Source organism: Burkholderia sp. GbtcB21 (assembly GCF_019091065.1).
Taxonomy (GTDB): Bacteria; Pseudomonadota; Gammaproteobacteria; order Burkholderiales; family Burkholderiaceae; genus Burkholderia; species Burkholderia pyrrocinia_C.
In genome coordinates, this window is sequence record NZ_JAGXKA010000001.1 from 799294 (window position 1) to 911796 (window position 112503).

Here is a 112503-nt window from a genome sequence, read left to right on the forward strand (position 1 = left end):
TGCGATGCATGCAAATGCCGAATTGGAAGCAGCAAACAATATACCAAGTATAAATTTATGCATTATAAATTACGTATCCTGCAATACTGTCAGCGTTATTGATGGCTTGATCCGGATTCTCCGATCCGAAGGTCAGGCATTCCGCGATAAAGTAGCGATGATCCTTGGTAGCCATCGTGTCATCAAAATGACTGACCTCATGAATCAGTGTAGAAACCACGGAATCCTTATCCCACGAAAAATGACGCATAGAGCAAAAATCAGGGTGTATGGCGATTGTATGCGTTGCCGTGTCCGGTGCGCAAACAGATGCAGCGACGCCAGATTCATTTGGATTCGGAACGCATCCGATGTACCTGAATCGGTCGCTGTCCCATCGGGTAAAATTGAATGCCGAAAGCTCCTTTAATACCCGTGCGATTGCCGTCAGACCTGCAAGTAACGTTACGCAGGTCGCTTCGTCCGCCTTGCCGAACCACTGTAGCACACGCACCTTGTCAGCGTTAGACCAACGCTGCAATTCCGCGATTCGCTGCTCGATCAGAGAAACGGCACGATCGCGCTGACGTAAAATCATTCCCCGAAATTCACTGTTCGTCATGTTTTGACAAATCCTCTCGGTATTGATCTTTACTTCAACCATCGATCCAGGGTTGGTATTGGTAACTGCGCCTGAATGTACAAGGAACCACTCCCCACCATCATTCACATCAAAATCGTTCATTGCCTCAAAACCCCTTCATATAGATTTTCAAGGACGCTGCTGTGTCAGTGGCGAAGCGGCGCGTTCGTCCAGAACCGTCGGTGGTGCCGGAAAGAATCTGTCCCGCGTCGGTAACGACTCGGTAGTGGATATTTGCGAGTGGGCGGCCGGAGTCATCGGCCAAGACGAATTGCTCGTCATAGATGCCCGGCGCGGGCGCGTGTCTCGCGGGAGCAAACTCAGAACTGGCTGCGAAAGGATTTGCCACATTGCGGCCGCCCTCGCCCTCATAAAAAATCGTGCTGTCGCTGCCCGCGATTAGCTGGTTTTTCCCGCATGGACAAAGTACCGCGTCGCCCTCCAAAGCAATGCATCGTCCGTGACAGATCATGCGTACCGCGCTGCCAGCTATCGGAAACACCCCATCGCAATTTCCGCACGTCGCCTTGTCACCGTCTAAGGCAACGTGTTTGTTGTTGCTGAACATGTTTGACGTACCAGCGATGACGATACCGCCTGTCGTCGTCGGGTCGCCGTTCCTGACTGCTCGTCGGCTCACTGCCATGTCCTCAATCGAAATTTGCGAAGACCCAACCGGTCGACTCAGGGTCATAGATCGCATATTGGTCGATAACTGCGACGGTCAGCGGCTTGCCCGCCAATGCTTCGGCCTCTGCATCGGCTATCTGCTCGACTGCCCACGTATTCATCATGTACGGTCGCCGACAAGAATTGCATTGTCTATAGGACGAGTATTATTTTGCTTCGGATTCCAACTTAAATTGAGATGCTATTACTCCCAGCAAAATTGGGTGAAGGATGGGCGATCAATCGAGTGTCGACGTTTACGAACTACGTGCGAAGGTGCGCCGCAATCTCGGCACTGACCACGCGTTGTCATCGGTGCCCGTCCGCAAATGCATCCACCTCGATCCAATTCGGTGAACTTCGACGAGCTATCTCGTGTTGAGATTCACGGGTCAACGTGCGCTCGTCATGGACGCGGCCGAAAACCGCCTCCACGGCATCGAGCTATATGTGATCTACGCGCGCGCTTCACTCAGACCGAATGGCCTGACCGGCGCGGCGTGCCAGGCACACCCGCACGCACACACCCGTGCTCACGCCGCGTCGCCGGCCCGCGGCACCGCCGCACCGATGCCGAGCCCCAGCCCCGCCGCCCGCTGGATCAGCTCGACGTCGTTGTTCGCGCCGAGCTTCTTCATCGCGCTGATCTTCTGCGCGCTGACCGTCTGCTTGCCCTTGCTCAGGCGCTGCGCGATCGTCTTGATCGACACGCCCGACAGATACAGGCGAATCACCTCGATCTCACGCGCCGACAGCTTCACTGGCGCCTCGCCGCGCTCGCCGATCGCATCGACCGCGCGCCTGACGCACGGCGACAGGTAGCGCCCGCCGCTGTAGCTCGAATGGATCGCCGTGACGATATGGCCGATTTCGTCGAACTTGCTGACGATGCTCACGCCGCCGATCGCGAGGATCGACCGGAAAATCAGCGGGTTCTCGTTGCCGACCAGCGCGACGATCCCGGCGTTCGGGCGCGTGCGCCGCAGCCAGTCGAACAGCGCGAGGCCGTCCATCTGCTCGTCGCCGCGGATCGAATAATCGACCAGCACGAGGTCGCAGTCGACGCCGCCGAGAGACGCGACCAGCTCGGCCGCACTCCGGTAGACCGCGACGAGCTCGATGGCGCAGGCGCTGCCGGCGATCTGCTCGATGCCGGCCAGCGTCAACGGCCAGTCGTACGCGAAAACGATGCGAACATTGAATTTCCTCATGCGCAGTTCCAGGTGGTTCACCGGCCGCGCGGCGCGGAACGCGCGCGGCCGGTTTGGCGTTGAAAGGATGTCCGGGATATTTTTATCCCGAAGATCGATTCTATGAAGCTGCGCGCGGGCGGGATATCGGACGGCATCGGGATTGGCCGCCGGAGACGTAATACGAGTTTGATATTTGCGTCGATTCAGGCGCCCGGCATCGGCCGGACGGCCGGCATTGAGCCCTTGCGGCCGGCCAGCAGGTAAAATTGCGGCGTTTGCATGCCACTCCGGGCACCCGGCGGCGAGCGACGCGCCGATGACGGCCGCGCGCCACGGCCCTTTTGCCCGCTGCCCGTACTCCGGCTGCCCGTACTCCCAGCTTTCCCCATGACCGAATCCGACCTGCAATCCGACGACACCTCCATCCACGAAGACGGCCTCTGGCGCGACAACGGCTGGACCGCCCGCATCATCAAGAACGAAGACGACGACGGCTGGGCCGTCGAAATGATCAAGGACGGCGAGTCCGAACCCGCGCTCGTCGGGCCGTGGACCATGGGCCGCGACAAGAAGAATCCGAAGCCGATGGACGCGAACGCGTTCCGCACGCTCGTGAAGACCGCGACCGAGGTGCTGATGCGGCACGAGCAGCAACGGCGCGCGATGCTGCACAAGGAAGTGTCGGTCCAGGACGAAGCCGGGCAGGATGTATCGGTGACGCTCGACATCGTGCCGGACGAGTTCGAGCCGTACGCGCAACTCAAGGCGTTCGATCCGTACGGCGAGCTGCTGGCCGACGCGAAGGTATCGGCCGGGTTCAAGCTCAGCAAGGCCAGCGCCGAGCGCTGGGTCGCGTCGGGCTTCGAACGGCCGGCCTGACCGGGCGGCGGCGCGCGGTCAGGCGCCGGCGCCCTGCCGCGCGCGCTGCAGCCGGCGCTCCGCCAGCTTGCGCCGCACGAGCTGCTCGAACTGCTGCGTCGCGACCTCCGGATCGCGCGCGGCCAGCCCGAGCGCGTTGCGCGCGAGCTGGATCGGCGTCAGCACGATGCCCCACGGCAGCCCCCACCAGCCGAGCGTGGCCGAGGCAAGCAGCGCGACCGCCTGCTTCTTGCGGCCGCAGCGGCGGCAGCATACGTGGCGCCGCGTCGCCCAGCGCGTGACGAACACCAGCGATACGACGCGATGCGACGCGTGGACGTCGACCGGATGCCCTTCGCGCAGGCAAATCGGGCACGGCCCATACCGCCAGTCGTCGACGTACTGCCGGACCTTCGCGTCGGGCACCCGCTCGGCCTCGACGACGATCGGATGCGCGTGCGCGCACGCCGGACTGCAATAGCGGCGGCCGTCGATCGACTGCCCGCCGACCAGGAACGTCCTGCCGCAGTGACTGCACTCTGCCACGATAACCCCGGATAAGCGTGATACGCCGCGTGCCGGCCGCGCGCGCATCGATGCGCCGGCGGTCCGGACGGGCCATTTCATGCTTTAACGGCCGCCGCCGCACGGTCTTGAGCTCACGCACGCCACCGCGCGTCAGCCGTGCAGCCCGTGCGCGGTCATCAGTCGGTACAGCGTCGCGCGCGAAATGCCCAGTTCCGCCGCGACGTCCGCATGCTGGTGGCGGTGGCGCAGCAGCGTTTCCTCGATCGCGCGCCGCTCGGCCTGCCGGCGCACTTCGGCGAGCGTCGGCAGCTGCCGCGACGTGTACTGGTGCAGTTCGAGATCGGCGGCCGAGATCATCGGGCCGTTCGTCATCACGACCGCGAACCGGATCCGGTTGATCAGCTCGCGCACGTTGCCGGGCCACGAATAGTTGTGGATCGCCTCGACCGCGCACGGCATGAAGCCGCGAATCCGGTACGCACTGTCGCCGCGATAGCGTCGCAGCATGTCATCGGCGAGCAGCATGATGTCGCGGCCGCGCACGCGCAGCGGCGGCTCGTCGATGCGCAGCACGCACAAACGGTAGTACAGGTCGGCGCGGAACCGCCCCGCCTGCATCGCGGCCTCGAGATCGACGTGGGTCGCCGACACGATCCGCACGTCCACCGGGATCGACGCGTGGCCGCCGAGCCGCTCGATCCTGCCTTCCTGCAGAAACCGCAGCAGGCTCGCCTGGCTCTCGAACGGCATGTCGCCGATTTCGTCGAGAAACAGCGTGCCGCCATGCGCGGCCTCGATGCGGCCGACCTTGCGCTGGTGTGCACCCGTGAACGCGCCGCGCTCGTGACCGAACAGTTCGGCCTGCAGCAGCGTCGACGGAATGGCCGCGCAGTTCACGGCGACGAACGGCGCCGCGGCGCGCGCCGACTGCCGGTGGATCGCCGCCGCCGTCAGTTCCTTGCCGGTGCCCGATTCACCGGCGATGAACACGGTGGTATCCGTGTTCGCGACCTTGCGGATCGTCGCGAACAGCCGGCGCATCGCATCGCACGAACCGATCATCGTGCCGTCGGGCGGCGGCGCCTCCGCGGCCGGGTCGCCGTCCGCAAGCTTCAGCATCCCGTATGCATGGCCGGCGAGATAGCCGATCGTCGTATAGGCCGTCGTGTTGCGCACGTAGTCGAAACAGCAATGGCGGATCAGGCGTGCGATGGAAATGTCGCGCAGCCGCTCGCTGTCGGCGAGCGCAACCCAGCCGACGCGCGGGTCGCGCAGCAGCGCCTCGAACGACGCGACGTCGGGCGACGCGAAGCTGGCGAAATCGACGATGCCCGCGTGCGGGCGGTTCGCCTTGACGAGATTCAGTGCGTCCGCAACGGTTTTCGCGCACCACACGTCCCAGCCGCGCAACGCGAGACAGTCGGCGAGCGCTGCATCGTGCCGCTGCGACAGGTAGACGAGCGGCCGCGACGGCACGACATGGTTGCACCGGATCGCGAGGAACGGCATCGTGCCGGCCTCGCGTTCGACATCCTGCGGGCCTGACACCCTGATCTGGCAGCTATGGTTCACGATGGCCTCGCCGCTTTGGGTTGTATGTCGGGACGGCCGTTGCCGGTTCGCGTGTGACGGGGTCTCGTAGTCCCGCGGCGCGGCGCCGGCCTGTCCTCGGATTGATGTTTCGTTACCGGCAGAAAACGACACGCTGCATGTAGATCTGCGGCTCGACGACCGGCTTCGCCGCCCGGTTCAGATCGTCGCGATAGGCGCGGTAGGTCTTGCCGTTTACCGTCACGTCCGTCGCGCGGGCCGTCTCGATCCTGTCGAGCCCGTTGCGCTGCCACTCGCTCACCCTGCCAGCCGCCGACATGCTCGACTCGCCGGCGATCTTCTGCGTGATCGCGCTGCCGTCGCTCCACGGCTGCGTCTGCATGTCCTCGGCGTGCTGCATCGCGCCGACCGTCTTGCCCGTCGGCGTCGGCCCGTTTTGCGCTTCGAACGGCGCGCCGCGGCCGTACACCGGCGATCGCCACGACGGCGCGTGACCTTCCTCGGGCATCATGTAAATCATCTGCGGGTCGCCGACCATCATCATCGGCACGCATGCCGTGTTGTCGGGTCGGCCGAGCGTCGTCAGCGCCTGCTGGACGCTCGCGGCGTTCGCAAGGGTCTGCTCGCTCAGGATGACGAAGACCGCCGGATTCTGGAAAACCGACTGCGCAGCGGCTTGCACGCTGACCAGCAGCAAAGCGACCAAAAAGATCCTCATGATTGAGGCCTCCTTGCATCCTCGTCACGCAAAAAGAGGTGTTGACCTCGGGGATCGGACCAACACCCGTCAAACCGGGAACGACCGTCGCGCATCGGGTCCGAACGGCAGCCGTGCGTCCGGCGTTCCGGTCGCACGGCTGCCCGACCCGCGTACTCACGACGACGTGCTCGTCGAGATGACCGCCGGCGCCGGCGCGGCCGGTGCAGCCGGTGCGGCCCGCTGGTCGACCGTGGCCGGCGGCAACGCCTTCGCCGGATCGGTCAACGCCGACATGTCGGCAGGCTGCGCCGGTGCGGCCGCGGATTCGACCGCGTCCGGCACCTTCGCGTCGGCGGCCGGCATGTCGGCTGCCGGTGCGGCCATCGCAGCATCCGCCGCCTGCGGCGCGGCTTCGGCCGCGGCCGGTGCGGCTTGCGCGCTGTCCGCCACCTTCGCATCGACTGCGGGCGCCGCGACGACGGCAGCAGCCGGCGCGGCAGCGGCTTGCGCTGCGTTGTCGGTCGCGACCGGCATCGGCTCCGGCGCCTTGTCGGCGACGGCCGGTACAGGCTCGGGGGCCTTGTCAGCGACGGCCGGCGCGAGCTCGGGAGCTTTGTCAGCGACAGCCGGCGCGGGCTCGGGGGCTTTGTCGGCGATAGCCGGCGCAGGCTCGGGAGCCTTGTCTGCGACAGCCGGCGCAGGCTCGGGAGCCTTGTCGGCGACGGCCCGTGCAGGCTCGGGAGCCTTGTCTGCGACAGCCGGCGCAGGCTCGGCGACCTTGTCGGCGACAGCCGGCACAGCGACGATGGCCGCGGCGGGCACCGCACTCATCGCGGCCGGCGCAGCAGCGGCCGGTGCGACAGCTGCAGCGACAGCCGGCGCGGCGGCAACCGCCGGTACTGCCGCGGCAACCGGTGCGACAGCAGCGGGCACGACGGCCGCCGCTTGCGACGCCTTCGCGGCAGCCGCCTGCGCGGCATCCGGCACCTTGCTGGCGACGGTCGGCGCGGCGATCGCCGGCACGGGCACCGGGACCGGAATCGGCGCCGCCTGCACCGCGGTCGTCGCCACCGGGCGCGCCTGCGCCGGCGCAGGCGCGGCAGCGTCGAGCGGCGGCAGGCCCATGCGGTTGCGCACGATCGGATCGTGATACTTCACGTCGTCGGCGACGGTCGCTTCGACGCTGGGCGCGACATTCGAACGTGCGAGCGGCGCGGTCGTGCCCGGGCACAGGTGCCCGGTCGCTTCCACCGCGCGCCGGTTCGCGTCGCTCTGGCAGAGCAGCGCGAGCGCCACGTCGGTCAGGCCCATCGCGCGGAATTCGCGCGCATCGAGACGACGGACGCAGGCCTGGTCGACCAGCGTCGTGCCGCCCGTCGCACCGAACCCCGGGAACGACACGCCGACGCTCACCGACCCCATGCAGGTGTCGGACAACGTGGTCGTGAGGCCGGGCGCCTGGATGGACGGGTTCGTCTTGATCGTCTGCGTACCCGAGTAGTTGACGTTTTCCGATATCTGGGTGTTGTACGGGTTGGTGCCGGGCGAGCCGGGCGCCTGGAGCGAGCTCACGCTCTGCGGCGTCACGTTCGAGCCGCCGCTCGTGCTGGACGGCATCGTCACGTTCACATTCACGCTCGAATTGCCGCTGCCGCGAACCCCGCTGCTGCTGGCGGCATTGCCGCCGCGCGAGCTCGTGGTGTTGGTGTTCATGCTCGAGCCGCCGCCCTGGCTGATCGCCGTCGACGACGTCGAGGACTGCGCGCTCGAAGTCGAATCCGCGGTTTGTGCCTGGGCACCGATCGTGGTCATCGCGAACATCGCCGCACATGCCACCTTGATCCTGTTGCTGTTCATTTCACTCTCCGGACGAGGTTTTGACCTCCCACCCAGGCAACCGTACTAATTCCCCTGAATGACTTCAGTCTTTGCTGCTTCCCCGAACTGCTTCCAGCCACTGCCCAGCTGGGACCACGAGCCGGCCGACATGCCCTGCCACTGCTGGGCGCCCGGTCCGCCGATGGCACTGCCCGACGAAAGCGTTTGTCGTTCTGACGGTTTGATTGTCTGGTCAGGGTTGTTTGACGTCTGCATATTCGATTGCACACCATCGGCAGCACGGTCAGCGCCATACGCCGTCAGAGACGCGAGCATCAGAGCGGCGGCAATCAGTTTCTGCTTCATGCCAACTCCTTACGTGACAACAATGCGGGAAAAGAGACCAGCGTCGCTGGGAAACTGGTCCCCCCCACACCTGACTAATGACTGCTTCCGGTCGCGCTCGAACTGCCCTGGCTTCCGCCCGATGCGGACGGCGAGCCGGCCGGACCGGTACTCCATACGGTCGACGAGTTGTAGTGATTCGAACCCGCGATCGCGCCTGACCCGCCACTGCCCGTCAGCCCGGCAGCACCCGCGTTGGCAATGCCCTGGTCGTTCGCACCCGTAGCCGTGTAGTGGTTCGCGCCGAGTACGATCGTGGCGGTCACCCCTCCCGACAGCGCATTCGCGTTCTCGTTCGTGCTGCCGTTTCCACCGAACGAGCCTGCGGCACCGATACCGCCGCCTGCCGCGAACGCGCCCCCGTTCGTGCCCGAACCGCTGGCCGTCGAGGTCGAGTTGTGGAAGGCGGATGCCGTGCCGGCGGAACCGGCGGGTGTCACGGTACTTCCTGCATTCGCGCCCGCCGTCGAAGTCGAATTGCTGGTATAGCTGCCGGACCCGACCAGCACCGAACCGGAAACACCCGCTGCAACGGATTGCGTCTGGTTGGTGGTGAACGAACCGGCGGCCAATGCAGCCGACGAGATGACGGTGAGCGCTGTCGCTAATATGACGTTGGCTTTCATAGCAATCCCTTGCTGTGAGGAAGTTCGGCGGTGGCGGAGCCGGGCCTGCCCGCATACAGCGAAACCCGGCATCCGTACCGCCAGCCAATGACGAACGCTACGCGCCGCGGCTTAGTGGTGAATCGTCCAGCCGATCGAACCGGCATTCGCGCCGCTCGTGCCACCAGCCTGTGCGCCGCCGAAGCCGAAGCCGCTGACCGACGACGATTGCGTGTGGTTGGTGTACGAGATCGAACCGCTGCCCGGGCCGCCGGCAACCGCAGCGGCTGCGCCGAGTGCCGCGCCGGAATCGGTCGCGGTGAAATGACCGAACCCGGCAACACCGGCCATCGTCGAACCGCCGCTCGTCGAGTTGCTGCTCGACACCGTGCCGCTGGCTGCGAACGCTGCACCCGAAACGGCCAGAACTGCTGCTGCAATGAGAAGCTTCTTCATGGTCGACTCCATAACGGCGTGGACGAAATGAGCCGGGAAGATTGCACGCCATCAATCTTCCTGACTTGAGCAATCCTAAAAAATAAGGATCACTATCAAATTACGAGATTCCTGTTTTCTTTGAAATCCAGGTCTTTTGGATTTTTTGTCCAGGTTAAGTTTAGTTTTGTGTTTTTTAAGTTGTCCAAAACTTATGATCGCGTGCTTTCCATTATTTTTACGAATATTGAATATTTCACGAAAACACGCCAATTCGATTAACCGGAATGACGAACACACATTGCCGGCCCGCGATTTTCGACACCCCGTCGGAAACAAATGCCGGCACCGGCACCCGTTTCCGGAATCGAAAATGCGCGAATACATTTACCACCGCAAAATGCAGCGCCGCTCAAAATGCGCTCTTTAGCCGAGCGAAAAATGGCCTGCATTGCAGCCAGACGGCATGTCTGCTCCCTGAGGGAGCGACGAAAGGCTTCCGGATAATCCGGCCGACAGGCGTTCGATCTATTCCGGCCGGCACCGGTATTGACCCGGCGCGATCGAAACTGCCTTGCACGGTTGAAGACGAATCGGCGTCACGCTGTCCGGCACGAACAGGCTGACCCATCCGGGTGAACTGAATGATGGCGAGCACCGCTGTCGCCTGGTTGCCGCACGGAGCGACAACCGCTCCAGCACGCGGAGCGTGCGGAGGGCGGGAAATCGGCAAGGCGCTACCCGCGACGCTGGCACTGCGTCGCAAGCGATACCCCGAACTTTCCGACTACCCCTTTGGTGCGCAAAGAACGCGCCGATCAAGCCACTGCTTATAGTCTTCATCGCCGTTTCCCCGACTGGCTTATTGACGAGTTGGCCGCTCCCACATCGTTGTTGCATCGTGTCGACCGCTCGCCGGTGCGTGTAGTAGCGCAAGCAGCGTGCCACACGTTATTCCACCGCTCATTGCGCGCGCCGAACGGCCGCCGCGCCGGCTCGAATCGCCGGGAACGTAACTTTTTGTTTCAGGAATGTATCGCGACAACGGTCGGGCACACGCGCCGATCGTTGCGCATCGCGAAGCAATGCCACGATTTGACGGACGAATCCGGCGCGCCGGCCCTCGCCGGACGGCCAGGAGAACGAGTGTTTCAAACTTGAGAAGCGCGCTGTCACGCATCGCCCGCTGCATCCGTTTTTTTCGCTTGCGAACCGTGCGTCGCGACACGTTCGACCGGCCTCCAATGCCCGGACGAACGGGAATCGAAGCGTGCGGAGCCCCGTTCTGCAAGCCCGCGCGGCCGCCTCCGATGTGCCTGCGACACGCATTCGTCTCGACCGGCGAAATGATTTTGATTCAACTTTGAAAATGCCGACGCGATCACGTGACATGATTTTGTCATCCAGACCATTCCCGGCGTAATAAATAAAACAAATGAAAACGCGCAATCCAGCCGAGGCCGGCGCAACAGTTTTTCATTTTCATTCGTGCCCCTTCACACCTTGAACCACCCGACGGGCAATACGTCGAAGAAACATTTTTAAAGCAGCCATCCCCGCTTTTCTCATCGTTGAAACACACCGATTCAACGCGCGATTTCGCGTCAAAAAATCCCACAAACGCCTGATTTACCGAAATTTTATTCGTATCGAACCACACCGATCCGGCCATCGCCCGAGGTATTTTCCTGTCCCCATCATTCACTCGTGAAACAAAAGCTCGCATATCGCGCGGCAATTTCACGCCCTCGCCCGCGCACCGCGGGTTTGCGTCGTTTACGGCGTGCCGATTGCCTGATTTCCGGCTCTCACCGAGCGGCACGCCACGGCACACGGATTGCGGATGGCGGCCGCTCGTCTAACGACGTGTCGGGGGAAAAGGCGATGAAGATCACCACCGATCGAGCGGCGCTCGCGTCACGCGCAACGTCGAACGCGGCACGCTGCGCTTCGGCAGCGACGTCCTGCAGGCGACGGTCGTCGCGAAATAGCCGATGGCCGCCGAGCGACGACCGGCGCCACGGCCCGGCGACGCACCGGCCGCGCGTTCGGGCCGGCCGCCGCCGCGTCAGCCGAGCAGTTCCTTCTTCCGCAGGTGCACGACGTCGCGCATCGGCGGCGCGCCGAACAGCCGGCTGTATTCGCGGCTGAACTGCGACGCGCTCTCGTAGCCGACCACGGCAGCCACCGACCCGACGTCGCCGCCCTGCCGCAGCAACAGCCGCCGCGCCTCGTGCAGCCGCAACTGCTTCTGGTACTGCAGCGGGCTCAGCGTCGTCACGTGCTTGAAATGGTGGTGCAGCGACGACACGCTCATGTTGACCGCCTGCGCGAGCGTCTCGACGCGCATCGGCTCCGCGTAGTGATCGCGGATCCATTCGATCGCGCGCGCGATCCGGTGCGTCTGGCTGCCCGCGATCGCCATATGCCGCAGTCGCGTGCCCTGCCCGCTCGTCATCAGCCGGTACAGCAGTTCCTTTTCGATCAGCGGCGCGACGACCGGAATGTCGGCCGGCGTATCGAGCAATCGCAACAGCCGCAGCGCGGCGTCGAGCAGCGGCGGCGTCAGCTCGGCGAGTGCGATGCCTTCGCCTTCGGGGCCCGCGTCGGGCTCGGGCAGCCGCATCTCGGCCGCGAGCTCGACGATGCGCTGCGGATCGAGCGTCAGCGACAGGCACAGGTACGGCGCATCCGGCGACGCGCGCGTCACGCGCGACAGGATCGGCAAGTCGATCGACGTGATCAGGCAATTCTGCGTGTCGTATTCGTAGGCCTGGCCGGCCACGATCACGCGCTTCGCGCCCTGCGCGGCGATCACGAGCGCGGCACGCGACACGCCGCAGCCGAGATCGACCGGACGCGTGTGCCGATGCAGCATCAGGCCCGGCACAGCGGTCGAATGCGAGCCGTCCGCCGGCGCGAAGCGGCCGATCAGCGACGCCAGCTCGCGCCGCCCGGATTCGCGCGACGCCGCGATATCGGTCATGTCCATGACGAATCCTCGATTGATTTCCCCATGTCGCGGGAGCATAGCGAAACGGCCCACGGCGTGCCCGGGATTTGCAGGATTGTTCAATAAATTTGCAGGATTGGGTAGACGCAAAAACCGGCTGCTCGCGCACACTGCCCGCTAACCGGGCGCATGCCGGGTTTTCCCCACGGAGACAACCAAAATGCCTACCTCGTTTGTCCTCAACGGCAAGAACGTTACGCTCGACGCCGATCCGTCGATGCCCGTCCTCTGGGCGATTCGCGAACACGCGGGACTGACCGGCACGAAGTTCGGCTGCGGCATGGCGCAGTGCGGCGCGTGCACGGTGCATCTCGAAGGCCAGGCCGTCCGCTCGTGCGTGCTGCCGCTCGCCGGTATCGCCGGCAAGCACGTCACGACGATCGAGGGCCTGCAGAGCAAGCCCGCGCAGGCCGTGCAGGCCGCGTGGGTCAAGCAGCAGGTTCCGCAATGCGGCTATTGCCAGTCCGGCCAGATCATGTCGGCCACCGCACTGCTCGAACAGAACCCGAAACCGACCGACGCGGACATCGACGCCGCGATGAACGGCAACCTGTGCCGCTGTGCGACCTACGCCCGCATCCGGGCCGCGATCCACGACGCGGCCGCGACGCTGGGAGCCTGACCATGACGATCGAACTCGACAACCGCGATTCGGTGCGTCCGTCGCGCCGCACGTTCCTGAAGGCCGCGGGCGCCGCAGCCGCGGTCAGCCTGACCATCGGCTTCGAATGGGCCGGCCTCGGCCGCCGCGCGCTCGCCGCGACCGCACCGGCCGCCGATTTCGCGCCGAACGCGTTCCTGCGCATCACGCCCGACGGCACCGTCACGGTCATCGCGAAGCACGTCGAAATGGGCCAGGGCGCGTATACGGGCATCGCGACGATCGTCGCCGAGGAACTCGACGCCGACTGGTCGAGCGTGCGCGTCGAAAGCGCACCGGCCGATGCGAAGCGCTATGCGAACCTCGCGTTCGGCACGATGCAGGGCACGGGCGGCAGTTCGGCGATGGCGAACTCGTGGCAGCAGCTGCGCGAAGCGGGCGGCAAGGCCCGCGCGATGCTCGTGTCGGCCGCCGCGGCCCGCTGGAAGGTGCCGGCCGGCGAGCTGACGACGGCCAATGGCGTCGTCACGCATGCGAAGAGCGGCAAGACGGCCGCCTACGGCACGCTCGTCGCCGACGCATCGAAGCTGCCCGTGCCGGACAAGGTCGTGCTGAAGCAGCCGGCCGATTTCAAGCTGATCGGCCAGCGGATTCCGCGCGTCGATGCATCGGCGAAATCGAACGGCACCGCGCATTTCACGCTCGACACGACCTTCCCCGGCATGCGCGTCGCGCTGCTGCAGCGCCCGCCGCGCTTCGGCGCGACGGTCAAGTCGTTCGACGCGACGGCCGCGAAGGCGGTGCCGGGTGTCGTGTCGGTCGTGCAGGTGCCGCGCGGCGTCGCGGTCGTCGCGACGGGCTTCTGGGCCGCGAAGCAGGGCCGCGACGCGCTGAAGGTCGAATGGGACGAAAGCAACGCCGAAAAGCGCGGCTCGGCCGAGATCATGCGCGAATACCGGCAGCTCGCGGAGAAGCCGGGCACGTCGGCGCGCAAGGACGGCGACGCCGACGCGGCGATCGCCGGCGCCGCGCGCAAGCTCAGCGCGACATACGAATTCCCGTATCTCGCGCACGCGCCGATGGAGCCGCTCGACGCGGTCGTCAAGCTGACGCGCAACGGCTGCGAAATTTGGGCCGGCGACCAGTTCCAGACGATCGACCAGGCGAACGCCGCCAAGGTCGCGGGCCTGAAGCCCGAGCAGGTGAAGATCCACACGCTGTACGCGGGCGGCAGCTTCGGCCGGCGCGCGAACGCGTGGTCGGACTATGTGGTCGAGGCCGTGTCGATCGCGAAGGCGCTCGGCGCGGACGGCAAGCCCGTCAAGCTGCAGTGGACGCGCGAGGACGACATCCAGGGCGGCCTCTATCGGCCGATGTACTTCCACAAGCTCGACGCGGGCCTGACCGCGGACGGCAAGCTGGTCGGCTGGCGCCACCGGATCGTCGGCCAGTCGATCCTCGCCGGCACGCCGTTCGAGGCGTTCATGGTCAAGAACGGCATCGACGCGACGTCGGTCGAGGGCGCGGCGAACCTGCCGTACGCAGTGCCGAACGTGTCGGTCGAGCTCACCACCGCGAAGACGGGCGTGCCCGTGCTGTGGTGGCGCGTGGTCGGCAGCTCGCACACGGCCTACGCGGTCGAGGCGTTCATCGACGAAGCCGCGCACACGGCCGGCAAGGATCCGTACGCGTTCCGCCGCGACCTGCTCGCGAAGGAGCCGCGCATGCGCGCGGTGCTGGAGCTGGCCGCGCAGAAGGCCGGCTGGGATCCGGCCAAGCCGCTGCCGAAAGGCCGCGGGCGCGGGATCGCGGTCGCCGAGGCGTTCAAGAGCTATGTCGCGCAGGTGGCCGAGGTGTCGGTCGACGCGGACGGCAAGGTGAAGGTCGAGCGCGTGGTGTGCGCGGTGGATTGCGGGATCGCGATCAATCCCGACATCGTCGCCGCGCAGATGGAAGGCGGCATCGGCTTCGGGCTCGGTGCGGCGCTGCACAGCGCGATCACGCTGAAGGACGGCCAGGTCGAACAGCGCAACTTCGACGGCTACAACGTGCTGCGGATGGCCGAGATGCCGAAGGTCGAGGTGTATATCGTGCCGTCGGCCGAAGCGCCGACCGGGGTCGGCGAGCCGGGCGTCGCGCCGATCGGGCCGGCGGTCGCGAACGCGATCTTCGCGGCGACGGGCAAGCGGCATTACGTGCTGCCGTTCGATTCGGCGGATAGCGCGAAGGCTTGATGGGGGGGAACGCCGGCTGGGGGATGGAAACGTCTGTCGGCCGGCGTCTTGTGTCGAAGTGTGGCCGATGTAGGGTTCGATGTCGGCAAAAAACACTCGCAACCAATTGATTTAAATAGCCTATTCATCAAACCAGGTAGGGTTCGATGTAGGGTTCGCTGTCCGGCAAAAACCATGTGTTGCCCGCCACGATTACCGCCTCCCCCACACGTTACGTCAGACGTAACGCCCGTAACGTCGCCCCTCGATGCTACGTAACAATTCTTCAAAATTGCTCCGCCCCCTTCCGCACCCGCCCCGCGCGCCGCGTTAAAAATTCTTTTGAATTCAAGGCTCCACGCCGCCTGCCCCCGGCGTGCTCCGCCGTCGACACCTGACCGTCCATCCCCTGGCCCGGAAGTTGCAGTACATGACCCGCAAACACTCCTTTATGGACATGCGAGGGCCACCATGGATTGCAAATACCTGTACATCGACAACATAAAAATCAACTTCGTGCGCCGCACGATCGAAATCGACAACAAGGTCGTTGACGTTACGCCGCGCGAATTCGACGTCGTCGAATTCCTGCTCGACAACATGAACAAGGTCGTGCCGCGGCAGGCAATCCAGGAAGCCGTATGGGGCCGGGAACTCGCCGTGTCGTCGCGCACGCTCGATACCCATATCTCGCGGATCCGCTCGAAACTGCAGCTCGAGCACGACAAGAACCTGCGAATCATCCCGATCTATGCGGTCGGCTATCGCCTCGTGCTGTTCGGTGCGGCCATGACGCACGTCGAGCGCCACGAAGCGGCGCCGATCCTGCGTGCCGCGCCGCCGGCCGTGATGGCCGCCGACTACGCCTGACGATTCACCCGCGCGCCGCCCGCCCGCGGCGCGCCAGCAGCACTCCCCCCCACCGCGCTGTGCAGGTTCGCAGCGCTTCGCGTCCCGCCAGCCGGTCGCGACCCGACCGCCGCCTCCGGGCGGCGGTTGCTTTTGGCCGCCCGCCGCCGCGCATCGCGCTGCGCGGCATTCCATCACGCGGCGTCACGCTTCGTAGCGCCCCGCTCTCCCCGTCGCCGCGCAATGCACGCGACTACGGATTCCGGCGCGGCACGCGGCCATGGCCGTCCCTACAATCGACGCAGCAGCCGCGTGCCCGTCCGCGCCACCGGCCCCATAACAACCCGTCGAACCGACGCCGAATCCGCCCCGATCCCGCCGTGCCTGCGCAGTTCCTGACGAATGCCGACGCCGGCGACGCCGCGAACCGGGCCATGCCCGCCGCTTCCGTGCCGCCCGCCGCTGCTCCGGCCGCGGTCGCGCTCGACGCGTCGCCCTACCTGCCGCGCCTGTCCGCCGCCGCCGCGCGCGGGCTGTCGCACGCGTACTGCGCGACCGGCGCCGTTCCGGTCACGCTCGGCGAGCATGCGTACGAGCTGCGCTGGCGCATCGAGGCCGAGCCGGCCGCCGATGCGCACGCATATCGCTTCGTCGTCGGCCCGGCCACCGGCACGCTATGGATCGATCCGGTCGCGGAAACGGAATGGCTCGGCGATGCGGCCGACCCGGCCGTGCCGGCCGTGATCCGCGCGGCACTGCTCGCCGACCTGTGCGCGCCGCTCACGGCCGTGCTGCAGGCCGCGACGCGGCAGCGCGTGGAACTGCTGCCGCCGCCCGCGAGCGCGCCCGCGTGGCGCGCATCGCCGGCCGCGCTGCGCTTCGAACTGCGGCGCGCCGACGGCGCATGGCGCTGCCACGGCGCACTGCTGTTCGACGCGCCCGATGCGCTGGCCGTGTTCTTCGCGGCCGCGCCGGCCGCGCTCGCCGACACGCGCGCGGCCTACGCGAACCTGCCCGTGCCGCTCGTGTTCGAGATCGGCCGCACCGAGCTGACGATGGCCGAACTGGCCGACGTCGTCGGCGGCGACATCATCGCGATCGAGCGCTGGCAGGCGCACGAGCAGAACCTGCTGTGCGTCGCGCGGCTGCCTGCCGCGCCGGCGTGGGAGATCACCGGACGGCCGTCGGGCAACCGGCTGACCGTCGAACGAATCAGGGAGATGCCTTTGGAACCGACCCGCACCGACACCGCGCCCGCGACGGCGCACGACGCGCCGCCCGCCGATGCGCCGCGCACGCTCGACGGCCTCGCGGTCGACCTGCGCTTCGAGCTGCCGCCCACGTCGATGCCGCTCGGCGAGTTGAGCGCGCTGCAGCCGGGCGCCGTGATCGAACTGCAGCAAGGCATCAACCAGAGCGTGATCCATCTGGTCGCGAACGGGATGCTGATCGGCACCGGCCATCTGATTGCAGTCGGCCAGAAACTCGGCGTGCGGGTCGTCACGCTGACGCAACCCGCGCCGCGCGAGCGCTGAGCGATGGGCAACCTGCCGAATCCGGTCGCGCTGATCGCGGTAATCGCCGCGCTCGGCATCGCGCCGTTCGCCGCGCTGATGGTGACGAGCTACACGAAGCTCGTGGTCGTGCTCGGCCTCCTGCGCTCCGCGCTCGGGATCCAGCAGGTGCCGCCGAACCTCGTGCTGAACGGCATCGCGCTGATCCTGTCGCTGTTCATCATGGCGCCCGTCGGGATGTCGATCCGCGACGCGCTGCAGGCGCGCCACTTCGACGCATCGGGGCAGCTGTCGACCGCCGACGTCGGCGCGCTCGCCGATGCCGCGCTGCCGCCGATCAAGGATTTCCTCGTGTCGCATACGCGGCAGCGCGACCGCGAATTCTTCGTGCGCACCGCGACGTCGGTCTGGCCGAAGAACCGCGCGGACGGCATCAAGGACGACGACCTGCTCGTGCTGGTGCCGAGCTTCACGCTCGCCGAGCTGACGAAGGCGTTCCAGATCGGTTTCGTGATCTATATCGTGTTCATCGTCGTCGACCTGCTGGTCGCGAACATCCTGCTCGCGCTCGGGATGCAGATGATCTCGCCGACGACGATCTCGGTGCCGTTCAAGCTGCTGCTGTTCGTCGCGCTCGACGGCTGGTCGCTGCTCGTGCACGGGCTCGTGCTGTCGTACCGCGTCGCGGGCGCGGGATGAATGCGCGCGGCCTGCGAACCGCCGCCGTGCACCTGTGCGCGCTGGTCGGGCTGCTCGCGCTCGCATTCGCCGGCATGCAGCCGCGCATCGCGCATGCGGCCAGCGGCGCGGGCTTCGCGCAACTCGCTCGCGCGTGTGCGCCGAACGTCGATCCCGACACGCTCGCCGCGCTCGTGCGCACCGAATCGGGCTTCAATCCGTACGCGATCGGCGTGGTCGGCGGCCACCTGGCGCGCCAGCCCGCGTCGCTCGACGAGGCACGCGCGACCGCGCGCGAGCTTGCGTCGCGCGGCTTCAGCTACAGCGTCGGCCTCGCGCAGGTGAACGAACGAAATTTCTCGAAATACGGGCTCGACGAAGCGACGATGTTCGAGCCGTGCCGCAACCTGCGGGCCGGCGGCGCGATCCTGACCGAATGCTTCGCGCGCTCGTCGGGCACCGGCCGCGCCGCGCAGGCCGCGTTGCGCGCGGCGCTGTCGTGCTACTACAGCGGCAACTTCACGACCGGCTTCTCGAGCGGCTACGTGAGCCGCGTCGTCGCGAGCGCGCAACGCAACGCGCGCGAAGGCGGCGTCGAACCGATTCCGGTCGTAAGCGACGCGCCGCCGCCCGAGCGCCGCCGGCGCACGGAAGCCGCCGCCGTCACGCCGCCCGAACATGCGCGCCGGCTGGCGTCGCCCGCCGCGTCCGCCGATGCGCCTTCGTGTCACGCGCGCCCGGTGGTGATGATGTGCCGCGGGCTGCCGGCGAACCAGGCGAAGCGGCTGTGCGTGCGGTGTCTCGATCAGTGACCGGGTGCGGCGCGGGCGTGTGCGCGGGCCGTCGTCAGCAAGTCGAACGCCGCGTCACCCCGCCCGCTGCGCCTCCAGCCACGCCTGGAACATCAGCACCGTCCACAACTGATGCTGCCAGTTCATCCGCCCCGTCTGGTGCTGCCGCCACAGACGCTCGACCGCGGCCGCATCGAAGAAACCCTCTTCGCGCAACCGCGACGGCCGCAGCAGCGCCTCGGCCCAGTCGCGCAGCGAGCCGCGCAGCCAGTGATCGACGGGCGCGCAGAAGCCCTGCTTCGGCCGGTCGATCAGCGCCGACGGCACGTACTGGTCGAGCAGCCGGCGCAGCAGCGCCTTCGACTGCCCTTCCGGCAAGCGCACCGACGCCGGCACGCGCCACGCGAATTCGACGACGTGATGATCGAGAAACGGCATGCGCGTCTCGAGGCTCACGGCCATCGCCGCGCGGTCGACCTTCGCGAGAATGTCGGTCGGCAAATACGTGAGCGTGTCGATCGCCATCGCCTGCTCGGCGAAGCTCAGGTGCGCGGGCCACGCGGACACCGTGTCGAGCGGCGTCGGCGGCTCCTGTCCCGACAGCGCGATGCGCTCGGGATGATGCACCGACGACATCAGCAGCCGGTACAGGCCGATGCGGCTCTCGGCCGTCATCACATGGCCGAGCTTGTGCAGGCGGTCGCCGATGCGCGACGCCGATTCGCGCGCCTCCACGCCGCCCCATGCACCCTGTGCGACGGCCGCGAGCTGGTCCGCGTGATCGGGCCGCAGCGCATGCAGCGCGGCGGCGATCCGCGCGCGCACGGCGGCCGGCACGCGATGCAGCTTGCGCCACAGGCGCGGCGTCAGGAAGTAGCGCGTATATCCGCCGAACAGCTCGTCGCCGCCGTCGCCGGACAGGCTCACCTTCACATGCCGGCGCGTCAGCTCCGACACGAGAAAGGTCGGGATCTGCGAGGCATCGGCGAACGGCTCGTCGTAGATCGACGGCAGCTTCGGCACGACGCCGAGCGCATGGTCGGCGGTTACGTAAAGTTCGGTATGCCGCGTGCCGAGATGGCGCGCAACGGCCTTCGCGTAACCGGCTTCGTCGTAGCCGGCTTCATGGAAGCCGATCGTAAACGTGTCGACCGGCGTCGCCGATTGCGCCTGCATCAGCGCGACGATCGCCGACGAATCGACGCCGCCCGACAGGAACGCGCCGAGCGGCACGTCGGCTTCCATCTGCCGCGCGACGGCCTGGCGCAGGATCGCGTCGAGCTGGCCGACGGCCTCGTCGGCACTGCCCTCGAACGGCTGCTCGCGGCCGTTCTCGATCGCCTGTTCGAGCGTCCAGTACGCGCGCACGCGCGGCGTGTCGCGCGCATGCTCGAACTGGATGTACGTGCCGGGCGGCAGCTTGCGGATGCCGCGATAGATCGTGTACGGCGCGGGCACGCTCGACTGGCGCAGATACAGGCACAGCGCATCGCGGTCGACCGTGCCGTCGAAGCCCGGATAGCCGCGCAGCGCCTTCAGCTCCGACGCGAACACGAGCGCGTCGCCGATCCGGCCGTAGTAGAGCGGCTTCTCGCCGATCCGGTCGCGCGCGAGCGTCAGCACCCGCGACTCGCGATTCCACAGCGCGAACGCGAACATGCCGGTCGCGCGCCGCAGCGTCGCCTCGACGCCCCACGCGACGATCGCCGCGATCAGCACCTCGCTGTCGGAGTGGCCGCGCCACGCCGGTGCGCGACCCGCGCGCTCGAGCTCGGCACGCAGTTCGCGATGGTTGTAGATTTCGCCGTTGAAGACCATGACGTAGCGGCCGCACGCGGATGCCATCGGCTGTCGGCCATGCACCGACAGGTCGACGATCGCAAGCCGCCGGTGGCCGAGGGCGATGCCGGCTTCCGGATCGACCCAGATGCCCTGCCCGTCCGGCCCGCGATGCGCGAGGCTCGCCGTCATTCGCGCGAGCGTGCCGCGCGCTGTCTCCTCATCGCAGGCGACGCTATTCAGAAAGCCGTCGATTCCGCACATTTGATTTGTCTGCCCCTGTTGACCTGTTCCGTCACGCATGGCGCAACCTCGCGGCCCGCCGTCAGGCGTAACGGTCGAGCCATATTACGAAGAAATAATTCAGCAATAATTCACCGGTGAATTCCGGCGACGACCGGAAAAAAATGACGTCAAGCGCCGCGCGCGCATGACCGCGCAAAGGGCCATATTGAATTGGAACGGATGGCCGTGCAGGCCCTCTGTCCTGAATAAAGGGGACGGCATGAGGATATGCCCGCCGCGGTGTGCGTCAGACAGCGCCGGTCGCCCATTTCAGCAACTGCGCGACCTCGCGGAAATGCTGCTGCTGGATCGTGCCGTTCTCGGGTGTCGTCTCGTACAGCGCCTGCGCGAGCCCGACGTTCGCAAGCGTCGGGCGCAGCGCGTCGCGCGCGAGCCGCACGATCCGCTCGGCCGCCTCGCCTTCGCCGCGCGCGAGCACCCACGGCAGCGTGCCGATCCCGCCGTAATAGAGCGCGACCGCGACGCGCGGAGAATAGACGACCACCGACGCGAAACCGATCCGGTCCGGCAGCGACGCGAACTGCGCTTCGCGCGCGAGCTGCCGGCGCTTCGCCTCGATGTGCGGGTCGCCCTCGTCCTCCTTGTGCTCGCGTCGCACTTCGTCGATCGACATCTTCATCTTCTGGTTGAACTCGTGACGCTGATGCACGATGTCGATCAGCGCCATCACGATGTAGATCAGCGCGGCCCAGCCGAACAGCAGCATCAGCAGCTTCACGATCAGCGCGAGGATCGAGATCGGCCGCGTGAAACCCGACTGCACCGACGGGTCGAGCGACTCGACGATCAGCCAGCCGAGCGTCGCGGCGAGCAGCACCGTCTTCAGCAGCATCTTCGCGAGATTGACGAGGTTGCGCATCGACCACAGGTTCTTCAGCCCCGCGGCCGGATTAAGGCGCGACAGTTGCGGCATGAGGCGGCTCCACGCCATCACGCCGCCGACCTGCACGAAGCCCGCGAGCAGGCCGGCCAGCAGCCCGGCCGCGACGATCTGCGCGGACAGCGTCGCCCAGTCGCGCGCGGCGCCGTCGATCAGCACCGCGATCCGTGCGGACGGGTCGGCCGCGCCGATCGCGTCGAACACGAGCCGGAACAGCGACTGCAGCCGCGCGAACAGCGCGCCGATTCCGACCGCGAGCGCGACGCATACGCCGACGAAGAACGCCGACGAAATCGTTTCCGCGCTCTTCGGCACGTCGCCTTTCTCGCGCGCCTCGCGCAGGCGCTTCGCGGTCGGCTTCTGGTCCTTTTCGGCCATGTCGGCTCCGTCGCGCGCTCAGGCGCCGCCGTGCGCGGCGAACAGCGCGCGCAGCAGCGCCATCAGCCCGCTGTCGGGGCTCAGCAGCGAATGCAGCGCCGCGTACACCACCGGCAGGAACAGCACCATCATCAGCAGCGCGAGCGCGCTCTTCAGCGGCTGCGAGAACACGAAGATGTTGAGCTGCGGCACCGCGCGCCCGACGAGGCCGATGCCGAGCTCGACGAGCACCAGCACGATCGTCACCGGCGCGGCGAGCTTCACCATCCATTCGAAGATCGTATCGGTCTGCCGCACGATGAAGGTCTGCAGCATCGACGAGAAATCGGGGCCGAGCGAGCCGATCGGCCACCACGCATACGACTGCGCGAACAGTTGCACGAGCACCTGCAGGCCGCCGGCCGTGACGAACAGCGCGATCGCGACGAAATTGAGGAAGCCCGAGGTCGGTCCGCCCTCGTGGCCGCCCATCGGATCGAAGAACGCGGCGCTGCCGCTGCCGGTCTGGAAGTCGATCAGGTAGCCGACGCCCTGGATCGCGAACAGCACCGCGCTGAACGCGCCCGCGAGCAGCATGCCGACCACCGCCTCCTTCGCGACGAGCAGGCACCACATCAGGAACGGCAGCGCAGCCACCTGCGCGGAGTCGATCGCCGGCGCGACGAACGCGGCGATCACGACGGCGATCCCGTTGCGCACGAGCCCCGTGATGATCTGCTCGTTGAACACCGGCACGACGAACATGATCGGCAACAGGCGCGGCATCACGTAGAGCAGCGGCCGCAGCGTACCCGCGACGTCGTTGAAACCCGCGGCCTGGTCTAGCATCGGCGCTCCGCGGCGGCGGGCGGCTCGGGGTCGTCGGCCGGGGCGGTTGAGGCGGTTGAAGCGGCTGTGTCGCCCATGTCGGTCACGTCGACCGAGCCGGCTTCCGCATCGGCCGGCCGGGCGGCCATCTCCGCGTCGAACGCGGCGGCCGCTTCCGGCTGCGCGGCCGCGTGGCCGGCCACGTCGCCCGCCGCGCCTGACCATACCCCGGCCGTCGCGAAGCGCCGCACCGCGTATCCGTCCGCAACTTCGTCGGCATCGCGCTCGACCCGCGCGGCACGCGCGTGCAGCGCCTTCTCGCCGGCCTTGTCGAGCTTGTCCTCGGCGGCCTTCGCCTTGCGCGCGGCGCGCTGCAGGTCGGCCAGCGTCGCCTCGTGGCCGCGATGCACGTGCGCGGCCTCGCTCACCGACGCGTTCGCGGTGCCGATGTGCCGGTCGAACGTGCGCGTATCGGCCGCCGCGTTCTGCAGCACGCGCGCCTCGCGCACGTCGTCGGCAAGACGCGTCTGGATCGCGGCCTTCGCGGCCACCTGCTGCGCGAGCTGCGCGTGCGCGGCGTCGAGCGCGCGGCGGCTCTGCGCGGCGATGCCCTGCTGGCGCGCGGCCGCGACGCGCGCGATCTGGCTGCGCATCTCGCGCACGCGCTTCAGGCGCGCAAGCGTGGCAAGTACGAGGCGGTCGTCGGCTTCAGACATGATCGTTCGCCAGCTTCGTCAGCTTCGCGAGCAGCGCGTCGAAGCGCACGTCCTCGTGCGACGCCTGCGCGCAGAACGCGCCGATCGCGTCGCGCGCGCGCAGCGCGAGATCGCCGAGCCGGTCGCTGCCTTCGCGATACTCGCCGATCTGCACCAGCAGTTCGATCTCCTGGTACTTCGCGATCAGCTCGCGCACGCGCGCGGCCGCCTGCTGGTGCGCGCGGCTCGCGACGAGCGGCATCACGCGCGACAGGCTCGCGAGCACGTCGATCGCCGGATAGCGGTTCGCAAGGGCGATCTTGCGCGACAGCACGATATGGCCGTCGAGGATCGAGCGCACTTCCTCGGCGATCGGGTCCGATTCCTCGTCGCCTTCGACGAGCACCGTGTAGAGCGCGGTGATCGACCCGTTCGCGCCCTGCCCCGCGCGTTCGAGCAGGCGCGGCAGCACCGCGAACGTCGACGGCGGGAAGCTGCGCCGCGTCGGCGGCTCGCCGCTCGCGAGGCCGACCTCGCGCTGCGCGCGCGCGAAACGCGTCAGCGAATCGACCAGCAGCAGCACGCGCTTGCCCGCATCGCGGAAATGCTCGGCAATCGCGGTGGCGACGAGCGCGGATTTCACGCGCTCCATCGCGGGGCGATCGGACGTCGACACGACGACGATCGAGCGCGCGCGCACCTCGGGCGACAAACTGTGCTCGATGAATTCGCGCACCTCGCGGCCGCGTTCGCCGACCAGCGCGATCACGTTCACGTCGGCCTGCGCGCCGCGCGCGATCATCCCGAGCAGCGTGCTCTTGCCGACGCCCGACGGCGCGAAGATGCCGACGCGCTGCCCGACGCCGAGCGTCATCAGCCCGTCGATCACGCGCACGCCGGTCGGAAACGGCGTGTCGATCATCTGGCGCGCGAGCGGGTTCGGCGGGTCCTGCTGCGTCGACACCCACGCGGCGCCCGTCACCGGCCCGCGATCGTCGAGCGGCCGGCCGAGCCCGTCGAGCACGCGGCCGAACAACCCTTCTCCCACCGGAAACACATGCTCGCGCCCGGACGGCACGACGGTCGTTTCCGGCGACAGCCCGGCCACGTCGCCGAGCGGCGTGAGCAGCGTCGTCTGCCGCGAAAAGCCGACCACTTCGGCGAGCAGCGTCGGCTGGTTCGGCGTGCGAAGTTCGCAGATCTCGCCGAGCCGCGCGCGGATGCCCGTCGCATTCAAGATCTGCCCGACCGCGTGATTGACGCGGCCCTGCACCGATACCGGCGAGAAAAACGCGAGCCCCGCGTCGAGTTCGCCGACGAGGCGGCCGCGATCGAACGGCGCGCCGTCGTCGTCGCCGCTGCCGAACGGCTGCGTTTCGTCGAGCGGCGCGTTCATCGCGCGGCGCCCTTCAGCGCGTCGCGGCGGATCGCCTGGCGCAGCGCGTCGATCTGCAGGTCGAGGCTCGCGTCGATGCGCCCGGACGGCGTCTCGACCGTGCACGCATGGCGTTCGAGCTGCGCATCCTCGACGATGCGAATCTTCTGCCGGTTCGATTGCCCCGCGAATGCGCCGTCGAGCGCGTCGCGCATCTCGTCCTTGCGGCCCGGCGCGACATGCACGACCAGAAACGCCTCGTCGCGCACGAGCGGCGCGATCCGCGCCAGCGCGGCCTCGTACAGCTTCTGCGTGCTCATCTCGCCGACGATCGCGCGCACGGCCTTCACGACGATATCGGCCATCGCGTCCTTCATCGTCTCCATCGTGCGTGCGGCGGCGAGCGCCTGCGTGTACGCCTGCGCGGCCTGCTCGCGCTGCGCGCGGCGCATCCCTTCGTCGTAGCCGGCCGCCTGCCGCTTGTCGAATTCGCGCTGCGCGTCGGCGACGATGCGCGCGGCCTCGTCGTGCGCGGTCGCGATCACCGCGGACGCGTCGAGCAGCGCCGCGTATTCGCGCTCCTTGAGCACCTTGCGCTCCGACAGCAGCTGCAGGTTGTCGCTCGTGATCAGAAAAGCCAGTCCCATGACGCAAGCCTCTCGGGAATCAGAAACAGAAACATCAGTTCGCCGAACTGGTCGCGCTGCGCGCGGTTCAGCCAGTACGGCGCTTCGTCGTCGATCGCGCGGTTGAACTTCAGGCGCGTGCGCCGCGCGACCGCGTCGCCTGCCACGCCGATGAAATCCGCGAGCAGCCGTCCGCCGCGTGCGCGGATCACGACGGGCAGCGCGGCGGGATCCGCGCGCCACGGTTCGAGCGTATCCGCGAGCGCGCCGAATTCCGGCGCGCGTTCGAGCGCGAGTTCCAGCGCGTCGCCGCCGAGCCGGGCCGCGATTTCCGCGCGGATGCGCCGCACGGTCAGCGCATCCCGCAGCCAGTTGCGATGCAGCAGCAGCCCCGCATACGACGCCAGTTGCTCGAGCGCCGCGCCGGGCAGCAGCGCGAGCCGCGCGCACGGGTTCGCGACGTCGAAGTCGTGCCGGTCGGCCACGCCATGCACGTCGAGCAGGTGCCGCGCGAGCAGCTTGCGGCCGGCCGCGCCGAACGCGTCCGGCGAGCGGTAGCGCGCGGGCCAGTCGGCCGGCACGCGCGTCACGTGCAGATAACGGTCGGGCCGCAGGTTGAAGTCGCAGACGAGCGCATGAAACGCGGCACGGCGCGCGGCTGGCGGCGGCGCGAGCGGCTGCAGCCACGGCAGCGGCGCCGTATCGGACGGGGCGGCCGCGTCAGCCGGTGGTGCATGCGGATCGCTCATGCGCCATCGCGCGCGCCGTCCGGCGTGCGCAGACCGCCGCCGGCCGGCTGCCCGGATGCCGGCTGCGCGGACGCGCCGCCATTGGCGCCGCGCGGCGCGCCGAGCAGGCCCGCGAGCCGCGCGCCGAACATTCCGCGCCGCGCCGCCGACAGCGCGATCACCGCGCAGGTCAGCAGGATCAGCGCAAACACGAGCCAGCCGAGCGGCGAGCGCAGCCGCACGATATCGGTCACCGCGCTGCCGATCCCGTCCACGCGCGCTGCTTGCGCGGCGGCCGGCTGCAGGAACAGCGACACGTTGTCGTACTGCAGCCCTTCGATGCTGTGCGCGACGAGATCCTTGACCATCGGCGCCATCGCGCGCAGGTCGACGCCCGACCGATAGCGGATGTATACGGCCGCCGACGACGGCTTGATCTTGTCCGCGAGCGGATCGTTCTCCGGAATCACGACCTGCACGCGCGCGACGACCACGCCCTCGATGTCCTGCAGCGTGCGCGACAGGTCCTGCGATACGCCGTACAGATAGCGCACACGCTCCTCGGCCGGCGTCGACACGAGGCCCTGCTTCTGGAACAGCTCGCCGAGGCTCGCATAACTCGGCTTCGGCAGCCCGTTCGCCTGCAATACCGTGAGCGCCGACTGCATGTCGCCGTCCGCTACGCTCACGAGCCATGCGTTGCGGTCCGACGTGTCGCGCGCGTCGTTGTCCTTCGACGCGCTGATGCCCGCGTCGCCGAGCACCGCGACCATCTGGTTCGCATCGCGCTCCGACAGGCCCGAGTACAGCTCCTTCTGGCACCCGGCCAACAGCACGAGCAGCCCCGCGAGCAGCGCGCGCGCCGCCCGGCTGCGCCACGCATGCGCGCGCGGCGTCGAATCGATCGTCGTCATCGTTTGTCCGCTTCAGGGTGCGTGAGGCCGAATTCAGCCTGCACGCACGCTTTCACTCCTGCGTCTTCAGCACCGTGTGCGTGAAGCCGTTCGCCGCCTGCGCGACCGACAGGCTCAACTGGTATTCCGAAATCGTGGTGGTCGCCGTCCACTGGAAATCCATCGCCTTCACCATCGTCATCATCGGATCGCTGCGGCTGTCCGCCATCGACGTCAGCATTTCGCTGCGATGCTTGTCGATGTTCGCGTACCGCGTGTCGAGATCGTTGCCGTAGGTGCGCAACCGCTCGACGAGCGACGACTGGTTCGCCTGCGCGGGCGTCATCTGCACGGCCGGCGCCGCGTCCGCCGGCGCGCGCGACATCGCGACGCCCGACGAAGACGACGCCGCCGGCGATGCGCCCGGCTGCATCAACGCATCGAACTGGCGCACCTGCGCCGGATCGGACGCCGAGCCCGTCTGCTGCACGGCACCCGCGAGCGCGGCCGCGCCCGGCGGCGCCGCGCCTACGCCTGTCACTGACATATTCATGCCCTCCTTGGCTGGCAGGCGCCGGACCGGATCGGTCGGGCCCGCCCGGAACAGGCCGGCCGGCACACGCGCATCCGCGGCCGGGCGCCCTTCGCGGGCAAACCCGGCGCGCATCGGCACGCAGCGCGGCCGGCGACCGGCGTCATGCGCGGCCGGCCGAGCTCAGGTGTTGCGCAACCTGGGCGTTCGCCGTCCCCTCCTGCGCGGTCACTGCGTTGCTGGTTTCGAACGTCGCGGTCGACTGCTGGACCTGGAAGTTGATCTTCGTCAGTTCGAGCTGCGTCTTGGTCAGGTCGTCGGCCTGCTGCTGGACCTGGTTCGTGTTGGTTGCACCACCTGCGGCCTGGGTACCCATGTTTCGCTCCTTAACGTGAACTTCATCCACCTTCCGGCGATGGCCCCATGCCCCGCCGGCGACGTGAGCCGCCGCACCGATGCGACGCCCCGCGTAATGCGCGCACCGCCTGTCGAGCGATGCGCATGACCTGTCGCGGCGCTAGTGCGCCGCCTCCTTCGTCGATGCACCGGCCGCCTTGGCACCCGCTTGCGGTGCGCCCGGCAACAGCGTCGGCCCCGGCACCGGCTGCGCGACCCCGGCCGCCGCACCGCTCGCGAGCGGTGCCACGGGCGGCGCCGGCGCCTGCTCGGGCGCGTTCGCCGATGCGCCGCCGAGCGGCATCGTGATGCGCTGGCCGTTGCGTTCGAACACGACTTCGTCCGCGCCGATCGACACGACGGTCGGCCCGTCCTTCAGCCGCGCGCCCTCGAAATAGCGGCTGCCGTCGACCGTCTCGATATAGCGCTGGTCGCCGTCGCCGGCGAACACGGTCGTGATCTCCGGAATGCCGGCCGTCCCGCCGAGTGTCGTCGTCGTGCGCGGCGCGGCCGGATCGGCATCGCGCACGTGATCGACCACTTCGAGCGCCGGGCGCGCGTCCTTCATGTAGTTGCGGATGCGCGGCTCGATCTGCGCGCGCGCGGCCGCGCCCGTCAGCTCGATCCGGCCGCGGCCGAGATACGCGACCGTCAGCGCCGTATCGCTGAAATAGGTCTGCGCGGTCGCCACCAGATCGCTGACCACGTAGATGTTGCCGAGCGCCGCGTTGTCGACGCCCGCGACGATCTGCGCGACGCGTTCTCGCGCGGCCGGGTCGCTCACGTAGCCGGACACGATCACGCCGTCGTCGCGCGGCGCGACGGCCAGCTCCGGATACGCGTGCAGCAGCTGCTGCAGCCGGTGCGTGCGCGCGAGCACCGATTCGTGCTGCCACGGCAGGCGCCCCGACCACGCGACGAAGCCGTAGCCGAGCGCGCCGAGCAGCACGCCGATCCACAGCGCGACCAGCGCGATCACGAGCCGACGGCTGCCGAGCCGGCGCAGCCCGCCGGTGAGCCAGCCGAGCCACGCGGCCTCGCGCGCGGCATCCGGCGCGTCGGTTTCGTCGGGCACCGCGACGCTCGCCTGCGCGTGCCGCGCGATGCCGAGCCGGATCGAGCCGACCGTCACGACGTCGTGCGGCGTCATCGAGCGGCGGCCGCTGCCGAGCGGTTCGTCGTTGAACAGCACCGGCGCGCCGGCGTCGCCGCCGTGGTTCTGCACGGTCACCGCGAGCGCGCCGACCTGCAGGCACACCTGTTTCGCGCCGATCTCGCGATCGGGCAGGATCACTTCGCAATCCGCCGCCGTGCCGACCCAGTTCGCGCCGCGCGCAAGCGACATCGTGCGGCCGTACATCGGCCCGCTCAGAAAGCACAGGTTCCACGGCGACGCGAGCGCGGCAGCGCCCGCCCCCGCGCCTCCCGCGCCGCCGGGCAATGCGCCGTCGCCGTGCGGGTCAATGATGGTCGTCGACATGGGTGGTGGCTCCTGCGGTCGTCGCCGCCGGCTGCGACGCCGCATCCTTCGGCGGCGGCGGCAGCGCCGGCGGGCCGAACTTCGTGCCGGGCAGCGGCTTCGGCGTCAGCGGCACCGCGACGTCGTTGTCCGGCGGCCGATACATCGACATGCCTTCCTGGTTCGCCGGCCCGTCGGCGCCCGGGTTCACGGGCGAGCCGTCCGGCGCGTACATCGACGCGGTCGTCACCACGCGCGGCGTCAGCAGGTAGAACCGCTCCATGTGGTTGCCCGACTTGTCGGTGTACTTGAACAGGTTGCCGATCAGCGGGATGTCGGACAGCCAGGGCACGCCGCTCTTGTTCAGCTTCACCTCGTCGTCGTTGAAACCGGCGATCAGCAGGCTCTTGCCTTCGTCGATCATCGACTTGGTGACGATATTGCGCTGCTGGATCACCGGGATGTTCGACACGGCCTGCCCCTGCACGACGTTGCCGTCCTGGATGTCGATCGACATCATCACGCTCTGCGGATTGCGAACGGCTACCGCGGATACGGCGGCCGCGTTGCGGATCGCCTCGTCGACGATCATCGGCGTCACCTTGATGCTCGTGCCGGTCGTCACGCTGTACAGCGACGAATCCTGGTAGCCCTGCACCTGCACGTAGAACTGCGTGAGGTTCTCGAGGATCGCCTCGGTGTTGTCGAGCGCGAGCACCTTCGGTTTCGAACGCAACTGCGCCTGCCCCTTCTGCGCGAGCGCGTTCACGCGCGTGAGCAGGTAGTTGCGCAGCGAGCCGCCGATCGATGCGGTCAGCGCGATACCCGTCGGCAGGAAGGTGCCCGTCTGCCCGGTTTCCGACGTGCCGACGCCGAACGTCAGCGGCGGATTGCCGGAGCCGTTGTACTGCGTGTTGCCGTTCAGCGGATTCGCGCCGTTGCCGATCTGCACGTCGCCGTGCGTCGTGTGCAGGCGCCAGTCGATCCCGAGGCTGTCGAGCGAATCCTCGTTGATGTCGATGATCGTCACGTTGATCTCGACGATGCGCGGCCGCTCGTCGAGCTGGTTGATCAGCGACTGGTAGCGATACATGTTCTCCGGCAGGTCGCGCACGATCACCGCGTTGATCGCCGGATCGGCGACGATCTGCGGCAGCGCGTCGCCGCCGCCGCCGTTCGAGAACGGCGAGAACCCGCCGGTCGCGCTGCCGTCGCCGGCATAGCCACCCGAACGCGGGCCGCCGGAGATATCGGGGAAATCGAGGCGCGGCACCGCGATCGTCAGCCCCGAGCCGAGCTTCACCTGGCGCGCGGCCTGCCCGAGCGACGTGCTCGACGGCAGCGCGTTCGTGCCGCCGCCCTTGCCGAACAGCCGGCTCAGGATCGTCGCGACGCCCGGCACGGTCACTTCCTTGCCCGAGCGGTTGATCGTGAAATCCGACGCCCAGCCGTACTTCAGCCGGAACGCGCGGATGTCCGCATGCGCGCCGTTCGCCGCCGGATCGCCGACCGAGCCGACCGCCTGCCGCACGAGCTCGACGTAGCGGCGCGGGCCGGCCACGTACACGCTGTTCGCGCGATCGTTGATCACGAGCGTGTAGCGCTTGTCGGGAATCTGCATCGCCTGCAGCGCGCGGCCGATTTCGCCGGATGCGTTCGGCGGGATCGGGATCATCTGCGTCTGCGACTGGTCGGCCGGATCGACGTACAGGAACGAGCCGTCGTAGTACCACGTGAGCCCGTAAGTCGAGCAGATCGTGTCGAGCGTCTGCTGCGGTGTGCCCGAGAAGCGGCCGCTGATCACGCCGTCGACCTTCGGGTCGACCACCGCCGTCACGCCCTGCGACGATGCGAGTTCGCGAATGAAGTCGCCGATCTTCTTGCCGTTCGCGACGATCGTGAACGGCTTGTTGCGCCAGCGCAGGTCCGCGGCGCGGGCCGGCTGCGCGGGCGCCATGCTCAGCGACGCCGTGAGCAGCGCGGTCGCGCACATGGCAAGCGCGGCCCGTTGCAGGCTGCGCGGTTGAAACCGGATCGGGGCGACGCGTCGACGCATCAAAGGACTCCTGTGGAAGAAACGAACATGCGTTCCAGCGCCTGCTGCGCGAAGCGCAGCACTTCGCCGCCGAGCCAGCCCGACAGCAGCACGAGTGCGACCATCACGGCGATCAATCGCACCGCGATGCCGATGTTGGCGTCCTGCACCTGCGTGACGGCCTGCAGGATCGCGACGACGAGGCCCGTGACGGTGGCGATCAGCACGATCGGCAGCGACAGCAGCAGCACGAGCATCAGCGCCTGGCGCGTCAGGTCGAGGATCGTCGAGCTCGTCATTGCACGGCTCCCGGCACGCGCACGTCGGCGCCCGCGCCGACCGAGCCGTCGTCCGGCGGGTTCTTCACCCAGCCGATCGTGTGCAGCTGCACGTCCTCCTCGACCTCCTGGTACGACAGCACCGCCAGTTCGGGCAGCACCGGCTGCAGGATCGTCTTCACATAGCGGCGCGCGCCGAGCGCGACCATCACCGCGAGCCGCGCCGCGCCCTGCGCGTTGCCGTAGCCGCCGGGGCCGGCCGCCTGCGCGGCCTGCACGATCGCGCGTACCTGTTCGCCGATGTCCTGCTTGATCGCGCTCGACAGCGCGAGGAAATTGCCCTGCTTCGTGCGCATCACCGCGCTCTCGATCCGCTCCTGCAGGTTCTGCTCGAACAGCACGACCCGCAGCTGGCGCGTCGTGCCCGCATGGCGGTCGGTGATCATCCGGCGCAGGTCGACGCGCACGAGCTCGACCAGCGCGATCACGTCGTCGGGTTCGTTCGGCGCCCACGTGATCAGGCTCTCGAAAATCACGCGCAGGTTGCGGATCGGTACCTGTTCGGCGAGCAGCCGGCGCAGCACTTCGGTCACGCGCTGCAGCGGCACGAGCCGCGTCAGCTCGCCCACGAGCTCGGGGTGTTCGCGGCGCACGAGATGCACGAGCGCCTGCGTCTCCTGAATGCCCAGCAGTTCGTCCGCATGCTGGCGCACGATCTGCTCGACGTGCGCGGCGAGCGCACTTTCGCTCGACAGCCACTTGCCGTCCGGCGCGGCGCCGTCGTGCTTGATCCACAACGCGGTCGCGAACGGGCCGAACGCCTCGGCCGGCTGGCGCTCCGCGCGTTCGGGCAGCGGCGCGACACCGTCCCACAGCAGCCAGCCCGGCTTCAGCGCGCCGTGCGCGGCGAGCACGTCCTGCAGGTAGATCCGGTACGTGCCGGCCGCCGCACCTTCGTCGTCGTTCAGCGTGATGCGCGGGAACACCGTGCCGATATCCGCGTCGACGCGCGCCTTCGCGCTCGACAGCGCGGCCTGCAGTTGCGCGAGGTTCAGGCTCGTGCGCAGGTCGTCGGACAGCGATACCGCGATCAGCGACGTGACGCCCGCCGCGTGCGACACCTTCGCGGGCTGGCCGTCGTCGGCGGTACCGACGCGCCCCGCGATCTGAATCAGGTTGAAGCTCGGCGCGGTCGTCTTGTGCTTGATCTGCGAGAACCCGACCGCACCGAGGCCGAGCGCGATCAGCGCGAACGACCATTTCGGAAAGCCGGGCACGACGAGAAAACCGGCCAGCACCAGCGCCGCGATCAGCAGCGCACGCGGATGCGCGCCCAGTTGCTCGCCGAGCTGTTCGCCGAGCTGGCGCTGCCGCGCATCGCGGGTCGCGACGCGCGTCGTCACGATGCCGGCCGCGATCGACACGAGCAGCGACGGAATCTGCGACGCCATCCCGTCGCCGACCGTCAGGATCGCGTAGCGTTGCAGCGCCGCGCCGATATCCATCCCGTGCATCAGCGTGCCGACCGCGATCCCCGCGACGATGTTGATGAACGCGATCACGAGGCCCGCGATCGCGTCGCCCTTCACGAACTTCATCGCGCCATCCATCGCGCCGTGCATCTGCGATTCCTGCTCGAGCTTCTCGCGGCGCTCGCGCGCTTCGTCGGCGCTGATGATGCCCGCGCGCAGGTCCGCGTCGATGCTCATCTGCTTGCCCGGCATCGCGTCGAGCGAGAAGCGCGCGCCGACTTCGGCCACCCGCTCCGACCCTTTCGCGATCACGATGAACTGCACGACGGCGATCACGAGGAACACCACGCCGCCCACCACCACGTTGTTGCCGACGACGAGCCGCCCGAACGCGTCGATCACGTGGCCGGCGTTCGCATGCAGCAGGATCAGCTTGCACGACGCGATGTTCAGCGCGAGCCGGAACAGCGTCGTAAACAGCAGCAGCGCGGGAAACGACGAGAAGCTGACCGCCGACGGCACGTAGGTCGATACCGTCAGCAGCACCACGCTCACGGCGAGATTCAGCGAGATCATCCCGTCGAGCGCGGCCTGCGGCAGCGGCAGGATGAACAGCGCGACGACCGCGACGATGAACGCGGCGATGAACAGGTCGGCGCGCGGCGATGCGCCCCGGAGACGCCGTCCGGACACGCCGCGGCCAGCGGAAAACAACCGCTGCCAGTCGCGGGGGAGCGCCTTCGGTTCTGCCATCGTGCCGGTGTCCTGTCGTCGTTATCGCCGGCCGGCACGGGCAACCCTGCCCCGTGCCGCACGGACCGTTGAATGGGACGAGTGTAGCGACGCGAACCGGTGGAAAAAGGGATGCACCTCGTAGCGCGAAAGCGCGTTTCCCGGCGGCGATCGGATCGGACTACGAAACCCGGCGGCGCGCTCGGGCACACGCCGCCGGAACCGCTTCCATCGCGCGGCGGGCCGCCGGCGCGTGCGTCAGGTCAGGGCTGAAGGCGCCGCGCGGCGAGGTACGCGAGCTGCGCGCGGTTCTGCACGTTGAAGAGTTTTTCGAGCGAACGGATATGGTGGCCGACCTTGTGCAGCGACGTGCGCAGCGCGCTCGCGATCTCCTGGTCGGACAGCCCGTGCACGAGACGGTCGAGCACCTGCTGCTGCTCGTCGCCGAGCGCGAAGCCGCGCATCCGCGCGATGCGCGCCTCGAGGAACGGCAGCGCGACACGATGCACGGCGAGGCTCACGGCCAGCGCGCCGCCGATCACGCGATCGTCGATCCATTCGGTGCCGTGCGTCTCGGACGTCACGTTCACCGCGACGCGCAGGTCGAGGCGCGGCGCCGACAGGCTGAAGATCACGCCGCTGTTCATCGCGTGCGCGCGCAGATGGCCGGCGAGCGCCAGCACCTTGCGGTCGCCGCTGCCCTGCGCGGCCGCCTCGATCTCGTCGAGCCGCCACGCGACCGGAAAGCCGCTCTGCCGCACCTGCGCGAACCGCGGGTCGCTCTCGTACAGCATCCCTTCGATAAACGGCTGCATGAACGTCGCCGGCGCGAGGTCGCGCAGCAGATGCGCGCACAGGATGCGCCGCCCGATCATTTCATAGGCGCCGTAACCGAGGGTACTGAAACCGATTTGCCGCAATCGCGCATGGCATTGCGCGAAATCGGCCGAAGCAAGGTCGGTTTTACCGAGTGCAATTTGAATGCCGGTAAAAACGTCGCGGTCGATTGCCTGATATTCGTTCGAATAAGCGGCAGCGGCCGCTATATCGGCCTGTGAAAACCATTCGACGCGTGGTGCGCCGTCAGCATATGTCATGAGGAGCCCGCCCTTTCCCAATATGTGAAACTGCGCCCCGTCACGATCTGGTCTTTTCTTTATGATTTTCTGGTCGTTGTTATATGCGTGCGAATATGAACCTTTCGCCGCAATTAGTATTACGGCATATTACGCGCACACAGGCATTTTTTGTACAATGCCCCCGCGTTTCGTCAGGGATGACGATCGGCGCAGATCAAAAACGATGCTCGATCGCACCGCCGCGAATGCCGTACACGATACGGCCGCCGCCAGGCGATGCGCGTCGATTCCGAGGGATGGCTCATGTCCGATATTGCATTGCATGAAGAAGCGGTCGCCCCGACCTTTTCCCGCCCGTCGCGCGGGTCGAGCGCATGCGCGGACGCGCTGCGGGAGCGTACCGTGCAGGTCGTCTGGTGCGACGACGTCAAGCGCGGCGAAGTCGCGCAGCCGCACGCGCCGACGCTCGGCGTCGCCGATACGCTCGCGCATGCGCAGAGCACCGCCGAGCGCAACCGGATCGTCACGAGCCTGCTGCACCTGACAGGCTTCTCGACGTTCGCGTACTTCGCGCTCGAATTCGCGCGCGAGCGTGTCGAAAGTCTCTACCTGCACGAAGCGTTCACGCCGGCCACCTATCGCGGCGACTACGTGCGGCACAACCATCACGACGTCGATCCGCGCACGCTCGGCGCGCGCGTGTGCAACATGCCGATCGTGTGGGACCTGCAGCAGCTGCGCCGCGAACACCGCGAGCGCGACGCCGGCCCGTGCGTGACGCCGGCCGCGCTCGACGGTTTCCTGCAGACGATGCAGGACGACGGGATGTGCAGCGGCATCATGTATTCGATGGCCGTGCCCGGCACGCGGCTGCATGCGTTCATGAGCTTCACAGCGCCGCGCCGCACGCGCGAATGGATCACGCCGGCGACGATCGAGCAGGCGCTGTCGATCGGGCTGTCGGTGCACAAGTTCGCGTCGCCGCAACTGATCGCGACGTCGCGCGAGCGTACGGTCAACGGGCTCACGCCGTTCGAGCAGGAACTGCTGCTCGGCATCGCCGAAGGCGCATCCGACAAGGAGATCGGCCGGCGCCTCGACACCAGCGCGCACAACGTCGACTATCACCTGCGCAAACTGCGCAAGCGCTTCGGCGTCGCGAACCGGATCCAGCTCACGTACCTGACGTCGAAGCTCGAGCTGATCTGACGGCGGCGCGCGCGTAAACGCACAAGCCGGCCTCGACGGGCCGGCTTGCACGGGTTGCGGCGCGGTGCCGGGTCCGGCGCCGCTTCCTGGCAGACGATCCGCGTTACTTCAGCAGCGTCATCTGCACGACCTTGACGATCACGAGACCGACCGCGATCACCAGGTAGCCGCGCAGCACGGCCATCCAGATCCGCGTCGCGAGCGTCATGTTCTGCGGCTCGAGCGTGTCGAGCGGCGGCATGCGCCACGTGTCGCGCAGCGAGCGATCGAGCGCCGGTTCGACGACGCGCTTGTGGCGGCGAATCAGCACCGTCGCGAGATAGCCGGCAATCGCGAGCACGGTGCCGCCCACCAGCACGTCGACGATCGCTTCGCCGCTGATGTCCGGATACATCACCGATGCGGTCAGGATGATCGACAGCAGCACGAGCACCCAGATCACCGCGCCCGTGAACACGTTGAGCTTCGTCGAGTTGACCCAGGGCCCCAGCACCTGGCGGTCGTTGCACAGCACGAGCAGGAACACCGTCGCGCTCGGCAGCAGCACGCCCGCGAGCGTCTGCACGGCTTCGGTCAGCAGGCCGAGCGGGCTGCCCGGGATCAGCACGAGCGTGGCCGCGGCCGCGACGATGCCGAAGTACACGAGATAGAAGCCCTTCGCGTCGGACACGCCGCGGTGCAGCGAATGGCGGATCTTGAACACGTCGCCGATCGCATACGCGGTCGACAGCGACACGGCCGCCGCGCCGATGATGCACGCGTCGAGCAGCGCCACCGCGAACAGCGTCGCGCCCGTGCGGCCCGCATACTTCTCGAGGCCCGCGATGATGCCGCCCGCATCGGTGAAGTTGCCGGCTTCCGGATGCCCGCCGAACAGCGCGGCGCTGAAACCGATCATCGCGACCGCGCCGATCAGCACGAATGCGATGCCGATCCACAGGTCGACCTTTTCATACTTCATGAAGCGCGGCGTGATGCGCTTGTCGATCACGTAGCTCTGCTGGAAGAACAGCTGCCACGGCGCGACGGTCGTGCCGACGATGCCGATCACGAGCAGCATCACGTCCGACAGCTTCGCGTGCACGGGCCAGTTCGGCACGAGGAAATCGCGCGTCATCTGCGCGACGGGCGGATGGATCGACACGAGCACCGGCACCAGCAGCAGGCTCAGTACGCACAGCCCGATCGCAAACCGCTCGAAGCGCCTGAAATCGCCGGTACTCACCGCGGCCATCGTCAGCGCGGCGGCCACGCACACGCCGGCCACCTTCGGCAATCCAAAGAAATCCAGCACGAACGTGATGCCGATGAACTCGGTGACGATCGTCAGCGCATTGAGCAGGAACAGGTCGATCACGCTGAACGCGCCCCAGAACTTGCCGAAGCGCTCGAAGATCAGGCGTGCATGGCCGACGCCCGTGACCGCGCCGAGGCGCAGCACCATTTCCTGGTTCACGTACAGCACGGGCACGAGCAGCAGCAGCGTCCACAGCAGCGTCGTGCCGTAGTTCTGGCCGGCCTGCGTGTAGGTGCCGAATGCGCCGGCATCGTTGTCGCCGACCATCACGATGAGGCCCGGGCCGATGATCGCGAGCAGCGTGCGCAGCCGCGCCCACCATGTGCCGCGCGCGGCGGTGTCGTGATGCGCGATCGTGCCGAGCGCGCCGCGGATGTCGCCGACATGGGCTTCGTCGAGCACGGCGCTGCGTTCCGCGGCGATCGGTGGAGAGACGTTGGATGGCGTGGACATGATTTGTTCCGTACGGCTAATGGTTATTCGATGAGCGTGTGACCTTGGGATGCGTACGCGGGGCCTGCCCGCAGGCAGCCGCGCGTGCGCATGCCGAGGCGCGCTCGGCGCTTCTTCAGTGGCGGATCAACGATTTCAGCTGGTTCAGCAGGCGGGAGAACACCCGCGGACGGGCATCGAGCGTCAGCATCGCATCGTATTGGTTGCGCGATTCCGCGACGTGCGGCAGGTTCGACAGCAGAAGGCCGAAGTTCATGGTCAGGCTCCGTGCGGCGACGGCAGGCGTGCCGGCCGCGTGGTGGGCGCGGGGCCAGTCCGGGGCCTGAACGACGTATCAGGCTAGTCGGCCGGAGTGTCCCTGCGACCCGGGTTCAAAAGGGTCGGTGCGTGCAACGGGCATATGGGACAACTGTCACTGTCGTTCACGGCGGCTCCTGTGCGGTGTTCCGGGGAACACGGTTGACCGCCGTCCGGCTTGCGGGCCGGCATTCGCGATGCCTGAACGAGGCATGCGCGAACGCGGCCGCCTGCCAGGCGGCGGTGAAGCCGGACAACGCATGCGAAAACGCATCACGCTAACCGGCGCGAATCAGGGTGCACGTAGGGAGATACTGCGGAATACTGCTGCGCGCACCGTTTGCCCGGGGGACAAACGGCGGCTTCGATGAGGCGCGGACGTCGGTCGCTCAGGCGGAAATTTCGTTCGAAGATCGACTACTGCAGGCGTCCAAGGCGGCGGCCCCAAGAGTGAAGATGCCGAATTCTATGAACCGCCCGAAAGTGAAGTCAACCCCTCCAAACCCCATTTCCCGAAATAAACTTCCCGCCTTGCGACACTGAAAGATTTGCCCTTGAAATGACGTGCCGAAACCTTTCAGCACGTCACGATGCGGTCACGCGTCGATGCGTGCGAACAACGGCAGGCGCCCGGCAGCGCCCTCTGCTTGCCGACCGTGTGCCGCCGCGACTCGCACGCCACACACGTCGTCTTTTCTGCGTTTTTCACTTGCACCGCAGCAAAAGTCGCGACTACAATCCGCCCCAATTCATCACGGGAGTCCCTCCGTGGACACATGCTCTAGTTGCAGTTCGATGCCGGTCCAGGCCGGCCAAGCCATCGCGAGATAGCAGCCAGACGCATGTCTTTCGCCGCTAGCTCGCATTCGTCGGGTTAGCGCGCTTCCTCCCGGGCCGGCCATCGCCGGTTCGTCAGTCGCACGCTCCGTTATGTTCCAACCTCCGATCGCAGGCCATGTCATGCGCCCGCGCTCGATCACGTCGTCCGGCATCCGCCGGACCAGACGGAGGCAGCGTCATGTTCATTCAATCGTTCGCGGTCAGACTCAAGCGCATCGTGCACGTCGCGTGCGACCGCTCGTTCGTTGCCGGCCTCTCGCCGCTCGCCCATGCGTTCGGAAACTGGCGCGGCGCGGCACTCGCCCACGTGCCGGCGGCACCGCGCCCGCTCGACTGCATGCTGGTCGCCGCGATGGCGGCCGCGGTCGCGCTCGCCGCGCTGCTATGCTCGGCTGCGTCGCGCCTCGGCTTCGCGCAAGTGTGGCGCGTCGGCGGCTGGCTGCCGTAAGCCCTCGACGCGCGGGGGCGCCACGCGCCATGTGCCGCCGCGCGACCGCCTCGCCACGCTTCCCGCATCACGTATTCTTTTCTTCAGCCTAACTAATCAAATCGCCAACGGAATCCGCATGAAGAACCATCTCGAACCCGTTCCGCGCAAGCCGCGCGTCAATGCGCTCGCCGCACTGCTGCTGTCGCTCGCCGCCGCGCCCGCGTTCGCGCAATCATCGCCGCCGGCCGCGGCCGAACCGGCGGCCAGCGCGAGCGACGCCGCCGCGCCCGCACGACAGGCCGCCGATGCTGCCGCGCCCGCTCCCACCGGCCTGTGGGAGCGTTCGAACCTGCTCGGCAACATGGGCGGCCTGCGCGACCTGCTCGGCGACCACGGCGTCACGCTGAGCCTGCAGGAAACCAGCGAGTACCTGTACAACACGTCCGGCGGCACGAAGCGCGGCGGCGCCTACCAGGGGCTCACGCAATTCGGCTTCAACGTCGACACCGGCAAGGCGATCGGCCTGCCGGGCGGCACCTTCAACGTGTCGGCGCTACAGATCCACGGCACCAACGCCACACAGCGCTACCTGCAGACGCTGCAGACCGCGACCGGCATCGAAGCGAATTCGACCACGCGCCTGTGGGAGCTCTGGTACCAGCAGTCGTTGCTCGACGGCAAGGTCGACGTGAAGGTCGGCCAGCAGAGCGTCGACCAGGAGTTCATGGTGAGCCAGAACGCGGCGACGTTCATGAACGCCACGTTCGGCTGGCCCGTGCTGCCTTCCACCGATCTGCCGTCCGGCGGCCCCGCGTATCCGCTGTCGTCGCTCGGCGTGCGGCTGCGCGTGAAGCCGGCCGATGCATGGACCGCGATGGTCGGCGTATTCGACGGCAACCCGGCCGGCCGCACCGACGGCGACGCGCAGGTGCTGAACGCGCACGGCACCAACTTCAACCTGCGCAGCGGCGCGTTCGTGATCGGCGAAGTGCAGTACGCGCTGAACGCGCCGCCGGACGACCCGAAGGCGCCGCAACCGGCCGGCCTGCCGGGCACCTACAAGCTCGGCTTCTGGTATCAGTCGCAGCATGCGAACGATCCGCGCTACGGCACCGATGGCCTGTCGCTCGCGAATCCGGCGAGCAACGGCATTCCCGCCACCCATCGCGGCAACTACGGGTTCTATGCGGTCGCGGACCAGATGGTCTGGCGGCCGTCGGACGACAGCCCGCGCTCGGTCGGCGTGTTCGCGCGCGTGATGGGCGCGCCGGGCGATCGCAATATCGTCGATTTCGCCGCCAATGCAGGCGTGACGCTGAAGGCGCCGTTCAAGGGGCGCGACAACGACGTCGCGGGCATCGCGGTCGGCTACGCGAAGATCGGCTCGCATGCGCGCGGCCTGGACGGCGACACCGGCACCTACACGACGCCCGGTTATCCGGTGCGCCGGGCGGAGACGGTCGTCGAGGCGACCTACCAGTACCAGGTCGCACCGTGGTGGCAATTGCAGGCCGACCTGCAGCACTTCTTCCGTCCGGGCGGCGGCATCCCGAACCCGAACGCGGCGGGTGCGCGCATCGGCGACGAAACCGTGGTCGGCGTGCGCACGACGATCACGTTCTGACGCAAGCCGCATACGGAAGCGGAAACGAAAACGGGCCGGACGGCCGCTTGCGCGACAGTCCGGCCCGTGCGTTTGCCGCGCGCGGTGCATCACTCTCCGCGCATCACTCCCCGTACAGCCCGAGCAGTTTCAGCGTGACGCCGTTGGTCCAGCCGAAGCCGTCCTGCAGCGGATATTCGCCGCCACCGCCGCCGCCCGTGCCCGCGCCTTCGACCACGTACTTCTCGACGAGCTTGCCTTCGGTTGCATATACATGCTTCACGTCGGACAGGAAACGCGTGCCGATGTCCTTCGCGAGCGCCGGTTCGCCATAACGACGCAGCCCGTCGATCGCGATCCACTGCAGCGGCGCCCAGCCGTTCGGCGCGTCCCACTGCTGGCCGGTATTCTCGGTCGTCGTCGCGAGGCCGCCCGGTTTCAGCAGCGTCTTGCGCACCTCGCGCGCGGTCGCCTTCGCACGTTCGGGCCATGCGACGCCCGCGAACAGCGGATACAGCGCGGCCGCCGTCACGGCGTCGCGCGGCTTGCGCAACTGCCAGTCGTAGTCGCCGTAGTAGCCGCGGCGGTTCCACAAATAGTGGTTGATCGCGGCCGCACGCCGCGCCGCGCGCCCCGCGAAATCGGTCACGCATGCGACGTCGCGCGTGACCGCGCAGCCCTTCACGATCGTCGTCTCGAGATGGAACATCAGGCTGTTCAGGTCGACCGGCACGATCGACGTCGTGCGGATCGTCGCGAGCGTCTTGCCGTCGCCGAACCAGCGCGAGCTGTAGTCCCAGCCGCTTTCGGCGCCCGCGCGCAGGTCGCGGTACACGTCGTTCGCCGGACGGCCGGGCGCCGACTTCGCGGTCGTCACGTCCTCCAGATACGACTCGTCGCGCGGCGTGTCGCTCGCATCCCAGTAGCGGTTCAGCACCGCGCCGTCGGGCATCGCGACCACGTTGCGCGCGGCCTGCCCGCGCGGCGTCGTGGTTTCGCCCTGCATCCAGTACGCATGTTCCTTGCGCAGTTGGGGCAGGTATTTCTGGTAGACCTTGTCGCCTTCGGCCTGCGCGGCGAGCGTGACCATATACGCGAAGAACGGCGGCTGCGAGCGGCTCGCGTAGTACGTGCGGTTGCCGTTCGGGATGTGCCCGATCGTGTCGATCAGGTGCGCGAAGTTGTCGAGCATGTCGTCGACGAGATCCTCGCGCCCCGACACCTGCAGCCCGAGCATCGTGAAATAGGTATCCCAGTAGTAGCCTTCGCGGAAGCGGCCGCCGGGCACGACGTATGGCTTCGGCATCGGAATCAGCGAACTGTACTGCGGCACCGTTGCGCTGGTGCGCGTGAGCTGCGGCCACAGCCAGTCGATGTGCTGGCGCAGCGTCTGGTTCGGCGGCGGCGTCACGCCGCCTTCCGGGGGCGGCGTGAAGTGCTGGCCGACGAACGTCTTCAGCGAGAAGCCCGGCTGCGATTTCTGTTGCTGATACAACTGCACGATCGTCGCGGGATCGGTATCGGGCGTCGCGTCGACGAAGGTCTTCTGGTCGGGATAGATCTGTGCGGTCTGCACCGCGACGAACAGGTCGCCGTAGAGCTGGCTCGGCGGCGGCAGCAGCGTGCCCGACGCGGGGCCGGCAATCGCGGCCGCGGTCGGCACGGCCGACTGGCTGGCCGCCTGAACGGCGGCCTGGTTCGCATTGTCGGCCTGCGCGGCGCAGCCGGCGACGGCGAGATACGCGACGGCCAGTGCGGCGGCCCAGCGCAGACGCGGCGCGGGCGGCGCATGACGCGGTGCATGATGACGCGAGAAGCGACGTGAGAAGCGAGATGCAATCGATGCGGCACGACGTGACGTCATGGCGTGTCCCCTCCTTTCGATGGTGAGTGGCTCGGCACGAGGTCTCGTTCGCGCGCGCGCTCGTCTCGATGGCCCTCGATCGATGCGCGTCATATGTTGTGTTGCGAGTGGGTCCGACTGTCGCATGAAACGTGCGCCGCACGCAAGTTTCGCGGTCGCTGCGGCGGGGTGATGTCATGTGTCGTGTCATGCGCCGCAGCCGGCGCGGCGGTCGTCTCTTCTTTCGCGCGCGGCAGCAGGAACGACTGTTGCAACATGCGGAACAAGTGTTGTCGCGCGTGACGCATCGGCAACATTATGGGCATAATGGCGTCTTTACCGCGCGCCCAGCCCATGTCGCCCGTCTTTCTAGCACCGCTCATCGTTGCCTGTGCGTTGTTCATGGAAAGCGTCGACGCGAACATCATCGTCACCGCGCTGCCCGCGATGGCGAGGGACTTCGGGCACAACCCCGTCACGCTGAACGTTGCGATCACGGCCTACGTGGTCGGGCTCGGCGTGTTCATCCCGATTTGCGGCTGGCTCGCCGACCGCTTCAGCGCACGTTCCGTCTTCCGTACGGCAATCGGCATCTTCGTCGTCGGCTCGCTGATGTGCGCGGCCTCCAGTTCCCTCGGCGTGCTCACGTCCGCACGCTTCATCCAAGGCGTCGGCGGCGCGATGATGGTGCCCGTCGGCCGCATCATCATCTTCCGCGCGGTGCCGCGCTCGGATCTCGTGCGCGCGATGAACTACCTCGCGATTCCCGCGCTGTTCGGGCCCACGGTCGGGCCGCTCGTCGGCGGCTTCATCACGACCTACCTGCACTGGCGGATGATCTTCTTCATCAACGTGCCGATCGGCATCTACGGGATCTATCTCGCGAGCAAGCACATCGCGAACACGCACGAGCCCGATCCGGGCCCGCTCGACTGGTTCGGCTTCCTGCTGTCGGCAAGCGGCGCCGCATTGCTGCTGATGGGCCTCACGCTGCTCGACGGCTCGCTCACCTCGCGCTCGAACGCGATCGTGATGTGCGTGGCCGGCACCGTGCTGCTCGCGCTCTACGTGCCGTACGCGCGCCGCAAGGAGCGCCCGGTGCTCGACCTCAGTTTCCTGAAGATCCCGACCTACCACGCGAGCGTCGTCGGCGGGTCGCTGTTCCGCATCGGCCTCGGCGCGGTGCCGTTCCTGCTGCCGCTCGCGCTGCAGGAAGGGCTCGGCATGAGCGCGTTCCATTCGGGGCTCATCACGTGCGCGTCCGCGCTCGGCGGCGCAATGAGCCGCTCGACGGCCACGCACACGCTGCGCCGCTTCGGCTTTCGCACGGTGCTGATCTACAACGCGGCATTCGCGGGGCTCGCGATCGCCGCGTACGGTGTATTCCATCCCGGCATGGCGACCTGGGCGATCTGGCTGATCGTGCTCGTCGGCGGCATCTTCCCCGCGCTGCAGTTCACGAGCCTGAACTCGATGATCTACGCGGACATCTCGCCGCGCGACGCGGGCCGTGCCACGAGCCTCGGCAGCGTGGTGCAGCAGATGTCGCTCGGGCTCGGCGTGACGGTGGCCGGCATCGTGCTGCACGTGTCGCACTGGCTGCAGGGCCACCAGACGATGGTGTGGTCGGATTTCTGGCCGGCGTTCGTCGTGGTCGGGCTGTGCTCGTTCGCATCGATTCCGATCACGCGGCGGCTGCCGCCCGGCGCCGGCGACGAAGTCGCGCGCGGCAAGCGGCAATAAGCGGGAAGCACTTCGGTTCGCCGCGTTGCTGCGCGGCAAGACACGACGGCCTGTTCCGCACGCTGCGGCCTGGGGAAACGCGCGCCGCGGCATCACACGTCGCGGCAGCCTGCGAAAAACCGGAAAAACAAAAAAATCAGCGGACATCCACACGGGGCCGGTGCACAGCCGCATGGATGTCCGCTCAGGGCTCCGGGTCTCCCGATGGGGGTTGAGAATCCCGGATTCGCTTCCTGCGTGCCATGGACATATGTGCGTCGGAAGCGGAATCGTTGCGCGCACTTGTCGTCGCGCCATGCTCTGCACTATAGGGAAACTTGCGAAACGCATCTGTCAAGCATTGTCAGACGCGTTGCATCGGCGCGTCGCACGCGCGCGCCGCTTTCGCGCTAAAGTGATCGCCGACCGCCACCCTCAGCCGCCATTCCGATGCTTACGCTCTCGCCCGCCGCCGCCCGCGCGCTGCATCTCGCCGCACAAGGTCTGCTGACGCCGCCCCGCCGCAAGGCGACCAAGGCCGACGTGCTCGACACGATCCGCCGGATGGCGCAGTTGCAGATCGACACCATTCACGTCGTCGCGCGCAGCCCGTATCTCGTGCTGTTCAGCCGTCTCGGCGATTTCTCGCCGCAGTGGCTCGACGAACATCTCGCCGAGGCGCGCCTGTTCGAATACTGGTCGCACGAAGCGTGTTTCCTGCCGATCGAGCAGTTCGGCCTGATGCGCTACAAGATGCTCGATCCGTCGGGGATGGGCTGGAAATACGCGGCCGAGTGGCACGCGCAGAATCGCGACGAGATCGAGCGGCTGCTCGCGCGGATTCGCGACGACGGCCCGGTGCGATCAGCCGATTTCGTCCGCGAAGATGGCGTGAAGGGCAACGGCTGGTGGGACCGCAAGCCCGAGAAGCGCCACCTGGAAGTGCTGTTCACGACGGGCGACCTGATGGTGTCGGAACGCCGCAATTTCCAGCGCGTGTACGACGTGCGCGAGCGCGTGCTGCCCGGCTGGGACGACACGCGCGACCTGCCGCCGCGCGAAGCCGTGCTGCCCGCACTGCTCGACTACACGTGCCGCGCGCTCGGCGTCGTGCGCGCGGACTGGGTGGCCGACTACTATCGGCTGCCGCGCCGTTCGTATCGCGACGAGCTGGAACGGCTCGCGGATGCGGGCGACCTGATTCCGGTGCAGATCGACGACTGGAAGGAACCGGCCTACGTGCATCGCTCGCTCGACGCATTGCTGCCGGCCGCCGCGGCCGACACGCTGCGCTCGACGGTCACGACGCTGCTGTCGCCGTTCGATCCCGTCGTATGGGACCGGCGGCGCGCATCGACGCTGTTCGGTTTCGACTACACGATCGAGTGCTATACGCCCGGGCACAAGCGGCGCTACGGCTATTTCTGCCTGCCCGTGCTGCATCGCGGCCGGCTGGTCGGCCGCGTCGACGCGAAAGCGCATCGCTCGCTCGGCACGTTCGAACTGAAGGCCGTGCATGTCGAGCCGGGCGTGCGGTTCGGTACGGGGCTCGCGGCCGACGTCGCGAAGGCCGTGAAGAAGCTCGCGGCGTGGCACGGCACGCCGGAGGTCGCGGTCGCACACGCGCCCCCCGCCCTCGTGCAGGCATTCGCGCGCACCTGACGCCGCATGCCGCCGGCACGCTAGCCGAGCATGTGCATGCCGGCGTCGATATAGTGCGTGCCGCCCGTGATCGCCCGTGCGCCGTCGCTCGCAAGGAACGCGCAGAATGCGCCGACGTCGTCGATGTCCAGCGCGTGACGCAGCGGCGCCCGGCGCGCGGTGTCGTCGAGCAGGCGGTCGAAGTCCGGCAGGCCCGATGCCGCGCGCGTCGGCAGCGCGCCCGGCGAAATCGCGTTGACGCGAATGCCCGTGCCGCCGAGTTCGGCCGCCAGGTACCGCACGCTCGATTCGAGCGCGGCCTTGACCGGCCCCATCACCCCGTAGTTCGCGACGACCTGCTCCGCGCCGAGATAGCTCATCGCCATCAGGCTCCCGCCCTGCGTCATCAGCGGCTCGGCAAGCCTCGCCATCCGGATGAACGAATGGCACGAGGTATCCATCGCCAACGAGAAGCCTTCCGGCGAGCTGTCGACGACGCGGCCTTGGAGATCGGCCTTCGGTGCATACGCAACCGAATGCAGCACGAAGTCGATCGCGCCCCATTGCATCGCGATCGCGTCGAACACCGCCGCCATCTGGTCGGGCCGCCCGACGTCGAGCGGCATCCGGATCGGCGCGTCGAGTTGCGCGAACAGCGGCTCGACGTGCGGCAAGGTCTTCTCCGACTGCCAGGTCACCGCGAGCGTGGCGCCCGCCCGGCAAAACGCACGCGCGCACCCCCACGCGATGCTCTGCTCGTTCGCGATGCCGACGACGAGCCCCCGCTTGTGTCGCAACGTCATGCCGCCCCCCGTGTCGATCCGCGCCGGCCTAGCGCTGCGCCGCGATCCAGCGCGCGATGTCCGGCCACACCGTCTTCAGCGTGCGCGACCCCATGAACAGGCCGATATGGCCGCCCGGCACGAGCCGGCTCTCGATCCGCGACGCGAGCGTCCCGAGCCGGTCGCGCGCCCCGAACACCTGCTCCGGCGTCGTGATGTCGTCGGCCTCGCCGGCGAGCAGATAGACCGGGCACGCGACGTCCTTCAGGTCGAGCGTGCGCCCGAGCGCGACGAACGTGCCCTTCGCGAGCCGGTTCTCCTTGAAGATCTGCACGATCGCCTGCAGGTACCAGCGTCCCGGCAGGTCGATCGGGCTTTCGTACCAGTTCGCGAACACCTCGCGCTTGCGCAGGTATTCGGGATCGTCGAGATGCTCGTACAGGTCGACGTGCTCGGCGAGATAGTGCTGGTCGGGATGCATGTTCTTCCAGCCGCGCAGCATGAAGCGCCCGCGCATCAGCCCGCCGCCCATCGCCACGAGCTCCTCGTAGAACGACGTCGGATACGTGTGCACCATCCGCTTGATCGGGCCGTCGCCCGCGTCGGTGTCGATCGGCGAGCCAGCCAGCACGAGGCTCGCGACCTTGTGCGGGAAACGCGCCGCGTACATCGCGGACATCCAGCCGCCCTGGCACAGCCCGACGAGATTCACGCGGCCGCCGAGCTCGTCGACGCACACGTTCAGCTCGGCCAGATACTGGTCGATCTCGAGGTCCTTCATGTCCTCGGTGGCCGAGCGCCAATCGGTCAGGTACAGGCGCGTCACACCGTGCTCGCGCAGCGTCTGCATCAGGCTCTGCCCCGGCTGGTAGTCGGCGATCATCGCGCTGTGCCCCGCGTACGGCGCATCGACGATCGTCGGCAGCCCGTGCGCCGGCGCGGCCGAATAATCGCGAAACGTCATCGTCCGCAGCTCCAGCAACGGCCGGTTCGTCGATGCCAGCGCAGGATGCACTTCGAAATGCAGCTTCTCCTCTTCCGCGAGGAAGCGGAGATTGCGCGCGGCGATCTCGGAACCGGCCGCGAACATCGCCGTGGCGGCGGCCATCGGCCAGAACATCGGCAGCGCGGGGGCGCTGACGGCAGGGGAAGACGTGTCGCGTGCTGTCATGGAAGGTTTCACCGGGTCGGATACGGCGTGGAAGGGATCGCGTCGTCCAGCACGCGGCGCGTGTGCCGCGCGATCATCAGGTTCTCGTCGGTCGGGATCACGCGCACCGTCACGCGCGACGCGTCGCTCGAAATCACCGGCAGGCCGGCGGCGTTCGCCGCGTCGTCGAGCGCGATGCCGAGCCACGCCGCGCGGCTGCAGATCCGTTCACGCACGCGCGGCGCGTGCTCGCCGATGCCCGCCGTGAACACGAGCATGTCGAGACCGCCGAGCACGCCGGCCAGCGCGGCGAGTTCGCGGGCCGCGCGGTACGCGAACAGCTCGACCGCGTGCGCGGCCGACGGCGCGTCGCTCGCGAGCAGCGTGCGCATGTCGCTCGATACGCCGGACACGCCGAGCAAACCCGATTCCGTATAGATCAGATGCTCGACCTCGTCGAGCGACCGGCCCTCGTGACGCTGCAGGTAAAGGATCACGCCCGGGTCCAGCGCGCCTGTGCGCGTGCCCATCGGCAGCCCGTCCACGGCCGTGAACCCCATCGTCGTCGCCACGCTGCGGCCGTTCGCGAGCGCGCACAGGCTCGCGCCGTTGCCGAGGTGCGCGACGACGGTCCGGCGCTGCGCCCAAGACGGATCGAGCGCCGGGAGTGCCGTCGTGATGTATTCGTACGACAGCCCGTGGAAACCGTAGCGCACGATCCCCTGTTCGGTCAGCGCGCGCGGCAACGCGAACTCCCGTTCGAGCGCCGGCATCGTCGAATGGAACGCCGTGTCGAAGCACGCGACCTGCGGCAGGTTCGGCGCGACCGCGGCGACCGCGCGGATCGCGTCGACGTGATGCGGCTGGTGCAGCGGCGCGAGCGGCGAAAGCGACGCTATTGCATCGAGCACGCGCGTGTCGATCCGCACCGGCGCGGTGAAATACGGGCCGCCGTGCACGACCCGGTGCCCGACGCCGTCGAACGCGGCCTCCCGCCCGACGTGAGCCGCGAACCACGCGTGCAGCGCTTCGATCGCACCTTGGTGCCCCGGTCGCGCGACGGGGCTGTCGGCGAGCGTCGCGCCGTGCGCGTCGGCCACGAACAGATGCGGGGTGCCATGCAGGTTCTCGACCTGCCCGTGCAGGCCCGCATCGAGCGAGCGATCCTCGCGCGTGTCGTAGACCGAGAACTTGAGGCTCGACGAGCCGGCATTGAGTACCAGAACGGGATGTCGCATCGCGGCCCCGTCAGTGTGCGTCGGCCGCAACGGCCGGCGCGGCCGCGAGCGCCGCCGTGGTGCGCGCCGCCTCCGCGACGAGCGCCGCGACCGCGCAGCTCGCCAGGCGCGTGCGTTCGCTGTCCGCGCGACTCGTCAGGATCACCGGCACGCGCGCGCCGAGCACGATGCCGGCTGCATCGGCGTTCGCCAGGAACGTCAGCTCCTTCGCGAGCATGTTGCCCGCCTCGAGGTCGGGCGCGAGAAGGATGTCCGCGTCGCCCGCGACCGCCGAACCGAGATGCTTGAGCCGCGCGGCTTCGGGGCTGATCGCATTGTCGAGCGCGAGCGGCCCGTCGAGCAGCGCGCCGGTGATCTGGCCGCGCTCGGCCATCTTGCACAGCGCGGCCGCGTCGAGCGTCGACGGCAGCTTCGAGCTGACCGTCTCGATCGCCGACAGGATCGCGACCTTCGGCTGACCGATGCCGAGCGCGTGCGCGAGATCGATCGCGTTTTGCACGATGTCGGCCTTCTGCTCGAGCGTCGGACGGATGTTGACCGCCGCGTCGGTGATGAACAACGGCTTGTGGTAAGTCGGCACGTCCATGATGAACACGTGGCTCAGGCGCCGCCCGGTGCGCAGCCCCGTATCGGCGCGCACCACCTCCTCCAGCAACTCGTCGGTGTGCAGGCTGCCCTTCATCAGCGCCTGCGCGTCGCCCGAGCGCACCAGCTCGACGGCGCGCGCGGCCGACGCGTGGCTGTGCGGCGCATCGACGAGCCGGTAGCCGGACAGGTCGACGCCGAGCGTCGCGGCAAGCGTCGTGATGCGCGCCGTCGGTCCGACCAGGATGGGCACGACGATACCGGCCCGAGCGGCGGCGACGGCCGCGCGCAGCGATACCTCGTCGCAAGGATGCGCGACCGCGACCGTCACCGGGCGTAGCGAGCGGCAACGCGCAATCAGCGCGTCGTACTTCTGGTGCTGGCGGAAATCGGTCATCGAATACCCCTTCGCGAGGATTACGTAAAAGAATTCTGGTGCGAGACCGGGCGAAATCGTTTGACCCTCGTCAATCGTTTCAGGTGAAGTCCCGATAGCATGAAACCACACGATGACATCCGGATGGCCGCGGCGCCCCCCCTGACATGCACATACGCGAAATCCGCTCGAAGATCGCCAGTACGTCGTCCACGCGCACGATCACCAAGGCGATGGAAATGATGGCGCGCACCAAGATGGCGAACGCGCAGCGACGCGCCCGCGAGTTCCGCCCGTATGCGGCGCGCATCGGGGCGATGGCCGAACGCGTGCTGCGCGACCGGCCCGACCACGTGTCGGCGCTGATGGCGCGACGCGATCCCGTACGCCGCGTCGGCCTGATCGTCGTCAGCACCGATCGCGGGCTGTGCGGCCCGCTCAATGCGCGGTTGCTCGTCGCATGCGTGGATGCGCTCGAACGCTGGGACCGGGCCGGCGTCGCGTGCGAACTGAGCGTGATCGGTGCGCGCGGCATCGCGCCGCTGATGCGCCACGGCGCGACCATCACGGCGCGCGCGAGCGGCCTGGCCGCCGAGCCGCACTTCGACCAGTTGCTCGGCGCGCTGCTCGTGCCGCTGACCGCGTTCGTCAACGGCGAGCTCGACGAAGTGCACGTCGCCTACAACCGGCTGACGAGCCCGCTCGCGTACGAGCCGCGTATCGATGCGATGCTGCCGATCGCGAAGATCGACACCGGCGCGCCGGCCGACGGCGCGGCGGCATCCGACTATCTTTACGAGCCCGCGCCCAAACCGGTCGTGGATACCTTGCTGCTGCGCTACGTCGAGGCAACGCTCTATCAGGCGGTCGTCGAAAACTATGCGTGCGAACAATGCGCGCGGATGTTCAGCATGCAGACCGCGACGGACAACGCCGACCGCGTGCTGCGCGAACTGCGGCACCTGTACCAGAAGACGCGGCAGGCGCAGATCACCACCGAGCTGTGCGAAATCGTCGCCGGCGCGGCGGCGGTCTGAAGGGGGCGCGCATGACGACGTCGATGAGGCTCGACATCCTGAGCGTGGAAGCGGTGCTGTATGCCGGCGACGCACATTTCGTCGTCGTCCCGGGCGAAAGCGGGGAACTGGGGATCTATCCGCACCACGCGCCGCTGCTCACGCGGATCCGGCCCGGCGTCGTGACGCTCGTCGACGCGCCGACCGGCGAGCATCGTCGCCTGCTCGTCGCGGGCGGCGTGCTGGAGGTCGGCCGCGACGGCGTGACGCTGATCGCCGATCACGCGCTGCGCACGCCCGAACTCGACGATCTGCGCGCACGCGAGGCGCGGCATGCGGCCGACGACTGGCGCCGGCGCTACGCGCACGAAAACCGGCGCGCGTTCGATTTCGCGTCGGCCCGCGCGGAACTGATGGATGAAATCCGGCGCTTCTTCACGATGGCGCTGCGGCAACAGGCGTCGCACGACAACCCGGGCGGCGCAGGCTAGGTGCCGGCGCCGGTGTTGCCCGCTCAGTCGCGCAGCTTGCGAAAACGCGGCGTGCCGTCTTCGAGATTGCCGTTGAACATCGCTTCCGGCCGCACCCACAGGCCGCGCGCATGCGGCCACAGATGCTCGTACACGACCACCGATTCCTCGGTTTCGGAATGGCGGGCGACGCCGATATAACGGTACAAACCACCCTTGTAGTGGCGATGCGTCGCGAGTTGTTCGGCTTCCTGTTCGGTCATGATGGGCTTCTCTTCGGCAAAAACGGAAAGCGCGTATTGTATGCGCTGCGCCGCGCGTCAGCGTTTCGTATAGATGTCGGGACGGCGGATCTCCATCAGCCGCTCGGGATTCGCGGACGGCCCGAAGCCGACCGGCCGGTACAGTTCGTGCGCGTCGGTCGTCACGAGCATGATGCGACGCAGGCGCTGCACCATCTCCTGCGCGAATACGTGATCGATCAGCGCGCGGCCGTAGCCGTTGCCGCGTTCGGCCGGCAGCACGAACACGTCGCACAGATACGCGAACGTCGCGTGATCGGTGACGAGCCGCGCGAACCCGACAAGCCGGTCGCCGACATACGCACCGAAACACAGCGAACCCTCGATCGCACGCTCGACCACGTCGCGCGGAATGCCCTGCGACCAGTACGCGTCGCGATGCAGGAAGTCGAAGATCGCGTCGATGTCGAGTTCGCGCTTGTCGGTGGAAAATCTCAGCGTGGCGGGGGTGGCTGCGGGCACGTCTGTTCTCCGGTGGGGGGCGGGAGGCGGAGCATCGACGATACCGCGCTGTGCGGCGGGCTACAAGCGGCACCACCACACCGCTGCGGCACGACAGGTGAGAATCCTCTTGCCGGACTGTGGCGCGCAACCACATACACTCACCGGGAAACTTGTACAGCAACCCGTACATATTTATCAATCGCGCTATACTTGTACGGTTATATGTACAAGTGAGGCAAATCATGCGCACGATTCATTTTTCGGATGCCCGCGGCAACCTGAAGACCGTCATCGACCAGGTTGTCGACGATGCGGACGTGACGCTCATCACGCGCCGCGATGCACCGAACGCCGTCATCATGTCGCAGGATTACTACGACAGCCTGATGGAGACGGTTCACTTGCTGCGCTCGCCGGCCAACGTCGCCCATCTCGAACGTTCGATCGCGCAACTGCGCAAGGGCAAGGCGAAAGAACGCAAGCTCGCCGAGGATGATGAATGAGCATACGCCGCGTGCTCTTTACTTCCGACGCGTGGGACGACTATGTCTATTGGCAGGGCCAGGATCGCAAGACGCTCAAGCGCATCAACCAGCTCATTCGCGAAGCCCAGCGAACGCCGTTCGAAGGCATCGGCAAACCCGAGCCTTTGAAGGCCAATCTCTCCGGCTTCTGGTCGCGCCGTATCGACGACACGAACCGCCTGGTCTACGAGGCTGACGACCTTCAGATCAGCATCGTGTCCTGTCGCTATCACTACGAGTAGCTCCCCTCCGGAGCACTACCCTCTCCGCCTCACGGCGCCGGCAGCGCCCGGCAGGCCTTGCAACGCTTCAGCGGAAGCGGCCGGGTTTTCGTGCGGCGCGCGCGCCGGCCGGCAACGCTCGCGGCACTCGCCCGCTTACCCGCACACGCATTTCGGTGGATGATGTAGCCCGTGCCGGCCTTCTACAACCGCGCATGCTCCCGACGACCGACTGGAAGGCGACGCCCGATGCGCGACCGTGCAGGCGACGGGCCTCGATTCGGTGACAATGTCGCCTGCTCAATAAACCCGTCACATCGCGTCATGTCCTATCGCCTCATCGCATTCGACTTCGACGGCACGCTCGCCGATTCGCTCGACAGCTTTCTCGCGGCGCTGTCGGAAGCGTCGCGCCTGCACGGCTTTCGCGACGCCACGCCCGAGCTGCGCCCGGCGCTGCGCGGCATGTCGGCGCGCGACATCATCCGTGCGCTCGACGTGCCGATGTGGAAAGTGCCGCGCGTGACGATCGACATGCGCCGCCTGATGAAGCCGCGCGTCGCGCAAGTGATGCTGTTTCCCGGCGTCGACGACACGTTCGACGCGCTCGCCGCGCGCGGCATCCGCATCGCGATCGCCACGTCGAATACCGAGGAAATCGTGCGTGACCGGCTCGGCCCGCGTGCCAGCAGCCGCGTCGACACCTTCGCGTGCGGCATTCCGCTGTTCGGCAAGGCGCGGCGTCTGCGCGCGCTCGTTCGCGAGGCCGGCGTGCGCGCCGACGAAGTGCTGTATGTCGGCGACGAAATCCGCGATGCCGACGCCGCACGACGCGCGCACATCGCATTCCAGGGTGTCGCGTGGGGCTACACCGCACCCGACGCATTGCAGGCGCATTGCGCGACGCCGTTGCTGCCGCGCCTCGATGCACTGCTCGATCGCGTGTGACACGTTCAAGCGCATCGCACGCGCAAGTCGTCACGTCGCTCGACGCACACGACAAGGCAACAGCAGCACGACGATGAAATGCAGATGACACGCACGTGCATCCCGCACGCCGCACACGCGCAAAAATTGCCGCCGCCACGCGTGCACCAGGTACGCAATACCGGTACGCGCACCTGCCAATCGATGGGTCTTACCAACCGTTACACAAACCACAGCGCGGTTGCACCTGCTACCCGACCGCTCTCCTAGAATCAGTCGGGCCGGGAAACACTTCGACCGGCGCCGCGGCAGAGCGGCGGTCGAATCCGGCCCGGGCGCGCCCGGTCTCTCGCACAGCTACGGATCACGTCATCCGTATTTTTAACCAGAGCCCCGATCGAAAGGAGGTCCCATGAACCGCTTTCCCCACATCTCGCGCCTTGCCTTGTCTGCCGCTGGCCTGCTTCTCGTCGCCGTGACGGCGACCGCGCAAACCGCGCAACCGGCACCCGCAGCGCCCGCCGCGCCGGCCGCTGCCGCGACGCGCATCCACGAAGCCGACCAGGCCTTCATCACGGATGGCACGAAAACCGTGTCGACGCAGCACGACGCGGCACGCATCGCCGATGCGCGCACGTCGGACAGCCAGGTCAAGGCTTTCGCGCAACGCGTGTCGGCCGACGATGAAAAGATCATCCAGGCGATGCGCGCGGCAAGCCCGCGCGGCGTCGACGTGCCGGCCAACGACCCCGACACGACCGTGCTGAACAGCATCAAGACCCTGCGCGGCGCCGAGTTCGACAAGGCGTATATCGAGCAGGTCGCGCTCGCCGGCCAGCAGAAGACGATCTCGGCCTTCCAGGCCGAAATCGCGTCGGGCCGCGACACGAAGCTGAAGGAAGTCGCACGCCAGTCGCTGCCGATTCTGCAGAAGCACTACGCGGACGCGCAGAAACTCGCGGAGCGTCACCACCTCGCATCGGCGCAGTAACGATGCAGCGCCGCGCGTCGTGCGCGGCGCACCGCTTCCCCTGTCATCGCGCAGCCGCCTCCCCTGCCGGCTGCGCGATGCACGTCTGACCAGACGATCCGCGAACGCGCGCGCTGCACGTCACGCGTTATGCGTTACGTCGCGAGCTTCGCCATCAACCGCGCGCGCACGTCCGGCCATTCTTCGTCGATGATGCTGAAGCGCACCGAATTGCGCTTGCGGCCGTCCGGCATGATTCGTTCGTGACGCACGATCCCCTCCTGCTTCGCGCCGAGCCGCAGAATCGCCGCGCGCGATTTCTCGTTCAGCTCGTCGGTCGTGAACTGCACGCGCACGCAGTGCAGCGTGTCGAACGCGTAGGTCAGCAACAGCCACTTCGCTTCGGTATTCGCGCGCGTGCGCTGCGCCGATTCGCTCAGCCACGTATGGCCGATCTCGAGCTTGCGATTCTTGCGATCGATCTTCCAGAAGCGCGTGCTGCCGATCACGCGGCCCGATGCGCGATCGACGATCGCAAACGGCATCACGGTGCCGGCCGCGCGCCCCTGCAATGCCGTGTCGATATACGCGTCGATCGTCTCCGCGCCCGGCACGACCGTGACCTTCAGGTTCCACAACCGGCCGTCCGCGGCGGCATCGAGCAGCGCCTGCCGGTCGGATGCTTCGAGCGGCCGCAGTTCGACGCGCTCGCCGGTGAGGGTCGGTGGTTCGATGGAAAGCGAAGCGTCGGTCATGACAAGGTTCCGGAAAGTGAGGACGATGGCGGCGAAACGGCCATCATACGGCGCCGCTAGCCGAGAAGCGCGGCAAGCCGGCGACGGATCGCCTTCGCCTCGCCGCGCAGCGCGTCGGCAAACGCATCGACGAGCAGGTTCTTCGGCCGATGCTCGGGCACGATCATGCTGACCCGATACGGAAACGACCGCGTGAGCGGCCGCACGTGCAGGTCGCGCCCGACGAAATCGAGCGCAGTCAGCGGATTGACGATCGCGGCGCCGAGCCCCTGCCGCACGAACGCGCACACCGACACGGCCGACGGTGTGTCGACCACCGAGCGCGGCGCGACGCCCAACTGCGCAAACGCCTCGTCGATCAGGATGCGATAAGGATCGTTCAGCGACAGGCTCACGAACGGGCGATCGGCGAGATCCAGCAGATCGATCGCGTCCTGCGCGAGCAGCGGATGGCCGTCGGGCAGCACGCACACTTCGTCGACTTCGAGCAGCGGCGTAAGCAGCGTGCCGGCCGGCGCGACGTCGTGCTCGGTCAGCCCGAGGTCGTACCGCTGCGCGGTCAGCCACTCCTCGAGCACCGGCGACTCCTGCGTCGCGACCGACACGCTGACGCCCGCATGATCCGCGTGAAAGCGCCGGCATGCGCCGGGCAGGATCGCGTGCGAGAACGCCGGCAGCGCGATCACCGAAAGCTGGCCGTCGCGAAACTCGCGCAGGCGCGCGGCCGTCGCCGCGACGCGCTCGAGCCCCACATACGCAAGCCGCACGTCGTCGAACAGCGTGAGCGCGGCCATCGTCGGCCGCAGCCGGCCGTGCGCGCGCTCGAACAGCGCGAAGCCGACGACCTGCTCCATCCGCGCGAGCTCGCGGCTGATCGTCGGTTGCGACGTATAGAGCATCTCGGCCGCGCGCGTCGTGCTGCCGGTGACCATCAGCGCGCGAAAGACCTCGATATGACGGTGCGTGAGCATGGTTCTATATCAGGAATGAATCGAATATCGATAAACAGGCATTTTACTGTATAGCCGAACAGGCGCATCATCCACGCTATCCGTTCATTCGACACGATTCATCCGCCATGTCCCTCGATTCCCGCCAGCTCGCGACGCTCGCGCAGCAATACGGCACCCCGCTGTGGGTGTACGACGCCGACGTCATCCGCGACCGCATCGCCCAACTGCGCCAGTTCGACGTGATCCGCTACGCGCAGAAGGCGAATTCGAACGTCCATATCCTGAAGCTGATGCGCGAGGAAGGCGCGTGCGTCGATGCCGTGTCGCTCGGCGAGATCGAGCGCAGCCTTGCGGCCGGGTTCAGTCCGGCCGGAGAGCCGGAAGGCGTCGTGTTCACGGCCGACCTGATCGACCGCCCGACGCTCGCGGCCGTACTGAAGCACGGCGTGACCGTGAACGCGGGTTCGCTCGACATGCTCGCGCGCATCGGCGAGCACGCGCCGGGCCACCGCGTGTGGCTGCGCGTCAACCCCGGTTTCGGCCACGGCCACAGCAACAAGACCAACACCGGCGGCCCGCAAAGCAAGCACGGCATCTGGATCGACGACGTGCCGCGCGCGATCGAGATCGTACGCCAGTACGGGCTCAAGCTCGTCGGCATCCACATGCACATCGGCTCGGGCGTCGACTACGGCCACCTGTCGCAGGTGTGCGATGCGATGGTCGATCTCGTCACGTCGCTCGGCCATGACATCGACGCGATCTCGGCCGGCGGCGGCCTGTCGATTCCGTATCGCGACGGCGAGCCGCGTGTCGACGTCGGTCACTACTTCAGCCAGTGGGACGCCGCGCGCAAGCGGATCGAACGGCATCTCGGCCACGCGGTGCGCATCGAGATCGAACCGGGCCGCTTCCTCGTCGCCGAAGCCGGCACGCTCGTCACCGAAGTGCAGGCCGTCAACCGCCGGCCGAAGCACGATTTCGTGCTGATCGACGCGGGCTTCAACGACCTGATGCGCCCGTCGATGTACGGCAGCTACCACGCGGTATCCGTGCACACGCACGACGGCGCGCTGCCGGCCGGCCGGCCGCTCGTCGACCTCGCGATCGCGGGGCCGCTGTGCGAATCGGGCGACGTGTTCACGCAGGACGCGGGCGGCGTGGTCACGCACCGCAAGCTGGCGCAGCCGCAGATCGGCGACCTGCTGTTCCTGCACGACGCAGGCGCGTACGGCGCGTCGATGTCCTCGAACTACAACAGCCGGCCGCTCGCGCCGGAAGTGCTCGTCGATCGCGGCGCGCCGCGGCTGATCCGCCGCCGGCAGACGATCGGCGAACTGCTCGCGCTCGAGACGTTCGAGTAACGCGCTTTCGGCGTGACGAAGGCCAACGGCCAGGCTTGCCGCTACCGGCAAGCCTGGCCGTTTTGCTTTTCGGCGTGCTGCAGGTTCGCCCGGTCGCGGCCCGGAGCAACCGCACGACCGCACCGTAGCACCTGATGCCTCGTATCACGCGCAACCGCAGCAGATCGCTTGCGCCACCTTTCGCATGCGGAGAAAAACATTCCACGGCGCGTAGAAAGTGCGGGCATCTTTGGAAACACTTTCCTTTTTGACAAACCTAAGATTGCCCTCAGTCGCACAGCATTCTTGTCGCCGGATACGCATCGACGATGCACCGGCCTACCACTCTCGCAACGCTGCACGGGCAATCATGATCCGCATGCTTGAACTCTTCGCCGCACACCGGAACACGTTCGACATGTGTGCCGCGCGGCCCGCTCACGCGTCACGCTGCGACCGCTCGCGCTTCTCGCGCCTTCATCCGCATTCGCGCCGATCCACCAGCGCGCGCGAACGCATGCCGTAACGCACGGCATCACGCACGGCGGCTAACGACACACGCCGCCACGCGCTCCACCGATTTCCCGCCCACGGCGACACCGCCCGTCGCCGCGGCTTCGCACACCCTGAATTTTCGACAACAACCACGGAGACAACCATGAAGCACTTCACCCCGACGCTCAAGCAAGGCATCGCCGCCGCCCTCCTCTGCATCGCGACCGCTGCGTCGCACGCGGCGGACCTGCTCGACACCGTCAAGCAGGCCGGAGTCCTGAAGATCGCGCTGGAAGGCACCTACCCGCCGTTCGACTACCGCAATGCCGACGGCCAGCTCGAAGGCTTCGACGTCGACGTCGCGAAGGCCGTCGCCGCACGCCTCGGCGTGAAGCCGCAATTCGTCACGACCGAATGGAGCGGGATTCTCGCCGGCCTGCAGGCCGGCAAGTTCGACGTGATCGTCAACCAGGTCGCGATCACGCCGTCGCGCCAGCAGGCGCTCGACTTCAGCGCACCGTACGTGTATTCGTCCGCGCAACTGCTGCAACGGCAGAACGACACGCGCGCGTTCAAGTCGCTCGACGAACTGAAGGGCAAGAAGGTCGGCGTGACGATGGGCAGCAACTACGTCGATCTCGTCAAGACCGTGCCCGCGATCGACCTGCAGGTGTATCCGGGCACGCCGGAAAACCTGCGCGACCTCGCGGCCGGTCGAATCGACGCGGCGGTCAACGATCGCCTGATGCTCAGCTACCTGATCAAGAACTCGCACCTGCCGCTGCGCCCCGGCTCCGTGCTCGCGGGCGGCGAGGACCGGATGGGCATCCCGTTCCGCAAGGGCAATCCGAAATTCGCGAAGGCGATCGACGATGCGGTCGCGTCGCTGCAACAGGACGGCACGCTGAAGAAGATCTCGATGCAGTGGTTCGGCACGGACACGACCAAGCCGGTGACGCAATAACGCAGCCCGCCCCGAGCCCGCGCGCACGAACGCGCGGGCCGTCCGGCACACAATCAGGAGACACGTGATGGAAGCACTCGATCTGGTCGTTCATACGCTGCCCGTGATGGTCAAGGGCGCCGTGCTCACGCTGAAGTTCGCGGTGGCGTCGATGGCGCTCGGCCTCGTCGTCGGGCTCGTGATCGCGATCATGCGCATCGGCAGCAACCGGCTCGCTGCCGGGCTCGCGCAGGGCTACGTCAGCCTGATGCGCGGCACGCCGCTGCTCGTGCAGATGTTCGTCGTCTACTACGGGCTGCCCGATCTCGGCATCACGCTCGATCCGACGACGGCCGGCATCTTCACGCTGACGCTCAACGCGGGCGCCTATCTGTCGGAGAGCATGCGCGGCGCGATCCTCGGCATCGGCCGCGGGCAATGGGCGGCCGCGCACAGCCTCGGCCTCACGCACGTGCAGACGCTGCGCTACATCGTCTGCCCGCAAGCGCTGCGCCTCGCGGTTCCGAGCCTCGGCAACACGCTGATCAGCCTGATCAAGGACACGTCGCTGGTCTCGGTGATCACCGTTACCGAATTGCTGCGCTCGACGCAGGAAGTGATCGCCGCGACGTTCCAGCCGCTGCCGCTCTATCTCGCCGCCGCCGCGATCTACTGGGTGCTGAGCACGCTGCTCACGCGGCTTCAGGGCCGTGTCGAGACGCGCCTCGCGCTGCCGTCCACGCATTGAGCGCGTGCCGGACCTTCATCCCGAACCTCAACGACGGACAGAACATGATTACGCTCGACAACGTATCGAAATGGTATGGCAAGCATCAGGTCCTCTCGGCATGCAGCGCGGCGGTCTCGAAAGGCGAAGTGGTCGTCGTGTGCGGGCCGTCGGGCTCCGGCAAGTCGACACTGATCAAGACGATCAACGGTCTCGAGCCGTTCCAGAAAGGCAGCATCACCGTCGACGGCACGCGGCTCGGCGATCCCGGCGCGAAACTCGCGCAATTGCGCACCCGCGTCGGCATGGTGTTCCAGCACTTCGAGCTGTTTCCGCACCTGTCGATCACCGAGAACCTGACGCTCGCGCAGATCAAGGTGCTCGGCCGCCGCAAGGACGAGGCCGTCGAGAACGGCATGAAGCTGCTCGATCGCGTCGGCCTTAAGGCGCATGCGCACAAGTATCCGGGGCAGTTGTCAGGCGGGCAGCAGCAGCGCGTCGCGATCGCGCGCGCATTGTCGATGAACCCGGTCGCGATGCTGTTCGACGAACCGACCTCGGCGCTCGACCCCGAGATGATCAACGAAGTGCTCGACGTGATGGTCGAGCTCGCGCGCGACGGCATGACGATGGTATGCGTCACACATGAAATGGGCTTCGCGCGGAAGGTCGCGCATCGCGTGATCTTCATGGATCAGGGCGCGGTGGTCGAGGATGCGGCCAGCGACAGGTTCTTCGCCGCGCCGCGCTCCGAACGCGCACGCGACTTCCTCGACAAGATCCTGCATTGACCGCGCGGCGACTGCCTCGCACCGCTTCGATTGACTGATTGATTGCCCCTCAAAGGACGACATCTTGAACCACCTGCATTCGACCGACACCGTACTCGCCCACGAAGGCCGCTCGCACGGCCAGCCCGGTTCGCCCGTGAACCCGCCCGTGTACCGCCAGTCGACGCTGCTCTTTCACGACACCGACGCGCTCGACGCGGTGCGCGGCACGCCGCTCGCGTATGGGCGTCACGGCAGCCCGACCACGCGCGCGCTCGAGAAAGCGCTCGCGCGCCTCGAAGGCGCGCACGCCGCGCTGCTCACGCCGAGCGGCCTCAGCGCGATCACGACCGCGCTGCTCGCTGTGCTGAACCCCGGCGACCATCTGCTGATGGCCGATTCCGTGTACGACCCGACCCGCTCGTTCTGCGACGAGACGCTCGCGCGCCTCGGCATCGAGACGACGTACTACGATCCGGCGATCGGCGCCGGCATCGCATCGCTGATGCGGCCGAACACGCGCGCGGTATTTGCCGAATCGCCGGGTTCGCTGACCTTCGAAGTGCAGGACATCCCGGCCATCAGCCGCGTCGCGCACCGGCACGGCGCGGTCGTGCTGCTCGACAACACCTGGGGCACGCCGCTGAATTTCCGGTCGTTTTCGCATGGCGTCGACGTGTCGATTCATGCCGCCACGAAATACATTGCCGGACACTCCGACGTGCTGATGGGTGCGATCCTGACGACCGAGGCGCTCGCGCCGAAAGTGACGCGCTTCTACCGGCAACTCGGGATGACCGTCAGCGGCGACGACGCGTATCTCGCGCTGCGCGGCTTGCGCACGCTGTCGGTCCGTCTCGAGCGGCACCAGCGCAACGCGCACGTGCTGACCGAATGGCTCGCGAAACAGCCGGAGGTCGCGCAAATCCTGTATCCGGCGCGGCCCGGCGACCCCGGCCATGCGCTGTGGCAGCGCGACTTCACCGGCGCGTGCGGGCTGTTCGGCATCGTGCTGCATCCGCAGCCCGACGATGCGGTGCGCGCGCTGCTCGACGGAATGACGTGCTTCGGCATGGGGTATAGCTGGGGCGGCTTCGAAAGCCTGATCGTCCCGTCCAATCCGTCGCGCCATCGCACCGCCACGCAATGGGCGGCGGCCGGCCCGCTGCTGCGGATTCACGCGGGGCTCGAGCATCCCGACGACATGATCGCCGACCTCGCCGCCGGTTTCGCGAGAATGCGCGCCGTCGCGCTCGCGGAAGCCTGAAGTCCGGCGACGTAGTACACGCCGCCCCGCATCACGTTTTCTTCAACGTTCGTCCCTCTCTCATAGCGAGACAATCATGAAAGACACGCTGTTCATTCTTCGCCCCGGTTTTTTCAAGGACTCCGAAGGTCCGTTCTACTGCGGCGATTCCGTTTCCGTCGAAGGGTTGCTGAGCTTCTACCCGCAGCTTCGCGACGCCGTCGATGTCGAATACATCGACGCGCCGCGGCCGCGCCAGCCTATCGTCGCGCTGATCGGCGCAGACAACCAGTCGGCCCCCGTGCTCGTGCTCGGCGACGGGCAAGCGCCGAAGGACGGCGCACTCGCGATTCGCGAGCACAACGGCCGGCGCTTCATCGATTCGCCGGCCGATATCCGGCGGTATCTGTCTTCGCAGTACGGCGTGGCGCAAGTCGCGTAAGCATGCCGCTCCGTGCCGTCGAGCGACGGCATGGAACGACATGCGCGTCACCCCGCGCGCTGCACCGGCGCTATTTTCGAGAAGTACTTCGCGCCGGCCACGCAGCCGACCACGACGACCGTCACGACGACCATCGCCGGCGGCACCGTCTCGTGCAGCAGCCCGGCGGCCAGCAGGAAACCGAAGAACGGCTGCAGCAGCTGCAACTGGCCGACGCCCGCGATCCCGCCGAGCGCGAGCCCGCGATACCAGAACACGAAGCCGATCAGCATGCTGAACAGCGACACATACGCGAGCCCCCACAACGCGGCGGCATCGACACCGTCGAACGACGCGGGCCACGTAAGCCACGTGAGCGGCAGCATCAGCGGCAGCGACAGCACGAGCGCCCACGAGATCACCTGCCAGCCGCCGAGATCGCGCGACAGGCGCGCGCCTTCCGCGTAGCCGAGCCCGCACGCGACGATCGCGGCCAGCATCAGCGCATCGCCGACCACCGACGCCTGGCCGCCGTTGCGCAGCGCAAACGCGGCCACCGCGCCGCTGCCGACGATCGAGAAGATCCAGAACGGCAGCCGCGGCCGTTCGCCGCCGCGCCACACGCCGAACAGCGCGGTCGCGAGCGGCAGCAGCCCGACGAACACGATCGCGTGCGCCGACGTCACGTGCTTCAGCGCAAGCGCCGTCAGCAACGGGAAACCGACCACGACCCCGAGTGCGACGATCGCCAGCGACACGGCCTCGGCCCGCGACGGCCGCTTCTGCTTCAGCACGACGAGCAGCAGCAGGCCGAGCGCGCCGGCGATCGTCGCGCGCGCGAACGTGAGGAACAGCGGGTCGAGCCCCTGCACCGCGACACGCGTCGCAGGCAGCGAGCCACTGAAGATGATCACGCCCAGCAGGCCGCTGAGCCATCCGTCGGTTGTCTTTTGCACGGGAAATCCTGAACGGGGAAAGGTGGATGAACGATGATCCGCCGCCCGCGAAAAACGCGTAAGCTACACCCCAATACAATCCGGACAAACTGTACTGGACAACCGGCCGTACAGTTCACTCTTCGCCATGAACCATTCCGCCCCGATTCCCGTTCCGCCCGCGCCGTCGCGCACGCGCGTCGAAACCGTGATGGATACGTTGCGCGTGCGGATCGCGAGCCGCGCGCTGATGCCCGGCGCGCGCGTGCCGTCGATCCGGATGATGGCCGACGCGCTCGGCGTGTCGAAATCGACGGTCGTCGATGCATACGAGCGGCTCGCGAGCGAAGGCGTGCTCGTCGCGCGGCGCGGCTCGGGCTTCTACGTGTCGGGCCACGCACCGCCGCTCGCGCTCGCCGATCTCGGCCCGCGCCTCGACCGCGAACTCGATCCGCTGTGGCTGTCGCGCCAGTCGCTGGAGGCGGCGCCGACGACGGTGAAACCCGGCTGCGGCTGGCTGCCGTCGTCGTGGCTGCCCGACGAGAGCCTGCGCCGCGCGCTGCGCGCCGTGTCGCGCGACGAATCCGATGCGCTGACCGACTACGCGACGCCGCTCGGCCTGCCCGCGCTGCGTCAGCAGCTCGCGTGGCGGCTCGCGCAGCACGGCGTCCACGCGGAACCCGCGCAGATCATGCTGACCGACGGCGGCACGCACGCGCTCGACCTCGTATGTCGCCTGCTGCTGGAGCCGGGCGACACGGTCGTGCTCGACGATCCGTGCTACTTCAACTTCCAGGCGCTGCTGCGCGCGCATCGCGCGCGGATCGTCAGCGTCCCGTACACGCCGAACGGGCCCGATCTCGTGCGCTTCGAACAGGTGCTCGCCGAGCACCGGCCGCGCCTGTACATCACCAACGCGGCGCTGCACAACCCGACCGGCGCGACGCTCGCGCCGCCCGTCGCGCACCGGCTGCTGACGCTCGCGGCCGAGCACGACTTGCTGATCGTCGAGGACGACATCTTCGCGGATTTCGAGAGCGCGCCCGCGCCGCGCCTCGCGGCATTCGACGGGCTGTCGCGCGTCGTGTCGATCGGCAGCTTCTCGAAGACGCTGTCGGCCGCGATCCGCTGCGGCTACGTCGCCGCACGCCCGGAATGGATCGAGGCGCTCGTCGACCTGAAGCTCGCGACGTCGTTCGGCAACGCGCAGATCGGCGCGAACGTCGTGCACCGGCTGCTGATCGACGGCACGTACCGGCGTCACCTCGACAGCCTGCGCGCGCGTCTTGCTGACGCGATGGGCGAGACGATCCGGTGCCTCTCGCGCGCGGGGCTCGGAATCTGGACGGAGCCGCGCGGCGGCCTGTTCGTGTGGGCGCAACTGCCCGACGGGCTCGACGCCGCGCGCGTCGCGCGCCACGCGCTTGACCGCGACGTCGTGCTGGCGCCGGGCAACGTGTTCAGCGTGTCGCGCAGCGCAACGTCGTACCTGCGCTTCAACGTGTCGCGCTGCAAGGGGCCGGCGGTGTTCGATGCGCTTGCGCGCGCGATGGAGGCGGCGCGGGCGGCGGAGCACGCGCGCGTGCAGGCGGATGCGGGCGGACGCTTGCTGGCTGGAGAGCCGTGATGACGGACTGACACGCAGACGATTATCGAGAAGTTTGGTGATCAGCCGCGTTCAGCATCCGAAACGTCATCCCTCCGGCACGCGGACGACGGATCGAAAAATCATACTCATCCCATAGACGAGCGTGCCCTCGACAGCCGATAGTTTCCCCCAACTTTTTGCCGGGTCTATCGAGCGAATGAACGGGATTCTGAATTCACACGACGCTGCCGAAGACGAAGACGACGAATGGGTTTTCGTCGGGACCACCTACACGAACACGACGCCAGGATCCGTTCATGTTATCGACCTCGACCTGACACCGATCTGCGAGAACATGTCGAACAAGGCATTCGGGAAACTGATCGATGTCATCCGGTGGGACGAGCAGAAACAGCGAAACATCACGTGTACTGTGTTTCCCGACAACGGAATCGCCGATGCCGCCGTATGCAAACCCGATTCGGACAAGCGAATCATCGCAATCTATCCACACTTCTGCACGCTTCCCGACGCTCGACTCTCTTCCAATTGCAAGTTGAAGGTCCTGATTCACGAGTGTACGCACTACGTCGACACCTTCGACTCGAACGACGAAATCTACGGATTCGGGACCGGCCTTAAATACTGGGCACGAGATCATCGGGATCTGGCGATCAATAACGCCGACAGCCTCGCTTGCTATATTTCATTCTTTGACGACAGGGTCCTGTGGTGAGATCTCTCGCGCATCTGACGAGCATCGCGCTCGGGTTATGCCTGGCATTTTCGCCGCCGCTCGCGGCATGTACCGTTTCCGAAGACATGCTGGACAGTGTCCCGCTCAACTCTTCCGACATTCCAAATGAGGATCGAGTCAAGATTGCGGACATGGTTATCCGCGCCCGTCAGTGGCCCGATGCCGACATCCGCGGCATCATCTCAGCCGGCGCGTATGTCGGTGAAAGGGACCCACAAGCGCTTGCGCTGCATCGAGCGGCCAATCTGAGGGAATATCTCGTCCAGCTCGGCATCAAGGACGAGAACATATGGTCGGACACACACATGATCTCGAAACCGTATCCGAAAGACAGCGCCGGCTACGAGGGTTATCTTCAGATCGGACTGACACTGGTTCCGCTGTGTAAAGACGGATGCCGGCATCTTTGCGACGATCCTCGCATCACACCGACATCCCGGGCAATCCGTCGACCCTGACCGCCTTCGACGAAGCCGCCACCGATCTCGCCAGCGTCAGGGTGACACGAACGCCTCGCGCCACCCCGCTCTCTACCTCAAACCTCCCCCGCGTGCGCCCTCGCCCGCACCTCGGCAAACGTCGTATCGACCAGCAACCGCCCCGTATCGAACACCGTTTCGAGCGCCTCATCCCATTCGCCTTCCAGCGCCCGATCGTCCCACGCAACGGGCAGTGTCGTCGTCCGATACTCTCCGGTGCGGCGATTGCGCAGCAGCGTGAGCCGCCCCTTCTTCGAGCGCTTGCCCTGATCGGTGACCGGATCCTTGCGGACGTCGTGCCACACGCCATCGCGCCGGATCGCCGAGCATTTCATCGCGAAGCGCTGCGTATCGCGATTCACCTGCTGCAGCAATGCGCCGCCCATGCCGAACACGACATTGCCGGCCGCATAACCCGCGTCGTCGAGCGCGGAAAGAATCGCGTCGATCGACAACTCGTCGACACCATCCCCCTGGATCACGCGCACGCGGTTCAGCACGCGCCGCCCCTTGCCGTTCAAGGTCGAGCCGAACGACACGTCGAGCGCGCGCACGGTCTGCATCACGATCTTCACGGGATCACCCGAATCGGGACGCACGACGAGCGTCGCGCCAGAATCGATCACGGCCTGCCGCAGTTCGCCGCCCCACAGATCGAGTGCGGCGAACAGATCGTAGGAATCCGACACGACCGACACAATCGCGCCGGGCAGCCCGAAGCGGCGGATCATGTTCCGGTACGCATCGGCCTCGCCTTCCCTCCCCCACGACGTGATCGTGCTGTGCTCGGCCGCCGGCACCGAGTACGCCGCCATCGGCTCGCGATAGAAGCGGTTCGCGGCCAGCACACCGAGCACCGTATCCGAGCCCATGAAGTTCACGAGGTGCGCCGCGCCGCCGATCGCGGCCGACTCTGCGCTCGACACGCCGCGCGCGCCGAAGTCGTGCAGCTTGAACGGCAGTTGCGCGAGATCGTCGTCGGTCCTTTCGAGGAAACGGCGGATCGTCTGCCGCAGGTGCCAGCTTCGCGTCGCGACCGTCACCGGATACCAGACGCGCAACAGCATCGTCTCGAGATACGACGCGAGCCAGAACACCTGCGGATCGTCGCATTCGACGGTCATCAGCACGTTGTGCACCGGCACGACCGAACCCTCCGGCACTGCGCGGATCTTCACGGGCAGATAGCCGTCGTAGCGTTCGACGATGTAGCGCCACCCTGCTTCGTTGAACGGCACGCCGTGCACCGTGAAGAAATCGCGCGCATCGTCGATCATCGCGTGCGTGACCGGCTTGCACAGATATTCCTTCAGCAGCATCTGCAGGCCGAAGAACAGCGTGCGGTCGTAGCGGCCGCCGCGCGATTCGACGTACGAGAACATCGCCGACGCGTCGGGCGGATATTGCAGGAAGTGGGAAGCCTTGTACGAATCCGTGTTGAGGATCGGATTGGCGAGAACCGCGGCAAAGCCGCCGGGATCGTTTTGCATGGCTAGAGCTCCTCTAGGCCGTTGAAGTGCCGCCGCGTCTGTCGCGGCGGACCGGAATGCGGGGAATCAGCGGATCACAGCTTCCCCAGGAAGTGATACGCGATGTCGAAGTGATCCTCGAACATCACGTTGCGCATCTGCGCGAATTCGTTGAGCGGCACCCAGCGTGCCTTGTCGGCGTCGTCGCTGCCCTTCACGCGCGGCAGCTCGCCGGTCGGGAAATTGAACAGGCACGCGTGCGTGATCGTGCGGCCGCGCAGCGAGCGGGTCGGGTGATCGAACACCTGCCGATCCTTGATCGAGCCGCGCAGCACGGGCTCCGGCAGCTTCAGGCCGGTTTCCTCGCGCAACTCGCGAATGCACGCCGCATCGAGCCGCTCGTCCTGGTTCACGAACCCGCCCGGCAGTGCCCACAGGCCGCGGCCCGGTTCGCTGCGGCGGCGCACGAGCAGGATATGACCCGAGTGCACGACCACCGCGTCGACCGTCACGAACGTGACGGGATACGGCGCGGCCGCCCATGCCTTGCGATACGCGGCGATGAATTCGGCTTCCGACTTCAGTTGCGCGAATTCCGGCTGCGTGCGAAAACGCTCGAGCCAGCCGAACACGGGTTCCGGCACGGCCCACTGCACGAAGCTGTTGGTGCGTTCTGCGAAATACTGGTCGCGGATCTCGGTGGCGGAAATGTCTTCGGTCGCATCGACGTCGACGAGCTCCCATTGCGGGAACATCCGCAGGTAATACGACGTGGCGTCCTTCTCATGGCCGATCAGCCCGACCTTGCGCTGCGCGACTTCGCCGAGCGCGGACGCGACGGCGTCCTGCACCCAGCGCACCCAGTCGCCGTCGTTGTACGTCGAATCCTGCAACGGCGCGATCGTCACGCGGTCGCGCTCGGACGCGTCGAACAGCGAAGCCAGCATCTGGCGGCGCTCGTCGAACGAGAACGGATCCTTGATGGTGCGGGGCTTGTCGGTCGACCCGATCAGCACGCACACGCGCTCGGCCCGGCTCAGTGCCGACTTCAGCACGTTCAGGTGACCACGATGCGGAGGCTGGAAACGACCAATGAAAACGAGCGCGTCGAAGCGCCGGTTCTGTTGCGTACTCATGAGGCTCCCTCAAGAGATTGAAACGCTTCGGGTCTTTCCCGAAGGGTTGGAATGAATCCTAGGTGAAATCCCGGAGTGCGTCAATCGAGCACACGCTCGACTTGACCAAGTCTGACGAAATGCGCGGTATTGGCGGGGTACACTCGGTTTCATCCCAATCCGCACCATTGCGCCCGCCATCATGAGGATCTCAGTCAGCCGGACCGTCGGCGTCGATCGCAGACGCCTCTTCACGTGGTCGCAGGATTACGCGCGGCGGCTCGTGTGGGACAGCTTCCTCGTCGACGCCTATCTGCTCGACGAAACGACGGCCGACGTCGGCGTCGACGCGTTCTGCCGCAGCCAGTCGGGCGCGACGATGGTGTCGCGCTACATCTCGTACCGCCCGCCGCAGGTCGCTGCCGTCGAAATGGTCGACGGGCCGAAGGTGCTCGAACGCTTCAGCGGCAGCTGGAACTTCACCGAACACACACCGGGTTCGACCGAAGTGAAGTTCACGTACAACTTCCGCGCTCAGCCGTCCTGGCTGCGCTGGCTGCTCGAACCGCTGATCGGCGCGTTCTATCTCGTGCAGACGCGCCGGCGTCTCGATTCGTTCAAGCGCTGGGCCGAAGCGGAAGCGCTGCCGCGCTGATACGCACTGCCGTGCTGTCCGGCGTGTCTGCGCCGTCTCCCTCCGGATACGTTCGAACCCGCCATGGCCGCTTCATCGGGTATTTGCCAGATTCGCCGAACCCGGGGAAACTACGGGCGGCCGTCACCCTGACGGCGAGCCCTGACCGAGAGAACAGGGCACTCCTCCCTGAAACGGCATCGATACAAACACAATCCAATGAGCCTGATATCCCGATTCTTTGGCCGCAAGGAAGAACCCGAAAACCCCGCCGCACTGGTCGCTGCGTCCGACGTCGAGCATCCGCTGAGCGTGACGGTCGTCTTCGACGGGCCGCTGCAAGTCGATATCGCTTCGCTGACGGCCGCGCTGCGTGCGTACCATCCGAGCATGAAGCACGCGCGTGTCGAAACCGAGCCCACGCTGGAGCAGGTATTCGGGCTCGCCGGCTGGGGCAACCACGTCGTCCGGCTGGTCGGCTTCGATGCGCCCTATCCGTCCGACGCGCTGGAAGCATGCGTCGCGCCCGCCCACTACGGGCAGGACCTGAAGCAGCAGGTGCGCGCGAGCCGCAGCCACGTGATCCTCTACTACGCCGGACATGAACCCGATCCGCTCGACCAGTATGTCGCGCTGGCGGCCGTCGCCGGCGCGCTGGCCGAACAGAACGGCCTCGCGGTGCTGAACGAACACGCACACACGTCGCTGCCGGCCGGTGTCTTCGATGCGAAGGAACTCGGCGCAGAAAGCCTCGAAGTGCTGCGCGGGATCCCGCTGAACCTGTTCTTCTGCGGCTTCGTGAAATACGAGGTCGAAGGCGTCGAAGGCGTGTGGATGCGCACCTATGGCGCCGACGTGTTCGGCCTGCCCGATTTTGCGGCGCTCACGGAAGGCCATCACGAAGGCGAACGCTATTCGGGCATCTTCAACAACGTGATGCACTACCTGCTGGAAAGCGGTGCGCGCATGCATGCGGGCGAGACGATGCAGGTCGGTTCTGAAACGTTCATGAAGCTGCGGGAACCGCTCGAGCACGAGTATTACCTGCAGGGGCCGGCGCAGGTGCTGGTGGCCGAACTGATCTCGGCGGACCAGATCAATCGCTGATTGCGCCGCGATCGCGCGGTGCGCGGGCTCGAAGCTTCCCGAACCGCGCGCCGCGGCATTACGTGACGGCTGCGTAGCAGCCACTGCTCCAACCCGATGAGGACACGTCCTCGTTAAATGCCCGCTCAGGTCGATGCAGCGCCGCGCGCCACCTGCTGCCGGGCCTGCGCCTGGGCGCCGAGCGCGGCGGCGATCGCATCGACCGCATCGGCCGCACGCGCCGCGCCGCACATGAACGCATCGACGGCCGCGAAGCGATGCTCGGGCCACGTATGGATCGTGATGTGCGATTCGGCGAGCAGCACGACGCCCGTCACGCCATGCTCGCCGCCGAAATGATGGAAGTGCGCGCCGATCACGCGCGCGCCTGCCTGTTGCGCCGCTTCGGTGAGGATCGCTTCGAGCCGTGCGGCGTCGCGCAGCAGCGCCGCATCGATACCGGCCAGGTCGGCCAGCACATGCGAGCCGAGCGTCGCGCTCGGCGGTGCAATCCCGTCGCGTGCGGTCATTTGTGCGACCCGTACGACGAGTAGCCGCTGCGCGCCGACGAACTGCCCCAGCCGCCACCGCCCGAACCGCTGCCGCCGATCGACGCGCAACTGAACAGCGTGACGACGATCAGGCCGTAGACGCCGTAGAGGATGTACCGGATCACGAGTTGCCCCCGTCCGATGCAAAGCCCTTCCACAGCCATTCAGGCACCCACAGCACCATCAGGCCGACCAGCACGTAGACGGAGCGGCTGCTGAACGAGAACAGCGAGCCCATGTTGAAGATCACGAGCAGCGCGCTGAACACCCACGGCAGCGGCGCAAAACTGTGCGGGCCTTTGCCGCCGAACAGGCCCGTCGACGCGGCGGCGCCCGTTGCGGCCGCAGCCGCGGCCGTCGCGAGCGCCGGCGTGCCGAAGCGCTCGGCGAGCGCGCTGCCCGACAGCGGCCGCGCACGCGACCACACGATCTCCGCAGCGCTGCGCTCGCGCGTCAGCTTGTCCTTCTGCCAGCCGTAGTCGATGATCGACGTGCGATCGCCCACCTGCACGCGCCAGTTGAACGCACCGACCACGTAGACGACCTCCGATTCATATTCCTCGCGCAGGCGGTAGGTCTTGCCGCCGTCGGCCACGTCGGACTCGCTGCCGATCGTCGGCCAATGATCGAGCACCTGCACGCGCTCCCAGCGCCCTTCGCTCTGCACGAGCCACAGGAAACCGCGCTTCGGGTTCAGCAGCAGGTATTCGTCCCACGTCTCGTCGTCGCCCGGCACGCGGCAGCGCATCATGCCGATCACCGTGTACTTCACGCCGTCGAACGTGCCGATCGCGCCGAGCTCCAGTGCGCCCTTCACCGCTTCGAGCTTGCGCTGCGCCGCGAACACGGTCTGCTGCTCGGCCGTGCACTGCACGCCCGCGTGACAACTGCCGCACACCACGTAATCGGCCACGTTCGGCGCATACGACAGCGGTGCGCCGCAGCTCGGGCACGCGAACGGCACCATCTCCGCGCCGCGCTTCTCGCGCGTATCGGCTTCCGTATCGCGCAGCCCCGTGAACGCGAGCGCATCGAATTCCAGCGCCTCGCCCGAATAGACGGCCGGGCTCCCGCCGTTCGAATCGGCATCCGAATAATCGTAGGTCGCGAACGCGTTGCCGGTCCGCAGATCGACGACGCGCGCCTCCCAGCCGGCATCGACGCGGAACGGCAGCTCGCCGTCGCCGCCCGTGCAGCGCGCGGTGCGCACGTCGGACACGAGATACGCGCGGCCGCCGTGGTCGATCCGCATGCCCGGTTCGAGCGTGCCGAATGCGGGCCACGCGCCGCCGGACGCATCGTCGGGCTCGCGCACCGTGACCGCGTACTGGCCCGACGCATCCGACAGCCAGCCGAATGCGCCGTCGTCGAACACGACATACCATTCGCTCCACGCACCGGCGTCGTAGGTCATCTGGATGCGCCCGAGCACCGTGAACATGCGCTTGCCGTAGCGGCCGGCCGTGCCGATCTGGATCGGCGACGCATCGTCGAGCACCGTGGCAAGCTCGCCGATGCGCTCGACGTCGGTGCCGCGCTTGAGCAGCGTGCTGCGGCAGAACGCGCAGACGGCCATCACCGCCGCCGCCGAGCGAAACTCGACCGGCGCGCCGCACTGGGGGCACGAAGTACTGAACATGCGCGACGCTTACCGCGTGAGCTTCGCGAGGATCTCGGCCTTCGCGCGCGAATATTCGTCTTCGGTCACGAGGCCCTTGTCGAACAGCGCCTTCAACTGTTCGAGCCGCTGCACGTAATCGGTGCCGTCGGCCGGCGCGGCCGGCTGAGCGGCAGCCACCGGCGCTGCGACGGGAGCAGGCGGTGCAGCCGGCGCCGGTTGCGCGGCGCCCGCGATCTGGCCGGCCATCGCCTGCCCGATCGCCGCGCCCGCGGCGAGCCCCGCGCCGATACCGGCGATGCCGCCCGGATTCTGCGCGGCCAGCGGAATCGCCTGCGCGGTCTGGTATTGCGTGGCGCGCGCGAGATCGCCGGCCATCCCCGCGCCGATCCGCAGGTCGAGCGCCTTCTGCAGCTCGGCCGGCAGCGACACGCTCTCGACCGCGAACGCATCGAGCGCCAGGCCGTAGCGCGTGAACACCGGCACCAGCGCGTCGGCGATGCGCTGCGACAGCAGCGACTGGTTCGCGGCCATGTCGACGAACGGCACGTCGGCCGAGCCGAACGTCGTGCTCATCGCGGTCACGACCAGGTTGCGCAATTGCTGCTCGAGATCGTCGACCGTGTACTGCGCGCGCGTGCCGCTGACCTCGCGGTGGAACGCGGCCGCGTCGACGATCCGGTACGAGTAGATGCCGAACGCGCGCACCTGCACGAAGCCGAATTCGCGGTCGCGGATCGTCACCGGCTGCGCGGTGCCCCAGCGCCGGCCGAGCTGCAGCCGCGTGCTGAAGAAATAGACGTCCGACTTGAAAGGCGACTGAAAGAATTTGTCCCAGTTCTTCAGGTACGTGAGCACCGGCAGCGTGTTCGTTTCCAGCGTGTACAGCCCCGGCTGGAACACGTCGGCGATCTTGCCTTCGTTCACGAAGATCGCGACCTGCGTTTCGCGCACGGTCAGCTTGCCGCCGTACTGGATTTCCTGGTCTTCCATCGGATAGCGCCATGCCAGCACGCCGTCGGTGTCTTCCGTCCATTGCAGGACGTCGATGAACTGCTTGCGGATGAATGAACCCAGACTCATGTCGGTCTCCTCGGACGCGTGGCGCGTCAGGTCAGGCAGGCGGCATTGATGATGCCGACGACGAGCGACGCGGTGCCCATCAGGCCGCCCATCGCGACGTTGCGATCCTCGATCGCATGATTCATGCCGGGTATCAGGCGCGTCAGCGCCGCATAGGTGATCAGTTGCACGATCATCGCGCCGACGGCCCAGATCACGACTGCGCCGAGCGTCGAGTTGTGCGCGATGCTGGACGCGAGCGTCAGGCAGAAACCGATCAGCGCGCCGCCGAACGACAGCGTCGCGGCGGCGTTGCCGTCGCGGATCAGCGCCAGTTCGTCGAACGGGGTGACCTTCAGGTACACTGCCGCGAACACGAGAAGCAGCACGAACGCCGACAGTAAATGAACCGCATAAAGATAGGCACTATTCATTCTTTCCCTCGGATTTTGTGCTCGGTTCGCCGCCCCGTCGCCGGCCGGCCCGTCAATGGCCGACCCACGAAAATCCGCGCCAGTATATCCACATTGCCGACCGCTGCACAACGGACGCACCATGCTGCATAAGCGTGCGCTCGTCCTGTCGATCCTGGTGCTCGCGTCGTGCGGGCTCGGCTACGAACTGATCAGCAGCGCGCTGTCGAGCTACCTGCTCGGCGATTCGATCCTGCAGTTCTCGTCGGTGATCGGCTGCTACCTGTTCGCGATGGGGATCGGCTCGTGGCTCGCGAAGTTCGTCGAGGACGACGACGTGCTCGACCGCTTCGTCGACATCGAACTGCTCGTCGGCCTGCTCGGCGGCGTGTCGGCCGCGCTGCTGTTCGCGGTGTTCGCGTGGCTCGCCGCGCCGTTCCGCGCGGCGCTCTATGCGCTGGTGCTCGCGCTCGGCCTGCTGATCGGGATGGAGATCCCGCTCGTGATGCGCGCATTCCAGCAGCGGCGCCAGGCGTTCCGCCATACCGTCAGCGAAGTGCTGACCTTCGACTATCTCGGCTCGCTCGCCGTGTCGCTGATCTTCCCGCTCGTGCTCGCGCCGCGTCTCGGCCTGCTGCGCACGAGCTTCCTGTTCGGGATCCTGAACGCATTCGTCGCACTGTGGACGACGCACCTGTTCCGCGACGAGATCCGCAACGTGCGCGGCAAGCTGATGCGCGCGGCGCTCGTGATCGGGCTGCTCGTCGCCGGCTTCGCGCTGTCGGACCGCATCACGCACTGGGCCGAACACGGCGTGTACGGCGACGAGACGATCTATTCGGAAACGACGCCCTACCAGCGCATCGTGCTCACGCAGTGGCACGACGACATGCGGCTGTACCTGAACGGCAACCTGCAGTTCTCGTCGCGCGACGAGCACCGTTATCACGAGGCGCTGATCCATCCGACGATCGACGCGCTGCCGTGGGCGAAGCGCGTGCTCGTGCTCGGCGGCGGCGACGGCCTCGCGGTGCGCGAACTGCTCAAGCACCGCAACCTCGAACGAATCACGCTCGTCGATCTCGATCCCGCGATGACGAAGCTGTTCTCGACGTCCGCGCCGCTCGTCAAGCTGAACCAGGGCGCGCTGAAGGATCCGCGCGTGCAGGTGATCAACGACGACGCAGTGCGCTGGCTCGAATCGAACACCGACGTGTACGACGCGATCGTCGTCGACTTTCCCGATCCGACCAACTTCGGGCTCGGCCGCCTGTATTCGGTGCCGGTGTTCCGGCTGCTCGCGCGCCACCTGTCGGAGAACGGCTACGCGGTGATCCAGTCGACGTCGCCGTATTTCGCGCCGCACGCGTACTGGACCATCATCGCGACGCTGCACGAAGCCGGGCTCAACACGTGGCCGTACCACTGCTACGTGCCGTCGTTCGGCGACTGGGGTTTCGTGATCGCCGGCAAGCGCCGCGATTTCACGGTGCCGACGCACTACTCGGTGCCGACGCGCTGGCTCGACGCGCAGACGGCCGCCGAGATGTTCCACTTCCCGGCCGACATGCCGGCGCTGCCGATGTCGCCGAACGAACTCAACGACCAGCCGCTCGTGCGCCGCTTCGACGACGACTGGAAGCACGTGCTGCGCTGATGGACCGCCGCACGTTCCTGGTCGCGTCGGCGGCCGCGTCGCTCGCCGCATGCGGCCGCACCGGCTGGATCGAGACGACGCCGCGCGTCGGCTATCCCGGCATGCGCGAAGGCCATGCGCTGCGCGACCATGCCGCGCTGCCGCCGCCGTCCGGCACGATCGAAACCGACGTCGCGATCCTCGGCGCCGGCGCGGCCGGGCTGTCGTGCGCATGGCAGCTCGCACGCGCGGGCCACAAGCGCTTCGCGGTGCTCGCGGGCCCCGAATTCGGCGGCAATGCGGCCGGCGGCCGCTTCGGCGATCTCGGTTATCCGAAAGGCGCGCACTACCTGCCGCTGCCGTCGCTCGAATCCTCGCATCTGCGCGACATGCTCGCCGATCTCGGCGTGATCGAATCCGCACCGCTGTCCGCGCGCCCCATGTATGACGAGCGTGCGCTCGTGCACGCGCCCGACGAACGGCTTTTCATCGCCGGGCAGTGGCAGGACGGCATCGTGCCGGCGGCCGGCCTCGGCGCCGACGAACTCGCGCAGCAGGCGCGCTTCTTCGCGTACACGGACGGGCTGCGCAGTGCGCGCGGTGCCGACGGCCGCAAGGTGTTCTGCATCCCGATCGCGGAATCGTCGCGCGACCCGCGCTGGCGCGCGCTCGATCGGCGCTCGTTCCGCCAATGGCTGCTCGACGAGGGCTACACCGCGAAGGCGCTGCACTGGTACCTGAACTACTGCTGCCGCGACGACTACGGTGCAGGATACGAGGCCGTGTCCGCATGGGCGGGGCTGCACTATTTCTCGTCGCGCGGCGGCCACGCAGGCGACGCGAGCGACGGCGCGGTGCTGACCTGGCCCGACGGGCTGCACACGATGGTGACGAAGCTGGCCGATTCGATCACCGCACGCACCGGCTCGAATGCGTGGTCGCGGGACGGCTTCGCGGTGCGCGCGGCCGAACGCGCGGGCGGCGTCGACGTGCTGTGCGCGCGCATCGGCGACGACGGCGCGCTGTCGACGTTCACGCTGAAGGCGCGTCGCGTCGTGTGCGCGATGCCGCTGTTCGTCGCCGCGCGCGTGTTTCCGCAGCTTTCCGCGTACGGCTTCGAACCCGCGCGCGACCTGCCGCCGCGCGCGCCGTGGCTGGTGTCCAACTTCCTGCTCGACGGCATGCCGGCCGAAGAAGCGGGCGTGCCGCTCGCGTGGGACAACGTCGTCTACGACGGCACGGGGCTCGGTTATGTCGTGTCGACGCACCAGTTGATCCGGATGTCGCCGCCGACGCGCTCGGTGTTCTCCGCATATCAGGCGTTGAGCACGCAAGCGCCGGACGATACGCGCCGCTGGCTCGCGCAGGCGAAGCCCGACGCGTTGCGCGAACAGGCGGCGATCGACCTGCAGGCTGTCTACGGGCGCGAGCTGTGGAAACACGCGACGGCGCTCGAGATCACCGTGCGCGGCCATGCGATGGCGACACCCGACGTCGGCTTCCTGAGCCGGCCGGGGCTGCTCGCGCTGCGCGACGCCGACGGCCCCGTCGTGTTCGCGCACGCTGACCTGTCCGGGCTATCGCTGTTCGAGGAAGCGTCGTACTGGGGCGTGCTCGCGGCCCGGCGCGTGCTTGCCTGACGGTCGCCATTCGTCATTGCGGCGCCGCCATCACCCGCTATAATCGCGCGACATTCCGACTGCATTGAGCAGGCCGACGGTGCCGCGCCGTGCGACGCGCCGCATGCCCTCCTCGACAACAACAATGACGAACCGAACCATTCGACGCCTTCGCCCGTTCGTGCGTGCCGCCGCGCGCGTACTCGCGTGCACCCCGCTGCTCGGCGCGCCGCCGGCGCTGCATGCGGCCGACACCGCAGGCACCGAGCCCGCATCCTCGCGCTACATCGTCGTCGACACCGGCCATACGCCGGCTCACCCGGGTTCCACCGGCGCGAGCGGCCGAGTCGAATACCTGTACAACCTCGATCTGTCCGCCGCAGTTGCGGAAAAGCTCGCCGCGCACGGCGACCGCGTGCGGCGCACGTCGGCCGACGGCCGCGAGATCGCGCTCGACCAGCGTTCGACGCAGGCGCCCGACGCGAACCTGTTCGTGTCGATCCATCACGACTCGATGCAGCAGCAATTCATCGACGCCGGCCGGCAGCGCGAATTCCGCGGCTTCTCGGTGTTCGTGTCGGAGCGCAATCCGCACTACGCGGAAAGCCTGCGCTGCGCCAAAGCGATCGGCGAACGACTGGTCGCGGCAGGCGAACGGCCGTCGCTGTATCACGCTCAGCCGATCCGCGGCGAGAATCGCCCGCTGATCGACCCGCAACTCGGCATCCACCGCTTCGACGATCTCGTCGTGCTGCGCACCGCGCCGATTCCGGCCGTGCTCGTCGAGGCCGGCGTGATTGTCAATCCCGACGAGGAAGCACGGCTCGCGCAACGCGGGACGATCCAGCGCCTGTCCGCCGCGATCGCGGGCGGGATCGACGCATGCACGGCGCCGAAGTGACGATATCGCCCATCGGGCTCAACGGTTTTCACCCAGTCAGGAGCATCACAATGAAAAAGAAGAATCTGTTCGCATCCTGCGCGCTGCTCGCGCTCGCCGTTCCGTTCGCCGCACACGCGGCCGGCTGCGGGAAGCCGCGCAGCGCGTTCGACCAGGTGTACTGCACCAGCACGCAGTTCTCGCAGTCCGATCGCGATCTGAATGACGAGTACGGCCGTCTGCGCAAGCAACTGAGCGGCGACCAGCAGGCCACGCTGAAGGCCGGCCAGCTCGCGTGGCTCAAGCAACGCGATGCCCAGTGCAGCGAGACGCGCAACAACAGCTACCTCGTGGATATCCAGTGCGCGAACGACATGACGCAGTCGCGACTGTCGTTCCTGCGCGAGCGCGAGCGTGAATGCACGAGCACGGGGTGCGTGGCGTCGAAGCTCGGCGAGTAAGCGCTTCGCAAGTGCCGTGTCGCGAAGCGGTTCGCGGCACGGCATGCGCTGCGCATCGAGAATCGTTCGATCAGGCGGAACACGCATGACACCGAATACGACAACGATCGACATCCGCGCTGCCACGTCCGCCGATGCCGCAACCATTGCCGACATCCACGTCGCGTCTTGGCAGGCGACCTACACGGACATCATGCCGGCCCCGTTCCTCGCCGGCCTCTCGGTCGAAAAACGCACGACCTTCTGGCGCTGTGCGCTCGACGCCGGCCGCCCACGCGTCGCGCTCGCATTCACGGGCAATGACGCGGCAGGCTGGATCGCCTATGGTCCGACGCGCGACACCGACAAGGATCGCGCGTGGGGAGAAATCGAAGCGATCTATCTGCACCCGTCGCATTGCGGGCAAGGCATCGGCGCGGCGCTGGTCGAGCATGCATGCCGATCGCTGCATGACGCGGGCCATGCATGGGTGTCGCTCTGGGTACTCGTCGAAAACCGTCGTGCAAGAGCATTCTATGAACGCGAGGGCTTTGTCGCCGAATACGACATCAACACGTTCGAGATCGACGGTACACCGATCGAGGAAGTGCGCTATTGGCGCGCACTTCCCTAGTTTGCTTCGTCGACGCGCACGGCAATCACAAAAACCACCGATACTCCCGCGCGCCGATTTCATTACGAAAATCCAGCTCCTCCTGCCGCTTGTTCTCGCAATACACCATCACGAACTCGCTGCCGAGCCCTTCGCGCACGGCCGGATAATCCTGCATCGCCGCGACAGCCGACAGCATCTCCTTCGGAAAATCGATCCCGCTGCCGCGATCCTCGTTGAGCGGCCTGATCGGTTCGATCCGTGCATCGAGCCCGTGCTCCATCCCGGCGAGGATCGCCGCGAGCACCAGATACGGATTCGCGTCCGCGCTCGCGAGCCGGTGTTCGATCCGCAGGTTGCGCGCATCCGACTCGGGAATCCGGATGCACGCATCGCGATCCTCGAAACCCCAGCTTGCGCGGCTCGCCGCGTTCACCATCGATCCGTAGCGCCGGAACGCGTTGTGATTCGGCGCGAACACGGGCATGCAATGCGGCAACAGCGCGAGGCATCCGGCCACCGCATGCCGCAGCGGCCGCTCCCCGTCCGCCGCGAGCAGGTTGCGCCCCGCGTCGTCGTACAGGCTCACGTGAACGTGCATCCCGCTGCCCGGCGCATGCAGGTAGGGCTTGCCCATGAAGCTCGCGCGATAGCCGTGCTGCAACGCGACGCCGCGCGTGCTGCGGCAGAACAGCGCCGACCAGTCGGCCGCGCGCAGCCCGTCGTCGGTATGACCGAAATTGATCTCGAACTGGCCCGGCCCGAGCTCGGCGGTGATCACCGTCGCATCGACGCCCTGTTCGCACGCGGCCTCGACCATCTCGTGCAGCACGTCGGAGAAGCGCGACAGGCGCTCGATATGCATGTTCGGCTGATCGTCGCGGTCGTCGCTCAGGCGATCGCGCGGGTACTGCGGCATCCCTTCCGCGAGCTGCGCGGCGAACAGGTAGAACTCGAGCTCGAACGCGACGACCGGCCGGATGCCGCGCGCCGCGAAGCGCCGCAGCACGCGCGCGAGCACCTCGCGCGGCTCGAACTCGATCGGCGCATCGGTGCCGTCGGAGCTGATCAGCATCTGCGCGAGCGGCTGCCGCTCCCAGCGCACGGGCTTCAGCGTGCCGGGGATCAGGCGGCGCGGCGCGTCGGGGTCGCCGTCGTTGAAGCAGTAGTCGCCGATCTTGTAGAGGCCGCCTTGCGTGCCGAGCAGCACGCAGTTCTGCGGCAGCTTCAGCAGCGAGCCCGACGCGACCTTCTCGAGCGCATCGATCGGGTAGCGCTTGCCATAGAAGTGCCCGGGCAGGTCGAGGCAGATCAGGTCGACATAACGAATCTCGGGGTGCGCCTGCCGGAATGCGCGGACTTCACCGACCAGCGCGGGAACGACGTCATCCATGTCTCATCCTTTCCATGTCTTGTATGGCGGTGCCGCGGCGCGGCGAACCGGATTCATGCGACACACGGGACAACGCATGCCGCTTTAAATCAGTACTGCAAACATGCTGCGAGGCGCGGCGGCCTGCGACACCGCCCGCCCCGCCGACGACTCAGGTGAACACCCAGATCACGCGCGTCGGCGCGTCGGTCAGGTTGGCATAACGGAACCGCTTGTGCGCGGGCAGCTGGAACGCATCGTTCGGGCCGAGCGTGACGGGCGTGTCGTCGCCGTCGATCCAGATCGTCAGTTCTCCTTCGAGCACGAAGCCACCCTGCTCGTCACTGTCGTCGACGGGCCGCTCGCCGCTGCTCGCGCCCGGCGCGAGATGGCTTTCGAGAACCGAAAAGCGCGAGCGCATGTTCGGCGACACCAGGATGTCGGTAATGCCGGCCGCGTAATACACGGTACGCCGCTCGTCGGGCCGCGTGACCCACGGCACGCTGCGCGGCTTGCTCAGGCTGTAGAAATACGTGGTCGGCACGCCGAGCGCCTCGCCGATCGCGGTCAGATCCGCGACCGTCGGACGCGACAGCCCGCGCTCGACCTGCGACAGAAAGCCGACCGAGCGGCCGATCCGCTCGGCGAGGTCGTTCAGCGTGACCTTGCGATGCTTGCGCAGGTCGCGGATCAGGATCGCCAGACTTTCTATCTCTTCCTGTTCGTTCATGATGAGTTCCGAAACGGTCAGACGGTGTCGCGCAAACGGTACCAGGCCTTGCAGAGCGCCTCCAGCGGCGCGGCGAGCCGGTCGCCGCCGGGGAAGCGCGGGTTGCGAATGCGCTGGTATTGCGCGAGCAGGCGCTCGTCGCCGAGCACGGCGTCGGCGACCGCGCGCGCACCCGCGAGCGTCGGCAGCACGCCGTGCCCCGAGAAGCCCTGCAGCCAGAAACGCTGCCCGTCGCGGCCGATGTCCGGCGTGCGGCGCATGCTGATGTCGATGTGGCCGCCCCACGCGTAATCGAGCGGCACGCCGGCCAGTTGCGGAAACACGCGTTCGAGGTGCGGACGCGTCGCCGCAGCGATATCGGCCGGGATGCCGCCGAGATACGTGCAGCCGCCGCCGAACAGCAGCCGGTGGTCGGGGCTCAGCCGAAAGTAGTCGGGCACGAACTGGTTGTCGATCACGCAACTGTTCTGCGGCAGCAGCGAACGCGCGACGTCGGGCGCGAGCGGCGCGGTTGCGACCTGGTACGTGCCGACCGGCAGCAGCCGGCGCGCCAGATCGCGATCGAGCCGGTCGACGTATGCATTACAGGCAAGCACGAGCACGTCCGCGCGCACTGCGCCGCGCACCGTGCGGGCGATGTGGCCGCCGGCCGTCTCGCAGCAGTCGAGCACGCGGCTCTGCTCGAAGATGCGGCCGCCCGCGCGCTCGATCGTCTGCGCGAGGCCGAGCGCGAGTTTCAGCGGATTCAGGTGGCCGGCCTCCGGATCGTGGAGCGCGGCGAGATAACGCGTGCCGCCGATCCATTCGGGCATCTCGTCACGCCCGATCACGCGCAGCCGGTCGTAGCCCCAGCGCTCGGCCGCTTCGTCGCGGGCCTGCGCGAGCATCGCGACGCGACGCGGCCGCACCGCGGCCCACAGGCTGCCGGGCCGGTAATCGATGTCGAAACCGTGCCGCTCCGGCAGTTCGCGCACCTCGGCCGCCGCCCAGCGCATGCTGTCCCACAGCAGGCGCGCGCCGTCGCGGCCGAGCGAATCCTCGAGCGGCTGCATGTCGCACGACCAGCCGAGCAGCGCCTGCCCGCCGTTGCGGCCCGACGCGGCCCACGCGACACGGCTCGCTTCGAGCACGACGACGCGCTTGCCGGCGAGCGCAAGGCGCAACGCCGTATGCAGCCCGCTGAAGCCCGCGCCGACGACGAGCACGTCGGCGTCGATACGCTCGTCCAGTTCCGGACGACGCGGAATCGGCGCCGGGTAGGTGCCGGCGTAGTAGCTTGCGACGTGACGGTCGGACTGCACGAACATGCGGACTCCCGTGAAATTCACACCACGAAATTTCATGAAAAATTAGCACGACAATTTCACGAGAGCAAGGCGGAACATGATTTCGCCGATCGTCGGAGCGACGGGATCGGGCCTTCCGAATCGTATGACCAATCATTTGTCGCACGCTCCATCGACGAGCGCCGGGAATCCGACGCGAGCGCATCGCACGTCATCCAAATGATCTGCAATGCGAAATCAATCGACTCGACCTGAACGACGAAGCGTCGGCAACCCGACATCGTGTCGCCATCACGATCGACGCGCGGCAGATCTTTCACCGACCGGCGCGCGATCATCTCCCGTCATCGAAGCGCCATGACGCCACCGCCGACGGCACGGCGTGACCGCCATCGTCCGGTTGTCGTCCGGTTGTCGTCCGACAGCAATCGCTCGCGCCGCCGTGCGCGACGGGCGTCACGATCACGTTCGGCAATCGCGCCCCGCCGCCCGTCGCATCGCCGATTACGCTCGAATCATCCGCCGCTGCGCGCCGCCTCGAAGTGCAATAACTGACAGTTTCTCGTCCGGGGGCTTTTCATTAGATTGGCGACACGATCCATGCAAGGTCTCGCTCACCGACATGACTCTCACTGCCAGCGAAGCACAGCCCACGACGACCGCCACGTACCGGGACATCGCCGAACGCCATGCACGGTCCGCCCCTTCCGGTGCGTTCCATCGCGATGCATGGGATGCATTGTCCGACGCGGGACTGTGGCGCCTGCCCGTACCGCGCGAACTCGGCGGTTCGGGGCGCACGTGGCACGACTTCGTCGATGCATTCGAAGCAGTCGCCGCGGCGCAGCGCTCCGTCGGCTTCGCGATGGCGCTCGCCAATCAGGCGACGCTGATTCGCGCAATCGTCGCGTACGGTTCCGACGCGCAGCGCGCGCGGCATCTGCCGCCGCTGCTGTCCGGCGCGATCGGCGCCACGGCGATCTCGGAGAAAGGCACCGGCACCGAAGTGCGCGCGCTCGAAACCAGCCTCGTGCGCGACGGCGACCACTACCGGCTCGACGGCCACAAGTACAACATCAGCCACGCACCCGAAGCGCGCCTGATGATGATCGTCGCGACCCTGACCGGCGACGGCAAGCCGGCCACCGCGCTGGTGCTGATCGATCCCGAACGCGCGGGCGTGCGGCGCAGCGCCCCGCAGGCGACGCTCGGCGTCGCGGATCTTCCGATCGGCGATCTCGCGCTGTCCGGCGTGCACGTCGATGCCGACGAACTGCTCGGCGCGCCCGGCGATGGGCTGCTCCTGCTGATGGACATCGCATCGATGAATCGCGCGCTGTTCGGCCTGCTGTGCGCGAACGTCACCCAGCCGTTCCTCGCCGACGCGCTCGCGCGCGCCGGCGCCCGCAAGACGCTCGGTGTCGCGCTGGACACCCACCAGCACGTGCAGCGCCGGCTGGTCGACGTCCAGGTCGGCATCGAACGCACGCGCTGGACGGCGCGCGCAGCGCTCGATCAACTCGTCGGGCAACGTCCCGAGGCGCTCGCGAACTGCTCGATCGCGAAGCTCGCAGGCGCGCGCGATCTCGCGCAGGCCGCGCTGCACCTGCTTGCGATTCACGGCAGCGACGGCTACCGGCGCGGCCCGCTCGCCACCTTCGTCGCCGACGCGCTCGCGATGGGCTCGGCCGGCGGCACCGAGGAAATGCATTACCGGAACATCTTCAGCCAGATGCAACGACGCGCGGCCGCCACGGCGCGCACGGCGTAACCGCTCACCCCTCCATCACCCCTTCAGGAGCTGCCCTTGACTATCCAGACTGGCCTGCGTGCCCGCGCCACCCACCGCGTCGACACGATTTCGCTCGCCGATCAATGGGGAGGCGAAGCGCACGCGCTCGCGAGCCCGATCATGATCATCTTCATCGAACAGACCTGCATGCAGGCGACCGACCATCTGCTGCCGGCCGGGCAGATGACGGTGGGCTACAACTTCGAGATCAAGCATCTCGCGCCGACGCCGCCCGAATGGGACGTGACGATCGACGCCGAACTGATCGAGGTCGACGGCCGCATGATGACGTACCGGGTCGAGGTGCGCGACGCGGTGGGCGTCGTCGGCGAAGGCGTGCATACGCGCTGCGCCGTCAGCCGCGACGGCTTCCACCGCCGCCTCGACGAGCGGCGCGACAGCGCGGCGCTCGCGCGCTGACGAGCCGGAGCCCGACCATGATTCCGCTTCCGCTGCAGGGTCTCCGGCTGCCGGTGATTGCGTCTCCGATGCTGATCGCGAGCTATCCCGAGATGGTGCTCGCCCAGTGCAGGAGCGGGATCGTCGGCGCATTTCCGGCACTCAACGCGCGGCCCAGCGCGCAGCTCGGCGACTGGATCGACACCATCGACGGCACGCTGCGCGCGTACCGGGACGCCCATCCCGACGCGCCGGTCGGCCCGTATGCGGTCAATCACATCTGCCATCCGTCGAATCCGCGCGTCGAACAGGATCTGCGCATCTGCATCGACCGGCGCGTGCCGCTGATGATCACGAGCCTGCGCGCGCCGTCGCGCGACGTCGTCGATGCGATCCACGCGTACGGCGGGATCGTACTGCACGACGTCACGACGGTGCGGCACGCGCAGAAGGCGCTGGAGGCCGGCGTCGACGGCCTCGTTCTCGTCGCGGCGGGTGCGGGCGGCCATGCCGGCACGCTGTCGCCGTTCGCACTGGTCGCCGAAGTGCGGCGCTTCTACGACGGCTTCCTCGCGCTGTCCGGCGCGATCGCGACGGGCGACGCGATAGCCGCCGCGCGCGCGCTCGGCGCCGACTTCGCGTATATCGGTACGCGCTTCCTGGCGTCGCACGAAGCGAACGTGGTGCAGCGATACAAGGACACGATCGTCGAAGCCAACGCGGCCGACATCATCTACACCGATGCGTTCACCGGCGTCCATGGCAACTACCTGCGCCAGAGCATCGAAGCGGCCGGGCTCGACGTGCGCCGTCTCGCGCGGGTCGACGGCGCGCAGCTCGATTTCTCGCCGGATGGCGGCGCGAAGCAGTGGCGCGACATCTGGGGGGCCGGCCAGGGCGTCGGCGCGATGGACGCGGTGCTCAGCGTCGCCGAGATCGTCGAGCGGCTCGAAGCCGAATACGACCGCGCCGTCGCGCGCGTGCAGCCGGGCGCTGCCGCGCACGTCGCCGCACGCCGCCCGTCCGTTTCCTCGACTTCACGGATCGAAACGCCATGACGCCTTCCGAGCTTGCCGCCCCGCCGTCCGTCGACGATGCGATCGCGCGCCGCCGCGCGCAGATCGACGTGATCGACGACGAACTTCTCGCGCTGATCGGCCAGCGCATCGTTCACGCGACCGAAATCGGCCATCTCAAGCGGCATGCGGGGCTCGCGGTGCGGCAGCCGGCCCGCGAAGCGTCGATCGTCGCCGAGCTGTGCACGCGCGCGCCGTGGGGGCTGCGCGACCGCGACCTGAGAGCCATCTGGCAGACGCTGTTCCGCGCGAGCCGCGACGCGCAGTCGCTGCCGTCGGTCGCGTTCCTCGGCCCGTCGGGCACCTACACCGAAGCCGCGATGCTGCGTCACTTCGGCGAATTCGCCCGCGGGCAGGCGCACGAAACGATCGACGCGGTATTCGAAGCGCTCGCGCGCGGCGACGCGGAATGTGCGGTCGTGCCGGTCGAGAATTCCTCCGAAGGCAGCGTGACCCGCACGCTCGACCTGCTGATCGCGCAAGCGGCGCCCGTCACGGGCGAGATCGAACTGCCGGTCGCGCACTGCCTGCTGAGCGCCAGCGGATCGCTCGCCGGCGTCGACAGCGTGGTCGGCCATCCGCAGGCGCTCGCGCAATGCCGCGCGTGGCTCGACGCGCATGCGCCCGGCCTGCGCCGCATCCCGGTATCCAGCAACGCGGTGGCCGCGCGCGAGGCCGCGCACCTGTATGACTGCGCGGCGATCGCCGGCGAACCGGCAGCCGCTCTTTACGGACTGCGAATCGTATCCCGCGCGATCCAGGATCACCCGGACAACCGCACGCGCTTCGTGATCGTCGGCGGCCAGACGCCCGCCCCGACCGGCCAGGACCGCACGAGCATCGTGCTGCGGCCGACCGATGCACCCGACGCGCTCGCGCGCATATTCGATGCGCTCGCCCACCACCGCGCACCGCTGCTGTGGGTCGATGTGCGCCCGGCACGGGCGGCCGGCCATGCGTACCGGTACTGCATCGACTTCGGCGGACACCCGCTCGATCCGAACGTGCGCGCGGCGCTCGACGAAATCGCGCTCGCCGCTTCCGAACTGCGCGTCCTCGGCGCCTATCCGCGTGCCGCGGGCGAGACGGACGGGCACGCCGACGGCCCGGCCGCGTGATGACGACGGCGCCTGCTTCGTCCCGCGTCGCCGCCCGGCTGCTCGCGATTCGCGACGGTCGCGACGATCGCCTGCTCGTGCTGTGCGGCATCGCCGCGGCGGGCTGCCTGCCACTCGCCGCCGGGCGATGGCTGCGCGCGCTGCGCGCCGAATACGACGACGAACTGGAGCTGCTGCCGTTCGTGCGCGGCACGCCGGATGCCGCCGACACCGCGTGCCTGCTGCGGCGCTGCGCGCGGCTCCAGCTTCCGGCGGTGGCGATCGGCGACACCGCGGCGTCCGCCTATAGCCGCTGGCGCGCGTGCCTGCCCGTCGCGCCACTGACCTGGCGGGTACTCGAAACGTCCGCTGCACGGGCCGCGACGCCGCTGCCCGGCGGCCTGCTGGCGCGCTGGCCGGCACGCGCGGCCGAGCCGGTCGACTGGCCGCGCTCACGCCGCATCGTCGCCGATCTCGGCGCTGCGTCGCCGGCGCTAGGCGCCCGGATCGGCGCATTCACCGACGCACTGTGTGACGGCTCGCTCGTGGTCGCCGGCATCGCGCTGGACACGGCCCCAGGCGCGCCTCACACCTTCGTCACCGATGCGCTGGACCCGCTCGCCAATTACGTCCGGATGCAGCGCATCGCCGCCGTGACGCGCCGCGCCCCGTCGCTGCGGAGCCGCCTGTGAGCCCGCGCCCGCAGGCCGGCCCGACGCGCATCGCGCTCGTCGGCATGCCCGGCGCCGGCAAGACGACCCTCGGCAGCGCACTGGCCCGCGCGCTCGCGCTGCCGTTCGTCGACGCCGACCGCGAACTCGAACGCCGCTTCGGCGCGCCCGTCGCGGCGCAATTCCATGCAGGCGACTTCCGCGCGCGCGAAGCCGACGTCATCGACGCGCTGACGCGCGGGCCGGCGCTCGTGCTCGCGACCGGCGGCGGCGCCGTGCTGCGAGCCGATACGCGCGACCGGCTCGGCCAGCGCTGTTTCGTGATCCATCTCGCGAGCGATCTCGACACCCTGTGGCACCGCACGCGCGACGACGCGTCCCGCCCGCTGCTGAACGTCGCCGACCCGCGCGCGGCGCTCGCCGCGCTGCACGACGCGCGCGAATCGCTGTACCACGCCTGCGCGCACTGCCGCATCGACACGTCGGGCCAGTCCGTCGCCCAAACGCTCGCGGCAGCGCTCGACGCGCTCGCGATGGCGTAACCCGCGCGACCTTATCCGTCCCCTTCAGCGGTTTCAACGGTGCCGGCCGATTCGGCCGACTGCCATTTCTGACAGTTGCCGATCGTCAAATAATATCTAAAGATATATTTTTAGATATAAATCGTTCGCCATCGCGTCACAGGAAACCGACCATGCCCTTCCTCATCGACCGAGCGCGCGGCGCCCGCCGCCTGGTTCCCGCGCTCGCCGCGCTCGCGCTCGCCGGCTGCGCCCCGTTCGGCCCGCAACGCCCGGCGGCCCGGATCACCCCCGTCGAGCAGCTCGATGCGGGTGCCGCGATCCGCTCCGCCGGCGCCGGCGCGCCGACGATCGCCGCACGCTGGTGGAGCGCGTTCGGCGATGCCCAGCTGGATCGTCTCGTCGACGATGCGCTGGCCGGCGCACCGACGCTGCAGGCGCAGCGCGAACGCGTCGCGCAGGCGCTGGCCGACACCGACGTCGAAAGCGCCGCGCTGCTGCCGCAGCTGGGCGCGACGGCGAGCGCAGTGCCGACCCGCCTGCCGGGCAGCTACCGGACGCCGCCGCCCGCGGCCGGGCACTGGCAGGTCGACGCGCAGGCGCTCCTCGGCGCGTCGTGGGATCTCGACATCGCCGGCCGGCAGCACGCGCTGGCGCGCGCCGCCGCGCTGCGCGCGGACCAGCAGCGCGCGCTCGAGCACGCGGCCACCGTGTCGCTGCAAGCGGCGATCGTCGAAACCTATCTGCAGCTCGCGCTCGAACAGCAACTGCTCGCGATCGCGCGCGATACGCTGCAGCAGCACAGCTATCTGCTCCGCCTCACGTCGCAACGCGCCGATGCCGGTCTCGACATGCAGGTCGCCGTGCTCAGGGCGAGCGAACCCATCCCGCACGCGCAGGCCGACATCAACACGCATGCGGCCGAGTCGGCCCGGCTGCGCCACCGGCTCGCCGCGCTCGTCGGCCGGGGGCCCGGTTACGCCGATGCGTTGAAGCCTGTCGCGCCGCCGGCGGCCGGGCTGCCGATGCCGGCCGTCCTGCCCGCGGCGCTGATCGGCCGCCGGCCGGACGTGCTGGCCGCCCGCTACCGGGTCGAGGCCGAAGCGGCGAACATCGATGCGGCGCGCGCCGCGTTCTATCCGGACGTCAACCTGCTGGCCTTCGCCGGCGTGCAGAGCTTCGGCTTCCGCGCGCTGTTCCACGGCAACAGCGGCACGTTCGGCGCGGGCCCCGCAATCACGCTGCCGATTTTCGAGGGCGGCCGCCTGCGCGCCGGCCTGCGCGCGCAAACCGCCGCCTACAACACCGCCGTCGCGGTGTACGACGACACGGTCGTCAACGCGCTCGCGCAGGTCAGCGACACCCTCGTCCAGATCGATACGCTCGGCCGGCAGCGCGCGCTTCAGCGCGAAGCGCTGGCGCGTGCGCAACAGACCTACGACATCGAGACGCAGCGCTACCGGAAAGGCATTTCCGGCTACCTCGACGTCCTGCTCGCGCAAGGCCGCCTGCTCGACGATCGCGCGTCGGTCGCGCGTGCGGATGCGTCGTTCGCGATCGAGCATGCCCGCCTGATCGCCGCGCTCGGCGGCACCACTTCCACTGGAGTCACGCAATGAACCGTCCTGAATCCCCCGCCGCCGAGCCGTCGCTGCAACGCGCGCGACGGCGCTACTTCCGCTGGTTCTTCATCGCGCTCGCCGGCGCGGCCGGCCTCGCCGCCGTCGCGTGGGCCACCACGCGCGGCACCGAGACGACCGACGATGCGTACGTGTCCGGCGACGTCGTGCAGATCTCGCCGCAGATCGGCGGCACCGTCGACGCGGTGCGCGTGCAGAACGCCGACTGGGTCCGTCCGGGCGACCTGCTGTTCAGCGTCGACAAGACCGATGCCCGGCTCGCGCTGGACGAAGCGGTCGCGCAACTCGCGCACGCGGTGCGCCAATACCGCACCGCGCATGCGGACGCGGTGCGCGAAGAAGCGCAGATCCGGGTGCGGCGCACCGAATGGTCCAAGGCGAACGACGACCTGCAGCGCCGGCTGAGCCTCGCGCAAGACGGCGGCGTGTCGCGCGAGGATCTTCGCCATGCGCGGGATGCGATGGACGGCGCGGCAGCCGCGCTGAACGCGCAGCAGGCCGCGTACGACGCGACGCTCGCGCGCACCGACGGCACGTCGATCGACACGAATCCGCTCGTGCGCGCGGCGGCGTCCCGGGTCCGCAGCGCGGCGCTCGCGCTGCGCCGCACCGAAATACGCGCGCCGCTCGGCGGGCTCGTCACGCGCCGGGTCGTGCAGGTCGGCCAGCACGTCTCGCCCGGAACGCCGTCGCTGGCGCTCGTGCCGCTCGATCACGTGTGGGTCGAAGCCAACTTCAAGGAATCGCAACTGCGCGGCATGCGCGCCGGGCAGCCGGTCGACCTGTTCTCGGACCTGTACGGCAGCGACGTGGTGTTCCACGGGCGCGTCGTCGGGCTCGAAGCCGGCACCGGCGCCGCCTTCGCGGCCGTGCCCGCGCAGAACGCGACCGGCAACTGGATCAAGGTGGTCCAGCGCGTGCCGGTCCGGATCGCGCTCGATCCCGCCGAGCTGCGCACGCACCCGCTGCGCATCGGCCTGTCGATGACGGCATCGGTGCCGGTCGATCACGGCCCCGGCACCGCATCGGCGTCGCCGCCCGCCCGTGCGCCCGAAGCGCGCCGGTCGATCGACGCCACGTCGATCTATCGCGACGACGACGCAGCGGGCGATGCGCTCGTCGCCGAGACGATTCGCGCGAACAGCGGCGCGCGCCCGCTCGCACCGGGAGCCTGACGATGCGCCTCTTCGCCCGGAACGCGGCGCCGAAACTGCCGCTGGAGCCGCTCGCCGGCATGCCGCTGGCGCTCGTCGCGATCGCGGTCAGCGTCGCGAATTTCATGCAGACGCTCGACCTGACGATCGCGAACGTCGCCGTCCCGACCATCGCGGGCGATCTCGGCGTCGCACCGGACATGGGCACGTGGATGCTGACCTCGTTCGCGACGCCGCTCGCGATCACGCTGCCGCTCACCGGCTGGCTCACGCAGCGCTTCGGCCAGGTGCGGCTGTTCCGCGTGTCGGTGCTGCTGTTCGTGCTCACGTCGATCCTGTGCGGGATGGCGCCGAACTTCGAGTCGCTGCTGCTGTTTCGCGCGCTTCAGGGCGCCGCGTCGGGCCCGATCACCGCGCTGTCCCAGGCGCTGCTGCTCGCGGTGTTCCCGTCGACGCGCCGCCACGTCGCACTGGCCGTGTGGCAGACCACGACGTTCGTCGCGCCGGTGCTCGGGCCGATCGCCGGCGGCTGGATCACCGACAACCTGAGCTGGCCGTACATCTTCTACGTGAACGTGCCGCCGGGCGTGCTCGTGCTGGGCGTGCTCGCGCGGCTGCTGGCGGGACGCGACAACGCGACGCGGCGGCTGCCGGTCGACGTCGTCGGGCTGCTGCTGCTCACCGCCGCGTTCGGTTCGTTCCAGCTGCTGCTCGATCGCGGCCAGAACCTCGACTGGTTCGCCTCCGACGAAATCCGCATGCTGGCGGTCGTCGGCGTCGTGTCGTTCGTCGCGCTGATCCTCTGGGAGCTGACCGACAGCCATCCGATCGTCGACCTGCGGCTGTTCGCGGACCGCAACTTCACGACGAGCACGCTCGCGATCACGGTCGGCTTCGGGCTCTACTTCGGCGCGCTGGTGCTCGTGCCGCTGTGGCTGCAGACGCAGCAGGGATACACGGCCACCTGGGCCGGCATCGCCACCGCGCCGCTCGGTCTCGCGGGGATCGTGATCGCGCCGCTGCTCGGCCGCTTCCAGGGCCGCACCGACCCGCGCCTGCTCGCGACCGTCGCGCTCGTCGGCTGGGGCGCCGCCTCGTTCTGGCGCATGCACTTCAACAGCGACGTGACGGTCGGCGACATCGCCGCCAATTCGCTGCTGATGGGCGCCGCCACCGCGTTCTTCATCACGCCGCTCGTGTCGCTGTCGCTCGCCGGGCTGCCCCGCGAGCGGCTGCCCGCGGCATCCGGGCTGCAGAACGCGCTGCGGCGGATCGGCACCAGCGTCGCGACGTCGGTTGCGCCGACCTACTTCGAGCGCCGCTCCCGCGTACACAACACCTATCTCGTCGACCACATCACGCCGTACGATTTCGCGTCCGGCGACTGGTTCGCGCGGCTCGACCACGCGGGGCTGTCGCCGTCCGGCGCGCTCGCGTCTGTCTCGCATGCGATCGACGTCGAAGCGCACATGCTCGCGCTGAACGACTTCTCGTTCGGCTGCCTGCTGCTGTTCGGCGCGACGCTGCTGACGGTCTGGTCGATCCGCTACCGCCATGCGTGATGCGTTCCTGACGGCAAAGCGCGCCCGCGCATGCACAGCCGCTGCGTGCGCCGGGCAACGGCATGTGTGAAAGCGTGCGAGGGGAAATATCCGGAACCCGCCTCGCCCGACGGGCGCGACCGACCGGGTAACCGGGCCGCCGAAAGGCGGCGAAAACATCTGCCGGATCGCATCGCCATCGCCGATGAATCGATTGTGCCGGTCGCGCTCGACGGCACCCCAAATGAAAAAGGGGCTCCGCGCCGATCGACACGGCGCGGAGCCCCTTCGCCTGCACTGCTTAACGTGGATCGCCGGCGGCCGGCACGTATCCGTCGGCGAGGATGCCGAGCGTCCGCGCGGCCGGCTCGCGCAACCGCTTCGCGGCCTGATAGCCCTCCGACCGATACCACTCGCGGGCACGCTCCGCCGACTCGAATTCGAGCACGACGACGCGCTTCGGCGCCCAGTCTCCTTCCAGCGTCTCGACTTCGGCGCCGCGCACCAGGAAGCGCCCGCCGTACGCGGCCACCGTCGGCGCGCCGAGCCGGCGGTACGCCTGGTATGCGTCGACGTCGTGCACGTCGATATCGAACACCACGTACGCGCTCATGACCGCACCTCCGCCGGCGCCGCCGCATCGGCCGGCGCGAGCTGCACGAACACGCGGCCGTTCTCGATCTTCACCGGATAGGTACGCACGCACGTCGTCAGCGGCGCGCACAGCGCGATGCCGGTCCGCACGCTGAAGCGCCCCTGATGCAGCGGGCACTCGATCTCGTCGTCGAGCAGGAAACCGTCGCTCAGGCGTGCGTCGCCGTGCGTGCACTGGTTCTCGGTCGCGAAGATCTCGTCGCCGACCGCATACAGCGCGATGTCGCGGCCGCCCACCCGGACGCCGAGTATTCCGTCGGTGCGCACCGCTTCCGGCGCGACCGCATCGATCCATTCCGTAGTCACTTTCGGCACCTCGTTCAGATCGGATAAATCAGCGAGTTCGGAATCATCTCGCTGTCGTAGACGCAGATGCGCGACTCGAAACGCAGCCCCTGCGGCGTGCGCACGATCCGGTCCAGATAGCGCCCCGTGTTGTACACGTCGCTCATCTGCTCGGTCTTCGTGCGCAGCACCGCATAGTTCGTCTCCGCCTCGATCGCCGTGTCGTCGAGATACGTGACGAGCGGCAGCCCGATCACGTGGCGCTGATAGTACGGGTCGAAGAACAGCGTCTCCTTGATCCCGTAGACGCGGTCCTTCAGCATGCCCTTGCTCTCGAAATCCATCACCGCGAGCGGCAGGCTGCGCTCGTGGTTCTCGCGCGGCACCACCGTGTACCTGCATTGCTCGATGAAGAATTCCGGCCACGCATCCCAGTCGCCGCCGTCGAGCACGGCCGCATACCGCGCGTTGAGCTGGACGAGCGCGTAGAAATCCTCGAAGCTCGCGCCGCTCGCGTGGGGCACGGCGGCCAGCCGGTCCGTTCGTGTCGTGATCGTGCTCATTCAGGCCTCCATCACTTGGCGCCAGTACTGGTACATGCCGCGCACCAGCGTTTCGCTGACCATATGGTCGGTTTGCTCGTCGATCTGCCGGCCGCCAAGTTCGTTGTAGACGTTGCCGTGCTGGATCTGCTCGAAGCTCTGCTGCACGCATTCGATGACCTCGCCGTCGTCCGCCGACACGAAACCGGCCGGTCCGAACAGATTGGCCTGGCGCAGACGCCGCCGCGTCATCTCCTCGGTGTCGGTCTCGAAACCGAAATGCGTCCACACGTAGTCGAACACGCCCGGGCCGATCGGCCGGATGCGACGCGTCGACAGCGCATTGACCTGCTGCTGGATGATGACGCTCGGCATCAGCGTCAGCATCACGACGGTCGGATCGCCCCACCACGGTTCGTGCACGACATCGAGGAAGCGGTCGTCGTGCAGCGTCATGCGCTCCTTGAAGCTCGTCACGTTGTGGGTCACCTCGCCGCCGCCGCCGCCGCTGCGGATCGACACCATCGCGCCGTGCCGGTGATGCGCATCGGTCACGAGCCTGGCGGGATTGTCCGCGCGCCACAGGCCGAAGTTGACGAACCAGGTATGCAGCAGCCCCGCGTGATACGGATCCTTGATGTTCTCGACCATCAGCTTCCAGTTGCTCGGCACGCGCTGCCGCGTGTAGCCGAGCACGGTCAGCTTCGGGCCGTGGAACAGGCGATCGTAGTAAGGCAGGATGCGCGGGCCGAGGAAATCCTCGAACGATTCGACGTTCTCGTCGAACGACGCGAACACCGCACCGCCGCGCGTCGACACGCGCAGGCGCCGCAGCGCGTGCTTGCCCGGATCGAAATCCGCCGGCATGCCGCCGTTGATCGTGCCGCCCTGACGCACGCCGCGCCGGAACGGCACACCGATCAGGTTGCCCTTCAGGTCGTAGTTCCACTGGTGATACGGGCAGTGGAAATCCTTCGCTGTCCCCGAGCGCTCGCGGCAGAACTGCATGCCGCGGTGCGCGCAAGCGTTTTCGAAGACGACGATTTCGCCGTCCTCCGTGCGCGTCATCACGACGGATCGCTCGCCGACTTCCGTGCGCTGGAAATCGCCGGGAGACGGCACTTCGGCTTCGAGGCCGATGTAGCACCAGTGATTCGCGTAGAACAGGCGCTCGAGTTCGCGCTGGTACAGCGCTTCACTCGTGTACGCCTCGTATGGCGTGCGGCTGGCGCCGTCGCCTTTCCAGTCGAGCGCGCGGGCGATGTCGATGGGTGAGTTCAAGAGAGCTCCTTTCAGTAAGAAGCGGCCTGCATCGCGACGGCGGCGCCGTGCGCGATGAAGCCGGCTGGCGAACGCCGCCGCGCAACCGCCGCGGCAGCCAACTGCTCGACGAGCTCGGCCGTGTGATCCCAGCCGAGACATGCGTCGGTAATGCTTTGGCCGAACACCGGCGGCGTGCCCGGCACCAGGTCCTGCCGCCCCTCGACGAGGAACGACTCGATCATCACGCCCACGATCGCGCGCTCCCCGCGATGCAGTTGCGCGGCGAGGTTGCCGCACACGTCGATCTGCGCGCGCGTCTGCTTGCCGCTGTTGCCATGGCTCGCGTCGATCACGACATACGGAGGAAGATGCGCATCGCGCAGCGCGGCGCAGGCGGCCGCGACGCTGGCGGCGTCGTAGTTCGGGGTCTTGCCGCCGCGCAGCACGATATGCGTGTCGGGATTGCCGCGCGTGGTCGCGATTTCCACGCTGCCGGAGACGGACGACCTCAGGTAACTGTGCGACACGCGCGACGCGCGGATCGCGTCGATCGCGACCTTCACGTTGCCGTCGGTGCCGTTCTTGAAGCCGACCGGCAGGTCGAGCCCCGATGCCGCCTGGCGATGGATCTGCGATTCGGTCGTCCGCGCGCCGATCGCGCCCCAGGACACGAGGTCGTCGAGATACGGCGCGGTCATCGGATCGAGAAATTCGGTCGCGGCCGGCAGGCCCAGCGCATTGATGCCGAGCAGCACCTTGCGCGCGACGCGCAGGCCGTCCTCGATCCGGAAACTGCCGTCGAGATACGGGTCGTTCAGGAGCCCTTTCCAGCCGACCGTGGTGCGCGGCTTTTCGAAATAGACGCGCATCACGATCTCGAGCACATCGGCGTACCGCTCGCGCAGCGGCGCGAGCCGGCGCGCGAACGCCAGCGCGGCCTCCGCGTCATGGATCGAACACGGGCCGACGATCAGCGCAAGCCGGTCGTCCTCGCCCGCGATGATGCGCGCCAATGCGCGCCGCGCATCGCCGATCGACCGTGCCAGGCCGGGATCGCACGGCAATTCGGCGCGCAACCGCTGCGCACTGATCACCGCCACGCCTTGCGTCAACGCTGCCCCAACGGATTTTTCCATTTAACGCTCCACTCTCGCTGATCGGATGCTGATTTACGGAGGCAATTAGAGCGCGGTCAAATCCCCGGTGATACTGTCATTTATCTCAGAAGCATTTCACATAGTGGATATCTGTGATTTCCGACAGTATTCCGATATGCGGATCGCGTCTAACTTAACTCCTGCACAAACCCGTTCTCACCCGCCGTTCTGCCAAGGAGCCTGGTAATGACAAGAAAATATTTTGAAACCCGAATCGACGTGAAGTATCGGGAAACGGACGCGATGGGCCATGTGAGCAGCCCCGTCTATTACGATTATCTGCAGCACGCGTACCTGACCTACATGCACGATCTGCTCGAGCTGCCCTATTCGGAAAAGCTGCCGCACATCATGGTCAAGACCTCGTGCGAATATCTGAAGCCCGCGCAGTACGGCGATACGATCACGGTCCGCAGCAGCGTCACGCGCTTCGGCTCGAAGAGCTTCGAACTGGAATACCTGATGGTGCGCGACGGGCAGGCGGACGCCGGGGATTCGGCCGACGATCATGCGGTGGTTGCGCGGGCCTTGTCCACGCACGTGATGTTCGACTACGGCAGCAAGACCACGGTGCCGGTGCCGGAAGAGTTCAGGACGCGCGTGCTGTCGTTCCAGGGCGCGATCTGATGCCGCAACCGGGGGTCCACGGACGGACGCCCCGGTGCCGTTCATGCAAACACGATCAGGCCCATCAACACGGCTTTCACGACCGCATTGGTCTTGTTGGACGCGTTGAGCTTCACAATCGATCTCGAAATATGGAAATTGATCGTGCGCTCGGTCAAGCCGAGAATGACGCCGATCTCATACGCGGTCTTTCCTTCCGCCGCCCATCGCAATACCTCGCATTCGCGCATACTCAACGTGACATCCGCGGGAGTCGCTATATTCGCTGCAAACTGAACCATTCGTATCCCCATCCAGAATAAGACGCCAATATGTCAGATTCACGATTTCCAATGTTCACCTCAATTCACATACCCCTCGGATTGGATATTTATTATTTAAAGGCGTCACGAATGTTCGGCGAATTCAAAAGCGAAAATTGCCCTGCCCATTATCTCCAGTGTTGTCCGAACGGAATCGAGCATACCGAATCGATTTACGCTTCGGAAGATGCACGAAACGCAATATATCAATGACGTTGACGCACGCCACCAGGGTTGCATGGCGCGTCACATCGAAGCGACCGCGCGGCTAGGGGACGATCGCATCGGCAACGCGCGGCGCGCAGATACTGCGCACGCAATCGCGCAGCCAGCGATGCGCGGGGTCGCGATCGAAACGCGGGTGCCAGATCTGCGAGACGGTCAGGTCCGCGATCGGCAGCGGCAGCGTAAAGCTGTACATGCCGACGCGGGACCGCTCGGTCTGCCGCTCCGGCACGCTGGCGACGAAGTCCGAGCTGCGCGCGAGCGACAGCGCGGTCGGGAAACTCGACACGACGGTGGTCACCGAGCGTGCGATGCCGAGGGAATCGAGCAGCGTATCGATCGGGCCGTTGAACTGCCCGCGGCGCGACACGCCCACTTGCGGAAACGACGCGAAGCGTTGCGGCGTGATTTCGCCGGTCGCCAGCGGATGATCCGCGCGAACCGCGCCGATGAAGCGGTCGCGAAACAGCGCCTGCACGCGCAGCTCCGGGCCGGCCTGGCCGATCACGCCGACTTCGAGATCGATGTCGCCGTTGCGCAGCGCATCGACATGCTTGTTGGGTTTGGGCGCGAAGCGCAGCCGCACGTCGGGCGCGGTGCGCGACGCGTGTTCGAGCAGCGCCGGCGCGAACGTCTCGACGAACGCCTCGTTCGCGCGAATCGAGAACGTGCGCTTGAGCGTACTCATGTCGACCCGTTCGCACGGGCACATGACCGAATGCGCCTCCATGACGAGCGCATGCACCCTGTCGCGCAACTCGAGCGCGCGCGGGGTCGGGACGAGATCGCGCCCTGCCCGCACCAGCAACGGGTCGCCCGTCATCACCCGCAGCCGCGCAAGCGAGCGGCTGAGCGCGGACGGACTCAGGCCGAGCGCGTTGGCCGCGCCCACGACGCTGTTCTCGGACAGCAACGCGTCCAGAACGACGAGAAGATTGAGGTCGATGGAAGTCGCCATGTTGCGCCCATGCTGTACTGTCGGGACCGGCCGGCCGATGGGCCAACGGCATCGTGCCTCGGGCGTATGTGCTCCGTGATTCGCGATGTACCGGAGATCGGCAGTCGCGCCGCCGAGCCTGACGCACGATCGTGCGCCCGCCGAAATGGCGTGCAGTGAATGGCGGGGAGTATTCGTGCCGCTGAGAAAATCCGCTGCGGATTTATTGCACTTGTGAACGATTGTGCACCGCGCTGCAATAAATCGCAACTGGATGCACGGCATATCCGGTTTAAATGAAACGATGCGCGCGAATGAACAATAAAACAAACCGATTCGATTGCGTCGACCCGCGCATCGCGCACGCAAGCCGGCCGGTGAAGCAAAGCCCGCCGCAGCAAAGCCCGCGAGAGCCTCACCGGGCGCTGCGCGGCCGGGCCCGCCGGCACGGCTTCCGCGCATCGGGATCGAATTACAGAACTTTTAGACTCTTCTATTGACTTTCACACCGATATTCCGCTTTGGCGCGCATACGTTTCACGAAACAAATCGCGATCGGGTGATTCGCGCAGGTCTTCCCGCGATCCGAGAAAACCCGCTTGATTGTCCGGCATGCCCCTTTCGCGACTCGATCGGCATTTCACTCAGTCCGGTGATGTTTCGCCCCATCCGCCCGCCCAAAATTTTTACGCTCGTAAAAATTTTGGCCGGAGAGAATGACGCGCTGAAACAGAGCGTCGCCTGTCCACACATCGCCCTCGCAAACCCTTTCGGACCCAACCCAATCGCTGACGGGAGCCCAGATGCCCACGAACCAGGATTCACGCCCGACGGACGAATCGGATCACGGAGAATTCTCGCTAAGCGAAGTCCCGCCCGAGAAACGCACCGGATTCCTGTCCATCACGATGGTGTTGTTGAGTTTCACGTTCTTCACCGGAACGATGTTTGCCGGCGGCAAGATCGGCGTCGCCTTCGACGTCGTCGGCATGATCCAGATCGCCGTGATCGGAAACCTGTTGCTCGCCGCCTATGCGGCGTCGCTCGCGCTGATTGCCGCCCGCAGCGGCCTGAATGCCGTGCTGATGGGGCGATTCTGCTTCGGGGAAATCGGCAGCAAGCTGTCCGATTTCCTGCTGGGCTTCGCGGAACTCGGCTGGTATGCATGGGGAACCGCAACGGTGGCCATCGTATTGGTCAAGCTGCTGGGGTGGCCGGCCTCCGCTACCACGCCGTTGATGATCGTCTTCGGTTTCGGATTTTCGATCACGGCCATCATCGGCTATCGCGGCATGGATGTGCTGTCGCGCGTCTCCGTGCCGTTGATGTTCGTGCTTCTGATGACGTCGATGTGGATCGCCACCCGCGATATCGGCGGCTGGGCCGGCCTCACGCACGTCGTGCCGTCTCATCCGATGCAGTTCTCGGCGGCCGTGACGATGGTCATCGGCACCTTTGCCAGCGGCGCCACCCAGGCAACCAACTGGACGCGCCTCGCACGCAGCGCTCGCAGCGCCGTGTGGGCAAGCATGATCGGATTCTTCGCGGGCAACGGCCTGATGATCGTCGCGGGCGCATACTGTGCCATCGTCTATCAGCAAGCCGACATCGTCGAGGTGATGATGCTGCAAGGCCTGTCGATCGCAGCGGTCGTGATGCTGTGCCTCAATCTCTGGACCATCCAGGGGCCGACGATGTACAACGTGGCGGCCGCCGGATGCCATCTGCTGCGCACCGAACGGCGCCGCACGCTCGTACTGGTGGGCGCGGCGATCGGCATCGTGCTCGCGGTCGGCGGGATGTACGAGTTGCTGATTCCGTTCCTGGTGCTGCTCGGCTCGATCATTCCTCCCGTCGGCGGCGTGATCATGGCGGACTACTGGTATCGCCATCGCGGGCAATACCCGTCGCTTGCCGCCGCCCGCCTGCCGCGCTTCAATCTGGTCGGTCTGGCCGCGTATGCGATCGGCGCCATACTCGCCTATACGTCGCCGTGGATCGCGCCGATCGTCGGCATCGCGGCGTCCGCCGCCGCCTACATCGCGCTGCTGCAGATTTCCCGTGCGTTCTCCCGCGAACCGTCCGTCCAGGGTGAATGATTTCGCTTCACGCCCGCCCGGCCCCCACGAACAAAAGGAATCCTCATGAAAATCGTCAACGCCAGATTGCGCGGCCATAGCGGCCTCTTCACGATAGACATCGATGCGGGCACGGTTCGCGGCATCGACCTCCAGCCGTCGCCGCTGACGCCGCAAGGAGACGACGTCATCGATGCAGGCAGCAATCTCGTCATCCCGCCGCTGGTCGAGCCGCATATCCATCTGGATGCGACGCTGACCGCCGGCGAGCCCGAGTGGAACATGAGCGGCACGCTGTTCGAAGGCATCGAGCGGTGGGGCCAGCGCAAGGCCACCATTACGCATGACGATACGAAAGCCCGCGCCCACACCACGATCGGAATGCTGCGCGACAACGGCATCCAGCACGTGCGCACGCATGTGGACGTCACCGATCACACGCTTGCCGCATTGAAGGCAATGCTCGAGGTCAGGGACGAGGCGCGCGATCTGATCGACCTGCAGATCGTCGCGTTCCCCCAGGAAGGCATCGAATCGTTCGAGAACGGACGTGCGCTGATGGAGCGCGCGATCGAAATGGGCGCCGACGTCGTCGGCGGCATTCCGCATTTCGAGAACACCCGCGATCAGGGCGTGAGTTCCATCAAGTTCCTGATGGATCTCGCGGAACGCAAGGGCTGCCTGGTCGATGTCCATTGCGACGAGACCGACGATCCGCATTCGCGCTTCCTGGAGGTGCTCGCCGAGGAAGCGCGGGTTCGCGGGATGGGCGCGCGCGTCACCGCCAGCCACACGACCGCGATGGGTTCCTACGACAACGCTTATTGCTCGAAGCTGTTCCGCTTGCTGAAGCGGTCGGGGATTCATTTTGTTTCGTGTCCGACCGAAAGCATCCACCTGCAGGGGCGTTTCGACACCTACCCGAAACGACGCGGCATTACGCGGGTGGCGGAACTCGATCGCGCCGGCATCAACGTGTGCTTCGGACAGGATTCGATCAAGGATCCGTGGTATCCCGTCGGCAACGGCAACATCCTGCGCATCCTCGACGTCGGCCTGCACGTGTGTCACATGCTCGGTTATGACGACCTGCAGCGATGCCTCGACTTCGTCACCGAGCACAGCGCACATGCGATGTCGCTGGGCGATCGTTATGGCATCGCCGTCGGGCGGCCGGCCAATCTGCTGATCCTCGACGCGGATTGCGACTATGAAGTGATACGCAAACAGGCAAAGGTGCGAATGTCGCTCCGCGCCGGGAAGGTCATCATGCAGCGCGCGCCTGAACGCATCACCTATCCTGAAGCGGGCACGCGTTGAGCGGGCAACGACGACGCCGGTCCGACAAGCTGGTGGAAGAAAAGCGATGAACCCGTCCGGGCCGACTGCAGGAACGCCCGTCCGGCCCCACGGCCGGCGGGAAGCGCTGCGCGACACGCTCGAGGCGGCCATTCTCGCCGCTGCCGAGGAATCGTTTTCCACGTACGGCTTCGACGGGAGTTCCGTTGCGACGATCGCGGCGGCCGCCGGCTTGTCGAAGCAGAACCTGATGTACTACTTCCCCACGAAACTGGCGCTCTACAAACGCGTGCTGGACGACGTATTGCGCGACTGGCTGGGCAGGATGCGGGAGTTTGCGGCGCCCGATCGCGAGCCCGCGGAAGCGATGTCGGCCTATATCCGGGCCAAACTGGAATTCTCCAGAAATCGCCCGCATGGATCGCGGGTTTTTGCGCTGGAGATCATCGGCGGCGCAAAGACCTACGGAAAGGAAATCCGCAAGCAACTGATTCCGGTGTTGCGCGACGACATCCGGGTGCTCGAACGCTGGATCGACGCAGGCAAGGTCAGGCAGGTCGATGCGGAGCACCTGTTCTTCCTGATCTGGGCAGCCACGCAGGCGTATGCGGATTTCGCTCCCCAGATGCTGCTGGTGCTCGGCAAGCGCACGCTGGGAAGCGACGATTTCGACGCGGCTTACCGCACCATCTCGGGCCTGGTGCTCAACGCGCTGATAACCGAAGACGGAACGAATGAATGACCGCTTGACCGCCTCCATCGCCACATGCGCGGCGATCACGGAGGCGTCCCCGGCTACCCGGCAGGATCAGCATTCGCCGGGGAGGTGCGGGACGACATCGCGACGATATGCGCTTCGCCGTCGTGCGCTCGCCGGGGAAGCGCGGGACGACGTCGCGACGATGTGCGCTTCGCCGTCGTGCGCTCGCCCCACTGCTGCTCGACGGAGACCCGCCGATCAGTCGTCGTGCTTGTAGCGCTTCTTGTTCTTGTGCTTGTTGCCGCGGTAGTAATCGTTGGAACGCGAGTTGTTGCGCGACACGTGGCCGCCCAGCGCCGCACCCGCGCCGCCGCCCACCGCGGCGCCGACGAGGCTGCCGGCCGTGCCGCCCATCGCGTTGCCCGCGGCGGCACCCGCGCCACCGCCCAGTGCGCCGCCGACGACGGCGCCCGTGCGTTCGTGTTTGTTCGACGTCACCGCACCACCCGCGCCACCGCCCACGGCGCCGCCGATGATCGCGCCCGTGCTCCCGCCGACCGCGTTGCCGACCGCCGCGCCCGCGACGCCACCCAGCGCGCCGCCCAGTGCATTGTTCGTGTCGCCTGCCACGGCAGGCAGCGACGCCACCGCCGTCACACCGACCACCACTGCCATCCCGGCCAATTTCTTCAGCATCTGTCTGCCCTTTCCAATTTCTGAGATATCGGTGGGCGAATTTAGCATCTTTCAGGTAGGCCCATCGTGATAAAGCGTTAAATCGGGCGTTCGCCTGGCAGAAACCGCCGCCAAGCCGAATCCGGCCGGCACATTCGACCGCGCCACGACGCGACGGACGTTCCGCATCGGCTCCCCGGATTATCCCGGCGCGTTCTTCCTTCCCGCGCCCGCGATCCTGCATTACCATCGTGCGTCCGCCGCGCCTGCCCGCCTCCGGCAAGCGAGCCCAGCCACCTCCCCGCTCCCGCACCAATGCTCGCCCTCGTCATCCTCGCCGGCCTCTGGGCCGGCCTGCAGAACACCCTCGCGGGCGGCGGCTCGTTCATCACGCTGCCCGCGCTGATCGTGTCGGGCATGTCGCCGCTCGCGGCGAACATCACGTCGACGGTCGCGCTGTTTCCCGCGCAGGTCACGACGGGCTGGGCGAGCCGAAACATGGTGCGCGGCGCCGGCAAGCTGTCGTTTCGCGCGCTGTTCGCGATCAGTGTCGTCGGCGGCGCGCTCGGCGGGCTGCTGCTGCTGAAGACGCCTTCGTCGATCTTCTCGCGCCTCGTGCCGTGGCTCGTGCTGTTCGCGACGATCGTGTTCGCATGGGGCAGCTTTTTCCGCAAGCCGAGCGAAGGCACCGCACACCTCGGTACCGTCCCCGCCGCGATCTCGCAGTTCATGATTGCGATCTACGGCGGCTACTTTGGCGGCGGCCTCGGCTTCCTGATGATGGCCACGCTGACGATGGCCGGCCTGTCGCCGCGTCACGCGATGTCGACGAAGAACGCGCTCGCGGGCGTGATGAATGCATCGGCCGTCGTGCTGTTCCTGACGTCGCCGCAGCTGCACTGGGGCGCGGCACTCGCGCTCGGCGGCGGCGCGATCGTCGGCGGGCTGCTCGGCACGTGGGCGCTGCATCGCGTGAACGAACGCGTGCTGCGGATCGGGATCGTCTGCATCGGCGCGTTGCTCACCGTCGGGTTGTTCGTCAAACCGATCTGATACACGCACACCGTTGCCGCCGCTGCGGCAGTCATTCCGGTTCAACGCCGGCGGCCCGGCACCAAGCGATGCTGCACGGCGCGATCCTCCATGATTTCCTGCCATGGCTGCCGGTCTGACCCGGCGTGCGCGTTCAGCCGAACGGCCGCACGCCGATCAGCAGGCCATGCAGGAACAGCGCGAACACGGCCCACGCGACGAGCCCGGCCACGATCGTCACCGCGTCGCCCGACAGCTTGCCGGCCGGATAACGAACGCCGTCGCGACGATCGCGCGTACGCGACACGACGAAATCGACGAGCGCCCATACGAAGAACGCGCCGAACAGCACGACCGCGTGCACCGTGCCGTTCATGAGCAGGTGCGCAACCGCCCAGACCATCACGCCGGCCAGCATCGGATGCCCGACGAGCGTCTTGATGCGGTTCGCAGGCACATACGACGCAGCGATCAGCACGAACGCGACTGCGGTCAGCATGCCGGTGAGGTGGCGCACGCCGACGGGCGACACCCACAGCAGCGCCGCGCCCTCGCGCGCGATTCCGTAACCGCGGACGATCAGCACGAAGCCGACGATCGACGCGACCGCATAGCCGGCCTTCCAGCCTTTCTCGCCGATTCGCACGATCATCGCGGAGCGCCAGCCGTCGGCGACGATCCGGATCGAGTGCACACCGAGGAAGATCGCTAAACCGAGAATCAGGACGAGCATCGGCTGTCTCCGTCTGGAATGATGAGTGGGGGAGCGTCCCGCGCGGCGTACGATGCGCCGTTCGCGGAGCCGGCGGCGAGGCCGGCGCGGGTCGCGCCGGGCATGAGCGCGATCCGCGCCGATCATAAACGCCGGGGCCGCCGTTGTGAAGCATGCAGAATGTGCGGTGCGGCAAGCCTTACGCTCTCGTGCGTCCGATCTGCGGCCGCCCCGATACCCTCACGTTTACCGTCGATGCCCCCTGCTGTGTCGATATTCGACGCATTGGCGCGAAGGCGACGATGCAGGCGAGCGTACGGCAGCCGCTGCGCGACGCGCGAATCGCCCGGCGACCGAGTGGTGAGAAAGAAAAGAGAACAGAAATCACGAAGCCGTTGCTTCGCGTGGTCGGCACTAGGATTTCTTACGTGTCGATGACGATTTCGAAGCCAATTTGGGCGCCGTTTCGGGAGACGGCTTTGCAGTCCGTTTCGATGCCGGCTTCGATTTCTGCCCCGTCGTCGATTTTGGCGCGGGTTTCGGCGAAGCTTTCGGCGACGCCTTCGATGCCGGTTTCGGCGCTGTCTTCTGCGCCGCCCTCGCCTTGCGCTTCGGCGGCCCCGCCAGCAGCGCCGCGCGATACGCGCCGCGACACCAGTCGAACAGCGCGCCCGCATCCTCCAGCACGTCGGCCGGCGTTTCGTAGTAGCCCTCGAGCGCGATGGTGCGCGTGCGTCCCGAATACGAGAACGGCCCCATCCCCGCCGCGACGAACGCCGGACGGTTCACGTCGTCCACACGCAGGAACAGCGACCCGCGCGCCAGGAAGCCGAACATCACGCCGTCGAGCCGCAGCGCGGCACCGCTGAAAAACCGCGTGACGTCGATATGGCCGAGGCTCGCGATCTGGTACGCGATCTCCTCGCCGTGCGCCTTGTCCGCCTGCCAGCTCATCGGCCGCCCTTGTCGGTCAAGCAGCGCCGATACAGCGCTGCGTCCATGCGTCGAGCGCCGCGTCGTCGAAACCGACGGCCGCCGCACTGCTGCGAATCTGCCGCCACGTCGCCCGATCGACCGGAATGCCGCCGGCGCCGCGCGCGGCGCGGCTCGCTTCCTCCGGCTCGCCGGGCACCTGCACCGGCACATCGCCCGTCTGCGGCGACGCCTTCGCCCATGCGACGAACGCATCGGCTTCGCGCTCGGCATCGGCCGCGTCGAACGCTTTCGGATCGATCAGCACCGACAGCATCCCGTTCACGATCGCGCTCGTCTTCTGCAGCGTATCGCCGTACGTCGTATGCCCGCCGACGAGCGCGCCGCCGAAGATCTCGCACATCGCCGCGAGCGCATAGCCCTTGTGCAGCCCGAACGGCAGCAGCGCGCCGAACGGCTGCTCGTGCATCACGGCCGGATCGTCGGTCGGCTGGCCGCGATGGTCGATCAGCGACCCGGCCGGCACGCGCTTGCCCTGGTTGTGCGCGACGCGCGTCTTGCCGTATGCGATCGCGCTCGTCGCGAAATCGAGCAGCAGCGGCGGCCGGCCCGCACGCGGATACGCGGCGCAGAACGGGTTCGTGCCGAAGCGCGGATCGGTGCCGTGCAGCGGCGCGACCAGCAGGTCGCCCGGCACGTTGACGAAATGAAACGACACGAGCCCCGAGCGCGCGCACTGCTCGGCCCAGTGCCCGATGCGGCCGAGGTGATGCACGTCGCGCAGCCCGATCGCGCAGATGCCCATGCGCCGCGCGCGCTCGATCCCCTCGACCATCGCCTCGAACGCGATCACCTGGCCGAAGCCGCGCCCACCGTCGATCGTCAGCACCGCGCCGCCGTCGCGGACGATCGACGCGTGCCCGTTCAACTGCAACTGCCCTTCCCGCCACGACGCGACGTAGTTCGGGATCATCCCGATCCCGTGCGAATCGTGGCCCGCGAGATTCGCGCCGATCAGGTGATCGGCGACGAGCCGCGCTTCGCGCTCGCTGCTGCCGGCCCGTTCCCAGAGTGCCGCGACGAATGCGTGCAGCGGTTCGGCGCGCATGCGCAGCGGTTCGGTGTCGGGCGTCGGCAGTGCGGTCATCGGCAAGGCTCCGTCAGGTCGGATCGGGTTGGGCAATCGGGACGTCGAACGGTCGCGACGATCAGCGCGCGGTCGCGATCACGTCGGCAACCGCCGCGGTCAGCTTCTTCGCGTACGGCACGTGCAGGAACTCGTTCGGCCCGTGCGCGTTCGACTTCGGCCCGAGCACGCCGCACACCATGAACTGCGCGGACGGGAAGCCGTCCTGCAGCACGTTCATCAGCGGGATCGTGCCGCCGAGGCCCATGTACGCGCAGTCCGCGCCGAAATGGCGGCGCGACGCGGCGTCGAGCGACGACGCGAGCCACGGCGCGAGATCCGGCGCGCTCCAGCCCGTCGCGGCGCCCGCGTCCGGCTTGAACGTGACCTTCGCGTTGTACGGCGGATCGAGTTCGAGCAGTTCCTTCAGCTGCTGCACGGCCTGCGCGGCATCGACGAGCGGCGGCAGGCGCAGCGACAGCTTGAACGCGGTGCGCGGACGCAGCACGTTGCCCGCATCGGCAAGCGCCGGCATGCCGGCCGCGCCCGTCACCGACAGCGACGGACGCCACGTCGAATTCAGCAGCGCCTCGCGCGGATCGGTCGTGGTGGGCAGCACCGGCTTGCCGTCCGCGCCGCACGCCCACGGCAGTCCCTTCCATACTGCATCGCCGAGGATCGCGGCGGCCGCGTCGGCTTCGCGCACGCGGCTCGACGGGATCTCGCAATGGAACACGCCCGGCAGCAGGTTGCCGTTCTTCGCGTCCTCGAGACGCTCGAACAACTGGCGCATCACGCGGAAGCTCGACGGCGCGATGCCGCCGTAGACGCCCGAATGGATGCCTTCTTCCAGCACCTCGACCTGCAGGTCGCCGGACACGAGCCCGCGCAGCGACGTGGTGAGCCACATCTGGTCGTAGTTGCCGGCGCCCGAATCGAGACACACCACGAGCGACACCTGGCCGAGCCGGTCGCGCAGCGCGTCGACGTACGGCAGCAGGTCGTAGCTGCCCGATTCCTCGCAGGTCTCGATCAGGCCGACGCAGCGCGGCCGCTCGATGCCCTGCTCGTCGAGCGCGCCGAGCGCCGCGAGGCTCGCGTAGATCGCATAACCGTCGTCCGCGCCGCCGCGGCCGTAAAGCTTGCCGTTCTCGAACTTCGGCGTCCACGGGCCGAGGTCCGCGCGCCAGCCGTCGAATTCGGGCTGCTTGTCGAGATGGCCGTACAGCAGGATCGTGTCGGTGCTGCCCGGGCGCGTGGCCGGCGATTCGAAGAAGATCACCGGCGTGCGGCCGGGCAGGCGCACGATTTCGAGCTTCAGGCCCTTCACGGGCTGGCGTTCGGCCCACTGCGCGGCATCGGTGACGACGCGCTCGAGATAACCGCGCTTCTCCCAGTCGGGATCGAACGCGGGGCTCTTCGCGGGGATCGCGATGTAGTCGGTCAGTGCGTGGAGGATTTCATCGTTCCACTTGCGCTCGATGAAGGTAACGAGCTTGTCATGGTCGAGGACGGGGGTAGTGTCGACGGAGGTCATGGTGGGGGGCCTGGATCGGGCTGACGAAAATCCAGATCATACGCCGTTGATCCGCCGTCCGCGCCCCTTCCGCGTGCGTTCAGACCGCCTGCGGGAACGCGTCGCGCAGCCCCGCCGCGCAGGCCAGCGCGTCGTCCCACAGGCGCCGCGTCAGTTCGCCGGCATCCTCTTCGCGCGCGAGCGCCGCGGCCTCGCCCGACCACAGCAGCGAGAAATCGTCGCGGCCCTGCCGCTCGAACGCACCGCGCAGCGGATCGACCGCGGCCGTCGCGAGCGGGAACGCGGGTGCGAGCGCGCTCATCGGCCCCTGCTCGCGCATGAAGCGCGTCAGCAGCCCGCGCGCGGGGCGGCCCGTATACAGGTTGGTCACGCGCGTACCGTCGTCGCGCGCCGCACGCACCGCCGCGCGATGCTGCGCCGAGCGGCCGGCCTGCGGTGTCAGCAGGTAGCCGGTGCCGATCTGCACCGCACGCGCGCCGAGCGCGAACGCGGCCGCGATGCCGCGCCCGTCGGCGATCGCGCCGGCCGCGATCACCGGCGCGCGCACCGCATCGACGATCTGCGGCAGCAACGCGAACAGGCCCGGTTGCGCGTGGATGTCGTCGGTCAGGAACATCCCGCGATGGCCGCCGGCCTCCGCGCCCTGCGCGACGATCGCGTCGACGCCGCGCGCATCGAGCCAGCGCGCTTCCTCGACGGTCGTTGCGGACGAAACGACCCGCGCGCCGGTGCGCCGCACGCGGTCGAGCAGCATGTCGTCCGGCAGCCCGAAATGGAAGCTCACGACGGCCGGCCGCAACTCCTCGACGACCGCGCACATCGCATCGTCGAACGGCGCGCGGCCGGGGCCGCCCTTCACGTCGGCCGGATCGAGCCCGGCTTCCGCGTAGTAGCCGGCGAGCGATGCGCGCCAGCGCGCGTCGACCTCCGCGTCGGGCGCCGGCGGCGTATGGCAGAAGAAGTTCACGTTGAACGGCGCGGGCGTGCGCGCCCGGATCGCCGCGATCTCCTCGCGCAACTGCTGCGGGCCGAGCGCCGCGCATGCCAGCGAACCGAGCCCGCCGGCTTCGCACACCGCGATCGCGAGCGGGCTGAAGGACCCGACCATCGGCGCCTGAATTAACGGCAGGCGGGAAGGCAGCGGCGCGCCCGATGCGACGCGTGTGTCGTGGCCGGCAACGGCGGCGGCAGAAGTCATGGCGGGAACCGGAACGGGAGTAACGGAAGCAACGATGATACGCGAACGACCATGAACGCGATGCGCCGCCATCGCCATCTCGTTGATTCAGATTTCGTTGAGATTTCTTGAGGTTCGCTCGTCTATTCAATATCGTCCACCGCAAGCCGCGTCCCGCGATGTCTGTCCGTCATCGAATGCCTGACGAGCCGGCCGGATCGATCTTCACCCACCTTTGACGATGGATTGAAACTTCCAACCCGAACCCGCTTATGTCGATTGAAACGAACTTCAGAAAATGCTTGCCGCTCGTCGTCGCACTTGCATTGGCCGGCTGCGACGGCGGTGGGTCCGTCTCGTCGTCACCGCCGCCGGATGCAACGACGGTGCAGCAACAAGCCGCGCTGGCGAACCTGAATCCGGAGACCTCCGGCAAGCTCGACGCGTTGCTGGCGATACGCGCCGCGCAGCCGAACAGCGGCACCGGCCCGCTCATCGAAGCCTTGTCGCGCGAATTTCTTGGCACGCCTTATCGAGGCGACATGCTGAAGGGCTCGTCGACGATGCAGGAACAACTGGTGATCGACTTCAGCGGGCTCGATTGCTATACCTACCTCGACTACGTCGAAGCCGCGAGAAAGGCGACGACGAAAGCCGACTACGCGAGCCGCCTCGTGCCGACGCGCTACGTGAACGGCGACATCAGCTTCACGCATCGCCGCCATTTCTTCACCGACTGGGCCTACCGGCCGCAGGTGCTGGCCGACGACGTGACCGCCACGATCAGCGTGCATGCCGTCACGGTCACGAAGCAGCTCAACAGGAAAGCCGACGGCGGCGCATACCTGCCGGGGTTGCCGGTCGTCAGCCGGGACATCGTCCATATCCCGAGCGAATTCGTCGACGACTATGTCGTCAGCCGGCTCCGGACCGGCGACTACATCGGCATCTACGCGAAGGCCGATGGCCTCGACGTCACGCACGTCGGCTTCTTCATCGACACGCCCGACGGGCCGATGCTGCGCAATGCGTCGTCGAAAAAGGCCAACATGAAAGTCGTCGATTCGCCTTTTGTCGAGTACGTGAAGAACACGCCCGGCATCGTCGTGCTCAGGCCGCGCGCGTGAGCGACGGCATCGACCCGGCGCCTGCTATCTTCCGCCGCGATCCATCCCGCGCCGGTACGCGGCCGGGCTCGTCGCCGCGACGCGCCGGAAATGCCGGCGCAACGATTCCTCGGAGCCGAACCCCGCGCGCGCCGCGACCTGCGCGAGCGGCAGCGCGGGTTGCGCTTCGAGCATGTCCTTCGCGACGTTCACGCGTTCGCGGATCAGCCACGCGAGCGGCGACATCCCCGTCGCGTCCGCGAACTGACGCTGCAGCGTGCGCGTGCTCATCGCAGCCTGCGCGGCAAGCGACGCGAGCGTATGCGGCTCGGCCGCGTGCGCGCGCATCCAGTCGATCAGCTTCGCGAGCCGGTCGCTGCCGCCCGGCGCGACCGGACGCGGCACGAACTGCGCCTGCCCGCCGTCGCGATGCGGCGGCAGCACGAGGCGTTGCGCGACACGGTTCGCGATGGCGC

116 protein-coding genes (1 of these 116 only partly in view) are annotated in these 112503 nt (G+C 67.5%); 50 read left to right on the forward strand and 66 right to left on the reverse strand.

Features of this window, described 5'->3' with window-relative positions; all coding sequences use genetic code 11:
* Nucleotides 1-55: 55 nt before the first annotated feature.
* From KVT39_RS03535 to KVT39_RS03550, 4 genes are all read right to left on the reverse strand, one after another.
* Nucleotides 56-724 (reverse strand): M35 family metallo-endopeptidase, encoded by a 669-nt coding sequence (locus KVT39_RS03535; RefSeq protein ID WP_254640311.1) that lies wholly within the window; start codon nt 722-724, stop codon nt 56-58.
* Between the two features lie 4 nt (nt 725-728).
* Entirely contained in the window at nt 729-1316 is a 588-nt protein-coding gene (locus tag KVT39_RS03540; protein ID WP_306795563.1) for a PAAR domain-containing protein, read from the reverse strand.
* Complete coding sequence (locus KVT39_RS03545; RefSeq protein ID WP_181152350.1) at nt 1273-1416, reverse strand: hypothetical protein; 144 nt, start codon at nt 1414-1416, stop codon at nt 1273-1275. The genes KVT39_RS03540 and KVT39_RS03545 overlap by 44 nt, the downstream gene beginning before the upstream one ends.
* 408 nt (nt 1417-1824) lie before the next feature.
* A complete protein-coding gene (locus KVT39_RS03550; RefSeq protein ID WP_034180981.1) occupies nt 1825-2502 on the reverse strand; it encodes a response regulator transcription factor in 678 nt (225 codons plus the stop codon).
* Nucleotides 2503-2871: 369 nt separating this feature from the next.
* Here KVT39_RS03550 and KVT39_RS03555 point away from each other — a divergent pair, with 369 nt between their 5' ends.
* Entirely contained in the window at nt 2872-3363 is a 492-nt protein-coding gene (locus tag KVT39_RS03555) for a hypothetical protein (protein WP_105393902.1), read from the forward strand.
* A gap of 18 nt (nt 3364-3381) precedes the next feature.
* Here the strand turns inward: KVT39_RS03555 and KVT39_RS03560 are convergent, their stop codons facing one another.
* The 4 genes from KVT39_RS03560 to KVT39_RS03575 all read right to left on the reverse strand — a co-directional run bounded on the left by KVT39_RS03560 (nt 3382) and on the right by KVT39_RS03575 (nt 7738).
* Entirely contained in the window at nt 3382-3888 is a 507-nt protein-coding gene (locus tag KVT39_RS03560; RefSeq protein ID WP_034180490.1) for a hypothetical protein, read from the reverse strand.
* Between the two features lie 132 nt (nt 3889-4020).
* Entirely contained in the window at nt 4021-5442 is a 1422-nt protein-coding gene (locus KVT39_RS03565; protein WP_175747386.1) for a sigma-54 dependent transcriptional regulator, read from the reverse strand.
* 112 nt (nt 5443-5554) lie between these two features.
* Nucleotides 5555-6139, reverse strand: coding sequence for a hypothetical protein (locus tag KVT39_RS03570; RefSeq protein ID WP_034180492.1), 585 nt, complete (start codon nt 6137-6139; stop codon nt 5555-5557).
* Nucleotides 6140-6295: 156 nt separating this feature from the next.
* The gene (locus KVT39_RS03575; RefSeq protein WP_254640348.1) at nt 6296-7738 is read right to left on the reverse strand and encodes a chemotaxis protein CheA; all 1443 of its coding nucleotides are present in this window, start codon (nt 7736-7738) and stop codon (nt 6296-6298) included.
* On the opposite strand from KVT39_RS03575, the gene KVT39_RS37865 reads away from it, so the two are divergent.
* Nucleotides 7725-8027: a hypothetical protein gene (locus KVT39_RS37865; RefSeq protein ID WP_233344627.1), complete on the forward strand. Its 303-nt coding sequence runs from the start codon at nt 7725-7727 to the stop codon at nt 8025-8027. The two genes, KVT39_RS03575 and KVT39_RS37865, sit on opposite strands and share 14 nt — an antisense overlap.
* On the opposite strand, the gene KVT39_RS03580 is transcribed toward KVT39_RS37865, so the two are convergent.
* The 5 genes from KVT39_RS03580 to KVT39_RS03600 form a co-directional block, all read right to left on the reverse strand.
* Nucleotides 8024-8305: a hypothetical protein gene (locus tag KVT39_RS03580; protein ID WP_034180494.1), complete on the reverse strand. Its 282-nt coding sequence runs from the start codon at nt 8303-8305 to the stop codon at nt 8024-8026. The two genes, KVT39_RS37865 and KVT39_RS03580, sit on opposite strands and share 4 nt — an antisense overlap.
* Before the next feature lie 74 nt (nt 8306-8379).
* Nucleotides 8380-8970, reverse strand: a complete 591-nt coding sequence (locus KVT39_RS03585; protein ID WP_034180495.1) for a hypothetical protein — start codon at nt 8968-8970, stop codon at nt 8380-8382.
* Between the two features lie 111 nt (nt 8971-9081).
* On the reverse strand, nt 9082-9405 hold the full coding sequence (locus KVT39_RS03590) for a hypothetical protein (RefSeq protein WP_034180982.1): 324 nt from the start codon (nt 9403-9405) through the stop codon (nt 9082-9084).
* Between the two features lie 1378 nt (nt 9406-10783).
* A complete protein-coding gene (locus KVT39_RS03595) occupies nt 10784-11128 on the reverse strand; it encodes a hypothetical protein (RefSeq protein ID WP_217587815.1) in 345 nt (114 codons plus the stop codon).
* A gap of 324 nt (nt 11129-11452) precedes the next feature.
* A complete protein-coding gene (locus KVT39_RS03600; RefSeq protein ID WP_034180496.1) occupies nt 11453-12376 on the reverse strand; it encodes an AraC family transcriptional regulator in 924 nt (307 codons plus the stop codon).
* 181 nt (nt 12377-12557) lie between these two features.
* On the opposite strand from KVT39_RS03600, the gene KVT39_RS03605 reads away from it, so the two are divergent.
* The 6 genes from KVT39_RS03605 (at nt 12558) to KVT39_RS03630 (ending at nt 19064) form a co-directional block, all read left to right on the forward strand.
* Complete coding sequence (locus tag KVT39_RS03605; RefSeq protein ID WP_034180497.1) at nt 12558-13019, forward strand: (2Fe-2S)-binding protein; 462 nt, start codon at nt 12558-12560, stop codon at nt 13017-13019.
* Between the two features lie 2 nt (nt 13020-13021).
* Nucleotides 13022-15232: a xanthine dehydrogenase family protein molybdopterin-binding subunit gene (locus tag KVT39_RS03610; protein WP_217587816.1), complete on the forward strand. Its 2211-nt coding sequence runs from the start codon at nt 13022-13024 to the stop codon at nt 15230-15232.
* A gap of 450 nt (nt 15233-15682) precedes the next feature.
* Nucleotides 15683-16081 carry a winged helix-turn-helix domain-containing protein gene (locus KVT39_RS03615; RefSeq protein ID WP_105391120.1) on the forward strand — a complete coding sequence of 133 codons (399 nt, stop codon included), beginning with the start codon at nt 15683-15685 and terminating at the stop codon, nt 16079-16081.
* 359 nt (nt 16082-16440) lie between these two features.
* Complete coding sequence (sctQ, locus tag KVT39_RS03620; RefSeq protein WP_034180500.1) at nt 16441-17595, forward strand: type III secretion system cytoplasmic ring protein SctQ; 1155 nt, start codon at nt 16441-16443, stop codon at nt 17593-17595.
* A gap of 3 nt (nt 17596-17598) precedes the next feature.
* Nucleotides 17599-18273 carry a type III secretion system export apparatus subunit SctR gene (gene sctR, locus KVT39_RS03625; protein ID WP_034180501.1) on the forward strand — a complete coding sequence of 225 codons (675 nt, stop codon included), beginning with the start codon at nt 17599-17601 and terminating at the stop codon, nt 18271-18273.
* Complete coding sequence (locus KVT39_RS03630) at nt 18270-19064, forward strand: lytic transglycosylase domain-containing protein (RefSeq protein WP_217587819.1); 795 nt, start codon at nt 18270-18272, stop codon at nt 19062-19064. The genes sctR and KVT39_RS03630 overlap by 4 nt, the downstream gene beginning before the upstream one ends.
* Nucleotides 19065-19118: 54 nt before the next feature.
* Here KVT39_RS03630 and asnB read toward each other — a convergent pair whose 3' ends face one another.
* The 15 genes from asnB to KVT39_RS03705 form a co-directional block, all read right to left on the reverse strand.
* A complete protein-coding gene (asnB, locus tag KVT39_RS03635) occupies nt 19119-21086 on the reverse strand; it encodes an asparagine synthase (glutamine-hydrolyzing) (RefSeq protein ID WP_034180503.1) in 1968 nt (655 codons plus the stop codon).
* A 268-nt stretch (nt 21087-21354) separates the two neighbouring features.
* The gene (locus tag KVT39_RS03640) at nt 21355-22386 is read right to left on the reverse strand and encodes an EscU/YscU/HrcU family type III secretion system export apparatus switch protein (RefSeq protein ID WP_105391123.1); all 1032 of its coding nucleotides are present in this window, start codon (nt 22384-22386) and stop codon (nt 21355-21357) included.
* Between the two features lie 18 nt (nt 22387-22404).
* Nucleotides 22405-23214, reverse strand: a complete 810-nt coding sequence (gene sctT, locus KVT39_RS03645) for a type III secretion system export apparatus subunit SctT (RefSeq protein ID WP_034180505.1) — start codon at nt 23212-23214, stop codon at nt 22405-22407.
* A complete protein-coding gene (locus tag KVT39_RS03650; RefSeq protein ID WP_217587820.1) occupies nt 23208-23909 on the reverse strand; it encodes a hypothetical protein in 702 nt (233 codons plus the stop codon). Before KVT39_RS03650 ends, sctT begins: the two co-directional genes overlap by 7 nt.
* On the reverse strand, nt 23902-25284 hold the full coding sequence (sctN, locus tag KVT39_RS03655) for a type III secretion system ATPase SctN (RefSeq protein WP_105391125.1): 1383 nt from the start codon (nt 25282-25284) through the stop codon (nt 23902-23904). The genes KVT39_RS03650 and sctN overlap by 8 nt, the downstream gene beginning before the upstream one ends.
* Complete coding sequence (gene sctL, locus KVT39_RS03660; RefSeq protein ID WP_034180508.1) at nt 25281-25910, reverse strand: type III secretion system stator protein SctL; 630 nt, start codon at nt 25908-25910, stop codon at nt 25281-25283. The genes sctN and sctL overlap by 4 nt, the downstream gene beginning before the upstream one ends.
* Nucleotides 25892-26638: a SctK family type III secretion system sorting platform protein gene (locus tag KVT39_RS03665; RefSeq protein ID WP_034180509.1), complete on the reverse strand. Its 747-nt coding sequence runs from the start codon at nt 26636-26638 to the stop codon at nt 25892-25894. The genes sctL and KVT39_RS03665 overlap by 19 nt, the downstream gene beginning before the upstream one ends.
* Entirely contained in the window at nt 26635-27531 is an 897-nt protein-coding gene (gene sctJ, locus KVT39_RS03670) for a type III secretion system inner membrane ring lipoprotein SctJ (RefSeq protein WP_034180510.1), read from the reverse strand. Before sctJ ends, KVT39_RS03665 begins: the two co-directional genes overlap by 4 nt.
* A gap of 52 nt (nt 27532-27583) precedes the next feature.
* Nucleotides 27584-28057 (reverse strand): hypothetical protein, encoded by a 474-nt coding sequence (locus KVT39_RS03675; protein ID WP_034180983.1) that lies wholly within the window; start codon nt 28055-28057, stop codon nt 27584-27586.
* Between the two features lie 148 nt (nt 28058-28205).
* Nucleotides 28206-28418, reverse strand: a complete 213-nt coding sequence (locus KVT39_RS03680; protein ID WP_034180511.1) for a hypothetical protein — start codon at nt 28416-28418, stop codon at nt 28206-28208.
* 141 nt (nt 28419-28559) lie between these two features.
* Nucleotides 28560-29918: a type III secretion system inner membrane ring subunit SctD gene (gene sctD, locus KVT39_RS03685; RefSeq protein ID WP_217587823.1), complete on the reverse strand. Its 1359-nt coding sequence runs from the start codon at nt 29916-29918 to the stop codon at nt 28560-28562.
* Entirely contained in the window at nt 29899-31953 is a 2055-nt protein-coding gene (gene sctC, locus KVT39_RS03690) for a type III secretion system outer membrane ring subunit SctC (protein ID WP_217587827.1), read from the reverse strand. Before sctC ends, sctD begins: the two co-directional genes overlap by 20 nt.
* On the reverse strand, nt 31953-32231 hold the full coding sequence (gene sctS / locus KVT39_RS03695; RefSeq protein ID WP_006480854.1) for a type III secretion system export apparatus subunit SctS: 279 nt from the start codon (nt 32229-32231) through the stop codon (nt 31953-31955). Before sctS ends, sctC begins: the two co-directional genes overlap by 1 nt.
* Nucleotides 32228-34435 carry a type III secretion system export apparatus subunit SctV gene (gene sctV / locus KVT39_RS03700; RefSeq protein WP_217587831.1) on the reverse strand — a complete coding sequence of 736 codons (2208 nt, stop codon included), beginning with the start codon at nt 34433-34435 and terminating at the stop codon, nt 32228-32230. The genes sctS and sctV overlap by 4 nt, the downstream gene beginning before the upstream one ends.
* A 242-nt stretch (nt 34436-34677) precedes the next feature.
* A complete protein-coding gene (locus tag KVT39_RS03705) occupies nt 34678-35511 on the reverse strand; it encodes an autoinducer binding domain-containing protein (RefSeq protein WP_034180515.1) in 834 nt (277 codons plus the stop codon).
* A 285-nt stretch (nt 35512-35796) separates the two neighbouring features.
* On the opposite strand from KVT39_RS03705, the gene KVT39_RS03710 reads away from it, so the two are divergent.
* The gene (locus tag KVT39_RS03710; RefSeq protein WP_034180984.1) at nt 35797-36702 is read left to right on the forward strand and encodes a LuxR family transcriptional regulator; all 906 of its coding nucleotides are present in this window, start codon (nt 35797-35799) and stop codon (nt 36700-36702) included.
* Between the two features lie 103 nt (nt 36703-36805).
* Here KVT39_RS03710 and KVT39_RS03715 read toward each other — a convergent pair whose 3' ends face one another.
* Both KVT39_RS03715 and KVT39_RS03720 read right to left on the reverse strand, forming a co-directional pair.
* Entirely contained in the window at nt 36806-38452 is a 1647-nt protein-coding gene (locus tag KVT39_RS03715) for an Nramp family divalent metal transporter (RefSeq protein ID WP_131945986.1), read from the reverse strand.
* 115 nt (nt 38453-38567) lie between these two features.
* Nucleotides 38568-38708, reverse strand: a complete 141-nt coding sequence (locus KVT39_RS03720) for a hypothetical protein (RefSeq protein WP_165948028.1) — start codon at nt 38706-38708, stop codon at nt 38568-38570.
* Between the two features lie 1059 nt (nt 38709-39767).
* On the opposite strand from KVT39_RS03720, the gene KVT39_RS03725 reads away from it, so the two are divergent.
* Entirely contained in the window at nt 39768-40037 is a 270-nt protein-coding gene (locus KVT39_RS03725) for a hypothetical protein (RefSeq protein ID WP_034180517.1), read from the forward strand.
* A gap of 118 nt (nt 40038-40155) precedes the next feature.
* Nucleotides 40156-41643 (forward strand): carbohydrate porin, encoded by a 1488-nt coding sequence (locus tag KVT39_RS03730; RefSeq protein ID WP_217587833.1) that lies wholly within the window; start codon nt 40156-40158, stop codon nt 41641-41643.
* Nucleotides 41644-41746: 103 nt separating this feature from the next.
* On the opposite strand, the gene treA is transcribed toward KVT39_RS03730, so the two are convergent.
* Together treA and KVT39_RS03740 are read right to left on the reverse strand one after the other, a co-directional pair.
* On the reverse strand, nt 41747-43486 hold the full coding sequence (gene treA, locus KVT39_RS03735; RefSeq protein ID WP_217587834.1) for an alpha,alpha-trehalase TreA: 1740 nt from the start codon (nt 43484-43486) through the stop codon (nt 41747-41749).
* Between the two features lie 89 nt (nt 43487-43575).
* On the reverse strand, nt 43576-43869 hold the full coding sequence (locus KVT39_RS03740) for a hypothetical protein (RefSeq protein ID WP_165948027.1): 294 nt from the start codon (nt 43867-43869) through the stop codon (nt 43576-43578).
* Between KVT39_RS03740 and KVT39_RS03745 the strand changes: the two genes are divergently transcribed.
* Together KVT39_RS03745 and KVT39_RS03750 are read left to right on the forward strand one after the other, a co-directional pair.
* The gene (locus KVT39_RS03745) at nt 43820-45208 is read left to right on the forward strand and encodes an MFS transporter (RefSeq protein ID WP_217587835.1); all 1389 of its coding nucleotides are present in this window, start codon (nt 43820-43822) and stop codon (nt 45206-45208) included. The genes KVT39_RS03740 and KVT39_RS03745 overlap by 50 nt on opposite strands.
* A 429-nt stretch (nt 45209-45637) precedes the next feature.
* Nucleotides 45638-46849 carry a winged helix-turn-helix domain-containing protein gene (locus KVT39_RS03750; protein ID WP_105391134.1) on the forward strand — a complete coding sequence of 404 codons (1212 nt, stop codon included), beginning with the start codon at nt 45638-45640 and terminating at the stop codon, nt 46847-46849.
* A 20-nt stretch (nt 46850-46869) separates the two neighbouring features.
* Here KVT39_RS03750 and fabI read toward each other — a convergent pair whose 3' ends face one another.
* Genes fabI through KVT39_RS03770 form a run of 4 tightly spaced genes read right to left on the reverse strand, consistent with a single transcriptional unit; the run spans nt 46870 to nt 50980 of the window.
* Nucleotides 46870-47631, reverse strand: coding sequence for an enoyl-ACP reductase FabI (fabI, locus tag KVT39_RS03755; protein ID WP_217587839.1), 762 nt, complete (start codon nt 47629-47631; stop codon nt 46870-46872).
* A gap of 28 nt (nt 47632-47659) precedes the next feature.
* The gene (locus KVT39_RS03760; protein WP_217587841.1) at nt 47660-48781 is read right to left on the reverse strand and encodes an alpha/beta fold hydrolase; all 1122 of its coding nucleotides are present in this window, start codon (nt 48779-48781) and stop codon (nt 47660-47662) included.
* 8 nt (nt 48782-48789) lie between these two features.
* Nucleotides 48790-49998, reverse strand: coding sequence for an acetate/propionate family kinase (locus KVT39_RS03765; protein ID WP_217587843.1), 1209 nt, complete (start codon nt 49996-49998; stop codon nt 48790-48792).
* 10 nt (nt 49999-50008) lie between these two features.
* Nucleotides 50009-50980: a phosphate acetyltransferase gene (locus tag KVT39_RS03770; RefSeq protein WP_217587845.1), complete on the reverse strand. Its 972-nt coding sequence runs from the start codon at nt 50978-50980 to the stop codon at nt 50009-50011.
* Between the two features lie 146 nt (nt 50981-51126).
* On the opposite strand from KVT39_RS03770, the gene atpG reads away from it, so the two are divergent.
* Both atpG and atpC read left to right on the forward strand, forming a co-directional pair.
* A complete protein-coding gene (gene atpG, locus KVT39_RS03775; RefSeq protein WP_034180526.1) occupies nt 51127-51996 on the forward strand; it encodes an ATP synthase F1 subunit gamma in 870 nt (289 codons plus the stop codon).
* 11 nt (nt 51997-52007) lie between these two features.
* Entirely contained in the window at nt 52008-52466 is a 459-nt protein-coding gene (atpC, locus tag KVT39_RS03780) for an ATP synthase F1 subunit epsilon (RefSeq protein WP_034180527.1), read from the forward strand.
* A gap of 23 nt (nt 52467-52489) precedes the next feature.
* On the opposite strand, the gene KVT39_RS03785 is transcribed toward atpC, so the two are convergent.
* On the reverse strand, nt 52490-52708 hold the full coding sequence (locus tag KVT39_RS03785; protein WP_006480837.1) for a DUF1653 domain-containing protein: 219 nt from the start codon (nt 52706-52708) through the stop codon (nt 52490-52492).
* 57 nt (nt 52709-52765) lie between these two features.
* Nucleotides 52766-53209, reverse strand: coding sequence for a GNAT family N-acetyltransferase (locus KVT39_RS03790; RefSeq protein ID WP_034180528.1), 444 nt, complete (start codon nt 53207-53209; stop codon nt 52766-52768).
* A gap of 224 nt (nt 53210-53433) precedes the next feature.
* Between KVT39_RS03790 and KVT39_RS03795 the strand changes: the two genes are divergently transcribed.
* The 4 genes from KVT39_RS03795 to KVT39_RS03810 all read left to right on the forward strand — a co-directional run bounded on the left by KVT39_RS03795 (nt 53434) and on the right by KVT39_RS03810 (nt 55854).
* A complete protein-coding gene (locus tag KVT39_RS03795; protein ID WP_069748763.1) occupies nt 53434-53694 on the forward strand; it encodes a type II toxin-antitoxin system Phd/YefM family antitoxin in 261 nt (86 codons plus the stop codon).
* The gene (locus KVT39_RS03800; protein WP_131948433.1) at nt 53691-53957 is read left to right on the forward strand and encodes a Txe/YoeB family addiction module toxin; all 267 of its coding nucleotides are present in this window, start codon (nt 53691-53693) and stop codon (nt 53955-53957) included. Before KVT39_RS03795 ends, KVT39_RS03800 begins: the two co-directional genes overlap by 4 nt.
* 303 nt (nt 53958-54260) lie before the next feature.
* Nucleotides 54261-54884, forward strand: a complete 624-nt coding sequence (locus KVT39_RS03805; protein ID WP_105391137.1) for an HAD hydrolase-like protein — start codon at nt 54261-54263, stop codon at nt 54882-54884.
* A gap of 391 nt (nt 54885-55275) precedes the next feature.
* Nucleotides 55276-55854 (forward strand): DUF4142 domain-containing protein, encoded by a 579-nt coding sequence (locus KVT39_RS03810; protein ID WP_131948434.1) that lies wholly within the window; start codon nt 55276-55278, stop codon nt 55852-55854.
* 134 nt (nt 55855-55988) lie between these two features.
* On the opposite strand, the gene KVT39_RS03815 is transcribed toward KVT39_RS03810, so the two are convergent.
* Together KVT39_RS03815 and KVT39_RS03820 are read right to left on the reverse strand one after the other, a co-directional pair.
* Nucleotides 55989-56588, reverse strand: a complete 600-nt coding sequence (locus KVT39_RS03815) for a GNAT family N-acetyltransferase (protein WP_217587847.1) — start codon at nt 56586-56588, stop codon at nt 55989-55991.
* A 56-nt stretch (nt 56589-56644) separates the two neighbouring features.
* Nucleotides 56645-57559, reverse strand: a complete 915-nt coding sequence (locus KVT39_RS03820) for a LysR family transcriptional regulator (protein ID WP_034180534.1) — start codon at nt 57557-57559, stop codon at nt 56645-56647.
* A 107-nt stretch (nt 57560-57666) separates the two neighbouring features.
* On the opposite strand from KVT39_RS03820, the gene lysA reads away from it, so the two are divergent.
* The 6 genes from lysA (at nt 57667) to KVT39_RS03850 (ending at nt 63507) form a co-directional block, all read left to right on the forward strand.
* Nucleotides 57667-58905: a diaminopimelate decarboxylase gene (gene lysA, locus KVT39_RS03825; protein ID WP_034180535.1), complete on the forward strand. Its 1239-nt coding sequence runs from the start codon at nt 57667-57669 to the stop codon at nt 58903-58905.
* Nucleotides 58906-59542: 637 nt separating this feature from the next.
* The gene (locus KVT39_RS03830; RefSeq protein WP_175747349.1) at nt 59543-60343 is read left to right on the forward strand and encodes a transporter substrate-binding domain-containing protein; all 801 of its coding nucleotides are present in this window, start codon (nt 59543-59545) and stop codon (nt 60341-60343) included.
* 67 nt (nt 60344-60410) lie between these two features.
* Complete coding sequence (locus KVT39_RS03835; protein WP_131948438.1) at nt 60411-61070, forward strand: amino acid ABC transporter permease; 660 nt, start codon at nt 60411-60413, stop codon at nt 61068-61070.
* Between the two features lie 44 nt (nt 61071-61114).
* A complete protein-coding gene (locus KVT39_RS03840; protein ID WP_217587853.1) occupies nt 61115-61840 on the forward strand; it encodes an amino acid ABC transporter ATP-binding protein in 726 nt (241 codons plus the stop codon).
* Nucleotides 61841-61904: 64 nt separating this feature from the next.
* The gene (gene metC / locus KVT39_RS03845) at nt 61905-63086 is read left to right on the forward strand and encodes a cystathionine beta-lyase (protein WP_217587855.1); all 1182 of its coding nucleotides are present in this window, start codon (nt 61905-61907) and stop codon (nt 63084-63086) included.
* A gap of 76 nt (nt 63087-63162) precedes the next feature.
* The gene (locus KVT39_RS03850; protein ID WP_217587857.1) at nt 63163-63507 is read left to right on the forward strand and encodes a DUF3088 domain-containing protein; all 345 of its coding nucleotides are present in this window, start codon (nt 63163-63165) and stop codon (nt 63505-63507) included.
* A gap of 47 nt (nt 63508-63554) precedes the next feature.
* Here KVT39_RS03850 and KVT39_RS03855 read toward each other — a convergent pair whose 3' ends face one another.
* On the reverse strand, nt 63555-64442 hold the full coding sequence (locus KVT39_RS03855; protein WP_217587859.1) for a DMT family transporter: 888 nt from the start codon (nt 64440-64442) through the stop codon (nt 63555-63557).
* 127 nt (nt 64443-64569) lie between these two features.
* Between KVT39_RS03855 and KVT39_RS03860 the strand changes: the two genes are divergently transcribed.
* The 3 genes from KVT39_RS03860 to KVT39_RS03870 all read left to right on the forward strand — a co-directional run bounded on the left by KVT39_RS03860 (nt 64570) and on the right by KVT39_RS03870 (nt 67224).
* Entirely contained in the window at nt 64570-66048 is a 1479-nt protein-coding gene (locus KVT39_RS03860; protein ID WP_217587861.1) for a PLP-dependent aminotransferase family protein, read from the forward strand.
* Nucleotides 66049-66226: 178 nt separating this feature from the next.
* A complete protein-coding gene (locus KVT39_RS03865; RefSeq protein ID WP_217587863.1) occupies nt 66227-66745 on the forward strand; it encodes a M35 family metallo-endopeptidase in 519 nt (172 codons plus the stop codon).
* Nucleotides 66739-67224, forward strand: a complete 486-nt coding sequence (locus KVT39_RS03870) for a hypothetical protein (protein WP_131948443.1) — start codon at nt 66739-66741, stop codon at nt 67222-67224. Before KVT39_RS03865 ends, KVT39_RS03870 begins: the two co-directional genes overlap by 7 nt.
* A gap of 77 nt (nt 67225-67301) precedes the next feature.
* Here KVT39_RS03870 and KVT39_RS03875 read toward each other — a convergent pair whose 3' ends face one another.
* Together KVT39_RS03875 and KVT39_RS03880 are read right to left on the reverse strand one after the other, a co-directional pair.
* Entirely contained in the window at nt 67302-68735 is a 1434-nt protein-coding gene (locus KVT39_RS03875; protein WP_217587865.1) for a nicotinate phosphoribosyltransferase, read from the reverse strand.
* Between the two features lie 74 nt (nt 68736-68809).
* Nucleotides 68810-69850, reverse strand: a complete 1041-nt coding sequence (locus KVT39_RS03880) for a bifunctional nicotinamide-nucleotide adenylyltransferase/Nudix hydroxylase (RefSeq protein WP_034180544.1) — start codon at nt 69848-69850, stop codon at nt 68810-68812.
* A gap of 181 nt (nt 69851-70031) precedes the next feature.
* Between KVT39_RS03880 and KVT39_RS03885 the strand changes: the two genes are divergently transcribed.
* Together KVT39_RS03885 and KVT39_RS03890 are read left to right on the forward strand one after the other, a co-directional pair.
* Nucleotides 70032-70484, forward strand: a complete 453-nt coding sequence (locus tag KVT39_RS03885; protein ID WP_034180545.1) for a type II toxin-antitoxin system RatA family toxin — start codon at nt 70032-70034, stop codon at nt 70482-70484.
* A 198-nt stretch (nt 70485-70682) separates the two neighbouring features.
* The gene (locus KVT39_RS03890; protein ID WP_217587867.1) at nt 70683-71570 is read left to right on the forward strand and encodes a DUF4261 domain-containing protein; all 888 of its coding nucleotides are present in this window, start codon (nt 70683-70685) and stop codon (nt 71568-71570) included.
* A gap of 125 nt (nt 71571-71695) precedes the next feature.
* Here KVT39_RS03890 and speD read toward each other — a convergent pair whose 3' ends face one another.
* Genes speD through KVT39_RS03915 form a run of 5 tightly spaced genes read right to left on the reverse strand, consistent with a single transcriptional unit; the run spans nt 71696 to nt 75214 of the window.
* Nucleotides 71696-72079, reverse strand: a complete 384-nt coding sequence (gene speD, locus KVT39_RS03895) for an adenosylmethionine decarboxylase (protein WP_034180547.1) — start codon at nt 72077-72079, stop codon at nt 71696-71698.
* On the reverse strand, nt 72076-72225 hold the full coding sequence (locus KVT39_RS03900; protein ID WP_153489189.1) for a hypothetical protein: 150 nt from the start codon (nt 72223-72225) through the stop codon (nt 72076-72078). The genes speD and KVT39_RS03900 overlap by 4 nt, the downstream gene beginning before the upstream one ends.
* On the reverse strand, nt 72222-73739 hold the full coding sequence (locus KVT39_RS03905; protein WP_217587868.1) for a DUF4178 domain-containing protein: 1518 nt from the start codon (nt 73737-73739) through the stop codon (nt 72222-72224). The genes KVT39_RS03900 and KVT39_RS03905 overlap by 4 nt, the downstream gene beginning before the upstream one ends.
* A gap of 9 nt (nt 73740-73748) precedes the next feature.
* Nucleotides 73749-74801, reverse strand: coding sequence for an SPFH domain-containing protein (locus KVT39_RS03910; RefSeq protein WP_034180549.1), 1053 nt, complete (start codon nt 74799-74801; stop codon nt 73749-73751).
* A gap of 26 nt (nt 74802-74827) precedes the next feature.
* Nucleotides 74828-75214 carry a DUF350 domain-containing protein gene (locus KVT39_RS03915; protein WP_034180550.1) on the reverse strand — a complete coding sequence of 129 codons (387 nt, stop codon included), beginning with the start codon at nt 75212-75214 and terminating at the stop codon, nt 74828-74830.
* A gap of 121 nt (nt 75215-75335) precedes the next feature.
* Between KVT39_RS03915 and KVT39_RS03920 the strand changes: the two genes are divergently transcribed.
* From KVT39_RS03920 to KVT39_RS03940, 5 genes are all read left to right on the forward strand, one after another.
* The gene (locus KVT39_RS03920; RefSeq protein ID WP_217587870.1) at nt 75336-76850 is read left to right on the forward strand and encodes a polyamine aminopropyltransferase; all 1515 of its coding nucleotides are present in this window, start codon (nt 75336-75338) and stop codon (nt 76848-76850) included.
* On the forward strand, nt 76850-78469 hold the full coding sequence (locus tag KVT39_RS03925) for an NAD(P)/FAD-dependent oxidoreductase (protein ID WP_217587872.1): 1620 nt from the start codon (nt 76850-76852) through the stop codon (nt 78467-78469). Before KVT39_RS03920 ends, KVT39_RS03925 begins: the two co-directional genes overlap by 1 nt.
* Nucleotides 78470-78593: 124 nt before the next feature.
* The gene (locus KVT39_RS03930; RefSeq protein ID WP_217587874.1) at nt 78594-79349 is read left to right on the forward strand and encodes an N-acetylmuramoyl-L-alanine amidase; all 756 of its coding nucleotides are present in this window, start codon (nt 78594-78596) and stop codon (nt 79347-79349) included.
* 50 nt (nt 79350-79399) lie between these two features.
* A complete protein-coding gene (locus tag KVT39_RS03935; protein ID WP_034180554.1) occupies nt 79400-79789 on the forward strand; it encodes a lysozyme inhibitor LprI family protein in 390 nt (129 codons plus the stop codon).
* Between the two features lie 85 nt (nt 79790-79874).
* On the forward strand, nt 79875-80402 hold the full coding sequence (locus tag KVT39_RS03940; RefSeq protein WP_217587876.1) for a GNAT family N-acetyltransferase: 528 nt from the start codon (nt 79875-79877) through the stop codon (nt 80400-80402).
* A 25-nt stretch (nt 80403-80427) separates the two neighbouring features.
* Here KVT39_RS03940 and KVT39_RS03945 read toward each other — a convergent pair whose 3' ends face one another.
* The 4 genes from KVT39_RS03945 to KVT39_RS03960 form a co-directional block, all read right to left on the reverse strand.
* The gene (locus tag KVT39_RS03945) at nt 80428-81774 is read right to left on the reverse strand and encodes a glutamine synthetase family protein (RefSeq protein ID WP_217587878.1); all 1347 of its coding nucleotides are present in this window, start codon (nt 81772-81774) and stop codon (nt 80428-80430) included.
* 151 nt (nt 81775-81925) lie between these two features.
* Entirely contained in the window at nt 81926-82483 is a 558-nt protein-coding gene (locus tag KVT39_RS03950) for a helix-turn-helix domain-containing protein (RefSeq protein WP_034180557.1), read from the reverse strand.
* 17 nt (nt 82484-82500) lie between these two features.
* Entirely contained in the window at nt 82501-83790 is a 1290-nt protein-coding gene (locus KVT39_RS03955) for an FAD-binding oxidoreductase (RefSeq protein WP_217587881.1), read from the reverse strand.
* Nucleotides 83791-83846: 56 nt separating this feature from the next.
* Nucleotides 83847-84107 (reverse strand): hypothetical protein, encoded by a 261-nt coding sequence (locus KVT39_RS03960; protein WP_034180559.1) that lies wholly within the window; start codon nt 84105-84107, stop codon nt 83847-83849.
* A 284-nt stretch (nt 84108-84391) separates the two neighbouring features.
* Between KVT39_RS03960 and KVT39_RS03965 the strand changes: the two genes are divergently transcribed.
* The 9 genes from KVT39_RS03965 to KVT39_RS04005 all read left to right on the forward strand — a co-directional run bounded on the left by KVT39_RS03965 (nt 84392) and on the right by KVT39_RS04005 (nt 93681).
* Entirely contained in the window at nt 84392-85540 is a 1149-nt protein-coding gene (locus KVT39_RS03965) for an acyl-CoA dehydrogenase family protein (RefSeq protein WP_217587883.1), read from the forward strand.
* Nucleotides 85541-85576: 36 nt separating this feature from the next.
* The gene (locus KVT39_RS03970) at nt 85577-85981 is read left to right on the forward strand and encodes a thioesterase family protein (RefSeq protein ID WP_034180561.1); all 405 of its coding nucleotides are present in this window, start codon (nt 85577-85579) and stop codon (nt 85979-85981) included.
* A gap of 17 nt (nt 85982-85998) precedes the next feature.
* Nucleotides 85999-87018 (forward strand): nitronate monooxygenase family protein, encoded by a 1020-nt coding sequence (locus KVT39_RS03975; protein WP_217587886.1) that lies wholly within the window; start codon nt 85999-86001, stop codon nt 87016-87018.
* The gene (pheA, locus tag KVT39_RS03980) at nt 87015-88154 is read left to right on the forward strand and encodes a prephenate dehydratase (RefSeq protein WP_034180562.1); all 1140 of its coding nucleotides are present in this window, start codon (nt 87015-87017) and stop codon (nt 88152-88154) included. The genes KVT39_RS03975 and pheA overlap by 4 nt, the downstream gene beginning before the upstream one ends.
* Nucleotides 88154-88825, forward strand: coding sequence for a hypothetical protein (locus KVT39_RS03985; protein ID WP_217587887.1), 672 nt, complete (start codon nt 88154-88156; stop codon nt 88823-88825). Before pheA ends, KVT39_RS03985 begins: the two co-directional genes overlap by 1 nt.
* Nucleotides 88822-89346 (forward strand): shikimate kinase, encoded by a 525-nt coding sequence (locus KVT39_RS03990; protein ID WP_207921126.1) that lies wholly within the window; start codon nt 88822-88824, stop codon nt 89344-89346. Before KVT39_RS03985 ends, KVT39_RS03990 begins: the two co-directional genes overlap by 4 nt.
* A gap of 152 nt (nt 89347-89498) precedes the next feature.
* Nucleotides 89499-90944, forward strand: coding sequence for an efflux transporter outer membrane subunit (locus KVT39_RS03995; protein WP_175747285.1), 1446 nt, complete (start codon nt 89499-89501; stop codon nt 90942-90944).
* The gene (locus KVT39_RS04000; RefSeq protein ID WP_217587892.1) at nt 90941-92140 is read left to right on the forward strand and encodes an efflux RND transporter periplasmic adaptor subunit; all 1200 of its coding nucleotides are present in this window, start codon (nt 90941-90943) and stop codon (nt 92138-92140) included. Before KVT39_RS03995 ends, KVT39_RS04000 begins: the two co-directional genes overlap by 4 nt.
* Before the next feature lie 2 nt (nt 92141-92142).
* Nucleotides 92143-93681: a DHA2 family efflux MFS transporter permease subunit gene (locus KVT39_RS04005; RefSeq protein ID WP_175747281.1), complete on the forward strand. Its 1539-nt coding sequence runs from the start codon at nt 92143-92145 to the stop codon at nt 93679-93681.
* Between the two features lie 280 nt (nt 93682-93961).
* On the opposite strand, the gene KVT39_RS04010 is transcribed toward KVT39_RS04005, so the two are convergent.
* From KVT39_RS04010 to KVT39_RS04030, 5 genes are read right to left on the reverse strand one after another with little or no spacing between them, the layout of a single operon-like run.
* Nucleotides 93962-94273, reverse strand: coding sequence for a DUF1330 domain-containing protein (locus KVT39_RS04010; protein WP_034180566.1), 312 nt, complete (start codon nt 94271-94273; stop codon nt 93962-93964).
* A complete protein-coding gene (locus KVT39_RS04015; protein ID WP_034180990.1) occupies nt 94270-94620 on the reverse strand; it encodes a non-heme iron oxygenase ferredoxin subunit in 351 nt (116 codons plus the stop codon). The genes KVT39_RS04010 and KVT39_RS04015 overlap by 4 nt, the downstream gene beginning before the upstream one ends.
* Nucleotides 94621-94634: 14 nt before the next feature.
* Nucleotides 94635-95162: an aromatic-ring-hydroxylating dioxygenase subunit beta gene (locus KVT39_RS04020; protein WP_131948459.1), complete on the reverse strand. Its 528-nt coding sequence runs from the start codon at nt 95160-95162 to the stop codon at nt 94635-94637.
* Nucleotides 95163-96422, reverse strand: coding sequence for a Rieske 2Fe-2S domain-containing protein (locus tag KVT39_RS04025; RefSeq protein ID WP_034180567.1), 1260 nt, complete (start codon nt 96420-96422; stop codon nt 95163-95165).
* An 11-nt stretch (nt 96423-96433) separates the two neighbouring features.
* Nucleotides 96434-97540 (reverse strand): 3-deoxy-7-phosphoheptulonate synthase, encoded by a 1107-nt coding sequence (locus tag KVT39_RS04030; RefSeq protein WP_175959613.1) that lies wholly within the window; start codon nt 97538-97540, stop codon nt 96434-96436.
* A 207-nt stretch (nt 97541-97747) separates the two neighbouring features.
* Here KVT39_RS04030 and KVT39_RS04035 point away from each other — a divergent pair, with 207 nt between their 5' ends.
* Nucleotides 97748-98188, forward strand: a complete 441-nt coding sequence (locus KVT39_RS04035) for a thioesterase family protein (protein WP_034180568.1) — start codon at nt 97748-97750, stop codon at nt 98186-98188.
* A gap of 41 nt (nt 98189-98229) precedes the next feature.
* Here KVT39_RS04035 and KVT39_RS04040 read toward each other — a convergent pair whose 3' ends face one another.
* Both KVT39_RS04040 and KVT39_RS04045 read right to left on the reverse strand, forming a co-directional pair.
* A complete protein-coding gene (locus KVT39_RS04040; RefSeq protein WP_235212469.1) occupies nt 98230-98469 on the reverse strand; it encodes a LuxR C-terminal-related transcriptional regulator in 240 nt (79 codons plus the stop codon).
* Between the two features lie 289 nt (nt 98470-98758).
* A complete protein-coding gene (locus KVT39_RS04045; protein WP_217587893.1) occupies nt 98759-99673 on the reverse strand; it encodes a LysR family transcriptional regulator in 915 nt (304 codons plus the stop codon).
* A 782-nt stretch (nt 99674-100455) separates the two neighbouring features.
* Here KVT39_RS04045 and codB point away from each other — a divergent pair.
* Genes codB through KVT39_RS04060 form a run of 3 tightly spaced genes read left to right on the forward strand, consistent with a single transcriptional unit; the run spans nt 100456 to nt 103771 of the window.
* The gene (codB, locus tag KVT39_RS04050) at nt 100456-101751 is read left to right on the forward strand and encodes a cytosine permease (RefSeq protein WP_217587894.1); all 1296 of its coding nucleotides are present in this window, start codon (nt 100456-100458) and stop codon (nt 101749-101751) included.
* 45 nt (nt 101752-101796) lie between these two features.
* A complete protein-coding gene (codA, locus tag KVT39_RS04055) occupies nt 101797-103050 on the forward strand; it encodes a cytosine deaminase (protein ID WP_217587895.1) in 1254 nt (417 codons plus the stop codon).
* A gap of 46 nt (nt 103051-103096) precedes the next feature.
* Nucleotides 103097-103771 carry a TetR/AcrR family transcriptional regulator gene (locus tag KVT39_RS04060; protein WP_217587898.1) on the forward strand — a complete coding sequence of 225 codons (675 nt, stop codon included), beginning with the start codon at nt 103097-103099 and terminating at the stop codon, nt 103769-103771.
* 216 nt (nt 103772-103987) lie between these two features.
* Here the strand turns inward: KVT39_RS04060 and KVT39_RS04065 are convergent, their stop codons facing one another.
* Nucleotides 103988-104425, reverse strand: coding sequence for a glycine zipper domain-containing protein (locus KVT39_RS04065; protein ID WP_217587900.1), 438 nt, complete (start codon nt 104423-104425; stop codon nt 103988-103990).
* Between the two features lie 294 nt (nt 104426-104719).
* Between KVT39_RS04065 and KVT39_RS04070 the strand changes: the two genes are divergently transcribed.
* Complete coding sequence (locus tag KVT39_RS04070; protein WP_175747277.1) at nt 104720-105457, forward strand: sulfite exporter TauE/SafE family protein; 738 nt, start codon at nt 104720-104722, stop codon at nt 105455-105457.
* 133 nt (nt 105458-105590) lie between these two features.
* On the opposite strand, the gene KVT39_RS04075 is transcribed toward KVT39_RS04070, so the two are convergent.
* The 5 genes from KVT39_RS04075 to KVT39_RS04095 form a co-directional block, all read right to left on the reverse strand.
* Nucleotides 105591-106169, reverse strand: a complete 579-nt coding sequence (locus KVT39_RS04075; RefSeq protein WP_217587902.1) for an NnrU family protein — start codon at nt 106167-106169, stop codon at nt 105591-105593.
* Nucleotides 106170-106562: 393 nt separating this feature from the next.
* A complete protein-coding gene (locus KVT39_RS04080; protein ID WP_131948465.1) occupies nt 106563-107102 on the reverse strand; it encodes a TfoX/Sxy family protein in 540 nt (179 codons plus the stop codon).
* Between the two features lie 16 nt (nt 107103-107118).
* Entirely contained in the window at nt 107119-108228 is a 1110-nt protein-coding gene (locus tag KVT39_RS04085; RefSeq protein WP_034180577.1) for a malate/lactate/ureidoglycolate dehydrogenase, read from the reverse strand.
* 61 nt (nt 108229-108289) lie between these two features.
* Nucleotides 108290-109744, reverse strand: a complete 1455-nt coding sequence (locus KVT39_RS04090; protein ID WP_105391205.1) for a M20 family metallopeptidase — start codon at nt 109742-109744, stop codon at nt 108290-108292.
* A 79-nt stretch (nt 109745-109823) separates the two neighbouring features.
* Entirely contained in the window at nt 109824-110942 is a 1119-nt protein-coding gene (locus KVT39_RS04095) for a nitronate monooxygenase family protein (protein ID WP_217587903.1), read from the reverse strand.
* Nucleotides 110943-111307: 365 nt separating this feature from the next.
* Here KVT39_RS04095 and KVT39_RS04100 point away from each other — a divergent pair, with 365 nt between their 5' ends.
* Complete coding sequence (locus tag KVT39_RS04100) at nt 111308-112048, forward strand: DUF1460 domain-containing protein (protein WP_368858902.1); 741 nt, start codon at nt 111308-111310, stop codon at nt 112046-112048.
* Nucleotides 112049-112072: 24 nt separating this feature from the next.
* Here the strand turns inward: KVT39_RS04100 and ftrA are convergent, their stop codons facing one another.
* Nucleotides 112073-112503 carry the 3' portion of a transcriptional regulator FtrA gene (gene ftrA, locus KVT39_RS04105; RefSeq protein ID WP_105391208.1) on the reverse strand. The gene runs 532 nt beyond the window's last position, so 431 of the gene's 963 nt are visible here — the last part of the coding sequence; its start codon lies off the right edge, out of view — the gene reads right to left on this strand; its stop codon occupies nt 112073-112075.

Coding starts and splice junctions, on each gene's coding strand:
- KVT39_RS03535 (WP_254640311.1), bottom strand. CDS start 724: ATGAACGATTTTGATGTGAATGATGGTGGGGAGTGGTTCCTTGTACAT.
- KVT39_RS03540 (WP_306795563.1), bottom strand. CDS start 1,316: ATGACCCTGAGTCGACCGGTTGGGTCTTCGCAAATTTCGATTGAGGAC.
- KVT39_RS03545 (WP_181152350.1), bottom strand. CDS start 1,416: ATGATGAATACGTGGGCAGTCGAGCAGATAGCCGATGCAGAGGCCGAA.
- KVT39_RS03550 (WP_034180981.1), bottom strand. CDS start 2,502: ATGAGGAAATTCAATGTTCGCATCGTTTTCGCGTACGACTGGCCGTTG.
- KVT39_RS03555 (WP_105393902.1), top strand. CDS start 2,872: ATGACCGAATCCGACCTGCAATCCGACGACACCTCCATCCACGAAGAC.
- KVT39_RS03570 (WP_034180492.1), bottom strand. CDS start 6,139: ATGAGGATCTTTTTGGTCGCTTTGCTGCTGGTCAGCGTGCAAGCCGCT.
- KVT39_RS03575 (WP_254640348.1), bottom strand. CDS start 7,738: ATGCCGTCCAGCACGAGCGGCGGCTCGAACGTGACGCCGCAGAGCGTG.
- KVT39_RS03580 (WP_034180494.1), bottom strand. CDS start 8,305: ATGAAGCAGAAACTGATTGCCGCCGCTCTGATGCTCGCGTCTCTGACG.
- KVT39_RS03585 (WP_034180495.1), bottom strand. CDS start 8,970: ATGAAAGCCAACGTCATATTAGCGACAGCGCTCACCGTCATCTCGTCG.
- KVT39_RS03590 (WP_034180982.1), bottom strand. CDS start 9,405: ATGAAGAAGCTTCTCATTGCAGCAGCAGTTCTGGCCGTTTCGGGTGCA.
- KVT39_RS03600 (WP_034180496.1), bottom strand. CDS start 12,376: ATGGACATGACCGATATCGCGGCGTCGCGCGAATCCGGGCGGCGCGAG.
- KVT39_RS03605 (WP_034180497.1), top strand. CDS start 12,558: ATGCCTACCTCGTTTGTCCTCAACGGCAAGAACGTTACGCTCGACGCC.
- KVT39_RS03610 (WP_217587816.1), top strand. CDS start 13,022: ATGACGATCGAACTCGACAACCGCGATTCGGTGCGTCCGTCGCGCCGC.
- KVT39_RS03615 (WP_105391120.1), top strand. CDS start 15,683: ATGGATTGCAAATACCTGTACATCGACAACATAAAAATCAACTTCGTG.
- sctR (WP_034180501.1), top strand. CDS start 17,599: ATGGGCAACCTGCCGAATCCGGTCGCGCTGATCGCGGTAATCGCCGCG.
- KVT39_RS03630 (WP_217587819.1), top strand. CDS start 18,270: ATGAATGCGCGCGGCCTGCGAACCGCCGCCGTGCACCTGTGCGCGCTG.
- asnB (WP_034180503.1), bottom strand. CDS start 21,086: ATGTGCGGAATCGACGGCTTTCTGAATAGCGTCGCCTGCGATGAGGAG.
- KVT39_RS03640 (WP_105391123.1), bottom strand. CDS start 22,386: ATGGCCGAAAAGGACCAGAAGCCGACCGCGAAGCGCCTGCGCGAGGCG.
- sctT (WP_034180505.1), bottom strand. CDS start 23,214: ATGCTAGACCAGGCCGCGGGTTTCAACGACGTCGCGGGTACGCTGCGG.
- KVT39_RS03650 (WP_217587820.1), bottom strand. CDS start 23,909: ATGTCTGAAGCCGACGACCGCCTCGTACTTGCCACGCTTGCGCGCCTG.
- sctN (WP_105391125.1), bottom strand. CDS start 25,284: ATGAACGCGCCGCTCGACGAAACGCAGCCGTTCGGCAGCGGCGACGAC.
- sctL (WP_034180508.1), bottom strand. CDS start 25,910: ATGGGACTGGCTTTTCTGATCACGAGCGACAACCTGCAGCTGCTGTCG.
- KVT39_RS03665 (WP_034180509.1), bottom strand. CDS start 26,638: ATGAGCGATCCGCATGCACCACCGGCTGACGCGGCCGCCCCGTCCGAT.
- sctJ (WP_034180510.1), bottom strand. CDS start 27,531: ATGACGACGATCGATTCGACGCCGCGCGCGCATGCGTGGCGCAGCCGG.
- KVT39_RS03675 (WP_034180983.1), bottom strand. CDS start 28,057: ATGTCAGTGACAGGCGTAGGCGCGGCGCCGCCGGGCGCGGCCGCGCTC.
- KVT39_RS03680 (WP_034180511.1), bottom strand. CDS start 28,418: ATGGGTACCCAGGCCGCAGGTGGTGCAACCAACACGAACCAGGTCCAG.
- sctD (WP_217587823.1), bottom strand. CDS start 29,918: ATGTCGACGACCATCATTGACCCGCACGGCGACGGCGCATTGCCCGGC.
- sctC (WP_217587827.1), bottom strand. CDS start 31,953: ATGCGTCGACGCGTCGCCCCGATCCGGTTTCAACCGCGCAGCCTGCAA.
- sctS (WP_006480854.1), bottom strand. CDS start 32,231: ATGACGAGCTCGACGATCCTCGACCTGACGCGCCAGGCGCTGATGCTC.
- sctV (WP_217587831.1), bottom strand. CDS start 34,435: ATGGCAGAACCGAAGGCGCTCCCCCGCGACTGGCAGCGGTTGTTTTCC.
- KVT39_RS03705 (WP_034180515.1), bottom strand. CDS start 35,511: ATGACATATGCTGACGGCGCACCACGCGTCGAATGGTTTTCACAGGCC.
- KVT39_RS03710 (WP_034180984.1), top strand. CDS start 35,797: ATGTCCGATATTGCATTGCATGAAGAAGCGGTCGCCCCGACCTTTTCC.
- KVT39_RS03715 (WP_131945986.1), bottom strand. CDS start 38,452: ATGTCCACGCCATCCAACGTCTCTCCACCGATCGCCGCGGAACGCAGC.
- KVT39_RS03720 (WP_165948028.1), bottom strand. CDS start 38,708: ATGAACTTCGGCCTTCTGCTGTCGAACCTGCCGCACGTCGCGGAATCG.
- KVT39_RS03725 (WP_034180517.1), top strand. CDS start 39,768: ATGTTCATTCAATCGTTCGCGGTCAGACTCAAGCGCATCGTGCACGTC.
- KVT39_RS03730 (WP_217587833.1), top strand. CDS start 40,156: ATGAAGAACCATCTCGAACCCGTTCCGCGCAAGCCGCGCGTCAATGCG.
- treA (WP_217587834.1), bottom strand. CDS start 43,486: ATGACGTCACGTCGTGCCGCATCGATTGCATCTCGCTTCTCACGTCGC.
- KVT39_RS03745 (WP_217587835.1), top strand. CDS start 43,820: ATGTCGCCCGTCTTTCTAGCACCGCTCATCGTTGCCTGTGCGTTGTTC.
- KVT39_RS03740 (WP_165948027.1), bottom strand. CDS start 43,869: ATGAACAACGCACAGGCAACGATGAGCGGTGCTAGAAAGACGGGCGAC.
- KVT39_RS03750 (WP_105391134.1), top strand. CDS start 45,638: ATGCTTACGCTCTCGCCCGCCGCCGCCCGCGCGCTGCATCTCGCCGCA.
- fabI (WP_217587839.1), bottom strand. CDS start 47,631: ATGACGTTGCGACACAAGCGGGGGCTCGTCGTCGGCATCGCGAACGAG.
- KVT39_RS03760 (WP_217587841.1), bottom strand. CDS start 48,781: ATGACAGCACGCGACACGTCTTCCCCTGCCGTCAGCGCCCCCGCGCTG.
- KVT39_RS03765 (WP_217587843.1), bottom strand. CDS start 49,998: ATGCGACATCCCGTTCTGGTACTCAATGCCGGCTCGTCGAGCCTCAAG.
- KVT39_RS03770 (WP_217587845.1), bottom strand. CDS start 50,980: ATGACCGATTTCCGCCAGCACCAGAAGTACGACGCGCTGATTGCGCGT.
- atpG (WP_034180526.1), top strand. CDS start 51,127: ATGCACATACGCGAAATCCGCTCGAAGATCGCCAGTACGTCGTCCACG.
- atpC (WP_034180527.1), top strand. CDS start 52,008: ATGACGACGTCGATGAGGCTCGACATCCTGAGCGTGGAAGCGGTGCTG.
- KVT39_RS03785 (WP_006480837.1), bottom strand. CDS start 52,708: ATGACCGAACAGGAAGCCGAACAACTCGCGACGCATCGCCACTACAAG.
- KVT39_RS03795 (WP_069748763.1), top strand. CDS start 53,434: ATGCGCACGATTCATTTTTCGGATGCCCGCGGCAACCTGAAGACCGTC.
- KVT39_RS03800 (WP_131948433.1), top strand. CDS start 53,691: ATGAGCATACGCCGCGTGCTCTTTACTTCCGACGCGTGGGACGACTAT.
- KVT39_RS03805 (WP_105391137.1), top strand. CDS start 54,261: ATGTCCTATCGCCTCATCGCATTCGACTTCGACGGCACGCTCGCCGAT.
- KVT39_RS03810 (WP_131948434.1), top strand. CDS start 55,276: ATGAACCGCTTTCCCCACATCTCGCGCCTTGCCTTGTCTGCCGCTGGC.
- KVT39_RS03815 (WP_217587847.1), bottom strand. CDS start 56,588: ATGACCGACGCTTCGCTTTCCATCGAACCACCGACCCTCACCGGCGAG.
- KVT39_RS03820 (WP_034180534.1), bottom strand. CDS start 57,559: ATGCTCACGCACCGTCATATCGAGGTCTTTCGCGCGCTGATGGTCACC.
- lysA (WP_034180535.1), top strand. CDS start 57,667: ATGTCCCTCGATTCCCGCCAGCTCGCGACGCTCGCGCAGCAATACGGC.
- KVT39_RS03830 (WP_175747349.1), top strand. CDS start 59,543: ATGAAGCACTTCACCCCGACGCTCAAGCAAGGCATCGCCGCCGCCCTC.
- KVT39_RS03835 (WP_131948438.1), top strand. CDS start 60,411: ATGGAAGCACTCGATCTGGTCGTTCATACGCTGCCCGTGATGGTCAAG.
- KVT39_RS03840 (WP_217587853.1), top strand. CDS start 61,115: ATGATTACGCTCGACAACGTATCGAAATGGTATGGCAAGCATCAGGTC.
- KVT39_RS03850 (WP_217587857.1), top strand. CDS start 63,163: ATGAAAGACACGCTGTTCATTCTTCGCCCCGGTTTTTTCAAGGACTCC.
- KVT39_RS03860 (WP_217587861.1), top strand. CDS start 64,570: ATGAACCATTCCGCCCCGATTCCCGTTCCGCCCGCGCCGTCGCGCACG.
- KVT39_RS03865 (WP_217587863.1), top strand. CDS start 66,227: ATGAACGGGATTCTGAATTCACACGACGCTGCCGAAGACGAAGACGAC.
- KVT39_RS03875 (WP_217587865.1), bottom strand. CDS start 68,735: ATGCAAAACGATCCCGGCGGCTTTGCCGCGGTTCTCGCCAATCCGATC.
- KVT39_RS03880 (WP_034180544.1), bottom strand. CDS start 69,850: ATGAGTACGCAACAGAACCGGCGCTTCGACGCGCTCGTTTTCATTGGT.
- KVT39_RS03885 (WP_034180545.1), top strand. CDS start 70,032: ATGAGGATCTCAGTCAGCCGGACCGTCGGCGTCGATCGCAGACGCCTC.
- KVT39_RS03890 (WP_217587867.1), top strand. CDS start 70,683: ATGAGCCTGATATCCCGATTCTTTGGCCGCAAGGAAGAACCCGAAAAC.
- speD (WP_034180547.1), bottom strand. CDS start 72,079: ATGACCGCACGCGACGGGATTGCACCGCCGAGCGCGACGCTCGGCTCG.
- KVT39_RS03905 (WP_217587868.1), bottom strand. CDS start 73,739: ATGTTCAGTACTTCGTGCCCCCAGTGCGGCGCGCCGGTCGAGTTTCGC.
- KVT39_RS03910 (WP_034180549.1), bottom strand. CDS start 74,801: ATGAGTCTGGGTTCATTCATCCGCAAGCAGTTCATCGACGTCCTGCAA.
- KVT39_RS03915 (WP_034180550.1), bottom strand. CDS start 75,214: ATGAATAGTGCCTATCTTTATGCGGTTCATTTACTGTCGGCGTTCGTG.
- KVT39_RS03920 (WP_217587870.1), top strand. CDS start 75,336: ATGCTGCATAAGCGTGCGCTCGTCCTGTCGATCCTGGTGCTCGCGTCG.
- KVT39_RS03925 (WP_217587872.1), top strand. CDS start 76,850: ATGGACCGCCGCACGTTCCTGGTCGCGTCGGCGGCCGCGTCGCTCGCC.
- KVT39_RS03930 (WP_217587874.1), top strand. CDS start 78,594: ATGACGAACCGAACCATTCGACGCCTTCGCCCGTTCGTGCGTGCCGCC.
- KVT39_RS03935 (WP_034180554.1), top strand. CDS start 79,400: ATGAAAAAGAAGAATCTGTTCGCATCCTGCGCGCTGCTCGCGCTCGCC.
- KVT39_RS03940 (WP_217587876.1), top strand. CDS start 79,875: ATGACACCGAATACGACAACGATCGACATCCGCGCTGCCACGTCCGCC.
- KVT39_RS03945 (WP_217587878.1), bottom strand. CDS start 81,774: ATGGATGACGTCGTTCCCGCGCTGGTCGGTGAAGTCCGCGCATTCCGG.
- KVT39_RS03950 (WP_034180557.1), bottom strand. CDS start 82,483: ATGAACGAACAGGAAGAGATAGAAAGTCTGGCGATCCTGATCCGCGAC.
- KVT39_RS03955 (WP_217587881.1), bottom strand. CDS start 83,790: ATGTTCGTGCAGTCCGACCGTCACGTCGCAAGCTACTACGCCGGCACC.
- KVT39_RS03960 (WP_034180559.1), bottom strand. CDS start 84,107: ATGATCGCGCGCCGGTCGGTGAAAGATCTGCCGCGCGTCGATCGTGAT.
- KVT39_RS03965 (WP_217587883.1), top strand. CDS start 84,392: ATGACTCTCACTGCCAGCGAAGCACAGCCCACGACGACCGCCACGTAC.
- KVT39_RS03975 (WP_217587886.1), top strand. CDS start 85,999: ATGATTCCGCTTCCGCTGCAGGGTCTCCGGCTGCCGGTGATTGCGTCT.
- pheA (WP_034180562.1), top strand. CDS start 87,015: ATGACGCCTTCCGAGCTTGCCGCCCCGCCGTCCGTCGACGATGCGATC.
- KVT39_RS03985 (WP_217587887.1), top strand. CDS start 88,154: ATGACGACGGCGCCTGCTTCGTCCCGCGTCGCCGCCCGGCTGCTCGCG.
- KVT39_RS03995 (WP_175747285.1), top strand. CDS start 89,499: ATGCCCTTCCTCATCGACCGAGCGCGCGGCGCCCGCCGCCTGGTTCCC.
- KVT39_RS04000 (WP_217587892.1), top strand. CDS start 90,941: ATGAACCGTCCTGAATCCCCCGCCGCCGAGCCGTCGCTGCAACGCGCG.
- KVT39_RS04005 (WP_175747281.1), top strand. CDS start 92,143: ATGCGCCTCTTCGCCCGGAACGCGGCGCCGAAACTGCCGCTGGAGCCG.
- KVT39_RS04010 (WP_034180566.1), bottom strand. CDS start 94,273: ATGAGCGCGTACGTGGTGTTCGATATCGACGTGCACGACGTCGACGCA.
- KVT39_RS04020 (WP_131948459.1), bottom strand. CDS start 95,162: ATGAGCACGATCACGACACGAACGGACCGGCTGGCCGCCGTGCCCCAC.
- KVT39_RS04030 (WP_175959613.1), bottom strand. CDS start 97,540: ATGGAAAAATCCGTTGGGGCAGCGTTGACGCAAGGCGTGGCGGTGATC.
- KVT39_RS04035 (WP_034180568.1), top strand. CDS start 97,748: ATGACAAGAAAATATTTTGAAACCCGAATCGACGTGAAGTATCGGGAA.
- KVT39_RS04040 (WP_235212469.1), bottom strand. CDS start 98,469: ATGGTTCAGTTTGCAGCGAATATAGCGACTCCCGCGGATGTCACGTTG.
- KVT39_RS04045 (WP_217587893.1), bottom strand. CDS start 99,673: ATGGCGACTTCCATCGACCTCAATCTTCTCGTCGTTCTGGACGCGTTG.
- codB (WP_217587894.1), top strand. CDS start 100,456: ATGCCCACGAACCAGGATTCACGCCCGACGGACGAATCGGATCACGGA.
- codA (WP_217587895.1), top strand. CDS start 101,797: ATGAAAATCGTCAACGCCAGATTGCGCGGCCATAGCGGCCTCTTCACG.
- KVT39_RS04060 (WP_217587898.1), top strand. CDS start 103,097: ATGAACCCGTCCGGGCCGACTGCAGGAACGCCCGTCCGGCCCCACGGC.
- KVT39_RS04065 (WP_217587900.1), bottom strand. CDS start 104,425: ATGCTGAAGAAATTGGCCGGGATGGCAGTGGTGGTCGGTGTGACGGCG.
- KVT39_RS04070 (WP_175747277.1), top strand. CDS start 104,720: ATGCTCGCCCTCGTCATCCTCGCCGGCCTCTGGGCCGGCCTGCAGAAC.
- KVT39_RS04075 (WP_217587902.1), bottom strand. CDS start 106,169: ATGCTCGTCCTGATTCTCGGTTTAGCGATCTTCCTCGGTGTGCACTCG.
- KVT39_RS04080 (WP_131948465.1), bottom strand. CDS start 107,102: ATGAGCTGGCAGGCGGACAAGGCGCACGGCGAGGAGATCGCGTACCAG.
- KVT39_RS04085 (WP_034180577.1), bottom strand. CDS start 108,228: ATGACCGCACTGCCGACGCCCGACACCGAACCGCTGCGCATGCGCGCC.
- KVT39_RS04090 (WP_105391205.1), bottom strand. CDS start 109,744: ATGACCTCCGTCGACACTACCCCCGTCCTCGACCATGACAAGCTCGTT.
- KVT39_RS04095 (WP_217587903.1), bottom strand. CDS start 110,942: ATGACTTCTGCCGCCGCCGTTGCCGGCCACGACACACGCGTCGCATCG.